At 71.2% G+C, this 114,029-nt stretch carries 98 protein-coding genes and 1 pseudogene (1 of these 99 cut by a window edge); 49 read left to right on the top strand and 50 right to left on the bottom strand.

The genetic code is table 11. The features are described 5' to 3' along the window. The 3 genes from ACFQ6X_RS00660 to ACFQ6X_RS00650 form a co-directional block, all read right to left on the bottom strand. A protein-coding gene (locus ACFQ6X_RS00660; RefSeq protein ID WP_383173749.1) for an NUDIX hydrolase crosses the window boundary here: on the bottom strand, nt 1–503 show its 5' portion. Its footprint begins 28 nt before the window's first position; 503 of the gene's 531 nt are visible here — the first part of the coding sequence; it begins with the start codon at nt 501–503; the stop codon falls past the left edge of the window. Nucleotides 504–514: 11 nt separating this feature from the next. Continuing rightward, complete coding sequence (locus ACFQ6X_RS00655; protein WP_383173746.1) at nt 515–1,369, bottom strand: aminotransferase class IV; 855 nt, start codon at nt 1,367–1,369, stop codon at nt 515–517. 134 nt (nt 1,370–1,503) lie between these two features. Further along, nucleotides 1,504–3,975 (bottom strand): glycoside hydrolase family 3 N-terminal domain-containing protein, encoded by a 2,472-nt coding sequence (locus ACFQ6X_RS00650; RefSeq protein WP_383173743.1) that lies wholly within the window; start codon nt 3,973–3,975, stop codon nt 1,504–1,506. 526 nt (nt 3,976–4,501) lie between these two features. Here ACFQ6X_RS00650 and ACFQ6X_RS00645 point away from each other — a divergent pair. The 6 genes from ACFQ6X_RS00645 (at nt 4,502) to ACFQ6X_RS00620 (ending at nt 8,235) form a co-directional block, all read left to right on the top strand. After that, entirely contained in the window at nt 4,502–5,017 is a 516-nt protein-coding gene (locus ACFQ6X_RS00645; protein ID WP_383173740.1) for a GNAT family N-acetyltransferase, read from the top strand. A 78-nt stretch (nt 5,018–5,095) separates the two neighbouring features. Further along, nucleotides 5,096–5,977, top strand: coding sequence for a glycosyltransferase family 2 protein (locus ACFQ6X_RS00640; RefSeq protein WP_383173737.1), 882 nt, complete (start codon nt 5,096–5,098; stop codon nt 5,975–5,977). A 63-nt stretch (nt 5,978–6,040) separates the two neighbouring features. Beyond that, complete coding sequence (locus ACFQ6X_RS00635; RefSeq protein ID WP_383173734.1) at nt 6,041–6,451, top strand: VOC family protein; 411 nt, start codon at nt 6,041–6,043, stop codon at nt 6,449–6,451. 147 nt (nt 6,452–6,598) lie between these two features. After that, a complete protein-coding gene (locus tag ACFQ6X_RS00630) occupies nt 6,599–7,066 on the top strand; it encodes a helix-turn-helix transcriptional regulator (RefSeq protein ID WP_383173732.1) in 468 nt (155 codons plus the stop codon). Nucleotides 7,067–7,071: 5 nt separating this feature from the next. Beyond that, nucleotides 7,072–7,698 carry a glyoxalase gene (locus ACFQ6X_RS00625; RefSeq protein WP_383173730.1) on the top strand — a complete coding sequence of 209 codons (627 nt, stop codon included), beginning with the start codon at nt 7,072–7,074 and terminating at the stop codon, nt 7,696–7,698. A gap of 81 nt (nt 7,699–7,779) precedes the next feature. Continuing rightward, nucleotides 7,780–8,235, top strand: coding sequence for a pyridoxamine 5'-phosphate oxidase family protein (locus tag ACFQ6X_RS00620; protein WP_383173727.1), 456 nt, complete (start codon nt 7,780–7,782; stop codon nt 8,233–8,235). 39 nt (nt 8,236–8,274) lie between these two features. Here ACFQ6X_RS00620 and ACFQ6X_RS00615 read toward each other — a convergent pair whose 3' ends face one another. Continuing rightward, nucleotides 8,275–8,841, bottom strand: a complete 567-nt coding sequence (locus ACFQ6X_RS00615; RefSeq protein ID WP_383173725.1) for a GNAT family N-acetyltransferase — start codon at nt 8,839–8,841, stop codon at nt 8,275–8,277. Between the two features lie 43 nt (nt 8,842–8,884). Next, nucleotides 8,885–10,336 carry an MFS transporter gene (locus ACFQ6X_RS00610; RefSeq protein WP_383173722.1) on the bottom strand — a complete coding sequence of 484 codons (1,452 nt, stop codon included), beginning with the start codon at nt 10,334–10,336 and terminating at the stop codon, nt 8,885–8,887. 104 nt (nt 10,337–10,440) lie between these two features. Here ACFQ6X_RS00610 and ACFQ6X_RS00605 point away from each other — a divergent pair, with 104 nt between their 5' ends. After that, the gene (locus ACFQ6X_RS00605) at nt 10,441–11,052 is read left to right on the top strand and encodes a TetR/AcrR family transcriptional regulator (RefSeq protein ID WP_383173719.1); all 612 of its coding nucleotides are present in this window, start codon (nt 10,441–10,443) and stop codon (nt 11,050–11,052) included. 25 nt (nt 11,053–11,077) lie between these two features. Here ACFQ6X_RS00605 and ACFQ6X_RS00600 read toward each other — a convergent pair whose 3' ends face one another. The 3 genes from ACFQ6X_RS00600 to ACFQ6X_RS00590 all read right to left on the bottom strand — a co-directional run bounded on the left by ACFQ6X_RS00600 (nt 11,078) and on the right by ACFQ6X_RS00590 (nt 13,439). After that, nucleotides 11,078–11,932 carry a PhzF family phenazine biosynthesis protein gene (locus tag ACFQ6X_RS00600; protein WP_383173716.1) on the bottom strand — a complete coding sequence of 285 codons (855 nt, stop codon included), beginning with the start codon at nt 11,930–11,932 and terminating at the stop codon, nt 11,078–11,080. Between the two features lie 122 nt (nt 11,933–12,054). Continuing rightward, nucleotides 12,055–12,522: a lamin tail domain-containing protein gene (locus tag ACFQ6X_RS00595; RefSeq protein ID WP_383173713.1), complete on the bottom strand. Its 468-nt coding sequence runs from the start codon at nt 12,520–12,522 to the stop codon at nt 12,055–12,057. A gap of 158 nt (nt 12,523–12,680) precedes the next feature. Continuing rightward, a complete protein-coding gene (locus ACFQ6X_RS00590; protein ID WP_383173710.1) occupies nt 12,681–13,439 on the bottom strand; it encodes an SDR family oxidoreductase in 759 nt (252 codons plus the stop codon). A gap of 142 nt (nt 13,440–13,581) precedes the next feature. On the opposite strand from ACFQ6X_RS00590, the gene ACFQ6X_RS00585 reads away from it, so the two are divergent. Continuing rightward, a complete protein-coding gene (locus ACFQ6X_RS00585; RefSeq protein ID WP_383173707.1) occupies nt 13,582–15,246 on the top strand; it encodes an alkaline phosphatase D family protein in 1,665 nt (554 codons plus the stop codon). 25 nt (nt 15,247–15,271) lie between these two features. Here ACFQ6X_RS00585 and ACFQ6X_RS00580 read toward each other — a convergent pair whose 3' ends face one another. Beyond that, complete coding sequence (locus ACFQ6X_RS00580) at nt 15,272–16,279, bottom strand: Gfo/Idh/MocA family protein (protein WP_383173704.1); 1,008 nt, start codon at nt 16,277–16,279, stop codon at nt 15,272–15,274. A 208-nt stretch (nt 16,280–16,487) separates the two neighbouring features. Between ACFQ6X_RS00580 and ACFQ6X_RS00575 the strand changes: the two genes are divergently transcribed. Further along, nucleotides 16,488–17,750 carry a Bcr/CflA family multidrug efflux MFS transporter gene (locus ACFQ6X_RS00575; RefSeq protein WP_383174573.1) on the top strand — a complete coding sequence of 421 codons (1,263 nt, stop codon included), beginning with the start codon at nt 16,488–16,490 and terminating at the stop codon, nt 17,748–17,750. Here ACFQ6X_RS00575 and ACFQ6X_RS00570 read toward each other — a convergent pair. Then, nucleotides 17,732–19,042 carry a hypothetical protein gene (locus ACFQ6X_RS00570; protein WP_383173701.1) on the bottom strand — a complete coding sequence of 437 codons (1,311 nt, stop codon included), beginning with the start codon at nt 19,040–19,042 and terminating at the stop codon, nt 17,732–17,734. The two genes, ACFQ6X_RS00575 and ACFQ6X_RS00570, sit on opposite strands and share 19 nt — an antisense overlap. A 180-nt stretch (nt 19,043–19,222) precedes the next feature. On the opposite strand from ACFQ6X_RS00570, the gene ACFQ6X_RS00565 reads away from it, so the two are divergent. Then, nucleotides 19,223–20,218, top strand: coding sequence for a small ribosomal subunit Rsm22 family protein (locus ACFQ6X_RS00565; protein ID WP_383173698.1), 996 nt, complete (start codon nt 19,223–19,225; stop codon nt 20,216–20,218). Here ACFQ6X_RS00565 and ddaH read toward each other — a convergent pair. Beyond that, a pseudogene (gene ddaH / locus ACFQ6X_RS00560) lies at nt 20,215–21,051 on the bottom strand (dimethylargininase); the annotation flags it as partial. The gene ACFQ6X_RS00565 and the pseudogene ddaH sit on opposite strands and share 4 nt — an antisense overlap. 162 nt (nt 21,052–21,213) lie before the next feature. Here ddaH and ACFQ6X_RS00555 point away from each other — a divergent pair. Both ACFQ6X_RS00555 and ACFQ6X_RS00550 read left to right on the top strand, forming a co-directional pair. Further along, on the top strand, nt 21,214–21,840 hold the full coding sequence (locus ACFQ6X_RS00555; protein WP_383173695.1) for a TetR/AcrR family transcriptional regulator: 627 nt from the start codon (nt 21,214–21,216) through the stop codon (nt 21,838–21,840). Nucleotides 21,841–21,976: 136 nt separating this feature from the next. Further along, on the top strand, nt 21,977–22,720 hold the full coding sequence (locus ACFQ6X_RS00550; RefSeq protein WP_383173692.1) for a bifunctional DNA primase/polymerase: 744 nt from the start codon (nt 21,977–21,979) through the stop codon (nt 22,718–22,720). Nucleotides 22,721–22,759: 39 nt separating this feature from the next. On the opposite strand, the gene ACFQ6X_RS00545 is transcribed toward ACFQ6X_RS00550, so the two are convergent. The 7 genes from ACFQ6X_RS00545 to ACFQ6X_RS00515 form a co-directional block, all read right to left on the bottom strand. Beyond that, on the bottom strand, nt 22,760–23,749 hold the full coding sequence (locus tag ACFQ6X_RS00545) for a hypothetical protein (protein ID WP_383174570.1): 990 nt from the start codon (nt 23,747–23,749) through the stop codon (nt 22,760–22,762). Further along, complete coding sequence (efeU, locus tag ACFQ6X_RS00540; protein WP_383173689.1) at nt 23,637–24,605, bottom strand: iron uptake transporter permease EfeU; 969 nt, start codon at nt 24,603–24,605, stop codon at nt 23,637–23,639. Before efeU ends, ACFQ6X_RS00545 begins: the two co-directional genes overlap by 113 nt. Before the next feature lie 22 nt (nt 24,606–24,627). After that, the gene (gene efeB, locus ACFQ6X_RS00535) at nt 24,628–25,893 is read right to left on the bottom strand and encodes an iron uptake transporter deferrochelatase/peroxidase subunit (protein ID WP_383173686.1); all 1,266 of its coding nucleotides are present in this window, start codon (nt 25,891–25,893) and stop codon (nt 24,628–24,630) included. Then, a complete protein-coding gene (gene efeO / locus ACFQ6X_RS00530; protein ID WP_383173683.1) occupies nt 25,893–27,029 on the bottom strand; it encodes an iron uptake system protein EfeO in 1,137 nt (378 codons plus the stop codon). The genes efeB and efeO overlap by 1 nt, the downstream gene beginning before the upstream one ends. Before the next feature lie 188 nt (nt 27,030–27,217). Beyond that, on the bottom strand, nt 27,218–28,057 hold the full coding sequence (locus ACFQ6X_RS00525) for a heme ABC transporter ATP-binding protein (protein WP_383173680.1): 840 nt from the start codon (nt 28,055–28,057) through the stop codon (nt 27,218–27,220). Next, complete coding sequence (locus ACFQ6X_RS00520; RefSeq protein WP_383174567.1) at nt 28,054–29,109, bottom strand: FecCD family ABC transporter permease; 1,056 nt, start codon at nt 29,107–29,109, stop codon at nt 28,054–28,056. Before ACFQ6X_RS00520 ends, ACFQ6X_RS00525 begins: the two co-directional genes overlap by 4 nt. Nucleotides 29,110–29,132: 23 nt before the next feature. Continuing rightward, a complete protein-coding gene (locus ACFQ6X_RS00515; protein WP_383173678.1) occupies nt 29,133–30,200 on the bottom strand; it encodes a hemin ABC transporter substrate-binding protein in 1,068 nt (355 codons plus the stop codon). Nucleotides 30,201–30,309: 109 nt separating this feature from the next. On the opposite strand from ACFQ6X_RS00515, the gene ACFQ6X_RS00510 reads away from it, so the two are divergent. The 3 genes from ACFQ6X_RS00510 to ACFQ6X_RS00500 all read left to right on the top strand — a co-directional run bounded on the left by ACFQ6X_RS00510 (nt 30,310) and on the right by ACFQ6X_RS00500 (nt 34,090). Next, complete coding sequence (locus ACFQ6X_RS00510; protein ID WP_383173675.1) at nt 30,310–31,713, top strand: HtaA domain-containing protein; 1,404 nt, start codon at nt 30,310–30,312, stop codon at nt 31,711–31,713. Between the two features lie 68 nt (nt 31,714–31,781). Continuing rightward, on the top strand, nt 31,782–33,323 hold the full coding sequence (locus ACFQ6X_RS00505; protein ID WP_383173672.1) for an HtaA domain-containing protein: 1,542 nt from the start codon (nt 31,782–31,784) through the stop codon (nt 33,321–33,323). 95 nt (nt 33,324–33,418) lie between these two features. After that, nucleotides 33,419–34,090 carry a PhzF family phenazine biosynthesis protein gene (locus ACFQ6X_RS00500; RefSeq protein WP_383173669.1) on the top strand — a complete coding sequence of 224 codons (672 nt, stop codon included), beginning with the start codon at nt 33,419–33,421 and terminating at the stop codon, nt 34,088–34,090. A 29-nt stretch (nt 34,091–34,119) separates the two neighbouring features. Here ACFQ6X_RS00500 and ACFQ6X_RS00495 read toward each other — a convergent pair whose 3' ends face one another. After that, complete coding sequence (locus tag ACFQ6X_RS00495; protein ID WP_329211693.1) at nt 34,120–34,782, bottom strand: biliverdin-producing heme oxygenase; 663 nt, start codon at nt 34,780–34,782, stop codon at nt 34,120–34,122. Between the two features lie 181 nt (nt 34,783–34,963). Beyond that, entirely contained in the window at nt 34,964–35,821 is an 858-nt protein-coding gene (map, locus tag ACFQ6X_RS00490) for a type I methionyl aminopeptidase (RefSeq protein ID WP_329211695.1), read from the bottom strand. 58 nt (nt 35,822–35,879) lie between these two features. On the opposite strand from map, the gene ACFQ6X_RS00485 reads away from it, so the two are divergent. Then, nucleotides 35,880–36,107 carry a hypothetical protein gene (locus tag ACFQ6X_RS00485; RefSeq protein WP_329211697.1) on the top strand — a complete coding sequence of 76 codons (228 nt, stop codon included), beginning with the start codon at nt 35,880–35,882 and terminating at the stop codon, nt 36,105–36,107. 54 nt (nt 36,108–36,161) lie between these two features. Here ACFQ6X_RS00485 and ACFQ6X_RS00480 read toward each other — a convergent pair whose 3' ends face one another. Together ACFQ6X_RS00480 and ACFQ6X_RS00475 are read right to left on the bottom strand one after the other, a co-directional pair. Further along, nucleotides 36,162–37,433 (bottom strand): MFS transporter, encoded by a 1,272-nt coding sequence (locus ACFQ6X_RS00480; protein WP_383173664.1) that lies wholly within the window; start codon nt 37,431–37,433, stop codon nt 36,162–36,164. A 108-nt stretch (nt 37,434–37,541) separates the two neighbouring features. Continuing rightward, nucleotides 37,542–38,144, bottom strand: a complete 603-nt coding sequence (locus tag ACFQ6X_RS00475) for a hypothetical protein (RefSeq protein WP_383173661.1) — start codon at nt 38,142–38,144, stop codon at nt 37,542–37,544. Nucleotides 38,145–38,323: 179 nt separating this feature from the next. Between ACFQ6X_RS00475 and npdG the strand changes: the two genes are divergently transcribed. Both npdG and ACFQ6X_RS00465 read left to right on the top strand, forming a co-directional pair. Continuing rightward, nucleotides 38,324–39,034: an NADPH-dependent F420 reductase gene (npdG, locus tag ACFQ6X_RS00470; RefSeq protein WP_383173658.1), complete on the top strand. Its 711-nt coding sequence runs from the start codon at nt 38,324–38,326 to the stop codon at nt 39,032–39,034. An 80-nt stretch (nt 39,035–39,114) separates the two neighbouring features. Beyond that, nucleotides 39,115–39,297 (top strand): hypothetical protein, encoded by a 183-nt coding sequence (locus tag ACFQ6X_RS00465; RefSeq protein WP_383173656.1) that lies wholly within the window; start codon nt 39,115–39,117, stop codon nt 39,295–39,297. Nucleotides 39,298–39,310: 13 nt separating this feature from the next. Here the strand turns inward: ACFQ6X_RS00465 and ACFQ6X_RS00460 are convergent, their stop codons facing one another. Continuing rightward, nucleotides 39,311–40,123, bottom strand: a complete 813-nt coding sequence (locus ACFQ6X_RS00460) for a site-2 protease family protein (RefSeq protein ID WP_383173653.1) — start codon at nt 40,121–40,123, stop codon at nt 39,311–39,313. Between the two features lie 124 nt (nt 40,124–40,247). Between ACFQ6X_RS00460 and ACFQ6X_RS00455 the strand changes: the two genes are divergently transcribed. Then, nucleotides 40,248–43,547: a BTAD domain-containing putative transcriptional regulator gene (locus tag ACFQ6X_RS00455; protein WP_383173650.1), complete on the top strand. Its 3,300-nt coding sequence runs from the start codon at nt 40,248–40,250 to the stop codon at nt 43,545–43,547. A 4-nt stretch (nt 43,548–43,551) separates the two neighbouring features. Here ACFQ6X_RS00455 and ACFQ6X_RS00450 read toward each other — a convergent pair whose 3' ends face one another. The 3 genes from ACFQ6X_RS00450 to panB form a co-directional block, all read right to left on the bottom strand. Continuing rightward, entirely contained in the window at nt 43,552–44,409 is an 858-nt protein-coding gene (locus ACFQ6X_RS00450; protein WP_383173647.1) for an ABC transporter permease, read from the bottom strand. Continuing rightward, on the bottom strand, nt 44,406–45,425 hold the full coding sequence (locus tag ACFQ6X_RS00445; RefSeq protein WP_383173644.1) for an ATP-binding cassette domain-containing protein: 1,020 nt from the start codon (nt 45,423–45,425) through the stop codon (nt 44,406–44,408). The genes ACFQ6X_RS00450 and ACFQ6X_RS00445 overlap by 4 nt, the downstream gene beginning before the upstream one ends. A 132-nt stretch (nt 45,426–45,557) precedes the next feature. After that, on the bottom strand, nt 45,558–46,445 hold the full coding sequence (panB, locus tag ACFQ6X_RS00440; protein WP_383173641.1) for a 3-methyl-2-oxobutanoate hydroxymethyltransferase: 888 nt from the start codon (nt 46,443–46,445) through the stop codon (nt 45,558–45,560). Nucleotides 46,446–46,607: 162 nt separating this feature from the next. On the opposite strand from panB, the gene ACFQ6X_RS00435 reads away from it, so the two are divergent. From ACFQ6X_RS00435 to ACFQ6X_RS00415, 5 genes are all read left to right on the top strand, one after another. Further along, nucleotides 46,608–48,233 carry an MFS transporter gene (locus ACFQ6X_RS00435; protein WP_383173638.1) on the top strand — a complete coding sequence of 542 codons (1,626 nt, stop codon included), beginning with the start codon at nt 46,608–46,610 and terminating at the stop codon, nt 48,231–48,233. Between the two features lie 385 nt (nt 48,234–48,618). After that, nucleotides 48,619–49,350, top strand: coding sequence for a TetR/AcrR family transcriptional regulator (locus ACFQ6X_RS00430; RefSeq protein WP_383173635.1), 732 nt, complete (start codon nt 48,619–48,621; stop codon nt 49,348–49,350). Nucleotides 49,351–49,517: 167 nt separating this feature from the next. Next, nucleotides 49,518–50,543 carry an endonuclease/exonuclease/phosphatase family protein gene (locus ACFQ6X_RS00425; protein ID WP_383173632.1) on the top strand — a complete coding sequence of 342 codons (1,026 nt, stop codon included), beginning with the start codon at nt 49,518–49,520 and terminating at the stop codon, nt 50,541–50,543. A gap of 305 nt (nt 50,544–50,848) precedes the next feature. Next, a complete protein-coding gene (locus tag ACFQ6X_RS00420; RefSeq protein ID WP_383173630.1) occupies nt 50,849–52,060 on the top strand; it encodes a Cmx/CmrA family chloramphenicol efflux MFS transporter in 1,212 nt (403 codons plus the stop codon). A gap of 364 nt (nt 52,061–52,424) precedes the next feature. Then, a complete protein-coding gene (locus ACFQ6X_RS00415) occupies nt 52,425–53,633 on the top strand; it encodes an MFS transporter (protein ID WP_383173627.1) in 1,209 nt (402 codons plus the stop codon). A 64-nt stretch (nt 53,634–53,697) separates the two neighbouring features. Here the strand turns inward: ACFQ6X_RS00415 and ACFQ6X_RS00410 are convergent, their stop codons facing one another. The 4 genes from ACFQ6X_RS00410 to ACFQ6X_RS00395 all read right to left on the bottom strand — a co-directional run bounded on the left by ACFQ6X_RS00410 (nt 53,698) and on the right by ACFQ6X_RS00395 (nt 57,570). Next, entirely contained in the window at nt 53,698–55,452 is a 1,755-nt protein-coding gene (locus ACFQ6X_RS00410) for an NAD+ synthase (RefSeq protein ID WP_383173624.1), read from the bottom strand. 206 nt (nt 55,453–55,658) lie between these two features. Further along, the gene (locus ACFQ6X_RS00405) at nt 55,659–56,084 is read right to left on the bottom strand and encodes a CBS domain-containing protein (RefSeq protein WP_383173621.1); all 426 of its coding nucleotides are present in this window, start codon (nt 56,082–56,084) and stop codon (nt 55,659–55,661) included. Between the two features lie 125 nt (nt 56,085–56,209). Continuing rightward, complete coding sequence (locus ACFQ6X_RS00400) at nt 56,210–56,899, bottom strand: DUF305 domain-containing protein (protein ID WP_383173618.1); 690 nt, start codon at nt 56,897–56,899, stop codon at nt 56,210–56,212. Then, complete coding sequence (locus ACFQ6X_RS00395) at nt 56,896–57,570, bottom strand: DUF3105 domain-containing protein (protein ID WP_383173615.1); 675 nt, start codon at nt 57,568–57,570, stop codon at nt 56,896–56,898. Before ACFQ6X_RS00395 ends, ACFQ6X_RS00400 begins: the two co-directional genes overlap by 4 nt. Before the next feature lie 243 nt (nt 57,571–57,813). Between ACFQ6X_RS00395 and glnA the strand changes: the two genes are divergently transcribed. Then, nucleotides 57,814–59,175, top strand: coding sequence for a type I glutamate--ammonia ligase (gene glnA, locus ACFQ6X_RS00390; RefSeq protein WP_351181830.1), 1,362 nt, complete (start codon nt 57,814–57,816; stop codon nt 59,173–59,175). A 172-nt stretch (nt 59,176–59,347) separates the two neighbouring features. Here the strand turns inward: glnA and ACFQ6X_RS00385 are convergent, their stop codons facing one another. Together ACFQ6X_RS00385 and ACFQ6X_RS00380 are read right to left on the bottom strand one after the other, a co-directional pair. Continuing rightward, the gene (locus tag ACFQ6X_RS00385; protein WP_383173612.1) at nt 59,348–59,962 is read right to left on the bottom strand and encodes a hypothetical protein; all 615 of its coding nucleotides are present in this window, start codon (nt 59,960–59,962) and stop codon (nt 59,348–59,350) included. Next, complete coding sequence (locus ACFQ6X_RS00380) at nt 59,959–62,649, bottom strand: Flp family type IVb pilin (RefSeq protein WP_383173609.1); 2,691 nt, start codon at nt 62,647–62,649, stop codon at nt 59,959–59,961. Before ACFQ6X_RS00380 ends, ACFQ6X_RS00385 begins: the two co-directional genes overlap by 4 nt. A gap of 167 nt (nt 62,650–62,816) precedes the next feature. Between ACFQ6X_RS00380 and ACFQ6X_RS00375 the strand changes: the two genes are divergently transcribed. Further along, nucleotides 62,817–63,260, top strand: coding sequence for a hypothetical protein (locus ACFQ6X_RS00375; RefSeq protein ID WP_383173606.1), 444 nt, complete (start codon nt 62,817–62,819; stop codon nt 63,258–63,260). A 97-nt stretch (nt 63,261–63,357) separates the two neighbouring features. Here ACFQ6X_RS00375 and ACFQ6X_RS00370 read toward each other — a convergent pair whose 3' ends face one another. Beyond that, a complete protein-coding gene (locus ACFQ6X_RS00370) occupies nt 63,358–63,771 on the bottom strand; it encodes a nuclear transport factor 2 family protein (RefSeq protein ID WP_383173603.1) in 414 nt (137 codons plus the stop codon). A gap of 90 nt (nt 63,772–63,861) precedes the next feature. Here ACFQ6X_RS00370 and ACFQ6X_RS00365 point away from each other — a divergent pair, with 90 nt between their 5' ends. Then, nucleotides 63,862–64,311, top strand: coding sequence for a MarR family winged helix-turn-helix transcriptional regulator (locus tag ACFQ6X_RS00365; RefSeq protein ID WP_383173600.1), 450 nt, complete (start codon nt 63,862–63,864; stop codon nt 64,309–64,311). A gap of 83 nt (nt 64,312–64,394) precedes the next feature. Here the strand turns inward: ACFQ6X_RS00365 and ACFQ6X_RS00360 are convergent, their stop codons facing one another. After that, nucleotides 64,395–65,993, bottom strand: coding sequence for a cellulose binding domain-containing protein (locus tag ACFQ6X_RS00360; protein WP_383173597.1), 1,599 nt, complete (start codon nt 65,991–65,993; stop codon nt 64,395–64,397). A 467-nt stretch (nt 65,994–66,460) separates the two neighbouring features. On the opposite strand from ACFQ6X_RS00360, the gene ACFQ6X_RS00355 reads away from it, so the two are divergent. Both ACFQ6X_RS00355 and ACFQ6X_RS00350 read left to right on the top strand, forming a co-directional pair. After that, nucleotides 66,461–67,666, top strand: a complete 1,206-nt coding sequence (locus tag ACFQ6X_RS00355) for a hypothetical protein (RefSeq protein WP_383173594.1) — start codon at nt 66,461–66,463, stop codon at nt 67,664–67,666. A gap of 257 nt (nt 67,667–67,923) precedes the next feature. Next, nucleotides 67,924–68,727: a putative protein N(5)-glutamine methyltransferase gene (locus tag ACFQ6X_RS00350; RefSeq protein WP_383173592.1), complete on the top strand. Its 804-nt coding sequence runs from the start codon at nt 67,924–67,926 to the stop codon at nt 68,725–68,727. A gap of 73 nt (nt 68,728–68,800) precedes the next feature. Here ACFQ6X_RS00350 and ACFQ6X_RS00345 read toward each other — a convergent pair whose 3' ends face one another. Continuing rightward, nucleotides 68,801–69,322 (bottom strand): pyridoxamine 5'-phosphate oxidase family protein, encoded by a 522-nt coding sequence (locus tag ACFQ6X_RS00345; RefSeq protein ID WP_383173589.1) that lies wholly within the window; start codon nt 69,320–69,322, stop codon nt 68,801–68,803. 144 nt (nt 69,323–69,466) lie between these two features. Here ACFQ6X_RS00345 and ACFQ6X_RS00340 point away from each other — a divergent pair, with 144 nt between their 5' ends. Then, the gene (locus ACFQ6X_RS00340) at nt 69,467–72,460 is read left to right on the top strand and encodes a bifunctional [glutamine synthetase] adenylyltransferase/[glutamine synthetase]-adenylyl-L-tyrosine phosphorylase (RefSeq protein ID WP_383173587.1); all 2,994 of its coding nucleotides are present in this window, start codon (nt 69,467–69,469) and stop codon (nt 72,458–72,460) included. A gap of 134 nt (nt 72,461–72,594) precedes the next feature. On the opposite strand, the gene ACFQ6X_RS00335 is transcribed toward ACFQ6X_RS00340, so the two are convergent. Both ACFQ6X_RS00335 and ACFQ6X_RS00330 read right to left on the bottom strand, forming a co-directional pair. Continuing rightward, entirely contained in the window at nt 72,595–73,581 is a 987-nt protein-coding gene (locus ACFQ6X_RS00335; protein WP_383173584.1) for a phosphatase PAP2 family protein, read from the bottom strand. Between the two features lie 76 nt (nt 73,582–73,657). Beyond that, on the bottom strand, nt 73,658–74,701 hold the full coding sequence (locus tag ACFQ6X_RS00330; RefSeq protein ID WP_383173581.1) for a LacI family DNA-binding transcriptional regulator: 1,044 nt from the start codon (nt 74,699–74,701) through the stop codon (nt 73,658–73,660). 358 nt (nt 74,702–75,059) lie between these two features. Here ACFQ6X_RS00330 and ACFQ6X_RS00325 point away from each other — a divergent pair, with 358 nt between their 5' ends. The 9 genes from ACFQ6X_RS00325 (at nt 75,060) to ACFQ6X_RS00285 (ending at nt 90,142) form a co-directional block, all read left to right on the top strand. Beyond that, nucleotides 75,060–76,331 carry an extracellular solute-binding protein gene (locus tag ACFQ6X_RS00325; protein WP_383173578.1) on the top strand — a complete coding sequence of 424 codons (1,272 nt, stop codon included), beginning with the start codon at nt 75,060–75,062 and terminating at the stop codon, nt 76,329–76,331. Nucleotides 76,332–76,352: 21 nt separating this feature from the next. After that, complete coding sequence (locus ACFQ6X_RS00320; protein WP_329211756.1) at nt 76,353–77,369, top strand: sugar ABC transporter permease; 1,017 nt, start codon at nt 76,353–76,355, stop codon at nt 77,367–77,369. Continuing rightward, on the top strand, nt 77,366–78,244 hold the full coding sequence (locus ACFQ6X_RS00315; RefSeq protein WP_383173574.1) for a sugar ABC transporter permease: 879 nt from the start codon (nt 77,366–77,368) through the stop codon (nt 78,242–78,244). Before ACFQ6X_RS00320 ends, ACFQ6X_RS00315 begins: the two co-directional genes overlap by 4 nt. A gap of 99 nt (nt 78,245–78,343) precedes the next feature. Continuing rightward, nucleotides 78,344–80,020, top strand: coding sequence for a glycoside hydrolase family 13 protein (locus ACFQ6X_RS00310; RefSeq protein WP_383173571.1), 1,677 nt, complete (start codon nt 78,344–78,346; stop codon nt 80,018–80,020). Then, complete coding sequence (locus ACFQ6X_RS00305; RefSeq protein ID WP_383173568.1) at nt 80,005–81,063, top strand: LacI family DNA-binding transcriptional regulator; 1,059 nt, start codon at nt 80,005–80,007, stop codon at nt 81,061–81,063. The genes ACFQ6X_RS00310 and ACFQ6X_RS00305 overlap by 16 nt, the downstream gene beginning before the upstream one ends. A 233-nt stretch (nt 81,064–81,296) precedes the next feature. Then, nucleotides 81,297–82,046 (top strand): hypothetical protein, encoded by a 750-nt coding sequence (locus tag ACFQ6X_RS00300; RefSeq protein WP_383173565.1) that lies wholly within the window; start codon nt 81,297–81,299, stop codon nt 82,044–82,046. Nucleotides 82,047–82,475: 429 nt separating this feature from the next. Beyond that, nucleotides 82,476–84,203 carry a carbohydrate-binding module family 20 domain-containing protein gene (locus ACFQ6X_RS00295; RefSeq protein WP_383173562.1) on the top strand — a complete coding sequence of 576 codons (1,728 nt, stop codon included), beginning with the start codon at nt 82,476–82,478 and terminating at the stop codon, nt 84,201–84,203. Nucleotides 84,204–84,299: 96 nt separating this feature from the next. Beyond that, nucleotides 84,300–89,612 carry a pullulanase-type alpha-1,6-glucosidase gene (gene pulA / locus ACFQ6X_RS00290; RefSeq protein WP_383173559.1) on the top strand — a complete coding sequence of 1,771 codons (5,313 nt, stop codon included), beginning with the start codon at nt 84,300–84,302 and terminating at the stop codon, nt 89,610–89,612. Nucleotides 89,613–89,791: 179 nt separating this feature from the next. Then, complete coding sequence (locus ACFQ6X_RS00285; protein WP_383173556.1) at nt 89,792–90,142, top strand: 5-carboxymethyl-2-hydroxymuconate Delta-isomerase; 351 nt, start codon at nt 89,792–89,794, stop codon at nt 90,140–90,142. A gap of 9 nt (nt 90,143–90,151) precedes the next feature. On the opposite strand, the gene ACFQ6X_RS00280 is transcribed toward ACFQ6X_RS00285, so the two are convergent. Then, nucleotides 90,152–90,874, bottom strand: coding sequence for a TetR/AcrR family transcriptional regulator (locus tag ACFQ6X_RS00280; protein WP_383173553.1), 723 nt, complete (start codon nt 90,872–90,874; stop codon nt 90,152–90,154). A 34-nt stretch (nt 90,875–90,908) separates the two neighbouring features. Then, nucleotides 90,909–92,864 (bottom strand): hypothetical protein, encoded by a 1,956-nt coding sequence (locus ACFQ6X_RS00275; RefSeq protein ID WP_383173550.1) that lies wholly within the window; start codon nt 92,862–92,864, stop codon nt 90,909–90,911. Nucleotides 92,865–93,010: 146 nt separating this feature from the next. On the opposite strand from ACFQ6X_RS00275, the gene ACFQ6X_RS00270 reads away from it, so the two are divergent. Beyond that, nucleotides 93,011–93,493, top strand: coding sequence for a hypothetical protein (locus tag ACFQ6X_RS00270; RefSeq protein ID WP_383173548.1), 483 nt, complete (start codon nt 93,011–93,013; stop codon nt 93,491–93,493). Between the two features lie 59 nt (nt 93,494–93,552). On the opposite strand, the gene ACFQ6X_RS00265 is transcribed toward ACFQ6X_RS00270, so the two are convergent. After that, nucleotides 93,553–95,094, bottom strand: coding sequence for a DUF1996 domain-containing protein (locus tag ACFQ6X_RS00265; RefSeq protein ID WP_383173545.1), 1,542 nt, complete (start codon nt 95,092–95,094; stop codon nt 93,553–93,555). A 137-nt stretch (nt 95,095–95,231) separates the two neighbouring features. Beyond that, nucleotides 95,232–95,786: a carboxymuconolactone decarboxylase family protein gene (locus ACFQ6X_RS00260; RefSeq protein ID WP_383173542.1), complete on the bottom strand. Its 555-nt coding sequence runs from the start codon at nt 95,784–95,786 to the stop codon at nt 95,232–95,234. Between the two features lie 69 nt (nt 95,787–95,855). On the opposite strand from ACFQ6X_RS00260, the gene ACFQ6X_RS00255 reads away from it, so the two are divergent. Further along, the gene (locus tag ACFQ6X_RS00255; RefSeq protein WP_383173539.1) at nt 95,856–96,338 is read left to right on the top strand and encodes a MarR family winged helix-turn-helix transcriptional regulator; all 483 of its coding nucleotides are present in this window, start codon (nt 95,856–95,858) and stop codon (nt 96,336–96,338) included. A 53-nt stretch (nt 96,339–96,391) separates the two neighbouring features. On the opposite strand, the gene ACFQ6X_RS00250 is transcribed toward ACFQ6X_RS00255, so the two are convergent. Beyond that, nucleotides 96,392–97,039, bottom strand: a complete 648-nt coding sequence (locus ACFQ6X_RS00250) for a response regulator transcription factor (protein WP_329211787.1) — start codon at nt 97,037–97,039, stop codon at nt 96,392–96,394. Then, nucleotides 97,024–98,292, bottom strand: coding sequence for a sensor histidine kinase (locus ACFQ6X_RS00245; protein WP_383173534.1), 1,269 nt, complete (start codon nt 98,290–98,292; stop codon nt 97,024–97,026). Before ACFQ6X_RS00245 ends, ACFQ6X_RS00250 begins: the two co-directional genes overlap by 16 nt. A 229-nt stretch (nt 98,293–98,521) precedes the next feature. On the opposite strand from ACFQ6X_RS00245, the gene ACFQ6X_RS00240 reads away from it, so the two are divergent. Continuing rightward, nucleotides 98,522–100,651 (top strand): MMPL family transporter, encoded by a 2,130-nt coding sequence (locus ACFQ6X_RS00240; protein ID WP_383173531.1) that lies wholly within the window; start codon nt 98,522–98,524, stop codon nt 100,649–100,651. Nucleotides 100,652–100,709: 58 nt separating this feature from the next. Here ACFQ6X_RS00240 and ACFQ6X_RS00235 read toward each other — a convergent pair whose 3' ends face one another. Continuing rightward, nucleotides 100,710–101,339: a winged helix-turn-helix domain-containing protein gene (locus tag ACFQ6X_RS00235; RefSeq protein ID WP_383173528.1), complete on the bottom strand. Its 630-nt coding sequence runs from the start codon at nt 101,337–101,339 to the stop codon at nt 100,710–100,712. 403 nt (nt 101,340–101,742) lie between these two features. After that, entirely contained in the window at nt 101,743–102,762 is a 1,020-nt protein-coding gene (glnII, locus tag ACFQ6X_RS00230) for a glutamine synthetase (protein ID WP_383173525.1), read from the bottom strand. 204 nt (nt 102,763–102,966) lie between these two features. Here glnII and ACFQ6X_RS00225 point away from each other — a divergent pair, with 204 nt between their 5' ends. Next, complete coding sequence (locus ACFQ6X_RS00225) at nt 102,967–103,923, top strand: Gfo/Idh/MocA family protein (RefSeq protein WP_383173522.1); 957 nt, start codon at nt 102,967–102,969, stop codon at nt 103,921–103,923. A gap of 18 nt (nt 103,924–103,941) precedes the next feature. Here ACFQ6X_RS00225 and ACFQ6X_RS00220 read toward each other — a convergent pair whose 3' ends face one another. Both ACFQ6X_RS00220 and ACFQ6X_RS00215 read right to left on the bottom strand, forming a co-directional pair. Beyond that, nucleotides 103,942–104,628, bottom strand: coding sequence for a hypothetical protein (locus tag ACFQ6X_RS00220; protein ID WP_383173520.1), 687 nt, complete (start codon nt 104,626–104,628; stop codon nt 103,942–103,944). Nucleotides 104,629–104,738: 110 nt separating this feature from the next. Beyond that, the gene (locus tag ACFQ6X_RS00215; RefSeq protein WP_383173517.1) at nt 104,739–106,148 is read right to left on the bottom strand and encodes a PLP-dependent aminotransferase family protein; all 1,410 of its coding nucleotides are present in this window, start codon (nt 106,146–106,148) and stop codon (nt 104,739–104,741) included. Nucleotides 106,149–106,195: 47 nt separating this feature from the next. On the opposite strand from ACFQ6X_RS00215, the gene ACFQ6X_RS00210 reads away from it, so the two are divergent. Next, the gene (locus ACFQ6X_RS00210) at nt 106,196–106,693 is read left to right on the top strand and encodes a carboxymuconolactone decarboxylase family protein (protein ID WP_383173515.1); all 498 of its coding nucleotides are present in this window, start codon (nt 106,196–106,198) and stop codon (nt 106,691–106,693) included. A 5-nt stretch (nt 106,694–106,698) separates the two neighbouring features. Here ACFQ6X_RS00210 and ACFQ6X_RS00205 read toward each other — a convergent pair whose 3' ends face one another. Then, nucleotides 106,699–107,643 (bottom strand): hypothetical protein, encoded by a 945-nt coding sequence (locus tag ACFQ6X_RS00205; RefSeq protein WP_383173512.1) that lies wholly within the window; start codon nt 107,641–107,643, stop codon nt 106,699–106,701. Between the two features lie 26 nt (nt 107,644–107,669). Next, complete coding sequence (locus ACFQ6X_RS00200; protein WP_383173509.1) at nt 107,670–108,029, bottom strand: arsenate reductase family protein; 360 nt, start codon at nt 108,027–108,029, stop codon at nt 107,670–107,672. A 119-nt stretch (nt 108,030–108,148) separates the two neighbouring features. Between ACFQ6X_RS00200 and ACFQ6X_RS00195 the strand changes: the two genes are divergently transcribed. From ACFQ6X_RS00195 to ACFQ6X_RS00175, 5 genes are all read left to right on the top strand, one after another. Beyond that, the gene (locus tag ACFQ6X_RS00195; RefSeq protein WP_329211809.1) at nt 108,149–108,418 is read left to right on the top strand and encodes a hypothetical protein; all 270 of its coding nucleotides are present in this window, start codon (nt 108,149–108,151) and stop codon (nt 108,416–108,418) included. A 115-nt stretch (nt 108,419–108,533) separates the two neighbouring features. Further along, nucleotides 108,534–109,340 (top strand): hypothetical protein, encoded by an 807-nt coding sequence (locus ACFQ6X_RS00190; RefSeq protein WP_383173506.1) that lies wholly within the window; start codon nt 108,534–108,536, stop codon nt 109,338–109,340. Nucleotides 109,341–109,446: 106 nt separating this feature from the next. Then, nucleotides 109,447–110,310, top strand: a complete 864-nt coding sequence (locus ACFQ6X_RS00185; RefSeq protein WP_383173503.1) for an arpA protein — start codon at nt 109,447–109,449, stop codon at nt 110,308–110,310. Nucleotides 110,311–110,369: 59 nt separating this feature from the next. Then, complete coding sequence (locus tag ACFQ6X_RS00180; RefSeq protein WP_383173500.1) at nt 110,370–111,170, top strand: class I SAM-dependent methyltransferase; 801 nt, start codon at nt 110,370–110,372, stop codon at nt 111,168–111,170. A 39-nt stretch (nt 111,171–111,209) separates the two neighbouring features. Further along, nucleotides 111,210–113,018, top strand: coding sequence for a choline/carnitine O-acyltransferase (locus ACFQ6X_RS00175; RefSeq protein WP_383173497.1), 1,809 nt, complete (start codon nt 111,210–111,212; stop codon nt 113,016–113,018). A 94-nt stretch (nt 113,019–113,112) separates the two neighbouring features. Here ACFQ6X_RS00175 and ACFQ6X_RS00170 read toward each other — a convergent pair whose 3' ends face one another. Beyond that, nucleotides 113,113–113,904 carry a leucine-rich repeat domain-containing protein gene (locus ACFQ6X_RS00170; RefSeq protein ID WP_383173494.1) on the bottom strand — a complete coding sequence of 264 codons (792 nt, stop codon included), beginning with the start codon at nt 113,902–113,904 and terminating at the stop codon, nt 113,113–113,115. Nucleotides 113,905–114,029: the final 125 nt, after the last annotated feature.

Here is a 114,029-nt window from a genome sequence, read left to right as displayed (position 1 = left end):
AGTGCGAGCGCGGCGAGAGTGGCGGAGTCCTGGATCCCGTTGCCGCGTGCGAGTGCGCACAGGTCGTGCCACGACAGCGTGCGTACTTCCATGTCCTGCTCGAAGGGGTCCCGATCGGTCGGACCGGAGTCGGCCACGTCCGCGAGGTAGGCATGGCAGGAGGTCACGGAGAACCCGCTGCTCTCCGCGAAGGTCCCCAGGTGCCTCAGCGCCGTCACCCGGTGGCCGGTCTCCTCCAGGGCCTCGCGGCGCGCCGCCTCCTCGGGTGACTCGCCCTCACCGATACCGCCCTGGGGGAACTCGATGCTGCGCGAACCGTCGAACGCGGGCCTCGGGAGGTCGACCACGACGTACCGCCCGCCCAGACGTGCGGCCACCAGGACGGAGTCCGCCTTGCTGACCATGAAGTACTCGTGCCGGCCGCCCACGGCGTCCTCGTACCGCTTGCGCAGCACGGAGAACCAGGGGTTGCGGTGCACCGTGTCGCTCTGGGTTTCACGCATCGGACACCCGCTCAGGTCAGGGGCTGCAGGAACGCCTTGGACAGGGGGTGTTCGCCGCGGCAGAGTCCTTCGTACGCGTCGGCCAGCTCCTGGGCACAGGAGGTGTCGCGTGCCTGGTGAGGGGTCACACCGTCGACGCTGTCGACGAGCCGGACGCCCAGCAGGGTGCCGGCGAGCACCACTTGCGCTCCGTACAGTTCCTCGCGCAGCACGGCCCGCTCGGTGACCGTGTACCCGAGGCCTCGCGCGATGTCGAGCAGGATCCGCTTGGTGAGGGAGTCCAGCACCCCGGCGCTGACCGGAGGGACGAGAACGGTCCTGTCGCGGACGAGCAGGACGGCGGCCCCGTCCGCCTCGGCGACGTGGCCCCGTTCGTTGAGGATGATGATGTGCTCGACGCCATGGGTGAGGCGCTCACGTTCGAACACCCGGAAGTCGAGGTAGGAGCCGCCGGACTTGGCCAGGGGGCCGATGGGCCCGCCGTAGCGGCTGTGGCTGCTCACGGCGGCGCGCACCGCGGGCGGGGTCACCGGCCGGAACTCGAATCCGCCGATGTACATGGCTCCCACGCTCTCGGGGGCCAGGCTCGACCGTCCGCGTGCCGCGTAGAACGTCGGGCGCAGATACACGTCGACGCCCGGATGCCGGGCCGCGACCTCGGCCAGCGCGGCGAAGACCTCGTCCCGGTCGTACCGCGTGGGATGTCGGCGATGCGCGCGGAACCGAAGAGCCGGTCCACGTGCTGCTCCCCGGCCAGGAGCCGGTGCTCCTGTGCCCCCTCGTCCCAGAACGCGGTCATCCCCTCGAACACGTTGGCACCGCGGAGCGCCAGCTCGTCCCAGACATGGACCCTGGCCTCCTCCCACGGCACACACGTTCCGTCGAACCACATCACTCGCTCGCCCACAGTCCCCCACCCTCGTTCCGGCAGATCCCCATCTGCCGCGAGCGGACCCCGTGCTCGTCCGCGACGCATTCCCTGTCCGTTCGCACTGCTGCACTACGCGCGTGGCGTCGCCACGAGTTGTATTCCGCCGATGTCGAGGCGGGCCGGCTGCTCCGTGTAGACCATGAACGGCACGTCGACATGGTCGAACTCGACGCCCACCCCGGCCAGTTCGGCCAGCGGCACCTCGAAGGTCACCCACTCGCCCACGGGCAGCTCCCGCAGCCGGTCGGCGATGTCGAGCGCCGGCTGCTGGGGGTAGTCGTCGTGGCAGGTCAGGTGGAAGGGCCCGGCCGGGGCCTCGAAGACCCGCACATGGAAGGAGAGCCTGCCGCCCGCCGCCGCGAAGTCACGGAGGTCGTACGGCTTTCCGCCGCTCTCCCGGGCGTACACGAAGGTCCTGATGTCCCTGAAGGTCAGCGAGACGGCGTCGCGGTGACTCAGGTGGTCGATCGGCTCCACGGAGATGAATGCGGTCTCCGTCCTGCTCTCCGACGCGATCGGCTGCGGCCCGTTGTCCGTGGCGCTGTACTCGAAGACATAGGGGTCCGCGCCCGGCCCGATCGCCACGCGGGCGGCGGTGAGCGACGGAGCTCCCGCGGCGGTCTCCTCCTCGTCGAGCGGAAGCGGCCCGGTGGAGCCGACGGCCGCGTCGCCGGTGCCCTGCAGGGTGAGCCCGTACCCGTACGGGAAGAGCGGTTCGTGGCCGGAGTCCACGGTCGCCGCGTGGCGGCCGCGGGGCCAGACGAAGCTCAGCCGGCCCTGGAAATCGTGGGCCCGCTGTCCCTGGGGGTCGAGGAAGAGGAGGTCGGTGATGCCCCTGGCGTCGGGGCCGGGCAGCCAGGCCGCGACGAACGCGTCGGAGAGGTTGATCTCCTCGGTCATGTACAGCGGGCGTCCGCCGAACGCGACGGTGACGACCTTCGAAGCGGACTCCCGCAGTCTGCGGAGTACGGCGAGGTCGTGCGCGTACGTGGGCTTCAGCTCGGCGTAGGCGATGCTGCGCCACGGCTTGATGTCGCCGAACATCTCCGCGTAGGGGTCCTCGCCGATCGCCACCAGGACGACGTCGTACTCCGAGGGGTCCGCGTGCTCCAGGCGCGGATCGACCGTGCAGCGGTCCTCACCGACGATGGACCTGACCGCGTCCGTCACGGTGAAGCCCCCGGGGAAGTCGTCCATGCCGACGTCGTCGCCCTGCCAGGTCACCGTGTACCCGCCGGTCTGCTTGCGCACCGCGTCCGCTGCACTGCCGGTGATCAGGACCTTCGAGGTGCGGGCCAGCGGCAGCGCGGCGTTGTCGTGCTTGAGGAGCACGAGGGACTTGCGGACGGCCGTACGGGCGAGTTCCCGGTGCTCGGGGGCGCCGAGGGCGGTCGCCCGGTCCTCCGGCCGGCGCTCCACGGGCGGCTGCTTGTCCCACAGGCCCGCCCGCTGCTTGACCCGCAGGATGCGCAGTACGGCATCGTCGATGCGGGACATCGGGATGTCACCGGACCGCACCTGCTCGACCGCGCTGTGGTACACCGCCTGCCACTTCTCGCGGGTCGAGACCATGAGGACGTCGACACCCGCTTTGATGACGTTGCCGGCGTCACCGGGTGTGCAGCCCTCGACGTAGGGGTGGGCGTCCCAGTCCCCGATGACGATGCCGTCGAAGCCGAGCGCGTCCTTCAGGACGTCCGTGATGAGGTACTCGCTGCCGTGGATCCGCGTCTCGACGCGGCCCGACCCCTCCCAGCCGCTGTAGGTCACCATGACCGACTGGGCGCCTGCCTCGATCCCGGCGAAGAAGCCCCGGGAGTGGACGTTGCGCAGTTCGTCCTCGCTGCACCGGGCGATGCCCCGGTCCTCGCCCTCGAAGGTGCCTCCGTCCCCGACCCAGTGCTTGACGCAGGAGACGACCCCGGAACCGGCGCGCAGGGAATCGGCCTCGCCCTGCAGACCCTTGACCATGGCGTGCGCGTAGGCGTGCACGATCTCCGGGTCCTGTGAGTAGCCCTCGTAGCACCTGCCCCAGCGCAGGTCCCGCGGTGTGGTCACCGTGGGGGCGAACGTCCAGTCCATCCCTGTCGCGGCGACCTCCCGGGCGGTGGCCGCGCCGATCAGGCGGACCAGCTCGGGGTCGCGTGCGGCGCCCAGGCCGATGTTGTGCGGGAAGATCGTGGCCCCGTGGACGTTGTTGTGCCCGTGCACCGCGTCGCTCGCCCACATGAACGGGATCCGGAACGGTCTGTCCCGGTAGGCCTCCTCTGCCGCCTCCCAGAACCCGCTGATCGTCCTGGCCCACTCCTTCGCACCTGACCTGCGGTTCCCGTCCGGCCAGCGTCCGGCGCCGTTCAGTGCGGAGCCGATCCGGTAGGCGCGGACGTCCTCCGCGGTCAGCTCGACCAGGTCGGGCTGGATCATCTGCCCGATCTTCTCCTCGAGCGTCATCTGGACGAGGATCGCGCGGGCGGCCTCCTCGACCGCCCGGTCGATGCCGATGTCCGACAGCAGGCGTGGCCAGGCCGGGAGATGGTCCAACCGATTCAACGTGCTCCTCCTGCGACGTATGGGCGTGCGGTGTTCCGAGGCGTGCGGTGGTCCAGAGCGTGCGGTGTCCGGGGCTCGTGCGGCCGACGCCGCGTCACTGCCCAAGGCGTGACCGGCGTGCCGGACCCGATGCGCGACGGGAAACGGGGTGAGAGCTGCGGGCGGACCGCCACCGGTCGGCGCGAGGGGCTGTACCGGATGGCGGGCTGAGCTGCGGAGACAACCGACAGGAGAGCGCTCTCCATATCGATCTTTGAATCCTGGCACCGGCCCAACAGGTTGTCAACAAGCTTTTGGCATAGGTGAGTTGGACACTCCGGCCAACTCCCGACAAGCTGCGCCATCCACCTCGCACCCTCCCAAGCCGCGTCGCCGGAACGTGCTGCGTGCCCGCTCCGACGGTGTGGGCGGCCACTGGACCGCCGGGCGCTCCGGCCCACGCGCGCCCCGGAAAAGGCCGCGCCGTTCCCCGACGCCCCTGGTATAGCTGTGCGTTCACGAGCGAGGGAGCAACGGGATGACGGCGGACGAGTCGGCACAGCAGGCAGGGAACCCGATACGGCTGCGCGCCGCGTCGGCCCGGGACGCCGAGGAGATCACCCGGGTCTTCCTGGACTCGCGGGCCGACGCCCTGCCCTACCTGCCCCGCGTCCACAGCGATGAGGACACGCTCGCCTGGATCACCCACGTCGTGCTTCCCGGAAGCACGGTGTGGGTCGCCGAGAGCCGGGCCGGGGACGTGCTCGGGTTCGCCTCGCTGGACACGGACGGGGCCGAACTCGACCAGCTCTACCTGCGCCCCGGCGCCCTGCGCCGCGGCATCGGCTCGCAACTCCTCGCCCTGGTCAAGGAGGCCTCGGGCGGGGAGCTGAGCCTGTACACGTTCCAGCGCAACACCGCAGCCCGCGCCTTCTACGAGCGGCACGGGTTCACCGCGGTGTCCTTCGACGACGGCAGCCGCAACGAGGAGAAGGAACCCGACGTGCTGTACCGGTGGAGCGCGGCCGCCGGCTCGGCTCGCGGCAGCATCTGACGCCGCGTGCTGATCCGCCGGGGACGACGGGGCAGCCCTTAGCATCGGCTCCATCGCCGAGCACGGGAGTCCGCCGCCATGTCCTTGCCACGCCTCGGAGTCGTGATCGTGACGATGGGCAACCGCCCGCGGGAGCTGGAGGCGCTGCTCGCCTCGGTGGAGAAGCAGGACGTGCCCGCGGCGAGAGTGGTGCTGATCGGCAACGCGACGCCCCTCACCGGTGTGGACGTCGCGGAGAACGTGACCAAGGTTCCGCTCGGCGAGAACCTGGGCTGCCCGGGAGGCCGGAACGTCGGTCTGGAGATGCTGCGCGAGTCGGGCGAGGTCGACGCCGTCATCGAACTGGACGACGACGGCCTGCTCGTCGCCGACGACGTGTTCCGCACGGTCCAGCGGCTGTTCGCGGCCGACCCGGGGCTGGGGATCATCGGCTTCCGGGTCGCGGACGAACACGGGCACACGGAGCGGCGCTGGGTGCCCCGGCTGCGTGCCGACGATCCGATGCGCCGCGGCCTGGTGACCGCGTTCCTCGGTGGTGGACACGCCTTCTCGATGCCCATGCTCAGGGAGACCGGCCTGTGGCCCTCGGAGTTCTTCTTCGGGCACGAGGAGTCCGACCTGGCATGGCGGGCGCTCGACGCGGGGTGGAAGATCCTGTACGAACCCGAGCTCGTCCTCCAGCACCCGAGGACGTCGCCCGCCCGGCACGCCGTCCACTACCGGTTCACCGCCCGGAACCGGGTGTGGCTCGCCCGCCGCCGGCTCCCCGTTCCCCTGATCCCGGTCTACCTCGGTGTGTGGATCGTCCTCACCCTGGTGCGCATCCGGTCCCTGACCGGCCTCGGAGCATGGTGGGGCGGCTTCGCCGAAGGTGTGCGGACGCCCTGCGCCCCGCGCAGGCCGATGAAGTGGCGCACCGTGTGGAGGATGACGCGGCTGGGGCGCCCGCCGATCCTCTGAGGGTGGCGGATCGGTCAGGATTCGAGAAGCGCGGGTCGCGGCCCCGCGCCTAACCTGATCGTCATGGACATCAGCATTCACGCGAGCTTCCTCCCGCACGACGACCCGGACGCGTCCCTGGCCTTCTACCGCGACGTCCTCGGCTTCGAGGTCCGCAGTGACGTCGGACAGGGCAAGATGCGCTGGATCACGGTCGGTCCCGTCGGCCAGCCCGGCACCTCCATCCTCCTGGCGCCGCCGGCCGCCGACCCCGGGATCACCGACGACGAGCGCCGCACCATCGCCGAGATGATGGCCAAGGGCACCTACGGCTGGATCCTGCTGGCCACCCCGGACCTCGACGGCACCTTCGAGAAGGTGCAGGCCGGCGACGCCGAGATCGTCCAGGAGCCCACCGACCAGCCGTACGGCATCCGCGACTGCGCCTTCCGCGATCCCGCGGGCAACCTGGTCCGCATCCAGGAAGTGCGCTGATCCGTCCCGTCGCCGGTCCGGCCGTGACGGCCGGACCGACGACCGCCTGAGGAGAACCGGCAGACCGCCCACCGCCGTCGAGCACCTCGCGGCGTGCTTCGGCATGCCTTCGGACGCTCGCGGACACCGACGAAAGGGAGTTCTCCCATGTGCCATCCCTCGTGGGGGCGCGCACGCATCGCGGCGCAGCGCCCGAGCGACGACCTCGCCCGAATGCGCCGCGTCCGCGACCGGATCGACCGGGAGTACGCACAGCCGCTGAACGTCGAGGCGCTCGCAGTCGGCGTGCACATGTCCGCCGGGCACCTCAGCCGTCAGTTCCGGCTGGCGTACGGCGAGTCGCCGTACTCGTACCTGATGACGCGGCGCATCGAGCGCGCGGCGGCGCTGCTGCGGCGTGGCGACCTCAGCGTCACCGAGGTCTGCTTCGCGGTCGGCTGCTCGTCGCTGGGCACCTTCACCACCCGGTTCACCGAACTGGTCGGCATGCCGCCCGGCGCCTACCGCCGCGGCGCGACGGCCGCTGTTCCGGGGATGCCGCCGTGTGTGGCCAAGCAGGTGACAAGACCGGTCAGGAATCAAGAAGCGCCGGCCGTCGAGCCGCAACTAGCGTGAAGACCATGAACTCCATCGAATCCGTCACCCTCGACGTGGCCGACCCGTCGGCCGCCCGCCACTTCTACTCCACCGCCTTCGGTCTGGACACGCAGATCGGCCTGCGGGCCTCGGAGGCACCCACCACCGGCTTCCGCGGGTTCACGCTCTCGCTCACGGTGTCGCAGCCGGCCGACGTCAACAGCCTCGTCGACGCCGCCGTCGCCGCGGGCGCCACCCCGCTGAAGCCTGCCGCGAAGTCGCTCTGGGGCTACGGCGGTGTCGTACAGGCCCCGGACGGGACGATCTGGAAGGTCGCGACCTCGGCCAAGAAGGACACCGGCCCCGCCACCCGGCAGATCGACGGGATCGTGCTCCTGCTGGGAGTCGCCGACGTGGTCGCGAGCAAGAGGTTCTACGCCGGCCAGGGCCTGGCCGTGGCGAAGAGCTTCGGCCGCGTGTACGTCGAGTTCGCCGCCGGAACGGGCCCCGTCACGCTGGCGCTGTACCGGCGCCGTGCCCTCGCCAAGGACGCCGGTGTCTCTCCCGACGGCACCGGATCGCACCGCCTCCTGATCGGCGGCGGTACCGGTCCCTTCACCGACCCGGACGGCTTCGCCTGGGAGTCAGCGTCGTCGGCACTCACGTCCTGACGTGCCACTTCCGCCGCACCTGCCACTGCTGACGGAGCCCGTCCCCGAAGGACGGGCTCTCCACGGACGACTGGAGGAATCATGACGGGCGCGCCGCCGCGTGGACGTGAGGAGAGGCTGCGGGACACCCGCGCGAAACTGGAGAGCGACGTCGACCTCTGGGTCGCGACATCGGGCTCCCCGGGCGGCGTCCACCTCATCCCGCTCTCGTACCTCTGGGACGGGACCGCGTTCCTCGTCTCGACGCCGCGCGCCTCGGTCACCGGACGCAACCTGCTGGCGGACCGGCGGGTGCGCCTCAGCCTCGGGCCGACCCGCGATGCCGTCGTCGTCGACGGCGTCGCCGAGCCGGTGGACCTCGACGGCCTCGCCCCGGGGACGGGCGACGCGTTCGCGGCCAGGACCGGCTTCGACCCGCGCGGCCTCGACGAGCCCTACCAGTACTTCCTGATCCGGCCTCGGCGCATCCAGGCCTGGCGCGAGGCGAACGAGCTGCGGGGGCGCGACCTCATGCGCGACGGCCGCTGGCTCGGCTGACCGCCGCACGGGAGCAGACCCGGCGGGCGGTGCGGCCGATCAGGAGCCGTGGGCGGGCGCATCATCGTCCAGCCGCGCGTACATGACCATGTCCCGGCGGTGGTCCCCGACCTGCTGCCAGCCGCGCATCAGCCCCTCGGGCCGGTACCCGGCACTCTCGGCGGTCCGTGCCGACGCGGTGTTCCACGGCTCGACGAGGAGTTGGACGCGGGGGATGCGGAGGTCGTGCAGGGCCCAGGTGGTCACCGTACGGAGCGCCGCGCCGGCCACTCCCTGCCGACGGGCGCGCTCGCTCATCCAGTACCCGACCGACGCGCGGCCCTCGGCCTCGTCCTTGAGCCACAGCCCGATGGAGCCGACCGGCCGCCGGTCCCGGGTGCGGACGACGGCGAACGGGTAGCCGGCGCCGCTGGCCGCCCGGTCCCACTGGCGCCGGACGTACGCCTCCGCCTTCGCCTCCGAGTACGGCGAGGGGATCGTGGTGATCAGCGGGATGTAGTCGTCCGCCGCCACCTCGCGCACGAGGGGCAGATCGCTCATCTCCCAGGGGCGCAGGACGAAGTCGGCTCCGGCGGTGAGGCTGGGAACGGTAAGGGGGCGTGCCATGGCCGTCATCCTTTCGCGAACACGTCCCCGGACCGGGCTCGACTCACCCGGCGGATGTCCGCGCGCCGCGCCTGCCGAGGAAGGCTCCGGCGAGCAGGGCACCGGCCAGGACCAGTGCCGAGTTGACCAGGACCGCCGCCGAGACGCCGGACAGCACCGCGTCGGGCCCCGTGGCCGTTCCCATCCGCGCGGTGACGACCGCGCTCATGACCGGGATGCCCATCGTGATGCCGACCTGCTGCGTCATCGTGGCCAGCCCGGTGGCCAGGCCCTGCTCCTCGTCGGGGAGTCCGGAGGTGGCGGTGACCATGAAGCCCACGATCATCAGCATGTTGCCGATGCCGCCGACGAAGGTCGCGGCCAGCAGGAGCTGGATCCAGCCGCCGGAGGAGCCGAGTGCCACGAGGGAGAGGGTGGCGGCGGCCTGGACGACGCCGCCCAGGACGATCGTGCGCCGGTTGCCGAACCTGCCCACCGCACGGCCGCCGAGCATGCCGCCGATGACGGTTCCGACGCCCAGGACGCCGAAGGTGAGGCCGGTGGCGAGCGGCGAGTAGCCGAGGACCTCCTGGAGGTAGAGCGTGAGCAGGAAGACCAGGGAGGTCTCGGTGACGAAGGCGATCAGTCCGGTGGCGTTGCCCCAGATGACGCTGCGCCGCTTCAGGATGTGCACCGGGACCAGGGGCGCCGCCGCCCGCTTCTCGACGAACAGGAAGGCGACGAGGAGGGCCGCGCCCGCGAGCAGTGCGGCCAGGGTCGTCGGCGCCAGCCAGCCGGACTCACCGGCCTGCGTCAGCCCGAACACGAGGAGCAGCAGGCCGCCTGTGACGGTCGCGGCGCCCGGCACGTCGAGCCTGGGGCGTTCGGCCGGCCGGGAGTCGGTGATCACGGACGGGGCGAGGGCCACGACGAGTGCGGCGACGGGGACGTTGACGAAGAAGGCCCAGCGCCAGGAGAGCAGATCGGTCAGCAGCCCGCCGAGGATCGCCCCGGCGGTGAAACCGGCCGACATCAGGGCGCCGTTGAGGCCGAGGGCGCGTTCGCGCAGGGGCCCCTCCTTGAACGCCGTGGTGAGCAGCGCGAGCCCGGCCGGGGTGACGGCCGCGGTGGCCAGGCCCTGCAGGACCCGTGCGGTGAGCAGCACCTCGGGGGAGGTGGCGAGTCCGCCGAGTACGGAGGACAGGCCGAGGACGACCATCCCGCCGATGAACAGGCGCTTGCGGCCGACGAGATCGGCGATGCGGCCGAACAGCAGGGTGAATCCGGCGGCGGCCAGCGCGAAGGAGGTCGCGATCCACTGGAGGTGGGAGAGGGAGAAGCCGAGCCCTTCGCCGACGGCGGGCAGGGCGACGTTCAGGATCGAGAAGTCCACGGCGATCATGAACTGTGCGCCGAGGAGCAGGACGAGGACGAGCTTCTGCCGTCCGGTCATGCGGAGAAGGGGAGGGGCCGGGGGAGCCGGGGTGGTGAGGGGTGCTGTGCGGGACGTGGACATGGGGAGCCCTTTCCTGAAGCGGATGGCTCTAACGGGTCCGTGGTTCCGTTAGGGTGGTGTCACCGTAGCAGGACTGGGGCTACTAATGGAACTGGAGGCCCGTTATGGATGCTGAAGGAGCGGAGCCGGGCATGGTCCGGCCCGGTGGGCGCACGGCCCGGGTGCGGGAAGCGGTCCTGCGGGCGGCCGGTGACGCGCTGGTCGAGCAGGGATTCGACCGGCTCGACCTCGCCGATGTCGCACGACGCGCCGAGGTCGGCAAGACGACGGTCTACCGGCGCTGGGCCGGTACCGCGGGTCTGGTCGCCGATCTGCTCACGGACATGGCGGAGCAGTCCGTACCGCGTACGGACACGGGTTCACTGGACGAGGACCTCAGGGCCAACGCCAGGCTGGTGGTGCGGACCCTGACCGACCCGCGCCAGGGCGCGCTCTTCGCCGCCGTGATCGCGGCGTCCACCTGCGACGCCCGCACGGCCGAGGCGCTGCACCGCTTCTACGCCGTGCGCATCGCGGAGTGGTCGGGCTGCGTCGACGCGGCGGTCGAGCGGGGCGAGCTGCCCGCGGGCACCGACGCGGGCGAGGTGATCCGGGCCGTCTCCGCGCCCCTCTACTACCGGCTGCTGGCCAGCGGCGACCCCCTCGACGAAGCGGCCGCCGACCGCGCGGCCGAGGCGGCGGCGGTGGCGGCGCGGGCAGGCGTGTACGTGGTCTGAGGGCGCCGCCGCGGTTTGGTGCCGGTCAGCCGATGCGGGTTCCCGTGCCGCTCACCCTGATCCGGGTGTCGTCCGGGCGCAGTTCCACGGTGAGCGTGCCGGGGCGGCCCATGTCCGCGCCCTGGTGGAGGGTGAGGACGGCGTCGTCCGGGACGAGGTCGAGCTCGCGGGTGTACGCGCCGAAAGCGGCCGCCGCCGCGCCCGTGGCCGGGTCCTCGACCACGCCGCCGACCGGGAACGGGTCGCGGACGTGGAAGACGGTCGCCGACTCGCGGCTGACCAGCTGGACCGTGGTGAGGTCCAGGCGGTGCATCAGGGCTTCCAGGCGGGCGAAGTCGTAGTCCAGGTCGGCCAGTCGCTCACGGGTGGCGGCGGCGAGCACCAGGTGGCGGGCGCCCGCGTAGGCGATGCGGGGCGGCAGGGCCGGGTCGAGGTCGGTGGCCGGCCAGTCCAGTGCGGCCAGGGCCTCCGCCAGGTCGTCCGGTGCGATGTCGAAGACCTGCGGCTCGACGCTGGTGAGGGTCGCGCGGAGCTCGTCGCCGTCCCGGGTGACGGTGACCGGGACCGTACCGGCGGCGGTGGCGAGGAGCAGGTCGCCGGGACCGTCGCGTTCGGCGAGGGCGATGGCCGTCGCGACCGTCGCGTGGCCGCAGAACGGGACCTCGGCCTTCGGGCTGAAGTAGCGGATCGTGTACCCGCCCCGGCCGTCCGATGCGGTGAGGAACGCGGATTCGCTGTACCCCAGTTCCGCCGCGACGGAGAGCATCGCCGCGTCGTCGAGACCGGAGGCGTCCAGCACGACACCGGCGGGATTGCCTCCGTCCGGGTCGGCGGAGAAGGCGGTGTAGCGCAGCACCTCGGTGCGGGGGAGTCGGCTCATGCCACACGACAACTGAAGCGCGGTCAGGGGAATTCCCGAGGGGTGGTACGGGGCCCTGACCCCCCGTACCACCCCCTGGCCGTTCCGCGGACCCCCCGGACCGCGGCGGCCGTTCACTGCGGTCAGTGGCAGACCTTGATCCCGGAGCTCGAGCTCGTCCAGGAGCAGGAGTCCTGGAGCGAGCCGCTGGGCTTGTACAGCCGGGCCTTGTCGCCGGTGTTGTTCCAGACGTACCAGCCGCGGTTCCAGTACACGTGGGCACCGGCGTTGCTGCCCTTGCCCGTGTGGACCCGGACCGTCTTGCCCGCGGCGATCGTGTAGCTGCCGAAGGTGTACGTGTAGCCGGTGTTGTCCTTCAGTCGGTAGCCCTTGAGCTGGAGCTTCACCGTGCCGTTGTTGTGGATGTCCACGAACTCGGCGTTCAGGGACGTGTTCGTCCCGGTGTCGCTGCCGGGGCTGTTGTACTGGATCTTGCCGAGGTGCAGTCCGCCCTGATGGGAGGCCGCCGAGGCCGGAGCCGAGGCGAGGAGCGAGCCGGCCAGAGCGGTGGCGGCGGCCAGGGCGAGGGGCGCGGCGGTGCGTATGCGCATGTGGTGTGTTCCTTCTGTGTTCTTCTGGTGAAGGTCAGCAGCATACGGGCAGTACGCGCTTGCGCGGTGGTGGCTGCAGAAATCAGCAAACTCGGTCATTTTGCGACGGGTTCGGGCATGCGGGGACGAGGGCGCGGGCGGTCCGGCCCGCCGAGGTGTCAGCCCCGGCCCACGTACGGCATCGCGGTCGCCATGACCGTCGCGAACTGCACATTCGCCTCCAGCGGCAGCTCCGCCATGTGCAGGACCGTCCGGGCCACGTCGGCCGCGGCCATCACCGGTTCGACGGCCACCTCACCGTTGGCCTGGAGGATTCCCGTCTGCATCCGCTCCGTCATGTCGGTCGCCGCGTTGCCGATGTCGATCTGGCCGCAGGCGATCCGGTACGGCCGCCCGTCCAGGGACAGGGACTTCGTCAGGCCTGTCATGGCGTGCTTCGTCGCGGTGTACGCGACCGAGTGCGGGCGGGGGGCGTGCGCGGAGACGGAACCGTTGTTGATGATCCGGCCGCCCTGCGGGTCCTGCTCCTTCATCAGGCGGTACGCGGCCTGCGCGCACAGGAACGCCCCCGTCAGGTTGACGTCCACCACCGTGCGCCAGTCCTCGTACGCGATGTCCTCGACGGGCACCGCACGCGGCCCGAACGTCCCCGCGTTGTTGAAGAGCAGATCGAGGCGGCCGAAGCGCTCCCGGGCCAGCGAGAAGAGCGCCGTCACCTCGTCCGGGTCCGTCACGTCGGTGGGCACGCACACGGTGCCTCCCCGGCCACCGGCCGCGGCGGCGGTCTCCTTGAGGGGCTCCTCCCGCCGTCCTGCCAGGATCACCGTCCAGTCGGCCTCCTCGAGGGTGAGGGCGACGGCCCGGCCGATGCCCGATCCCGCACCCGTGACGACAGCGATTCTCTGCTCAGCGTTCATGGCCCGGCAGCGTACGGGAGGTTTGGCGGCGCAGGGCACTCGGTGCTCATCGCACCGCCACACGGATGTTGTGTACCCGCCAACGGCACGTCGTCGCCCCGCACTCCAATGCCTCTGACAGCATCCGGCAGGGGAGGGGCATATGACAGCCGCACAGATCAGCACGCCCGGTCAGCAGGGGCATTCCGCCGAGCTCCGCAGCGCCGCGCGGCGGCTCGGGTCCGGCGTGGACCGCCGCAGGTTCCTCACCGTCACCGGCGCCGCCGCCGCGCTGGCCTTCGCCGTCAACCTGCCCGCCGCAGGTGCCGCGAGCGCCGCAGAGCTCGACGCCCGCAAGATCACCGAGGACCCCTTCACCCTCGGCGTCGCCTCGGGCGACCCGCTGCCCGGCTCCGTCCTCCTGTGGACGAGACTCGCGCCCCGCCCCTTCGAAGCGGACGGCGGACTGCCGGCCACGCGTGTACAGGTCCGCTGGGAGGTCGCCCGCGACGAGCGCTTCGCCCGGATCGTCCGGCGCGGATCCGTCACCGCGCACCCGGAGTTCGGCCACAGCGTCCGCGTGGACGTCGACGGCCTCGACCCGGACCGGACCTTCTACTACCGCTTCCGCGCCGGCAGCTGGATCAGCCCCGTCGGCCGGACCCGCACGGCTCCCGCACGCGGCGCCCGCAACAGCTCGCTGACCCTGGCCGCCGTCTCCTGCCAGGCCTACCACGACGGCTACTTCACCGCCTACAAGCACCTCGCGGCCGAGGACGTCGACGTGGTCTTCCACCTCGGCGACTACCTCTACGAGTACGCGGTCACCGCCACGGGCGGCGCCCGCAACTACACCGACCGCACCCTCCCGGCCCACTACAACCGGGAGACGGTCACGCTGGAGGACTACCGGATGCGGTACGGCCTCTACAAGTCCGACCCCGATCTGCGCGCCGCCCACGCGGCCCACCCCTTCGTCGTCACCTGGGACGACCACGAGACCGAGAACAACTACGCGGGCGACACCCCGGAGAACAGCGTCCCGCCGGAGGAGTTCCTGCTGCGCAGGGCCGCCGCCTACCGCGCCTACTGGGAGAACCAGCCGCTGCGCACCCCGCAGCGCCCCACCGGCCCCGACATGCGGCTCTACCGCCGCCTGGAGTTCGGCCGGCTCGCCCAGTTCGACATCCTCGACACCCGCCAGTACCGCAGCAACCAGGCGTACGGCGACGGCTGGAAGGTCCCCGGACCGGAATCCGAGGACCCGACGCGCACCATGACGGGAGCCGCCCAGGAGCGCTGGCTGCTCGACGGCTGGAAGAACTCCCGCGCGCGCTGGAACGTCGTACCGCAGCAGGTCACCTTCGCCCAGCGGCGTGACGTGCCCACGGACGCCTTCAAGCTGTCCATGGACTCGTGGGACGGCTACCCGGCCTCCAGGCAGCGGCTCATGGACGGGGCGGAGGCCGCCGGGGTCGACAACCTGATGGTGCTGACCGGGGACGTCCACGTCGGCTACGGCTTCGACCTGAAGAAGGACTTCGACGACCCGTCGTCCCGGACCGTCGGCACGGAGATCGTGGCCACCTCGATCGCCAGCGGCAAGGACGGCGCCGAGAAGCCGGCCAACTGGACCAACCAGACCCAGGCCAACCCGCACATGAAGTTCTACAACGGCCGCCGCGGCTACGCCCTCGTCACCCTCGGCACCGAGCAGGCACGCGCCGACTTCCGTACGGTGTCGGCCGTCACCACGCCCGGTGCGCCCGTGGGCACGGCCGCTTCCTTCGTGACCGAGGCCGGGAACCCGGGGCTCACCCCCGCGTGACCCGGGCCCGCGCCGGCCGGAACAGTCAGGCGCGGTCGTCCGCCGGATAGCGGACGCCGATGCGGTCACGTACCGCGTCGAGCGTCCGCATCACCGCGAGCGAGCCGTCCAGCGGCACCAGCGGGGACTCCGTCTCGCCCGCGACCAGCGCACGCGTCACCTCGGCCGCCTCGTACTGCATGCCCGAAAGGCCCTGCGGTCCGGGGCCCTTGGTGAATTCCTCGGGCTCCCGGCCGGAACGGTGCAGGACGAAGCGCTCCGGGTGGAAGAAGCCGTGCGGGAAGTCGATCCGCCCGGCCGTGCCGGTGACCGACGCGGTGGTGGGCAGGTCCCCCACGATCGAACAGCTCAGCAGCGCCGTGGCGCCCGAGTCCCAGCCCAGCAGCATCCCGGTATTGAGGTCGACGCCCTCCGGGGACAGCAGTGCGTCCGCCTGCACCCGGTCCGGCTCGCCCAGCAGCAGGTGCGCGAACGACACCGGGTAGACCCCGAGGTCCAGCAGCGCGCCGCCGCCCAGCGCGGGATCCCGCAACCGGTGCTCGGCGCCGAAGGTGCCCGCGAACCCGAAGTCGGCCTGCACCGTGCGGATCTCGCCGATGGCTCCGTCCCGCACCAGCTCGGTCATGCGGCGGATGACCGGGTTGCAGTACGTCCACATGGCCTCCATGAGGAAGAGCCCGCGCTCCCGGGCCAGGGCCACGAGCTCCCGCGCCTCGCGCGCGTTGAGCGTGAACGCCTTCTCGCACAGCACGTGCTTCCCGGCCTCGAGGGCGAGCCCCGCGGCCTCCCGGTGCGCGGAGTGCGGCGTGGCCACGTACACGACGTCGATGTCGTCGTCGGCGACGAGCTCCGCCCAGCTGCCGTACGCCCGCCCGATCCCGAACCGCTCGGCGAACGCCTTCGCCGAGGCGTCCGTGCGGGAGGCGACCGCGACGACCTCGGCGCCGGAGTCCTTCATCGCCAGCAGATCCGCGGTGAACGTCGCGGCTATGCCGCCCGTCGCCAGTACACCCCAACGCACAGTCCTGCTCATGCCCGCCCGCCCTCATGAAAAAAGGTTCCGACCACTACGACTGAGCTGAGAGCATAGATGTGGATTCAACGAAGCGGAGACGAGGATGCCGGACAGCGGCGTGAGCCGGGCCCAGCAGGAACAGCAAGAACGACCGGAACAGTCCGAGCGCCACGAGCAGCGAGAGCGTCACATTCAGCAAGTACGGCAGGAACACCGGCAGGAACACATACCGGCGTCCCCGGGCCCCGTGGCCACCGACGCCGCACGGCGGGCCGGAATCCTGGTCACCCTGGTCCTCGGCGGGCTGACCGCGCTGCCGCCGCTCTCCATGGACATGTACCTCCCGGCGCTGCCCGCGGTCACCGACTCGCTGCACGCCCCGGCCGCGACCGTCCAGCTCACGCTGACCGCGTGCCTCACCGGCATGGCGCTCGGCCAGCTCGTCGTCGGACCGATGAGCGACCGGTGGGGGCGGCGCAAGCCGCTGCTCCTCGGCATGATCATCTACGTGGTCGCCACCGCGATCTGCGCCTTCGCCCCCTCCGCGGAACTCCTCATCGGCTTCCGCCTCCTGCAGGGACTGGCCGGCGCCGCGGGCATCGTGATCTCCAGGGCCGTGGTGCGCGACCTCTACGACGGCATGGAGATGGCCCGCTTCTTCTCCACCCTGATGCTGATCTCCGGCGTCGCTCCCGTCATCGCGCCCGTGATCGGCGGACAGGTGCTGCGGTTCACCGACTGGCGCGGCATCTTCGTCGTACTCACCGTCGTCGGCGTGCTGCTCACCCTGATCGTCTGGAAGTGGCTGCACGAGACCCTGCCCGAGGAGGAACGGCACACCGGCGGCATCGGCGAGGCGCTGCGCACCATGCGCGGACTGCTGGCGGACCGGGTGTTCACCGGTTACATGATCGCGGGCAGTCTCGCCTTCGCCGCCCTGTTCGCCTACGTGAGCGCGTCCCCGTTCGTCGTGCAGGAGATCTACGGAGCCTCGCCGCAGACCTTCAGCCTGCTCTTCGGCATCAACTCGATCGGGCTGATCACCGTCGGCCAGATCAACGGCAAGGTGCTCGTCGGCCGGATCAGCCTCGACAAGGCGCTCGGCCTCGGACTCGCCGTCATCTCCCTCGCGGCCGTCGCCCTGCTGCTCATGACCTCCGGAGTCTTCGGCGACGTGGGCCTGCTGCCCGTCGCCACCGGGCTCTTCGTCCTGATGTCCGCCATGGGACTGGCCATGCCCAACACCAACGCCCAGGCCCTGATGCGCACGAAGCACGCGGCGGGGTCCGCCTCCGCGCTGCTCGGTACGACGTCGTTCCTCGTCGGTGCCATCGCCTCGCCCCTGGTCGGGATCGCGGGGGAGCAGACGGCCGTGCCCATGGCCGTGGTCCAGGTCGTGTGCGCCCTCTCCGCGGTGGCGTGCTTCCTCGGCCTGTGCCGCCCGTGGCAGAACCGGGGCGGACCGCAGGATCAGCCGACGCGCGGATAGCCGAGCAGGTGCAGCCGGTCCTTCCGGTCCGTCCAGCGGAACACCCCGGTCCCGGACGTCTCCACCTCGGGCAGCCGCACGTTCAGTGACAGCGGCTCGGTGCCCCAGGTCGCGAAGCTCATCGTGACCGGGGCCCCGCCGCCCTCCAGGGCGTCGGAGGCGTCGCGCGCGTTCGTCGCGCCGTAGGCCGTACCCGCGTCCGTCACCGAGGCGAGCGTCAGCTGCGCCGACCCGTCGTCCTCCTCGAAGCAGACCCCCTTCGCCGCCTCCAGGTCGAAGGCCAGGTTCCCCGCCACCAGATAGCGGTCCGAAGGAGAGACGACGGCCTGCGGATAGCGCCCGGGCTCGATGGCCGGCTTGTGGCACTCCACCGAGACCATCGCCTTACCGCTCGTGGCGTCGTGCACCGTCCACAGCTCGTGCGTCGCGGCACGCTTCGACCCCTTGGCGAGCTGCCACTTCGCCAGGATCCGGTCCGAGGCCACGGACGTCGGTACGCCGGAGAGCACGTCGGCGCCCTTGGGGGCGACCGTCCGGCTGAACCAGCCGCCCCGCACCCAGAACTCGCGCACCCCGCTCAGCAGCAGCCCCTTCGCCGTCTGCCCGCGCACCTCGGTGAGCTGCTTGCAGGCGGTGCAGCCCTTCGGGTACGTCACCGCGGCTGCGCCGACCTCCGAGACCCGGCCGGTCAACGGATCGACCGCCGCGCTGTTCGCCCGGCCGTCGCTGATCAGGATGTCCGGGCCGGTCGCCGTGACCGTCGGTGCGCCGCTCCACGGCACCTCGACCCGGCGGCGCTCGCCGTCCGCGGCGTCGTACACATCGAGGGAGACGAAGGTGTCGGCCGGGGTCAGCCCGTCGCCGACCTTCCCGTACGACCAGGTCACGAAGAACTGCCGGTCCTCCTTGGCGACGCCGAGCAGCTTCGGGAAGTGCAGCGGGTCCGGCGGTCGCCAGGCCTCGCCGCTCCAGCCGTCCCGGCCCGTCTCCGTGTCGACGGTCCGCAGCCGGTAGCGGTTGTCCGAGGCCTTCACCAGATAGGCGAGCCGGCCCGTCGTGTGCGAGAGGGCGTAGTCGGGCCCCACGCCCACGATCTCCCAGCCGCGCGCCGTCGTGTAGGCCGGCGGCACCGTCAACTGCGTGGCCGGCCCCGCGCTCCTCCTCACCGGCTTCTTCGGCTCGTCGTCCTTCTTGTCGCCGGCGCCGCCCCCGCCGCAGGTCGCCAGCAGGAGCAGCAGCGCAAGGAAGAGCACCCCGCCGACCAGAGCCAGGCGCACGATCTTCTGCCTCATGGTCCCCCCGATGAGAAATCCCCCCGACCGATCCCGAATTGCCTGTCCCCGATCCGGCGCCGGTCAGCGTAGCAACAGGACCGCGGGCAGCAGCAGTTCGGTTCCGTCGCCGTTCTGTCCCGGTTCCGTACCGGAGCACCTGGCAGCGGCGGACCGGCCCCCTGCGCCTACAATTCGGCGGTGAACGCCACCCTCCCCACAGCGGAAGCCCTGCGCACGGCCCTGGCCGCGCTGCTCGACGGGCTGCCGCCCAAGCAGGCCGCACAGGCCGTCGACCGGCTGATCGCCAGCTACCGCGGAACCACCCCCACCGACGCCCCGGTCCTGCGCGACCGCTCGGACGTCGCCGCGTACGCCGCGTACCGGATGCCCGCGACCTTCGAGGCCGTACGGTCCGCCCTGGCGGCATTCCGTGAGGCGGCGCCGCAGTGGGTGCCCGCCACGCACACCGACATCGGGGGCGGTACGGGCGCGGCGAGCTGGGCCGTGGCCGGGGCGTGGGAAGGGCCGCGCACGACCGTGCTGGACTGGGCCGAACCCGCCCTCGCGCTCGGCCGCGAGCTGGCCACGGCCTCGGGCATCGCCGGGCTGCGGGACGCCGAGTGGCAGCGCGCCAGGATCGGCACGGCGCTGGAACTCGCGCCCACGGATCTGGTGACCGTCTCGTACGTCCTCAAGGAGCTCACCCCCAAGGACCGGATCCAGGTGGTGGACGCGGCCGCGGCCGCCGCGCAGGCGGTGGTGATCGTCGAGCCGGGCACCCCCGACGGCTACGCCCGCGTCATCGAGGCCCGCGACCTGCTGATCGCCGCCGGGCTGACCGTGGCGGCGCCCTGCCCGCACAGCGACGCCTGCCCCATCGAGCCGGGCACCGACTGGTGCCACTTCTCGGCCCGGGTCAGTCGCTCGTCGCTGCACCGCAAGGTGAAGGGCGGCTCGCTGAGCCACGAGGACGAGAAGTTCAGCTACGTCGTGGCGACCCGCTTCCCGACCGATCCGGTGAGGGCGCGGGTCACCCGCAAGCCGCAGCTGCGCAAGGGCCAGGTGCTCCTGGAGCTCTGCACCCGTGAGGAGGGTCTGCAGCGCGCGACGGTCACCAAGCGGCACGGTGATCTGTACCGTGCCGCCCGGGACACCGCGTGGGGCGACTCCTGGCCGCCCCCGGAGAACCCCTAGGGTCTCAGCTCCTGGGTGCAGCACTTCACGCTGCCGCCGCCCTTGAGCAGCTCGCCGAGGTCCATCGGAACCGGTTCGAAGCCGCGGTCCCGCAGCGGATCGAGGAGTCCGACGGCGGCCTGCGGAATCAGCACGTGGCGGCCGTCGCTGACCGCGTTGAGGCCCAGCGCCGCGGCGTCCGCCTCTTCCGCGATCAGCGCGTCGGGGAAGAGCCTGGCCAGCACGGACCTGCTGCCCGGCGAGAAGGCCCCCGGGTAGTACATGATCTCGTCGGCGGCGTCGTCGAGGACGCACAGGGCCGTGTCCAGGTGGTAGTAGCGCGGGTCCACCAGATCGAGCCCGATCACGGGGCGCCCGAAGAACTCCTGCGCCTCGTCGTGGGAGAGCGGACTGGACCGGAAACCGCGCCCCGCCAGGAGGTACGAGGAGGTGACCGCGAAGTCGCCCTCCCCCTCGTTGACGTGGTCCGGCACATGGATGTCGGTGAAGCCGTTGGCCCGGAACCAGTCCCGGTGCGCCTCGGCCTCCGCGTACCGCTCCCGGTAGGCGAACAGGGCGCCCAGCACCCGTCCGTCGATGACGGTGGCGCCGTTGGCGGCGAACACCATGTCGGGGAGGTCCGGGTCCGGGGTGAGCAGCTCGACGGTGTGGCCGAGCGAGCGGTAGCGGTCGCGCAGGTCCTCCCACTGGGTGTTCGCCAGCGGCAGGTCGACAGGTTTCGAGGGGTCCATCCATGGGTTGATGGAGTACGTGACCTTGAAGTGGGCCGGGGCGCACATCAGGTAGCGACGAGGGGTGGCGTCACGGGTCAATGCAGGCTCCTCACGAACGGCAGCCGGAGCTGCGGAACGGTGGGATGCGCACGGTCTGTGCGTGAGTTCATGGTGCGCTGCTCCCGGCCGATGCGCAGTGATCCGATCGGGTGATTCATGCGATGGTCGTCGAGCGGCAAACAAGACGATACGTATCGGACCGTGAGCTTGTAGGTTGGGTGGATGTCACCCCACAAGGCGCCCGATTCCAGCCGCCGCAGCGACCGCTCCCGCCGCGCGATCTACGACGCCGCCCTCGCCCTCGTCGGCGAGGCCGGCTACGCGAGGACGACGATCGAGGGTATCGCCGCCCGCGCGGGCGTCGGCAAGCAGACGATCTACCGCTGGTGGCCGTCCAAGGCGGCCGTCCTCATGGAGGCCTTCATCGACGTGGGAACCCGGGCGGCCGAGGAGGCCGGCGAGAAGGGCGGCTACGCGATCCCCGACACCGGGGACCTGGCGGCCGACCTCAAGCTCGTCCTGCGGGCGACCGTCGACGAGCTGAACGACCCCGTGACCGAGGCGCCGACCCGCGCACTGGCCGCCGAGGGCATCATCGATCCGGTGCTGGGCGCCCAGTTCGTCGAGAAGCTGCTCGAACCGCAGATGCAGTTGTACGTCACACGGCTGCGCTCCGCCCAGGAGGCCGGCGAGGTGCGCGACGACATCGATCCGCGCATCGCACTGGAGCTGCTGATCGCCCCGCTCACCCACCGCTGGCTGCTCCGGACCCTGCCGCTCACCCATGAGTACGCGGACGCGGTCGTCGATCTCACCCTGCGGGGACTCGCGGCCGGGCGCGCGGAGTGAAACGGCTATTTCCCTACATTCGGTGCAGGTCGGCTCCACTCTCCGTGGAGCCGGGGGCACCCCGCTTGGGAACTCTGGCCACCCGAGGAGCAGGATGGTGGGACCATGGAGGAGCAACGCTGAGGTGAGGGGATAGATGGGCGCCGATTCCGGCCGCTATCGCGGCACAGAGAGCAGGATCTCCCAATGGCTGCGACGTCGGCCGAAACCGCAGCCGGAGGCTGACGACGCCGCCCGGCTGGAGCTGCTCCTGGCCGTTGCCGAGGCAGGGATGCCGATCTCTCCCGCCGCGCATCCCTCCGGATACCGATGTTCGTGCGAACGCATCGGCTGCCCCACCCCTGCCCGGCACCCCGTCTCGTTCGCCTGGCAGACCCAGTCCACGACGGACCGGGCCCAGATCGAGCGCTGGGCGGCGGGCCAGCCACTGGCCAACTTCATCACCGCGACGGGCATGATCCACGACGTCCTCGACGTCCCCCTGACGGCCGGCCGCGCCGCTCTGGAACGGCTCCTCGAAGCGGGCATCGACGTCGGCCCCGTGGCCCAGTCCGGCGAGGACCGGATGCTCTTCTTCACCGCCACCCGCGGTACCCCCGAGGACGAGGACGAGTGGTGGCCGTGCGAGCTGGACTGCCACCCCGAGACCATGGACGAGCACCCGGGGCTGCGCTGGCACTGCCGGGGCAGCTACGTCCTCCTGCCGCCCGCCCGGCTCCCCGGTGAGCTGGACGTGCACTGGATCCGCGGCGCGGAGAACCCGCTGCCCGACCCCCTGACGCTGCTCGAGACGCTGACCGACGCCTGCGCGCAGTACGCGGACACGGCCGACGAGAGCGACCTCGACCACGATGCGGTGGCCTGGCCGCTCAGCCGCTGACGGACGCCGCCGGACGGGGCGGTACGTGACCCGCGGAGGTCACGAGCCCTGTGCGGCGATCAGGCCGGGCAGCCGGTTCAGCACGCGCACCTTGCCGCCCGAGTCACCGGCGCCGCGCTTGGGCACGTACACCAGCTGGCTGGAGACCCGCTCCTTGGTGAGAGTGCTCTTCACCTCACCGGTGAGCAGCGCCTCCACGTCCGAGTTGACCGTGGGCCGCAGCCCGGGGGCCGCGGTCTGCCGCTCGAAGTGCTTGCTGCTGAAGAAGACGAGCGCCCCGCCGTCCTCCGTCTTCAGGCCCAGCGGCGCGAACGTCCCCGTGTCCAGCGCCTGGTCGACGTACTGGAACGAGAAGCCGGCCCTGCGCGTGTTCTTGCGCGCGTCCCGCCAGCCCGACGTCGTCGACCCCGGAGCGAAGACGTCCGGTGCCCCTTCCGACAGATAGCCCGTGTACGTGCCGCTGAGGCCCTTCGGCTGCACGGCCAGCGCGCCGTCGGTGTCCGCCGAGGGCACGGGCTGCGCCAAGCCGTCGGCGTCCTTGTGGAACTTCGGCACCTGGGACTGGGGGACGACCGCGAGATAGGCGGCCTTCCAGGGGGCGTCGGGGCCGGTGCGGAGAAAGGCCAGCAGCCAGCGGGTGTCGGCCCGCCCGTTGTCCTGGTCGCGGTTGGAGTCCGTGTCCGCGATGAACCAGCGGGGCCAGCCCGCCTTCTTGGGAATGCTGAACGTGGCGTCGGTCAGCTCCAGCGGCTTGTGCGACGCGTTGCCCTGCGGGCTGTTCTTCCGACGCGCCTTCAGCCCGGCCTGGTTGATCGCGCCGAGCGAACCGGTCACCCGGTCCGCGTCCAGCGCCGGATCATATGCCTTGTCCGCCTTGTTGTAGGCGACGAGGAAGTCGTCCAGGGCCTGTGCGGCCTCAGTTCTCGTCGCTCCCGGCAGAACTTCCAGTTCGCCGTGCACCGTCACGCAGCCGCTCGCCGTCACGCTCAGCACCGCCGCTGTCGCGAGCCCCGTCGCCAGTCGACCCAGCCTTGTCATCCGTTGCTTTCTGCGCCTTCTGATCTGTCGTCCGCACTGACCGTCCGAACCCTACCGGGGCGAGGAACAGCGCGAGCGTGGGGATGAGATACAGCGCCCACACCGTGACCTGAAGAACGGTCGGATCGGGCTGGAAGTTGAAGACACCCTTGAGGAGGGTGCCGTACCAACTGTCCGGCGGAACCGTGGTGGTGATGTCGAACGCCTTGTTCTGCAGGCCGCCCAGGAAGCGGGCCTCCTGGAGGTCGTGCACACCGTAGGCGAGCACGCCCGCCGCGACGATCACCAGCATGCCACCGGTCCAGGTGAAGAACCTCGACAGGTTGATCCTCAGCGCACCCCGGTAGAAGAGCCAGCCCAGCACGATCGCGGTCGCGATGCCCAGCAGGACACCGACCAGCGGCGACGAGGAACCCTCACCGCTGGCCCGCACCGAGGCCCACACGAAGAGCGCGGTCTCCAGACCCTCACGGCCCACCGCGAGGAAGGCCGTGGCGACGAGCGCACCGGTGCCCATCGCGAGCGCCGCGTCGAGCCTGCCGTGGAGTTCGGTCTTCAGGTGCCGCGCCGTGCGCCGCATCCAGAACACCATCCAGGTCACCAGCCCGACGGCGATGACCGACAGCGAACCGCCGAGCATCTCCTGCGCCTCGAACGTCAGCTCCTGGGAGCCGAATTCGAGCGCGGCGCCGAAGGCCAGGGAGATGGCGCAGGCGATGCCGATGCCCGTCCACACCGGGCGCAGCGCGTCACGGCGGCCGGTCTTGACCAGGTACGCGACGAGGATGCAGACGACCAGACTGGCCTCGAGACCCTCGCGCAGGCCGATCAGATAGTTGCCGAACATGCCGGTCCTTCCACGGTGTCGGTCATGAGAACAGTGCCCGGCCCCACCAGTCGTCCTTGTCGCGGACGCCCGGCGGTACGGCGAAGACCGCCGAACCCACGTGCTGGATGTACTCGTTGAGCGCATCGTTCGCCGCGAGGCTGCGCTGCACCGGGATGAAGCCCTTGCGGACATCGCGCTGGTAGGCGAGGAAGAACAGCCCCGCGTCGAGCCTGCCCAGACCGTCCGTACCGTCGGTGAAGGAGTAGCCGCGCCGCAGGAGCGACGCCCCGCCGTTGGTGTCCGGGTGGGCGAGCCGCACGTGCGCGGTGGGCAGCATCGCCTTCAGGAACGGCTCGTCGCGCTCCTTCGCCCTGCCGACCGGGGCGCCCTCGCCCTTGTCCCGGCCGAAGATGTCCTCCTGCTCCTGGAGCGGAGTGCGGTCCCAGGTCTCGATGTGCATCCGGATGCGCCGGGCCACCAGGTACGAACCCCCGGTCATCCACCCGCCGTCGTCCTTCGGGCCCACCCACACGTGCTTCGTCAGTGCGGCCTCATCGGTACCCGCGATGTTCCGGGTGCCGTCCTTGAAGCCCATCATGTTGCGCGGTGTCTGGGCGTCGGGCGTCGTCGAGGAGGTCTTGCCGAAGCCCAGCTGCGACCAGCGGACCGAGGCACGGCCCATGGCGATCCTGGCGAGGTTGCGGACAGCGTGCACGGCCACCTGCGGGTCGTCCGCGCACGCCTGGACGCACAGATCGCCGCCGCTGCGGGTGGCGTCGAGGTTGTCCCCGGGGAACTTCGGGAGGTCCACGAGTGCTTCGGGACGGCTGTCCTGGAGGCCGAACCGGTCCGCCGCGAACAGGGACGGGCCGAAGCCGACGGTGAGCGTCAGCCGGGACGGCTTGAGGCCCAGTGCCTCACCGGTGTCGTCCGGTGGCGCCTCCGCCGGGCCTCCGTACGCGCCGTCGCCCACCGCCCGCCCGGACGTCATGCGCTCCGCGGCCCGGGTCCACTCCTTGAGCAGGGCGATCAGCTCGGCCCTGTCCTTCGTCGTCACATCGAACGCGGCGAAGTGCAGCCTGTCCTGTACGGCGGTGGCGATGCCCGCCTGGTGCACACCGTGGAACGGCACGGCCGCGCCGCTGTCCGCCGCGGGCTCCGCACTTCCGTCGGAGCGCACCGCGGCGACCGCGCCGCCCGCCGCGGCGGCACCCAGCGCAAGCCCGGCACCGCCCCAGCCGAGCAGGGCGCGACGGGACGGGGCGGCGCCCTTCTCCCCGGAGGTCTCGCCGGCTCCGGACCGCATTACTTCGTCACCGCGGCGGCGAGCCGGGACAGCGGCTCGGCGAGCGCGTTGACCGCGTCCGAGAGCTCCTTGCGGTCCGCCTTGCCGACCTTGTCGTACGAGGTGAACTCGTAGGACGCCTTGTCCGCGCGGTACTTGTCCAGCAGCGTGTCCAGCGCGGCGAACTGCTTGTCCAGGGTGGTGGTCAGCGCCGCGTCGTTCTTCGACGCGATCGGCTTGAGCAGCTCGTACGACTTCTCCGCACCCTCGACGTTGGCCTTGAAGTCGACGAGGTCGGTGTGGCTGTAGCGCTCCTCCTCGCCGGTGACCTTGCCGGTGGCCACCTCGTCGAGGAGTTCCTTGGCGCCGTTCGCCATCGAGGTCGGGGTGATCTCGGCCCGGCCGACCCGCTTCTGCCAGTCGGCCAGGTCCTTGTAGAGGAGGGGAGCGAGCGCCTTCTCCTCGGCGCCCAGCTTCTTGTCCTGCCACAGCGCCTTCTCCAGGCGGTGCCAGCCGGTCCACTTCTGGCCGTCCTCCAGGCCGTCCTCCCGGACGTCGACCTTCGGGTCGATGTCACCGAAGGACTCGGCGACCGGCTCGGTGCGCTCCCAGCCGATACGGGAGTCCGCGTACGCCTTCTTCGCCGCCTCGATGTCGCCCGCGGCCACGGCGTCCGTGAAGACCTTCACCTTGGGCAGCGTCTCGTCGGCCTGCGCCTGCACGTAGGTGCGGTAGCCGGCGACGGCCTTGTCCATCTCGGGGCTGCGCTCGGCCGACTTTCCGCCGGTGACCTCGACGGTCTGGCGGATGCCCTTGCCCTTCATGCCGGGCTTGCAGGCGATCTCGTACGTACCGGACTTGACCTCGGCGGTGATCTTCGCCTTGGTGCCGGGGCCGATGTTCTCGCGCTCGGTGACGATGCGGTCGTCCGGGAACAGGACGTAGACCTCGGTGACCTTGGATCCCTTGTTCTCCACGGCGAGTTCGACGTGGCCGGCCGGGATCTTCGTCCTGGACACCTCGCACGCGTCGTCCTTCGCGATGACCTGAACGGCGCCGTCGCCCTTGCCGTCGCTCTTTTCGGCGCAGCCCGTGACGGCGGTCAGTGCGGCCACGGTCGCGGCAGCGGTGACAACGGAGAGACGAACGGCTCGCATGCGGGCTCCACAGGGGACGAGAGAACGGGGAAAGGGCCGGACCAAGGGCAGGTGAGGCGGACCTAACTTAGCGGCGCCTTACCTGGCCCGTACCCCTCCGTGCAGTGATTCAGCTCTCACCGGAGGGCCAGAAGAACGGGCAGGTCACGGCTACCCCACAGGGAACCCACAGGAAGGTCAAACGCGGGTCAAGTCACCCTTGTCGGTACAACGAGAGGCGCCCCGGTCCGCGGATGCGGGAACACCTCCACCGGCTGCCGGTACACCGTGCCGAGCAGTGCGCCCGTGAACACCTCGGCGGGCGGCCCGGTCACCGCGATCCGTCCGCCGTCCATGACCACGGCCCGGTCCGCGTAGGCCGCCGCGAGTCCCAGATCGTGCAGCACCACGACCACGGCGTCCCCGGCGGCCGCCCGCTCCCGGCAGATCCGCAGCACCAGTTCCTGATGGCGCAGATCCAGCGCGGCCGTCGGCTCGTCGAGCAGCAGCAGCGGGGCCCGCTGGGCCAGGACCCGGGCCAGCGCCACCCGGGCCCGTTCGCCGCCCGACAGTGCCGAGAACGGACGGGCGGCGAACTCCGTGACCTCCGTCGCGGCCATCGCCGCGGCGACAGCCGCATCGTCCTCGTCCTCCCGGTCCGTCCCCGCCCAGGGCGCCCGTCCCATCCGTACGACCTCCTCGACCGGGAACGGGAAGGAGAGCACGGCGGACTGCGGCAGCACGGCACGGCGCAGGGCGAGTTCGGGCGCCGACCACTCGGCGGCCGGGCGGCCGCCGATGCGTACCTCGCCGCTGCCCGGGGCCAGATCGGCGGCCAGTGCCGCCAGCAGGGTCGACTTCCCGGCCCCGTTCGGCCCGACGAGCGCCAGCACCTCACCCGCCCGGACGGTCAGGTCCACGGCATCGAGCACCTGTCGTCCGCCGAGCCGGACTCCCAGCCCGCCGGCCTCGGCCACGGGCGAGCCGGGGGCCACGGGGAGCGGCAGCTCCCGGCCGCGTACCGCGAACAGCTTCCTCAGCGGGTTCATGCCCAACCACCTTGCTTGCGACGGGTCCTGCGCAGCAGCCAGAAGAAGAACGGGCTGCCGAAGAGGGCGGTCAGCACCCCGAGCGGCAGCTCGGCGGGATCGGCCACGGTACGGGCCGCGAGATCGCCCGCCACCAGCACCAGCGCACCGCCGAGCGCACTGCCGGGGACGAGGAACCGGTGGCCGGGGCCGTTCGCCATGCGCAGCAGATGCGGAACGAGCAGTCCCACGAAGGAGATGATCCCGGCGACGGCGACCGCGGCGGCGGTCAGCAGTGCCACCACGAGGACGAGCGCGATGCGCAGGCGCTCGACATCCACCCCGAGATGCCGGGCGGGCCGCTCGCCGAGCGCGAGCAGATCCAGCTTCCCGGCGTAGAACGGCGCCAGCAGCAGCCCGAGCACCGCGCACGGCAGTACGGCCAGCACCTTGGGCCAGGTCGCCTGGGCCAGTGAACCGAGCTGCCAGAAGGTGATCTGGGTGATCTGCGCATTGTCGGCGAAGAAGATGAACAGGCCGATCAGGGCGCCCGCGAAGGCGTTGACGGCGATGCCGGTGAGGATCAGCGTCACCACCTCCGTACGGCCCCCCGAGCGGGACAGCGCGTACACCAGGAGGACGGTGGCGAGGCCGGAGACGAACGCGCAGACGGTGATGGTCCAGTTGCCGAGGAAGTTCAGCCCGAGCGCGATCGAGGCGACCGCGCCGACCGCCGCGCCCGAGGAGATCCCGATGATCCCGGGCTCCGCCAGCGGGTTGCCGAACACCCCCTGCATCAGGGCCCCCGCGCAGCCGAGGGACGCGCCGACGAGCAGCGCGAGGACGACCCTCGGCAGCCGTACGTTCCACAGGACGCTCTCGCCGACCCGGTCCAGGGCCTGCCCGCCGAGCCCGGTCCGGTGCTGCACCGAGGACAGGACGTCGCCGAGCGGGATGCCGTACGCGCCGAGCCCGGCGGAGAGCAGGCAGCCGACGAGCAGCGCGGCCGACAGTGCGGCGGTGAGGACGAACGCCCTGCTGCGCCTTGCCCCGGCGCCGGTGACCGCCTCCATGCGCTCCTCTTTCGGGGTGGTCGTCACTTGCCCCGGCCGCCCTTCGGGTAGAGCTGGTCCACGAGTCCGGCCAGCACGCGGTCGGTGCGTGGCCCGTAGTTCAGCAGCACCCCGTCGTCGATCGAGACGATCCGGCGGTCCATCCCGGCCGGCGTCTGGGCGACCCCGGGGATCTTCACGAGGCCGTCGACGCCGCCCACGGAGTCGAGTCCCTTGCTCATCACGAGGATCGCGTCCGGAGCCGCCTCGGCGAGGGCCTCACTGGTGATGGCGGTGAAGTCCTTCGTCAGCCCGGACGCCTTGCCCGCGTCGACGGCACCCGCCGCTTCGAGGAGGGAACTCGCGCCGGATTCCCGGCCGCCCAGCAGATACACCGAAGCCGAGCCGCGCAGGTACAGGAACGCCACGCGCGGCTTCCCGCCCTCCCGGCGTGCCGGGATCGTCCTCTGCGCGGCGCCGATACGGGACTCCGTACGCGTCCTCAGCTCGTCCCCCGCGGACTTCACGCCCAGCGCCCCGGCCACGGCGGTGATCCGGCGGCCCACATCGGCCAGCTCCTTGGCCGGCTCGACGACGACAAGGGCGATGCCGGCGTCCCTGATCTGGTTGATGGCCTCGGCGGGACCGGTCGTGGTGTCGGCGAGGACGAGAGTCGGCTTCAGCGACAGCACGCTCTCCGCCGAGACATCGTGAGCGCGGGTCACCACCGGGAGCTTCTCGGCCTGTTCGAAGGTGGCGGTGATGTCGCGGGCGACGACCTGCCCGCCGAGGCCGAGGGTGAACACGATCTCGCTGAGCGAGCCGGTCAGCGGCACGATCCGGTCGGCCGAGGTGATGGTGACCGCGATGCCGTCCGCGGACTTCACGGTGACCGGCAGCTGCGGCCGGGGGGCGGTGGCGAGCGGCTCGACACGGTCGGCGGCCGCGGACGCGGTCGCCGCTCCGGCCGGTTCCGCGGCGGGGTCCGCCGAGGCGCCGCAGCCGGTGAGGGCCAAGGAGAGCGCCACGGCTGCGGCAAGGACCCCGAGCCGGGCGATGTGTGGTCGTCCTTCCTCCCGGCCCGCCGTGACGGAGTTCTGGGGGAAACGCACGAGGCACCGTCCTGGGTGTTCCGGATGAGAAGTGACGGAGGGGGTTCCGGCACGAGCTAGGTTGAGCTTAGGTTAGCCTTACCTCACTTTCTAGCCCTGGGAGGGTCCCATGCCGCCGTCACGATCCGTCCGTGCGCTCGCCGTTGCGCTTCTCGCGGTGCTCACGGCGGCCCTGCTCCCGGCCGCCGCCGCGCAGGCGGCGAGCCGCACGGTGCAGGGCGGCAGGCTGGACTGGGGCATCAAGTCCTCGTTCCAGAGCTATGTCACCGGGCCCATCGCCAAGGGCAGCTGGAACCTGACCGGCGGCGCCGCGACGGTCGGCGGCAGCCAGTTCCGCTTCCACTCCGCCACCGGCTCCTACGACCCCGCGAGCGGCGCCCTGCGGGCCGGCTTCTCCGGCGGGGTCCACTTCACCGGCCACCGGAAGGCCGGCGGCGGCAACGAACTCGACCTCACCATCAGCCGCCCGACCGTCCGGATCAGCGGCGGCGGCGGGACCCTGTACGCCGACATGGTCAGCAAGGACCGGGGGAGCGGCCGGGTCACCTCCTCCGCCCAGGTCCCGCTGGCCACGCTCGGGCTCGCCGGAATCAACATGAGGGGCGGGTCCACGCCCGTCGCCCTCAACAACGTCCCGGCGAGCCTGACTTCGCAGGGCGCGAAAGCCTTCGCCGGCTACTACACGGCCGGGACACCCCTCGACCCGATCAGCCTCTCCGTCGACACCGCGGGCCCGGCCGCCCAGAAGTCCGCCTCCCCCTCGGCCTCCCCGTCGAAGGAGGCATCGAAGACCAAGGGCGAGACCGCCGGCCGCTTCGAGACCGCCGCGGTCGACTGGGGCGTACGCCGCACCTTCCGCGAGTACGTCACCGGCTCAATCGGCCGCGGCAGGTGGACCCTGGCCGGCGGTGCCCAGGACGGCGGAGCACTCTTCCGCTTCCCGCAGGGCAAGGGCACCTACGACGCCGCCGAGCAGACCCTGGACGCGGCCTTCGCAGGCAGCGTCCGATTCACCGGGGCGGACGGTCTCGATCTGGAACTCGCCGGGGTCGCCGTGCGGGTGACGTCGGGCAAGGGCACGCTCCTGGCGGACGTCACCAGTGGGGGAAGTACCCGCAAGGACATTCCGCTCGTCACCTTCACCACCAAGGGCTTCACCCCGAAGAACGGTCTCGCCACCCTCACCGAAGCCCCCGCGACCCTCACCGCCGGCGGCGCCGAAGCCTTCGGGTCCCTGTACAAGGCGGGTACCGCGATGGACCCGGTCTCCCTCGCCGTAGCCGTCGACGCACAGGCGGAACTGCCCCCGCTGCCCGACCTGGGCAGCGCGGCGGAGCCGTCCGCCACGCCGGCGCAGAAGACCGCGGCCCCTCCGGCCGCACAGCCGGTGGCCGCCGACTCCGGCTCCCGCACCGGAACCTACGCCGCTGTCGGCGGCGGCGCCCTGCTGCTGCTCGCGGCCGTCGCCGCCGTGCTGTACGTGTCCCGGCGCCGCAGCTCACCGGACGCCTGAGCCACAGACCGCTCCACCATCCCCCCTTCTCCCTTTCCCTCCCTTCGTCCTTCGAGGAGTCACCAGCCATGGCAGCCACCCGCCGCCCCATAGCCCTTGCCGCCGCAGTCGCCACCGCGGCCGCACTCGGCGCGACGTTCGCCCTTCCCGCTCTCGCTGCCGACAGCACGGGCGCCCGTCCCGTCGCGGCGGCCCCGACGACGGAGCTGACGGACGGCACGCTGGACTGGGGCTTCAAGGAGTCCTTCCGCAGATACATCGGCGGGGCAGGCACGATCACCGTCAAGGACGGCGCCAAGCAGGCCGCGGGCAACGGCGTGTTCACCTTCGTCAACGGCAAGGGCACCTACGACACGAGCACCCACGGCACGGACACGGCCTTCGAGGGCGGCGTCAACTTCAGTGCCCACGGGGGTGTCCTGGACATCACGCTCTCCGACGTGAAGGTCGCCACCGTCGGCACGGGCGGCGCGATCACCGCCGACGTCGCCACTCCCCAGGGCACCCAGAACGACGTGGCCGTCGCGGCGCTCGACCTGTCGGCGGTGAGGCCCGGCCAGGGTGCGGGCGGCGCCATGGTCTTCAAGGACATCCCCGCGACGCTGACGAAGGCGGGTGCCGAGGCCTTCAACGGCCAGTACGCGGAGGGCACCGCCCTCGACCCGGCCACCCTCTCCGTCAAGGCGGTCGCGGCGCCCCCGACCACGGAGCCGACGCCGACCCAGAAGCCGACCGGGAAGCCCACCGAGAAGCCGACCGCCACCCCGACGGCCACGGCGACCGCCACCGGGAAGCCCACGTCCCCGGCGTCCCCGTCCGCCTCGGCCACCACCCCGGCCGCCGACCCGGGCGCGCTCGTCGACGGCACGCTGGACTGGGGCGTCAAGAAGTCCTTCCGCACCTACGTCACGGGCCCCATAGCCAAGGGCTCGATCGAGACGACCGGCGGCGCCACGGCCTCGGGCGACGGCTACCGCTTCCCCGACGCGACCGGGCGCTTCGACGCGGAGGAGCAGACCCTGGAGGCCGCGTTCGAGGGCACGGTCCGCTTCCTCGGGCACAAGGAGGGCGACGCCTACACCCTCGACCTGTCCCTCACCGGTCTGGAGGTCCAGGTGCGGGGGGCGGTCGGCACGCTGATCGCCGACGTCACCACGAAGGACCGCGAGACCAAGAAGGTCACCACGTACACCGGGCTGGCCGTCGGCGACCTGAAGCTGCCCGCCGGTGAACTCGCCGCGAAGGACGGTGTGGTGACCCTCTCCGGCGTCCCGGTGACACTGACCGCCGACGGCACGAAGGCGTTCGGCGGCATGTACCCGAAGGGCGAGCAGCTCGACGCCCTCACCCTCGCGGTCGCGCTCGACAAGGACGCCGAACTCCCCGGCACGACGGGCGGATCGGGCACCACCGGCGGCACCGGCACGAACGGTGGCTCGACCACCGGCGGTTCGACCACCGGCGGCACCGGCGGCACGGTCGGCGGCTCGGGCTCGCTCGCCTCCACGGGCTCCGACGTTCCGGCCGGCGCCCTCTTCGCGGCCTCGGGCGTGGTCGTGGCAGCCGGGGCCGGAGTGGTGATCGCGGCGCGCCGCCGCCGTACCGCCTGATCCCTGCCATCGGTTTACCCGCAACAGGCCGCACCGGCACCCGCCGGTGCGGCCTGTTGCGACCGCCCCGGCCCGCACGGTGCTTGAATGCGCACGTGAACGACTACGACGTACCCGACGGCATCGACGTACTGCGCGTGTTCTGCGGCCCGGACGGCCGCCACGGCAACGCGCTGGGGGTCGTACGCGACGGGCGCAGATACCCCGACAACGAGTCCCGGCAGGCGCTCGCCCGCAAACTCGGCTTCACCGAGACCGTGTTCGTCGACGACCCGGAGCGCGGGAACGTCGACATCCGCACGCCCGGCCAGCGGCTCCCGTTCGCCGGGCATCCGCTCGTCGGCGCTGCGTGGCTGCTCGACCTGGAGGTCCTTGAGCTGCCCGTCGGGGACGTGTTCGCCCGCCAGGACGGTGAGTTCACCTGGATCACGGCCCGCCCCGAATGGGCGTCGCCCTGGACGCTGGAGCGGTACGCGTCGGACGCCGAGGTCGAGGCACTGACGGAGCCGCCGCCCGGTGAGGGCTGGCTCTATGTCTGGGCCTGGGAGGACGAGGCGGCGGGGCGGGTGCGGGCGCGGGCGTTCCCGCGAGGGGACGACAGCATCGACGAGGACGAGGCGACCGGGGCGGCGGCCATGCTGCTGAGCGCGGAGCTGGGCCGTGCCCTCAACATCGCACAAGGACGCGGCTCCCAGATCCTCACCGCACCCGCGCCGGACGGCACGGTGGAGATCGGGGGCCGCGTCCTGCTGGCCGCCAAGGGCTGAACGAAACGGCTGTGCGCTGTACGAAACGGCTACGCGCTGAGCGGGAAGACCTCGCCGAGCTCATGGAAGACGGCCGTGTTCAGCGCGAAGGCGTTCTTGCACTCGTCGATGATGCGCTGCTTCTCCAGATCGTCGGCGTTCACCGCGTCCAGCAGCTCCCGGTACTCCCGCTTGAACGCGGCCGGGTTGGAGATCTGCTCGAACACGTAGAAGCGCACCCCGTCGCCCTTGCGCTCGAAGCCCCAGGTCTTCTCCGCGGTGCCCCGGATGATCTGGCCGCCGGAGAGGTCCCCGAGGTAGCGCGTGTAGTGGTGCGCGATGTAGCCGGCCGGCCAGTCACGGGCGCACTCGGCGACCCGCTCCGCGTACGCGGCGGTGGCCGCCAGCGGCTCCAGGCCCTCGCGCCAGCCGGCACCCCGCAGATGCGCCAGATCGCGCTCCAGCTCGGCACTGCGCATCAGCTCCGGCTGGATGAACGGACCCGCGACCGGGTCGTTGCGCAGCGCCTGCGCGCCGTCCTCCAGCGCCCGGTACACGAACCACAGCTGCTCGGTGTAGCGCGTGTACGCGTCCACCCCGAGCCGCCCGCCGAGCATGTCACTCATGAAGGAGGAGGACTCCGCCTCCGTGTGCTGCTCGTGCGAAGCGGTGCGGATGAGCGTGGAGAACGGGGTGGTGGCGGTTGCGTCCAAGAGGGGCCTCCGGGGGCCGAGGGGACGGGGAGTCCGGACAGAGACGGAAATGTCGGCAGCACCAGCTGCGCGCGCCGCCGACTGCCAGTACGCTGATCCTCCTACTTAGGTTTACCTAAGTCAATTGGTTCCCGACTGCCTGTCGGTAAAACATTACGCCCGGCCCGGACCGGGCGCAGCGTTACGGCAGAGTCAGGATGTCCGCCCCCGTCTCCGTCACCACCAGCGTGTGCTCGAACTGGGCGGTCCGCTTCCGGTCCTTCGTCACCACGGTCCAGCCGTCGTCCCACATGTCGTACTCGTGCGTCCCGAGCGTCAGCATCGGCTCGATGGTGAACGTCATGCCGGGCTGCATCACGGTCGTCGCGTGCGGACTGTCGTAGTGCGGCACGATGAGACCGGAGTGGAACGAGGAATTGATCCCGTGCCCGGTGAAGTCCCGCACCACGCCGTACCCGAACCGCTTCGCGTACGACTCGATCACCCGGCCGATCACATTGATCTGGCGGCCGGGCCGCACCGCCTTGATGGCCCGGTTCAGCGACTCCCGGGTGCGCTCCACGAGGAGCTTCGACTCCTCGTCGACATCGCCGCAGAGGTAGGTGGCGTTGTTGTCCCCGTGCACACCGTTGATGTACGCGGTGACGTCGAGGTTCACGATGTCGCCGTCCCGCAGCACGGTGGAGTCCGGGATGCCGTGACAGATGACCTCGTTGAGCGAGGAGCACAGGGACTTCGGGAAGCCGCGGTAGCCGAGCGTCGACGGATAGGCGCCGTGGTCGACCATGAACTCATGGGCGACCCGGTCGAGTTCGTCGGTGGTGACGCCCGGGGCGATGTGCTTGGCGGCCTCCTCCATCGCCTGCGCGGCGATACGGCCCGCGATCCGCATACGCTCCACGGTGTCGGAGTCCTGGATCTCCGGCCCGGTGTACGGCGTGGGGGCGGGCTTGCCCACGTACTCGGGGCGCCGGATGTTTCCGGGAACGGAACGGACGGGAGTGATCTCCCCTGGTACGAGAAGCGACTGGCCAGACATGCCAGCGAGTCTAACCAGCGCGCCTGGGGCAGCATGGCTGCGAGGAAAGGATCCGACGATGGCCCTGTTCAAGAAGCGCACGGTCGGCAAACCGGGCGAGTGGTACTACTGCCTGGAGCACAAGAAGGTCGAGGAGGGCCCCGAGTGCCCGGCGAAGGACCGCTTCGGCCCGTACACCTCCCGCGAGGAGGCGCAGCACGCCATGGACACGGCGCGTGAGCGGAACCTGGAGTGGGAGAACGACCCGAAGTGGCATGACCGCACGGAGGAGACCCCGGAGCCCTAGGGCCTCACCTCCGGATCATGCCGGACCCCGCGAGCCCGGCATGATCCGGAGGCTCTAGACCCCGGCGGGATCGGTGGACGCCGCCCGCCTGCGCGCCGCGTCCTCGTCCGTCACGGAGTCGTACGTGAGCAGCTTCGGGAGCGCCGCAGCCAGCAGCGCGACCGAAGCGACGCACGCCACCCCGCCCGTCCATATCGCGCCCCGGGTGCCCGTCCAGCCGGCCATCGCCCCGGCCCGGACCTGGCCCAGCTGGGGGCCGACGCTGTACGAGAGCACCTCGATGCCCGCGAGCCGGCCCCGCAGCCCGTCCGGGATGGTCTGGTTCCAGATCGTGGAGCGGCCGAGCCCGCTCAGCATGTCGCCCGCGCCGGCGACCGCCAGGCAGCACAGCACCAGCCACACGTTGCCGAACCGTCCGGCCGCCGCGATCGCCAGCCCCCAGACGGCCGCGCCGCCCACGACGAACAGCCCGTGCCGCCGTACCCGTGAGGTCCAGCCGCTGGTCAGCCCCAGCAGGAGGGAGCCGACCGCCCCGGCCGCATACATCAGCCCCAGCGACCACTCGGCGTCCAGATCGTCCGCGAGGAAGGGGAAGACCGCGTTCGGGAAGGCGAAGAACATGGCCGCGAGATCGATCGCGTACGTCCCCAGCAGCACGGGCCGGCTCCAGGCGTACCGGGCGCCCTCGGCGATCCCCCGCAGGGACGGCTTCTGCGCGTCGTGCGCGGGCGGAGCCGCTGCCAGCCGCAGGCACAGCAGGACGGACACGGAGAACGTCACGACGGTGACGCCGTACGCGGTGGCGTGCCCGGCGTACGCCACGACCAGACCCGCCAGCGCGGGACCGGCGATCGCGCCGGCCTGCCAGCGCAGCGAGTTCAGTGCGGCGGCAGCGGTGAGCTGGTCGTGCGGCACGATCCGGGCCATCAGCGAGTCCAGCGCGGGCCGCTGCAGCCCGGCGAGCGCGGAGACCCCGGCGGCCACGACGTAGAGCGGCCAGAGAGCCGGCTCGGGCGCGAGCGCGTTCGCCAGCAGGACGAGGGCGAGCACCCCGAGGCCCGCCTCGGTGCCCAGGATGACCTTGCGGCGGTCGGCGGAATCGGCGAGCGCCCCTCCGTACAGCCCGAAGACGACCAGCGGCACGAGCTCCACCGCCCCCATGGCGCCGACGGCGAGCGGCGAGCCGGTGAGGTGCTTGATCTGGAGCGGCAGCGCGATCAGCGCCATGAAGCTGCCGAAGTAGGTGATCAGCCCCTGGATCCAGAGCAGTCGGAAGTCGGCGGAGGAGCGCCAGGGCGAGAGATCGGGCAGAAGGCGGGACGTCACGAGAGGCCATGGTCCGCAGGCGGGCGGTCGACGGCAACCGCATTTCCTGCCCCGCGGAACCCTTTCGGGGCATCGGGGCACGGCAGGAGATCTGCTGGCTCGAAACGCTTACCAGCGGGCCGGCGGCGGGGCCGTCAGCTGGTCGGCCAGCCGGGACAGCCGGTCCCGGAACGTGCGGCGCCCCCGCGGGGAGGGCGCACCGTTCTCCCCGGCCGCCGCACTGACCAGGTGCTGCACGGTGTCCAGGTCCACATCGTCCCCGTCGCCCACCGTCAGCGCCTCATGGGCGAGCCCCCGCACCTCCGCGTCGCCGCTGTCCAGCGTCAGCACCGTCGCCCCCGCCCGGCGCGCATCGTGCACCCGCTCCAGCAGCCCGCCGCCGGGCCGCTCCGGGGCCACCACCAGCAGGGTCTCGCCCCGCCCGGCCGCCTCGATCCGGCCCAGTCCGACGGCCAGATGCGCCGGATCGCCAGGCTCCACCCGGTGCCGTACGAGGACGGGCCGCAGCTGCGGCAGACCCGACCACGTGGACTCGTCGACCAGATGCGCGGCCATGTGCCACGGCTCGTACACCTCGGTCCCCACCAGGAGCAGCCCGCCGCCCTGCGGCACGACCGAGGACCGCAGGGTCCTGGCGAACCGGCGGGTCACCGCGGGCCACTCGGTCCCGGCGAGTACTTCACGCAGCAGCGCGACACGTACGGCATCCATGGCCCGGCATCATGCCCCAACTCGTCCCCACAGGTGACGCCTTGGGGCCGAAGCACCCGAACGGGTCCGGGCCGCCCCGTCGGGAGCCCGGCAGGGCGGGCCCCCGCCCGCCGTGACGGATGTCGCAGAGGGACCCTGCCGCAGAGTCCACGTAGCTACCTCGCAGTAGGGTCGGCGCCATGACTACGAATGAGAGCGGCAGCGCACCCAAGCCCCCCGCCAAGGACCCCTGGGACCTCCCCGACGTGTCCGGGCTGACCATCGGCGTACTCGGCGGAACGGGCCCCCAGGGCCGGGGCCTGGCCTACCGCTTCGCCCGCGCCGGCCACAAGGTCGTCATCGGCTCCCGTGCCGCCGACCGTGCGGAGGCCGCCGCCGCCGAGCTGGGCCACGGTGTCGAGGGCGCGGACAACGCGGAATGCGCGCGCCGCAGCGACGTCGTGATCGTCGCCGTGCCCTGGGACGGACACGCCAAGACGCTCGAGTCCCTGCGCGAGGAGCTCTCGGGCAAGCTCGTCGTCGACTGCGTCAACCCGCTCGGCTTCGACAAGAAGGGCGCCTACGCCCTGAAGCCCGAGGAGGGCAGCGCCGCCGAACAGGCCGCCGCCCTGCTGCCCGACTCCCGGGTCACCGCCGCCTTCCACCACCTGTCGGCGGTACTGCTCCAGGACGAGTCGATCGAGGAGATCGACACCGACGTCCTGGTGCTGGGCGAGGCACGCGCCGACACGGACACCGTGCAGGCACTCGCGAGCCGTATCCCCGGCATGCGCGGCGTCTTCGCGGGGCGGCTGCGCAACGCGCACCAGGTCGAGTCGCTCGTCGCCAACCTGATCTCCGTCAACCGCCGCTACAAGGCACACGCGGGGCTGCGCGCCACCGACGTGTGAGCCCGTGCCCGGAGCAGGAACGGGCATGAGGGACACTGGACGGGACCGCGCACCATCCCCGGACAGGAGCACCAGCCCTCATGCCCCGCCTCGCCGTCTACGCCCTCGTCGTCTGCGTTCTCGCCGTCGCCGCAGCCGTGGTCTCCTTCGCCCAGGGGAGCTTCCTCGGGATCATCTGGGTGCTTCTGGCCGGCCTCTCCTCGAACATGGCGTGGTTCTACATCCGCAAGCACAGGCTGGAGAGCGCGGCGGCCGGCAGCTAGGGCCTCTCGCCGCTCACGCACCCAGCGCCGCGCAGCCCGGGTCCTGGTCGCCGAACCACTCCCGCCAGAAGCGGTACGCGTCGAGCCCGCAGTACGTCTCGATCTCGCCGACGCCCAGCCCCCGCAGCAGCGCGTCGACCGCGTCGAAGAAGACTGCGTTCACCTCCGGGATCCACAGCAGCGCGAAGACCGCGATCAGCCCGAACGGGGCGAACGGCTCGACCTGCCGCCGGACCTTGTACGAGAGCCAGGGCTCGATCACGCCGTAGCCGTCGAGCCCCGGGACCGGCAGGAAGTTCAGGATGGCGGCCGTCACCTGGAGCAGCGCCAGGAACGCCAGGGCCAGGCGGAAGGAGGGCGGCACCCCGTCCAGCGCGTCCAGCCAGAACGGCGCCGTGCAGACGATTGCGAACAGGACGTTCGTCAGGGGGCCCGCGGCCGAGATCAGGCTGTGCTTCCAGCGGCCGGTGATCCGGGCCCGCTCGATGTAGACCGCGCCACCCGGCAGACCGATGCCGCCCATGATCACGAAGAGCACCGGCAGCACGATGCTCAGCAGGGCGTGGGTGTACTTGAGCGGGTTCAGGGTGAGGTACCCCTTGGCCCCGATCGAGATGTCCCCGCTGTGCAGCGCCGTGCGGGCGTGCGCGTACTCATGCAGACACAGCGAGACGATCCAGGCCGACGTGACGAACAGGAAGACCGCGAAGCCCGTCTCACCGGCGAAGCCCGTCCACACCGCCCAGCCCGAGACGGCCATGACGGCGACGATCCCGAGGAAGATCGGACTGACCCGCCGGTCGCTGCGGCGGAAGGCAGTGGTCATCGGCGGAACTCCTGGGTGCTGGACTGCGGGCGGCGAGCCCCGACAGTACGGGTGACAGGGCGAGAACGTCTCGCGGTCGGGTGGTAGTTCCACGAAGTGCGGAGCCGTCACGGACAATGGGCGCGTGCACTACGGCATTCTCGGTACGACCCAGGCTCTCCGCGACGACGGCACGGCAGTGGCCCTCGGCGGGGCGCGGCTGCGCGCCCTGCTCACGGTGCTCGCCCTGCGCCCCGGGCGCACGGTCCCGGCGACGGTTCTCGTCGACGAGGTGTGGGACGGCGATCCGCCCGCCGACGCCGTGGGAGCCCTCCAGGCACTCGTGGGCCGTCTCAGGCGTGCGCTCGGCCGGGACGCCATCGGCTCCGCGGACAACGGCTACCGGCTCGCCGCCGACCCCGACGCCGTGGACCTGCACCGCTTCGAGCGGCTCGTGGGCGAGGGCTCGCGGGCCCTGGAGGACGGCGACCCGGCGAAGGCCGCCACGGTCCTCGACGACGCGCTCGCCCTGTGGCGCGGGCCCGCACTCGCCGACCTGCCCGACCGTGCGGCGACCGCCGTCCGCTGGGAGGCCCGGCGCTTCGAGGCCCGCCGCACCAGGATCGCCGCCGTCCTCGCCCTGGGCCGCCCCGACGAGGCCCTGCCCGAACTCGCCGCACTCTGTGCCGACCACCCCATCGACGAACCCCTGCAGGCGCTGCGCATCAGGGCGCTGCAGGCCGCCGGGCGAACCGCCCAGGCACTCGCGGCGTACGGGGACGCGCGGACCGCGCTCGCCGAGCGCCTGGGCTCCTCGCCGGGACCCGAGCTGCGCGGGCTGTACGAGGAACTGCTGCACCAGGACCGGCCCCGGCAGGAAGCGGCGCCCTCTCCCGCCCCGCAGGGAAACCTGCGGGCCAGGCTCACCAGCTTCGTCGGCCGCGAGACCGACATCGCCGCCCTGCGTGAGGACCTCTCCCGGGCGCGCCTGGTCACCCTGCTGGGCCCCGGAGGCGCGGGCAAGACCAGGTTGTCCCAGGAGGCGGCCGAATCCGTCGATCCTGCCGCCTGGCCGGACGGCGTCTGGCTGGCCGAGCTCGCGCCGGTCGACGATCCCGACGCGGTTCCGGAGGCCGTCCTCACGGCGCTCGGCGGCCGCGAGACCGTGCTGCGCGGGGCGGGCGCCGAGGAGCTCCGGGCCGCCGAACGGGGCGCGGGCGAACCTCTCGCCCGGCTCACCGAACACTGCTCCGGGCGCCGCATGCTGCTGCTCCTGGACAACTGCGAGCACCTCATCGAGGCAGCCGCGGCCCTCGCCGACCACCTGCTGGCCCGCTGCCCCGGGCTCACCGTCCTCGCGACGAGCCGTGAACCCCTCGGTGTCCCGGGTGAGTTCGTCCGGCCGGTCGACCCGCTGCCCGACCCGATGGCGTTGCGCCTGCTCGCCGAGCGCGGGGCCGCTGCCCTGTCCGGCTTCCGGGTCGACGCGGACGAGCGGACGGCGGCGGCCTGCGCGGAGATCTGCCACCGCCTCGACGGCCTTCCGCTCGCGATCGAACTCGCCGCCGCACGGCTGCGCATGCTCACCCCGCGCCAGATCGCCGACCGCCTCGACGACCGCTTCCGTCTGCTGACCAGCGGCAGCCGCACCGTGCTGCCGCGCCAGCAGACCCTGCGGGCGGTCGTCGACTGGTCCTGGGACCTCCTGGACGAGGACGAACGCACCGCCCTGCGCCGGCTGTCGGTCTTCTCCGGCGGCTGCACCCTCGCCGCCGCCGAGGCGGTCTGCGCGGACCGGCCGCAGGACGCGTACGACGTCGCCGGGGCGCTCGGCTCGCTCGTCGACAAGTCCCTCGTCGTCGCCGCCCCCGCCGCGGACGGCCGGATGCGCTACCGCCTCCTGGAGACCGTCGGCGAGTACGCCGCCGAACGGCTCGACGAGGCGGGGGACCGGGACGTCGTCGAACGGCGGCACCTCACGTTCTACCGGGAGTTGGCCCGTACCACCGACCCCGAACTCCGGGGCGCCGGACAGCTCGCCGCCCTCGAACTGCTCCAGCGGGAGTACGAGAACCTGCGCACGGCCCTGCGGCACGCCGTCGCCGCCGGCGACGAGCAGGAGTCGCTCTGCATGGTGCTCTCGCTCGCCTGGTACTGGCAGATGCGCGATCTGCGCAGCGACGCGCTGCAGTGGGCCGAAGCCGTCTCCGCGCTCGGCCCCGACCCGTTCGCCGCGAACGCCGGTGTCGCGCCCTCGCTCACCGAACGCTGTACCGACGCGCCGCCGCCGATGAGTCCCGACATGCTCCAGGAGGCGCGGCGCCAGGTGGCACTGGTCCATATGGCCAGCGTGGACCACGCGATGGACGTCTGGGCGAACGAGTCGGGCATGGCGCGTCTGCGGGCCATCGCCGCCGCCTACCGGCCCGGCCAGCCGCAGACCTGCCGCAGCCCGGGTTCGCTCTGGTTCTTCGCCGTCGTGCTCACCGGCGACATCTCGGACCTGCGTGGGGTGCTGGACGAGACGGTCCGCGCCTCACGGGAGCTCGGATTCGACTGGGAGCTGGCCGCCGCGCTCCAGATGCGTGCCAACGTGCTGGCCAACCGGCCCGACTGGGCCGGCGCGGCCCAGACTGACGCCGACGAGAGCCTGGAGATCTTCCGCCGCCTCGGCGACGACTGGGGTGCGGCGGAGGCGCTCTCCTCGCGCGGCGAGGCCAACGAGAAGAGGGGCGACTACACCCGGGCGGCCGACGACTACCGGGCCGCGATCGGGTACGCGGAGAGGCTCGGCGCCCGGGCCCAGGTACTGGTGCTCCGCACCCGGTACGCCTCCGCCCTGGTCGAACTCGGCCGCGGTGCGGAGAGCGAGGCGATCCTCCGGGAGGTGCTCGTCGAGGGGCGGCACGCGGCGCACGAGTCGACGGCGTTCGCCCGGTTCTTCCTGGCCATGTCGCTGGGCATGTCCGGCCGTACCGTCGAGGCTCGTGAGCAGATGGGCGTGCTGCAGGAGGATTTCAAGTACGCAGCCGTAGGGGTCTTCGAAGCGTTCGTCATGGGCGGCCTGGCCTGGCTGGACAACCAGGAGGGGCTGTACGCGGACGCCCTGGCCCGGAGCCGGGAGGCGCTGGCACTGTCCGACGACCGGTTGTCGCAGATGGTGGCGCCGCAGATGCACGTGCTCTACCTGGTCACCGTGGCACGGGCGTTGGGCGGGCTCGGCGGGGAGCGCCGGGCAGCTCTCGCGGCGCGGCTGCTGGCCGCCGCACAGGTGCTCCTGCCGGAGGGGCACGTGTCGACGTCGCTGGAGCGGGACAACTACGCCGCTGCCGAGGAGCTGGCCCGCGGCGTTCTCGGGGACGCCGCCTACCGGGCCGCGTACGACGAGGGCAGCGGCCTCTCCGAGAAGGAGGCCACTGCCCTCGTCGACGCGTACCGGGACTGACGCGTCAGGACTTCTTGCGGAACTTGGACACCGCGAGCGGGGCCATCACCGCGGTGATGACGACGGTCCAGCCGAGCGTCACCCAGACCGAGTGGGCGAGCGGGCCGCCCATCATCAGGGCGCGGGCGGCGTCGGCCAGGTTGGACAGCGGGTTGTAGTCGGTGAACGTCTGGAGCCAGCCGGGCATCGTCTGGGTCGGCGCGAAGATGGACGAACCGAACTGGAGCGGCATCAGCACGAGCATCCCCATCCCCTGGACGGCCTGAGCCGTCTTCATGGTCAGTCCGAGCAGGATGAAGATCCACATGATGGCGGCGCCGAACGCGGCCGACAGGGCGATCGCGCCGATCAGCCCGAGCACCGACTCCTGGAGCTCCATGCCGAGCGCGAAGCCCATGCCCAGCAGGATCAGCGTGGCGACCATCATCCGGCCGAGCTCGACCACGATCTTCGCGATGAGCACCGAGGAGCGGGCGATCGGCATCGTGCGGAACCGGTCCATGACCCCCTTGCGGAAGTCGTCGTTGACACCGGAGCCGACCGCCATGGCGATGTTCATGCCCATCATCGCCATCAGGCCGGGGATCAGGTAGTTGAGGTACTCCTGCCGGCCGCCGCCCATGCTGCCGCCGACCGAGCCGCCGAAGACGTACACGAACAGCAGCGTGAAGATCACCGGCATCAGGAGCGCGTCGAACATCGACTCCGGATCCTTCTTGATCTGGAGCAGATTGCGCCGCACGAGCGCCCCGATGTGGCGCAGGTTGTTCCGCAGCCCGATCCGGCCCTCGCCGTGGAGCTTCGTGAGCGGTGCGGCCGCGGCCGCGTCGGTGGGGGTGGGCGTCAGAGTCGTCGTGCTCATGCCGCGACCTCCTGGGGGATCGTGTCGGTGACGGTGGCCTTGTCGCCCGTGATGGCGAGGAAGACCTCGTCCAGGCTGGGCAGCGCGGTGGCCACATGGGCGAGGGAGAAGCCCCGGGTGCCGAGCAGGCCGATGACGGCGGTCAGCTGCTCGTCGCTGAGGATGGGCACGTACAGCAGGCCCTCGTCGGGGACGGCCTGGGCGCCGGAGACCCCGTCGAGTCCGGCCTCCCTGATCGCCTGCGCCATTTCGGCGAGCCGGTCCGGGTCGGAGGGCCGGATCTGCAGGGTGCGGCCGCCGACCTTCGCCTTCAGCTCGTCGACACCGCCCCGGGCGATGATCTTGCCCTTGTCGATGACCGTGAGCTCGTTGGCGAGCTGCTCGGCCTCTTCCATGTACTGGGTGGTGAGCAGCACGGTCGCCCCCTCCGCGACCATCCGCTGCACCTCGTCCCAGACCTCGTTGCGGGTACGGGGGTCGAGTCCCGTCGTCGGCTCGTCCAGGTAGAGCACGGCCGGGCTGCCGATCATGGATGCGGCCAGGTCCAGCCGGCGGCGCATCCCGCCGGAGTAGTCCATCGCGGCCTTCTTCGCCGCGTCGGTGAGCGAGAAGCGCTCGAGCAGCTCGTCGGCGCGGGACCTGGCCTTCTTGCGCGGCAGGTCGAGCAGCCGCCCGATCATGTAGAGGTTCTCCCAGCCGGACAGCTTCTCGTCCACCGAGGCGTACTGGCCGGTCAGGCCGATGGTGCGGCGCAGCTGCCGGGGCTGCTTCACCACGTCGTAGCCGGCCACGACCGCGTGCCCGGCGTCGGGCAGGATCAGGGTGGAGAGGCAGCGTACGAGGGTGGTCTTGCCGGCGCCGTTGGGCCCGAGCACACCGAGAACGGTGCCTTCGCGCACATCGAGGTCCACGCCGTCCAGCGCCTTGGTCGAGCCGTAGTGCTTGACCAGCCCCCGCACCTCGACGGCGTTCGTGCCGTTCCTGGGGTTCTTGTCGTTTCGCGTCATGTCCACCATGACATCAGCCGCCACCGACAAGTCACCGACAAGCCGCTGACAGCGGACCTACCGCCCACCTACGGCAGGGCGACAGCCCGCCGATGGGGGAGTCGGCGGGCTGTCGGTGGTGCGGCAGTGGTCAGCGGGGCGTCAGTGGAAGGTGTGCTCCGGCTGCGGGAACGTTCCGCCGACGACCTCGTCGGCGAACTCCTTCGCGGCGTCTCCGAGCACCTGGCGCATGTTCGCGTACTGCTTGGTGAAACGGGGCACCTTGCCGCCGGTCAGCCCGACCATGTCGGTGTAGACGAGCACCTGGGCGTCCGTGTCCGGCCCGGCACCGATGCCGACGGTCGGGATGTGCAGGGTGCGGGTCACCTCGGCGGCCAGTTCGGCCGGTACGAGCTCCAGGACCACGGCGAACGCGCCCGCGTCCTGCACCGCCTTCGCGTCGCGCAGCAGCTGCTGCGCGGCCTCCTCGCCGCGGCCCTGCACCCGGTAGCCCATGGCGTTGACGGACTGCGGGGTCAGGCCGATGTGGCCCATGACCGGGATTCCGGCCTCGACCAGCAGCCTGATCTGCTCGTGCGAGCGCTCGCCGCCCTCCAGCTTGACCGCGCCGACGCCGGCGTCCTTGATCAGCCGGGTGGCGTTGCGGAGGGCCTGGACGGGTCCCTCCTGGTACGCCCCGAAGGGCAGGTCGGCGACGATGAGGGCGCGCTTGGTGCCCCGTACGACGGCGGCGGAGAGCATGGTCATCTCGTCCATCGTCACGGGAACGGTCGTCTCGTAGCCGAGGTGGCAGTTGCCCATGGAGTCGCCGACGAGCATGACCGGGATGCCGGCCTCGTCGAAGACGGACGCGGTCATCGCGTCGTAGGCGGTGAGCATGGGCCACTTCTCGCCGCGCTCACTGGCTGCGGCGATGTCGTGGACGGTGATGCGGCGGGTGCTCTTTCCCCCGTACAACGCCTTGCCGGCGGAGGGGGAGGGACCTGCTGGGGGTGCGGTGTTCTGATTCTGCGCAGCCTGAAGCGACATGGCCAACGGCTCCTTCGTCATCTCGTGGCGCCCTGACGGCGTCCCCGGATCCCTTCCATGGTGGCATCCCGGAGCCGCTCCCGGGAAGTGGGCCCCGGCGACCGGGTAAAGACTTTCCAATACGAGACGGTCTCGTATCGAAACTGGGTTAGGGTCGTCGCCATGTCCATACCGTCCGGCGCCCCTGCCGCCGAGTCCCGCGTCCCGGAAGCGGTCCACCGCCGCCGCTGGGCGATCCTCACCGTTCTCATGTTCAGCCTGCTCATCGTGGTGCTGGACAACTCGATCCTGAACGTCGCGGTCAAGACGATCGCCAGCCCCGCACCGACCGGCATCGGCGCCACCCAGAGCGAGCTCGAGTGGGCGATCAACTCCTACACGCTCGTCTTCGCCGGACTGCTCTTCACGGCGGGCCTGCTCGGCGACCGCATCGGCCGCAAGAAGGTACTGCTGGCCGGCATCCTGGTCTTCGGTATCGGCTCCGGCCTGGCCGCGCTCTCCACCACACCCGGCGAACTCATCACCTGGCGTTCCCTGATGGGCTTCGGCGCGGCGTTCGTGATGCCCGCCACGCTCGCCGTCCTGATGAACGTCTTCGAGCGCGACGAGCAGCCCAAGGCCATCGGCATCTGGGCCGGCAGCGTCGGCCTGGGCATCGCCATCGGCCCGATCACCGGCGGGCTGCTCCTGGAGCACTTCTGGTGGGGCTCGATCTTCCTGGTCAACGTCCCCGTGGTGGTCATCGCGCTGATCGCCATGGTCATCCTCGTACCGGACTCCCGGGACCCGAACCCCGGCCGGGTCGACCCGCTGGGCGTCCTTTTGTCCATCGTCGGCCTGGTCCTGCTGGTGTACGGCATCATCCGCGGCGGCGAGCTCGCCGACTTCACCGACCTCACGGTGCTCGCGCCGCTGCTCGGCGGGCTCGTGGTGCTGGCGGTCTTCGTGTGGCACGAGAAGCGCAGCAGCCACCCCTCCATCGACATCTCGTACTTCAGGAAGCCGGCCTTCTCCGCCGCTGTCGCCGCCATCGCGCTGGTCTTCTTCGCGCTGATGGGCGTCACCTTCTTCTCCGCCTTCTACCTGCAGAGCGTCCGCGGCTACAGCGCCCTGCAGTCCGGACTGCTCATCCTGCCGCTCGCCGCCGCGCAGATGATCTTCGCGCCCCGCGCCCGGCTGGTCGTCGACCGGTTCGGCGCCCGTGCGGTCTGCACCGTCGGCATGCTGCTGGTCGCGGGCGGCCTCGCGGCCTTCGCGCTCTTCGACGCGGACACCCCTGTCTGGGTGATGTGCGTGGTCTTCTTCGTGCAGGGCACGGGTATGGCGCACATCATGCCGCCGGTCACCGTCGCCGTGATGCAGGCCCTGCCCCGCGAGCGGGCCGGCTCCGGCTCCGCCATCAACAACACGTTCCGCCAGGTCGGCGGCGCGCTCGGCATCGCGGTGCTCGGCTCGGTGCTGTCCACGGTCTACCGCGGTGACATCGAGGGCCACCTCGCGGACGTCCCGGCCGCGGCGCGGGACGTGGCGGGCGAGTCGATCGAGGCGACCCTCGGCGTCGCGGCGAAGCTGGGCCCGGCGGGCAAGCCGCTCGTCGCGGCGGCGAACGACGCGTTCATCTCGGCGATGCACGTCACGGCCCTCGGCTCGGCGGCGGTGGCCCTGATCGGCGCCGTGGTGGTGGGCCTGTTCCTGCCGGGCAGGCAGCAGGCTCCGGGTCAGGACGAGAACCGGGCCGCCCCGGTGACGGAGGACGACAAGGTCGCGTCCGGCCAGTCCGGCGCCTGACGCCAGGACGCCCTCTCGAGCCGGTCCGGCGGTTGAGGACAGGACGGTGTCCGGAGCGGCCCGTGCGAGGCCCGTTCCTCGCCCGGATCGCCCGGGCCGCACCGGGCCGGTCCGGCTCCCTCGGGCTGGTGCGAGCCTCTCGAGCCCGTCCGGCGGTTGAGGACAAGGCGGTGCCCGGAGCTGCCCGTGCGAGGCCCGTTCCTCGCCCGGATCGCCCGGGCCGCACCGGGCCGGTCCGGCACACTCGAGCCCGTCCGGCGATTGAGGACAAAGCGTCACGCCGGACGAACCCGGCACCCGGCCCCCTCCCCACCCCGACCCGGCGGTCGCCCCACCCCCCGCCCGTCGGCGAGAATCAGGATGAACGGCGAACAACGAGCGGCGTATGGCGCGGCGAGAGGTGACCCACGTGCAGGCGGCACAGGACCACGCACAGGACCAGGCTGAAGACCCCCGCGGCCGGGTCCGGGCCGAGGACCCCCACGGCCAGGACCCCGAACCCCGCCGCGGCCGCCCCCGCAGCGCCGCCGCCGAGCGGGCGATCCTCGACGCCGTCGTGGAGCTGCTGGAGGCCGGTGAGCCCCTCGCCGGCCTGTCCATCGAGCGCATCGCCCGCACCGCGGGCGTCGGCAAGGCCACCATCTACCGTCGCTGGAGCGGCAAGGAGGAGCTCTTCGTCGACGTCCTGCGCGACATCGAACCCGCCGACCCCACCGTCTCCGGAACCGAGGGCCTCGCCGACCTCCGCCTCCTGCTGGAATCCATGCGTACACGCGGCCTCGCCCAGCGCTCCTCCGTACTCCTGCACAACGTGTTCGCTCAGATGAAGAGCCACCCCAAGCTGTGGACCGAGTACCAGTGCACGGTGATCGCGCCACGCCGCGTCGCCATGCTGGCCGCCGTGCAACGGGCCGTGGACGCGGGCGAGCTCCGCGACGACCTCGACGCGGAGCTGATGGACGACCTGTTCCTCGGCCCCATGCTCGTACGCACCGTCCACCGCCCCGACGCCCCCCTGCCCGAGGACCTCGCCGACCGCATCATCGGGATCCTGCTCCAGGGCCTCGCACCGAAACCGCAGGTCACGGCCGGGAAGGCGACGGCCGCTCCTGTGTGAGCGTTCTGTCACAAGCCACCACAATCACCCTTCCGGCCGGAACCCACGACGCCACATCCGTCGTCCTGATGGCAGTACGGCCGTCGTCGACGGCAGGAATAGCGTCGCCCATCGCCTAGGGTCGTGAGGCGCGGCGATGTGTACGGCAAGGCAGTGAGGACAGCGCAATGGTGCAGGCGTACAGGGCGGACACCGAGAACGCCGGCGCGGGCCCGCAGGGACCCGGGCCCCGCCTCCGGGCCCTGCGCCACAGACTGGCGACGGACCGGGGAATCTGGCGGCGCGGCATCCTCCTCGCGCTCTGCGCGGTCCTCCTGACCCTGATGATGATCTTCCACGCGGAGATCCCCAACACCATCGGCAACACGGGCAGCCTCATCGAGACGTTCCTGCCCTGGTTCGGCCTCCTCGTGCCGCTGCTCCTGGTCCTCGGCCTCGTCCGGCGTTCGGCGACCGCGCTGATCGCCGTGCTCCTGCCGGCCGTGGTCTGGCTCAACCTCTTCGGCGGCCTCCTGTTCGCCGACAAGTCGGGAACCGGCGGAGACCTCACCGTCGCCACACACAACGTGAACGCCGGCAACCCCGACCCCGCGGGCACCGCCCAGCAGGTCGCGGGCTCCGGTGCGGACGTCGTGGCCCTGCAGGAGCTGCCCGGCGGCAAGGTGGCCGCGTACGAGGAGGCGCTCGCCGCCCGCTACCCGCACCATTCGGTACAGGGCACCGTCGGTCTGTGGAGCAAGTACCCGCTGACAAACGCCCGCCCCGTCGACATCAAGCTGGGCTGGACCCGCGCGATGCGTGCCACGGTCACCACACCGGACGGCCCGATCGCGGTGTACGTGGCCCACCTCCCCTCCGTACGGGTCAAGCTGCACGCGGGCTTCACCGCCAACCAGCGGGACAAGAGCGCCGACGCCCTGGGCGAGGCGATCGCCGACGAGCGGCTCGAGCGGGTGGCCCTGCTCGGCGACCTCAACGGCACCATGAACGACCGCTCCCTGAACGCGGTCACCGCCCAGATGCGTTCCACCCAGGGCGCGGCGGGCGACGGCTTCGGCTTCAGCTGGCCGGCGTCGTTCCCGATGGCCCGCATCGACCAGATCATGGTGAGGGGCGTCGAACCCCTGTCGTCCTGGACCCTCCCGGCCACGGACAGCGACCACCTCCCGATCGCGGCCCGCGTCGAACTCTGAGCCCCGGCGGTACCCTCTTCCCATGCCCAGCCCCGAGTCCGACAGACTCCGGCCACCGGTCCGCCGGTGGCCGACCCGCAGCGCCGAAGGCCTCTGACCTCAGCGGTCGGTGAGCCTTCCCCTGTCGCGTCGTCGACCACCGCCGGATCCGCGGCGGTGTGGGCCGACTCCCATGTCCGTGAGAACACCGGGCATTCCACCGCGTTGCCGTTCCCCGCGCCCCGGCGCGCACGGACGGGCGCGGCCCGCACCCCGACGAACACCGCTCGTTCCTCCGACGGTTCCGTACAAGGGGTCTTCTTCTCATGCCGTTTGCTGTCTACGTGCTCGGGCTGGCGGTCTTCGCCCAGGGCACTTCGGAGTTCATGCTGTCCGGCCTGCTCTCGGGCATCGCCACCGACCTCGGCGTCTCACTGGCCGCCGCCGGGCTGCTGACCTCGGCCTTCGCGATCGGGATGGTGGTCGGCGCACCGCTCACCGCCCTGGCAGGCCGAACCTGGCCCCGGCGCCGGGCGTTGCTGCTCTTCCTCGGCGTGTTCATCGTCTCCCACGGGGTGGGTGCGCTGACCCCCGGTTACGGGGTGCTGCTGGCGACACGGGTGGCCGGGGCGCTGGCCAACGCCGGCTTCTGGGCGGTGGCGCTGGTCACCGCGCTGGCCATGGTCGAACCGCACCTGCGGGCGAGGGCCACCGCCGTGGTCGTCGGCGGGGTGACCGTCGCCTGTGTGGTGGGTGTGCCGGCCGGGGCGCTGCTCGGCGAACTGTGGGGCTGGCGCTCGGCGTTCTGGGCCGTGGCCCTCGTCTCCGTACCGGCGGTCCTCGCACTGCTGCGGACGCTTCCCGGCGGGCGCTCGCACGACGTGGCGCAGGTGAGCGCCCGCAGCGAACTGCGGGCCCTGGCCCGCCCCCGTCTGCTGCTCACCCTGCTGGTGATGGCGCTCGTACAGGGGGCGACCTTCTGTACGTTCTCCTACCTGGAGCCGCTCGTCACCCGGGTCACCGGCCTCGGCGCGGGCTGGGTCCCCGCCGTCCTCGCCCTGTTCGGCGTGGGTTCGTTCGCCGGCGTCACCCTGGCGGGCCGGATCGCCGACGCCAGGCCCGGCGCCGTCGTGGCCGTCGGCATGGTCGCGCTGGCCGCCGGCTGGGCGGCCCTCGCACTGACCGCCGGGAACCCGGTGGCAGTGCTCGCCCTGGTCCTCCTCCAGGGCGCGCTCGCCTTCGGTACGGGGACGGCGCTGATCACCCGGGTCTTCCACCAGGCTCCCGACGCCCCGACCCTGGCGGGCTCGTTCGCCACGGCCGCCTTCAACGTGGGCGCCGCACTGGGCCCTTGGCTGGGCGGCCTGGCCCTCGGGGCGGGGTTCGGCTTCCGCGCACCGGTCTGGGTGAGCGCCCTGCTGATGTGCCTGGCGCTTGCGGGAGCCGGGGCGCTGTCGCGCGAGCGGTCCCTCTTCCTGCCCCGGGCGCGGCACGACTCCAGCCGTGATCTTCTTCACCGGGCGGACGAGGGGGCCTAAGGGCTGTCCCGCAATCCCTGGTGGATCAGCGCGCGGCGTCAGATGCGGTGCATCGCAAGGCGGAGGGACGCTCGCATACTGGATGTATTCGGGCGTTCCGACAACGCGGCGAGGTGCCGTAGCTGTCGTCGTGCGCCCGCCAGGGATTGCGGGACAGCTCTTAGGGCCGGCAGGTCGCCGCACGTATCCTGACCAGCCATGCCGACGTCACCGAGCGGCGGCGGAGGGTCCGCGCCGCACCCCGCCGCAACGGCGCGTTCACCTCCGGGCATAAAAGGTCTGCGACACTTTGTTCCGGCTGAATACTTAATCAGGACCGGCAATGAAGCCGACGCTCCCTCCACCGTTCCGAAAGGTCCCCTCCATGCCCCTGGCCCTGCTCGCCCTCGCTGTGAGCGCCTTCGGCATCGGCACCACCGAGTTCGTGATGATGGGCCTGCTGCCCAACGTCGCGGACGATCTGGGAACGTCCGTGCCCACCGCCGGCTACCTCGTCTCGGCGTACGCGATCGGCGTCGTCCTGGGCGCCCCGCTGCTCACCGCCATCGGCTCACGGGTTCCGCGCAAGCGGATGCTCCTGCTGCTGATGGCCCTCTTCACCATCGGCAACCTCGCCTCGGCGTTCGCCCCCGACTTCGGCTGGCTGCTGGCCGGACGACTGCTGGCCGGACTGCCGCACGGGGCGTTCTTCGGGGTCGGCGCCGTCGTCGCCGCGCGGCTCGTCCCGGACGGCCGGCAGGCCCGCGCCGTCGCGACCATGTTCCTCGGGCTGACCGTCGCCAACATCGTCGGCGTACCGGCGGCCACCCTGCTCGGCCAGCACCTCGGCTGGCGCGCCACGTTCGTCGTCGTCTCGGTGATCGGGCTGGGTGCCATGGCCGCGCTCGCCCGGCTCGTGCCCCAGATGCCCGTCGACTCCCACCAGGGCCTGGGGCGCGAGATGAAGGCCATGGGCAACCGGCAGGTGCTGCTCGGCCTGCTCACCGCGGTCCTCGGATTCGCGGGTGTCTTCGCGGTCTACTCGTACCTCTCGGCCATGACGACCGAGGCGATGGGCTTCGGCGAGTCCTCGGTGACGCTCGTCCTGGCCCTCTTCGGCATCGGGATGACCCTGGGCGCCCTGGCGGCCGGACCGCTGACCGACCGGGCACTGCGGCCCACGCTCTACGGATCGCTGGCCGCCCTGGCCGTCGTGCTCGTGGTCTTCCCGTTCACCGTGCACGTCCAGTGGGCGGCGCTGGTGATGGTGGTGCTGCTCGGCGGTATCGGCTTCATGACGACCACGCCGCTGCAGATGCTGGTGATGAACAAGGCCAAGGACGCCCCCACGCTCGCGTCCGCGTCCAACCACTCCGCCTTCAACCTGGCCAACGCGGGCGGCGCATGGCTCGGCGGCGTGGCCATCGCGGCGGGCTGGGGCTGGACGTCACCGGCCCTGGTCGGTGCGGTTCTGGCGGTCGCGGGTCTCGCGGTGGCGGCCACGGCGGGTCTGCTGGACCGTACTCCGGCGGTCTCCCGTGTGGTGGCCGGCGGGACCGCGGCCCACACCAAGCAGGAAGCCGGGGTGCGCTGACCGCGCACCCCGGCCCGTGGGGGCGTGCACCGGATCCGGCCCGGTGTACGCCCCCATGTGCGTGTCAGCTCGACTCGCGCCAGCGGTTCGTGATCGGCAGGCGGCGGTCCTTGCCGAAGCCCTTCGGCGAGATCTTCGTGCCCGGCGGGTACTGCCGCCGCTTGTACTCCGCGGTGTCCACCATCCGCAGCGTCTTGGCCACCAGCTCCGCGTCGAAACCGGCCGCCACGATCGCTTCCATGCCCTGGTCCCGGTCGACGTACATCTCCAGGATCCGGTCCAGGACGTCGTAGTCCGGCAGCGAGTCCGTGTCCACCTGGTCCGGGCGCAGCTCGGCGCTCGGCGGCTTGGTGATGGAGGCCTCGGGGATCGGCGGGATCTGCCCGCGCTCCTCGGCGGCCCGGTTGCGCCACTTCGCGAGGCGGAACACCGACGTCTTGTACACGTCCTTGATGGGCCCGTACGCGCCGACGGAGTCCCCGTACAGCGTGGAGTAACCGACCGCCAGCTCGGACTTGTTGCCCGGCGCGAGCACGATCTGGCCCTCCTGGTTGGAGACAGCCATCAGCATCGTGCCGCGCAGCCGCGACTGGAGGTTCTCCTCGGCAAGACCCGTGAGCCCCAGCGACCCCATGTACGCGTCGAACATCGGCTCGATCGGCACGGTGCGGAAGTTCAGCCCGGTACGCCGGGCCAGCTCGGCCGCGTCGCCCTTGGAGTGGTCCGAGGAGTACTTCGACGGCATCGAGATGCCGTAGACGTTCTGGGCCCCCAGCGCATCGCAGGCGATGGCCGCGACCAGCGCCGAGTCGATGCCGCCGGAGAGGCCGATCAGCACACTGCTGAAACCGTTCTTCGCGGCGTACGCGCGCAGCCCCACGACCAGAGCGGAGTACAGCTCCTCGTCGTCGTCGAGCCGCTCGGCGTAACCGCCGGCCAGCTCCGTCTCGTACGCGGGAAGGGGCTCCTGCGAGATCACCACGTGGTCGATGCGCAGTCCGTCGTTCACGACCCCGGACGGCGCCTCGGCCGCGGCGGCCGGCAGCTCCAGATCGAGGATCACGCTGCCCTCGGCGAACTGCGGGGCGCGGGCGATCACTTCGCCGTTCCTGTCGACGACGATCGAGTCACCGTCGAAGACCAGCTCGTCCTGGCCGCCGATCATCGCCAGGTACGCGGTCGTGCAGCCGGCCTCCTGGGCGCGCTTGCGGACCAGTTCGAGCCGGGTGTCGTCCTTGTCGCGCTCGTACGGCGAGGCGTTGACCGACAGCAGCAGTCCCGCCCCGGCGGCGCGGGCGGCCGGCACACGGCCGCCGTCCTGCCAGAGGTCCTCGCAGATCGCGAGCGCCACATCGATGCCGTGGACGCGCACGACGGGCATCGAATCGCCCGGCACGAAGTACCGGAACTCGTCGAACACGCCGTAGTTGGGCAGGTGGTGCTTGGCGAAGTTCAGCGCGACCCGGCCGCGGTGCAGCACGGCCGCGGCGTTGCGCGGGGACCCTGCGGGCTGCCCGTAGCGCGGTGCGGCGTGCTCGGACCGGTCGAGGTATCCGACGACGACCGGCAGCTCGCCGAAGCCCTCCGAGTCGAGACGGGCGGCGAGCGCGCGCAGCGCCGCCCGCGAGGCCTCGACGAAGGACGACCGCAGGGCCAGGTCCTCGACGGGGTATCCGGTCAGCACCATCTCGGGGAACGCCACGAGGTGGGCGCCCTGCTCGGCGGCGTGCCGGGTCCAGTGGGCGATCGACTCGCTGTTGCCGGCAAGATCACCGACGGTCGCGTCGATCTGATTCAGTGCGAGACGTAGTTGAGGCACGCCGCCCAGTGTAATCGTCTCTCTGACGCGATGTCCTTGAGGGCGGCCACGAACCGCGAGGCTCCGCAACCCGACGGCCCGGACGCCCGAAGGCCCGACGGCCCTCGGAGGAGGGCCGCCGGGCCGGGACGCTCAGCCCCGCGGCACCCCGGGAACGGGCGGACGGAGAGCGGGGGACAGCGTGCGACGGGGGACAGGGGGCCGGGTCAGGAACCGGAGTAGACCTGCTCCGCCCACCCGGCCACCTGCTCGTCCGAGAGGTGCCGCGCCAGGTCCGCCTCGCTGATCATGCCGATGAGCTTCTTGTTCTCGATCACCGGCAGCCGGCGGATGCGGTGGCTCTGCATCTCCTCGAGCACCGCGTCGACATCGGCGGTCGCCTCGATCCAGCGCGGTGTGCCGTCGCAGATGTCGCCCGCCGTCAGCTTCGACGGATCGTGTCCCGACGCCACGCACTTGATCACGATGTCGCGGTCGGTGATGATGCCGACCATCCTGTCCTGATCACCGTGGGCGGACACGGGCAGCGCGCCCACCTTGTGGTTGCGCATCAACTGCGCGGCACGGTCGAGCGTCTCGTGTGCCGGGATCCAGTGGGCCCCGGTGTGCATGATGTCCTTGGCGGTGGTCATGGGGATACCTCCTGCGTGCCGGTGGGCACTGCCGTACGGCCCGAGCCAACCCATCGTCATGGGTCCGTTCGGAGTACGCGAACGCTGTCACCCATTCGGGTGCACGCCGAGGGCCCCGGACGCGCTCAGGGACGGGGTGCCGAGCCCCGTGCCGCGAGCATGTCCGCCATCAGGTCGAGCTCGGACCGCTGGGCCTCGGCCATGCCCTGGGCGAGGCGCTTCTCCACCGGCACCGTGCACTGCTGCGCGCAGCCGCGCGCCATGTCGACGCCGCCCTTGTGGTGGTCGGTCATCAGCTGCAGGAAGAGGATCTCGGCCTGCTTGCCACGGGCCGCCCGGAGCCTGTCGAGCTCCGTCCTGGTGGCCATGCCCGGCATGAGGGCCCCGTCGTGGGCCTTGAATCCGGCCCCCGAGCCCTCCGTGCGGTGCATGGAGTGCTGCCGGTGGCCCGACATCCACGCCATCGGCTCCTGCCCGGCGGGAGCCGTCTTCGGCAGCTCCCACAGATCCAGCCAGCCGAGCAGCATGCCGCGTTGGTTGGCCTGCGTGTTGGCGATGTCGTACGCGAGGCGCCGTACCTCCTCGTCCCGCGTACCGTCGCGCACGATGAAGGACATCTCCACCGCCTGCTGATGGTGCACGGCCATGTCGCGCGCGAAGCCCGCGTCCGCCGACTCCGCCGAGGGGGTACGGGGGGCCGGGGCGGCCCCGTCGTCCCGGGCAGCGGCGACCGTCGCCGCCCCGGCGAACAGCAGGGCCAGCGTCACGGCGGAGCCGGCCACCCAGCGCGTGCGGCGCGTGCGTGCCGAGCTCACCCGTCGATCCCGCCCGTGCAGGGCGCCCCCGGCTCGGGAGTCTGCTTGCCCTGGACGTACTTCGCGAAGAACTGCGCGACCCGCCGGTCGTCCGCACCGTCCACCGTGACCTGCTTGCCCCAGGCGCTCAGCATGATCGGACCGGCCTGGCCCTTGTACGGGCTCATCAGCGAGAACGGGGTGCTGTCGACGCGGGACGCAAGCTTCTTCACATCGGCGTCGGCCGCCTTGTCGTTGTACGTCACCCACACCGCGCCGTGCTCCAGGGCGTGTACGGCGTTGACGTTCGGGACGGCTTTTTCGTATACGACGCCGTCGCAGTTCAGCCACGCCGGATTGTGGTCGCCGCCGACCGGCGGCTCCATGGGGTAGGCCACCTCGGTCGTGACGTGGTTGCGGGTCAGCTTCTTCGCGTCCCAGGACTTCTCGCCCGCGACCGGCTCGGCCGCCAGCTTCTCCTTCTCCTGCTCGGTCTGCTTGGCGTCCTGGGCCAGGTTCTCGGCGTTCCGGTCGTTCGCCTCCGACCTCTCCAGCAGCATGTACGTGCCGAAACCGAGCAGACCGGTGACCACGACGGCGCTCAGGCCTATGGCGACGACACGGTTGCGGCGATCGCGCGCACGGTCGGCCTTGCGCATCTGCTCTATGCGGGTCCTGCGGTCGAAGCTCATGTCGTCGGGTCCTTCTGCCAAGGGGAGGGAGGGACGGAACGGGCCGGAAAAACGGGTGCGCACAGGGCCATCGGAAGGAGTCCGCGCCCCTTGCACACCATGGCCGCCGATCGTAGTGGGTGGCCGAGTGCTCTCTCTCACACCGTGTGCGTAATCTGGGTGAAATCCCGGGTCGTGATACTGGAGTGTCTCCCCTACCCCGGGCGGTGGTGCACGGACCGTCTGAACTGCAAGGATGTGGCTATGGACAAGCAGCAGGAATTCGTCCTCAGGACGCTTGAGGAGCGAGACATCCGCTTCGTACGGCTGTGGTTCACCGATGTACTCGGTTACCTCAAGTCCGTCGCCGTCGCCCCCGCCGAGCTGGAGCAGGCCTTCGACGAGGGCATCGGCTTCGACGGCTCGGCCATCGAGGGCTTCGCCCGTGTATACGAATCGGACATGATCGCCAAGCCGGACCCGGCGACGTTCCAGATCCTGCCGTGGCGCGCGGAAGCTCCCGGGACGGCGCGGATGTTCTGCGACATCCTGATGCCGGACGGCTCGCCCTCCTTCGCGGACCCGCGCTACGTGCTGAAGCGCATCCTCGCCAAGACCTCCGACCTGGGCTTCACCTTCTACACCCACCCGGAGATCGAGTTCTTCCTGCTGAAGAACAAGCCGGTCGACGGCAGCCGCCCGACCCCCGCCGACAGCTCCGGCTACTTCGACCACACCCCGCAGAACGTCGGCATGGACTTCCGCCGCCAGGCGATCACCATGCTCGAGTCGATGGGCATCTCGGTCGAGTTCAGCCACCACGAGGGCGCCCCCGGCCAGCAGGAGATCGACCTGCGGTACGCGGACGCGCTCTCCACCGCCGACAACATCATGACCTTCCGCCTGGTCATGAAGCAGGTCGCGCTGGAGCAGGGCGTGCAGGCGACCTTCATGCCGAAGCCGTTCTCGGAGTACCCGGGCTCGGGCATGCACACCCACCTCTCCCTCTTCGAGGGCGACCGCAACGCCTTCTACGAGTCGGGTGCCGAGTACCAGCTCTCCAAGGTCGGCCGCTCCTTCATCGCGGGCCTGCTCAAGCACGCCGCGGAGATCTCCGCCGTGACGAACCAGTGGGTCAACTCCTACAAGCGCATCTGGGGCGGCTCCACCCGCGCCGCGGGAGCGGGCGGCGAGGCGCCCTCGTACATCTGCTGGGGCCACAACAACCGCTCCGCGCTGATCCGCGTCCCGATGTACAAGCCCGGCAAGACCGGATCGGCCCGCGTGGAGGTCCGCTCCATCGACTCCGGCGCCAACCCCTACCTGACGTACGCGGTGCTGCTCGCCGCGGGCCTCAAGGGCATCGAGGAGGGCTACGAACTCCCGGCCGGCGCCGACGACGACGTCTGGGCACTCTCCGACGCCGAGCGCCGCGCGATGGGCATCGAGCCCCTGCCGCAGAACCTGGGCGAGGCGATCTCGCTGATGGAGAAGAGCGAGCTGGTCGCGGAGACCCTGGGCGAGCACGTCTTCGACTTCTTCCTGCGCAACAAGAAGCAGGAGTGGGAGGAGTACCGCAGCGAGGTCACGGCCTTCGAGCTGAAGGCGCTCCTGCCGGTGCTGTAGGGGCAGTTCAGCGCCGTTTCGGCGAACGTACGCTTCGGGCCGACGGTTTCGTACCGTCGGCCCGAAGCCGTTTCCGGACGAGCCGGGCCGTCTGTGGGCCGTCCGGCGTTCGCACCGGATGTCGGCTGCCGAGCCGGTACGGCTGTACGGACCGGAGGTCGTGTACGGGGCGTCAGCCGAGCCCGTGTGCGACCGCTTCCCGGATCTCCTCCGGCAGGCCGTCGTACGCGGCGAGCCGGCCGAGGGCGGCCCGGCTCTCGGGCACGGACGTGGTGCAACTGAGCGCGCCCACTGCCTTTTCGGCGGCCATGCCGCGCCGGACGTAGAGCTCGGCGAGGTCCATGAGCCACGGTGCGAGGGCGGCCTCGTCGTCGACCATGAGGCCGCACCAGTACAGCGTCTGCTCGGCGATCCAGGCAGTGATGCGCCGGGTCCAGACCTCCTGGAAGCCGGCCGTGCCCAGCCCGCGACGGGCGCACTCGGCCTCGGCCCCGGCCATGCGCTCGGCCGTCACGTACCGGGCGTAGGGCATGCGCTCGCGCAGGACGGCACGGATCTCGGTCCACTCGGGGTACGCGTCGTCGCCGGAGTCGTGGACGACCGCCTCCTGCGGCGGCTCGGGCCCGTCGAGCGGCTCGGGCGGCAGACAGGCCTCCAGCACGGCCCGCGCGTAGGCGAGGGTCTCCTCGTCCTCCTTCTCCGAGGTCCAGATGAAGCCGTTGTCCCACGGGTACGGGTAGGCCTGCAGCACCCCCGGCAGCAGCGGGGTTTCGTCGGTGGCGGTCACGAGACTCCCAGGTAATCCATCGCGCTCTTGGGGTCGTTCATCTTGCCGGAGTCCAGCGCCGCCCGCTTGTCGGCGTCGCTCTTGGCGTTCCACGCGTCGTCCATGGCCTTGATCTGCTGCGGCGTGAAGTCCTGGCCGGCGATACGGACGTCGAGCCCGTTCTCGGCGAAGGTCTGCGCCGGGGTGCCTCCGGGGGTGACGTTGTTCTTCTTGTCCGTCTGGTAGCCGTCGAAGATCTTGTGCCAGTCCTTCTTCTGCTCGATCTCGTAGCGGGCGGCCCTCGGCGGGGTTGCGCCGTCCTGCTTGGCCCAGTCCGCGAGCCGCTTGGCCTGGGCCGGGACGGTGTACTTGGTGGCGGCGTTGGCGGTGTTCTTCACCTCGACGGCGTGGATGTTGCCGTCCTTCCCCTTGTAGAGGACGTCGACGTCGTCCACAGCGCTGACATCGACCGTGGTGCCGTCGCCCATGTCGACGGTCTGGCGGCCCTTCTTGCCACCGACCGCGCCGTAGACCTTGGTGCCCTCGGCGGCCTCGGAGGCCGCGCGCCGGGCGGCGCGGACCTCGGCCATCGACTCGGCCAGCTTGTGCCGGTCGCCGGCCTTGAGTACCTCGGACGCCAGCGAGCCCCGGGTCTGGGTGTCGATGGACGGGTCCTTGAGCATGTCGTCGAGGTCCTTCAGCGCGGCGGCCAACTCCTCCTTGCTGTACTCGCCCTTGCTGTAGTCGGGATCGTCCTTGGCCTTCGCGACCAGGTTGTCGATGCCCTTCTCGTTGAGGTTGAGGCGTTCCGACTTGGGCGTCTTGCTCTTGTCGCGGGCATCGAGGATCGTCTGCTTGATCTTGGCGGCCGCATCTCCGAGCTCGGCCCCGTCGGCCACCCTGTCCGCCTCGTCCGCCTGCTCCTGCGCCTCGCGGGCATCGTCCGCCTCGGCGCCCTTGCAGGGCGAGGGGGGATCCTCCGCGACGAAGCCCACCGGCACGGCTGCGGGCGCGGCCGCGAGGACGACGGTGCCACCGCCGGGCCCGCCGAGGGGGCGTGGGACGCCTCCGCCGTACGGGACGAGGCGCGCGCCGCCCAGAGCGGCGAGCTTGCACTCGCCCGCTTCCTCGACCTTCTTCTTCGCTTCGTCGGCGACGTCCTGGGCTTCGTCCGCAGCGTCCCGGGCGCCCTTGGTGTCACCGGCGCCCACGGCCTTGCGGGCGCGGCCCGCCGCGTCCTTGGCCTTGTCCACGGCCTCGGTGACAGCTCCGGCGATCTTGCCGAGGCGGCCGAGCTTGCCGAGTTTGGCGGCGGCCTTGACCTCGCCGTAGCCGGGAATGAACAGCGAGCCGACGTTCCATATGACGTTGCTGACCGCCTGGGTCTCCTCGCCGCGGTTCCAGCTGTCGCGTACGTCATCGCCGATGAACATGTCGTCCAGCGGCTTCAGGACGACGTCGACGCCGCTCCCGCCCCAGTCGGTGAGCGCGTCCCAGTAGTCGCCCCTGTCCCACTTGTCGCCGGCTTCCTGGGTGCCCTCGTGCCAGGGGTCGTCGAGCGTCTTGCCGTAGTCCCAAAGGCCGGTGACGCTGTCGATCGGGTGAATGATCGTGTCCCAGGTGTCGGTGACATCGCCCCACAGACCGTCCACGACGAGGCCCTCGCCGACCTGGCCGAGCTGGTCCAGGGTGCAGCCCCAGAAGCCGGAGCACTCCTTCTTCTTGTCGCCGTCGCCGCCGTCATCGTCGTCCTGCGACGCTCCGTCGTCCCCGATCGGCTCGTACGGGTCGGTCGGGTCGCCGCCCTCGTCGTCCTCGGTGCCGGGCGGGCCGTCACCGGGTCCGTCCTGGGTGTCCCCGCCGCCCGGGCCGCCGGTGGTGCCGCCTGTGTCGCCGCCGGTGCCGCCGGTGGTGCCGCCCGTCTCGCCGCCGGTGCCGCCGGTGGTGCCGCCCGTCTCGCCGCCCGTGCTGCCGGTGGTGCCACCCGTCTCGCCGCCCGTGCTGCCGGTCACGCCTCCGTCGGTGGAACCGTCCGCGCCGTCGCCCGTTTCGTCGCCCGCCTGGGTCGTATCGCCGCCGCCGTTGTCGGCCGGGCAGGACTGGCCCACCACGGAGCAGATGGCCTCCTTCAGCCGAGCGGACATCTCTCCGCCGACGCCGCTCAGGATCAGCGCGATGATGATGGCGACCACCATCACGATCAGGCCCGTGTACTCCACCGCCGACTGGCCGCGGTCCCGGCGCCAGGTGATCATGTGGGGGAGGGAGAACGGAGGCCGCTCCTCCCGTTCGGACGACGCCGAACGGAACCACTCCCGCGAGTCCTTCGTGCACAGGAAGACCAGGATCACGACGGGCAGCACCAGTTGGGTGAGGCCCTGGATCGAGCCGTCCCGCAGGTTGGCCAGGCCGCCCGATATCAGCCAGGCCTGTACGGCGATCAGCCCCCAGCGGACCCCGTTGCCGCCCGTCCACGCCCGGCGCGCGAGCAGCCACCCGGTGACACCCGGCGCCGCCGCGTACAGCAGCATGCCGAGCAACAGGCCGCCCAGCGCGTCCACCTGGGCGGCGGAGAGCAGCAGGCCGAAGCCACCCACGACCGTCGCCCCGAACAGCACGTACACGAGCCAGCGCGCGACCACCAGTTGCTGCGGCATCGCGCGTCGCGCGACTCCGCCCGCCCCGGCGACATCAGCATGAAAAGACATACTCATCCACCCCCCAGCGGCGAGAGTAGGTCACCAGAGCGATTTCGAGGTGGGCCCTCGGGCCCAAATGGGGGCCCAACTACCTTTCCGGGAAACGCCGTCGGCCCCGGGTCCGGGTGTCAGGGGGAGGTGCTAACTTCCGCTGCTCAGGGAAAAGGGGAGGGCCGATGGGGGCTTCGAGTTGGGACTACTGCGTGCCGTACCAGGAGGACCTGAACGCGGCGCTGCAGCAGTTGCGGCGCGAGGTGTTCGCCGCAGGGAACTACTACTGGGTCAACGGTGGTGACTGGCTCCCGGAGGACGAACGGGAGCCCAGGCCCCCGACACTGGAGGAGCTCTGGCAGGACGAGCTGGTTCAGGAGGCAGGCACCCACTCGATCCTCGACGTCTTCCAGGTGATCGGCCCCGACGACACCCCGGACTACCGGACCGTCGAACCCGTCCTGGCACTGGAAGCGCGCGAACAGCTGGGCACGGACACGCTGACCCGCGCCCACGTCAAGGACTTCGACGTCTTCCCCCGATCGCGATGGGTGGGCCGGTGCGCGGTGCTGCACGATGCGCAGGGCCGACCTCATGAGATCTACTTCTGGGGTCACTCGGGCGACTGATCCCGAGGGCCACCGGCCCCCGGCCGGCATCGGCCGCTGAACGTACGCTTCGGGCCGACGTCTCCGTACCGTCGGCCCGAAGGCACCCGGCCAGGGGTCACTTCTCCTGCATCCAGGCGACCGTTGTCCGTGTCTCGCGGATTCGCCAGCTCGCCTGCGTCCGCACCGCGGTGCAGGCGAGCCGCAGGCCGCTCGTCAGGTGGGGGGCCTGGCCGTCGCGGTAGAAGTACACGAGCGAGTTCGCCGAGGCGGTCGCGCGGTCGCCGTTCACGTCCACCAGCAGGTCGGTCGTCAGGTGCTGGGTGTGCTCCCCGTCGACCTCCGCCCGGCGCATGAAGCCGACGAGCTCGTCGAGGCCGTGGATCTCGCCCGATCGCGGCGAGTGCCCCACGACATCGTCGGTGAAGACGGTGCCTGCGTCCTCCCACCGCTTCTCGTCGAGCAGGCGCGCGAAGCGGGTGAACAGGTCGGCGATCTCGATGCGGTCGGCGGCCGGAGTGTGCGTGGACATGGATCCCCATTTCGTTGGCGTGTCCAACATTGGCGTTACCAACTATACAGAGAGATTCGTTGGCTTCGCCAACGATGTAAAGTGACTGTCGTGGAAGAGACCCCCGCGGCCCCTGCGCACCTGACCGCGAAGCCGAGCTGGCTGCTCACGCAGGTGGCGGTGCACGCTCACCGGTTGGCGTCCGAGGGCTTCGGGGAGGTGGGTGCGCGCGGATACCACTACCGGATCCTGGCGGCGCTGGAGGAGTTCGGGGTGGCCAGCCAGGCCGAGCTCGGCCGGCGGTGCAGCATGGACCGCAGCGACGTCGTGGCGGCGATCAACGAACTGGCCGAACAGGGCTGCGTCGAGCGGACCCCGGACCCGGACGACCGGAGGCGGAACAGGGTGACCCTCACCGCGGCGGGTCGTCAGCAGCTGCGACGCATGGACCGGGCGCTCGACAGGGTGCAGGACGACCTGCTGGAGCCGCTTTCGGCCGAGGACAGGCAGACCCTGACCCACCTGCTCACCCGGCTGCTCGCGCACCACCAACGACCCTGAGCACCGGCACAGGCACAGGCACAGGCGCAGGCGCAGGCATCGGTTCCGGGCCGACGGTTTCGTGCCGTCGGCCCGGAGACGTCTCAGGCGCAGGTGAGGTTGCCGGGCGGGGTGGTGGTGCTGCCGGTGGCGGTGAAGCCGAACGTGGTCGTGCCGTTGGGGGCCGTGGTGCCCGTCCACGGGGCGTTCCGTACCGTGACGGACCCGCTGGTTCCGGTGTTCACGCCGTTCCAGAGGCTGCTGATCGACTGGCCGGTGGCCAGGGTCATCCCGACCGTCCATCCGGTCAGCGCCGTGGTGCTGCTGTTGTTCCGGATCGACACCTCGCCCTGGAAGCCGCCGGACCAGCTCTGGACGGTCCGGTAGCCGACGGTGCACGTGGCGCCGGAGCCGTCGTCCGGGTCACCGCCGTCGTCCGGGTCGCCGACGCCGGTCAGGACCGGGGTCTGCCAGTCCTTCCAGGCCGACAGGTCACCGGCCTTGCGCGGCGAGACCCTGAACACGCCCGGTGCGGTACCCGTGTTCAGGAGGAACTTGCTGATGCTCTGCTGAAGCGGGCCCTTCCACTCGGACCTGGCCGCGCAGTGGGTGCCGTCCTGCACGTCCGACCAGTAACTGATGTTGGAACCGGCGCCGAGGGCCTTGTAGACCTCCGCCCCGCCCAGGGCCGCCACGCTCCCCGACCTGGCGCTCAGCCAGTCGACGTGCGGGTTCTCCATGAGGAACAGGCCCCGCGGCGCGACCATGCCCACGATCTCGTGGGTGTCCACCGGCAGGGCGGCCGGGTTGCCGGTGAAGGAGCCGAACGCGTCGCCCAGCCAAGGCTGTTCCGAGTAGGCGCTGCTCAGAGGCTGTCCGCCGCTCTCCCCGGGAATCCCGCGGAAGATCGGGGCGCCACCGGAACCCGACTCGATCGGCATGGTCAGATCGATGCGCTGGTCGAACGCACCGGCGACGAAGGCGCCCTTGCCGAACCGCGAGCAGCCCGTGACGCCGGTCGCGTCGGCCTTGAGCAGGCTGCCGCCCGACTGCTCGATGACGTCGATGATGCGGCTCACGCCCCAGGACCAGGCCATCAGCAGCCCTGTGCTGCTCGACGATCCGTAGACGCTGTAGAACGCGCCCTGTTTGTTGTTCCGCGGCGTTCCTTCACGCCCCACCGTGTACGGGTCGAAATTGACGACCGCCGCACCCGAGGCCTTGATCGTGGCCGTGTCCGCACCCAGCCCGCCCAGGACGACGACGGCCGGGAAGGGCCCGGAACCGCTGGGCAGCTCGACCTTCGCCGAGAATCCGGCGCTCTTGCCCTGGTCCGTCACGTTCACCGTGATGCCGGTCGACGAGACCGTTCCCGTGACCACGGCGGGCTTGGCCGGCTTCTGGCCGTAGACCGACCTCTCCGCCTGCTCCCTGATCTCCGCGCGGCGGCAACGCCATTCGGACGTGGTGGCGATGCGCGTCCCGTCCAGCTTCTTGAAGGGGTCGGGGAGCTTCGAGTTGGCCGGGGAGGCGCCGGGGTCGGGTACGGCGCAGTCGGCCCCGTCGTCCTCGACTGCGGGACCGGCCTGGACCGCGGAACGGGCCTGGACCGCGGCGGTCTGCCTGCCGGTGGCGCTCGCCTGCGGAGTGACGGCGGCGGTCGCCAGACTCGCGACCGTCACCAGGGCGGCTGCGGCTGCCACCGCCCTCGATCTGTACCGGTACCGAAGGGAAAAGCGCATGGGGGACCTCCAGATGGCGGGTGCGGGGTGTGGACCGGGCCTGGCGGGGGATCGCCGTGAGTGCGGTGACCGGGAAACGGTGTGAGGGCTCCCGGTGCGGGTGCCGGGCGGGCCGGTCGGATGCAGGCACCGGTTGTGGGAGCGCTCCCGAGCTTAGGGAGGGCGTCAGGGCGTGACAACGGGTGGACATGGGGCACCTGAGGTTGGCCGTTCTCGAACGCCTTTGGGTGCGTACCGTGTTCGCCAGAACGGGATGTAAGGGTGAAAGGCGGTCATGTGACACGTCGCCAGGGGCGGAGCGCAACAGGGGCTTTCGGCCACTTTCGCAATTCCGGGCGAAACATTCGAAGGGGGGTTCGTCGGGTCGGGTGATCGTTCCGTTACCCCACGGAGGGCAACCGCTCGGGCGGGTTCACGGTCGAACCGACGTGATCAGAAAACGCCTCCCCTCGCTGTGCGCCGCCGCTCTGTCGGCAACCCTGCTGTTGACCGCCTGCGCCGGCGGCTCCGCGGACGACAAGCCCGCCCACCCGGTCTTCGGCGCGCCGGTCGAGCAGCAGCCCCGCCAGGCGCTGTTGGCGACCCAGGCAGCGCGTACCGCGAGCTTCACCCAGACCCTTACCTTCAGCTCTCCGTCGGGTGACACCGTGCAGAGCGCCTCGGGGCGGCTCGACTTCGCGGGCGGCCGGGCCGTCGGTTCGATCGACTGGGTCATCGCGGAGGACCTGGCGGACGAGGCCAAGGACGCGCTGCTGGGCGTCCGGCTGGGGGAGGGGCGTTCTCCCGCGCGTACCCGGGTGGCGGTCGAGCCGGACACGATCCGGCTGAGTGCGGGCGAGGCGGGCTACTGGCTGCGCTACGAAGGGTCCTCGGAGGCGTTCGGCGCCGGTGCGGCGATCGACGCGCTGCGGGGAGCCGAGTCCGCGTTCGGCGGCACGCTCCTGGAGGTCCTGAGCGGAGCCCAGAAGGTCAAGGATTCGCCGGCGCCCAAGAAGGGCGGCCGCACCTACCTGGCGAAGCTCACCGCGTTCAACGCCCTGCGCCTGTTCCCCAAGGACCTGGGTTCCCAACTCACTGCCGACATCGATCCGAACGGTACCGAGACACCCGTGTCGCTCAGCATGTCCACGGACGCCCAGGGGCGCGTCACAGGGGCGGAGGCGGACTTCTCGGCCCTGCTCGACAAGAAGGACAGCGCCCTGGGCGAAGTGACCGGCTTGCGCGCCGTTCTGAAGGTGAGCGGCTTCGGGAAGTCCGCGCCGGTCATGCCGGCAGCCTCGGAGCGGACGCTCGACGCCAAGGGGGCCGTCACACCGGTCGGTGACGTGAAGAAGGGGGGTTGCGCCGATCTCACCACGGGCACCCGCACCCTCGACATGGTGGTGTCCGTCCCCTGCGCGCAGCCCCACGACGCCCGCGTCTTCGCCCACGCACGGTTCGACGCCGCGTACCCGGGCGACAGGAAGGCGAAGCAGATGGCCGGCGACGCCTGCCGGAAGGCGTACGGATCGGCGCCCGCCGCCTGGACCCGGGAGGGAACCGAGAGGGGTCACTTCTGGTACACCTGGCCCGGTGAGGCCAGGTGGGGCGTCGGCGCCGATCCGGTGGTCACGTGCTACGTCGAGACGCGATGACGCCCACCGCGCGCCTTCATCGACGTCTTCCGCCGGGCCGACGGGCACACGCCCGGAACCCACCGGTTCCGGGAGCAGTTCGTGTGGTGAACGGCCCGGCTCGGGTAAGGTGATCCGTCCCGACACCGGGACCGACCCAGGAGGTGAGACCCATTACCGCTTCAGCAGGCTGGGTGCTCATCACTCGCCGTCGCGTGCCCGACACGGCATGAGCGATCGCGGAGCGCCCATCGGTTTTCCCCGAAAGGCTCCTCCGCATGCAGGAATTCGCTTCACCGCACACCGCCTCGTCGGCCTCGTCGATCGTCACCACGTTGCGTGCCGCCGGCTGTGTCTTCGCCGAGGACGAGACCGAACTCCTCCTCTCCGCGGCCGCCGGTCCGGCGGAACTCGCCGCCATGGTCGAACGCCGCGTTGCCGGTCTGCCGCTTGAACACGTGCTCGGCTGGGCCGAGTTCTGCGGGCTGCGGGTAGCCGTGGACCCCGGGGTCTTCGTGCCCCGCCGCCGTACCGAGTTCCTCGTCCGCCAGGCCGTGGCCCTCGCCGGGCGGAAGCCGGCCGCCGTCGTCGTCGACCTCTGCTGCGGTTCCGGGGCGCTGGGTACGGCGCTGGCGGCGGCGCTGACCGACGTCGAACTGCACGCCACGGATGTCGAACCCGCCGCCGTGCGGTGCGCGCGCCGCAATGTCGGTGAGCTCGGGCAGGTCTACGAGGGCGACCTCTTCGAGCCGCTGCCCGGCTCACTGCGCGGGCGCGTCGACGTGCTGCTCGCCAACGTGCCGTACGTGCCGACCGACGACGTCGAACTGCTGCCGCCCGAGGCACGCATCCACGAGCCGCGCGTGGCGCTCGACGGTGGCGGGGACGGCCTCGACGTCATGCGGCGGGTGGCCGCCGCGGCGCCGGACTGGCTGGCACCCGGCGGCAGTCTCCTCGTCGAGACGAGTGAGCGCCAGGCGGCCCGTGCCGCGGAGACGGTGGGCGGCAGCGGGCTGAGCGCGCGGGTGGTCGTCTCGGAGGAGCTGTACGCCACGGTGGTGATCGGGACCCGCCCCCTGTAGTCGTCCCCGGGGGCCGCGACCGGCGCCCGCCCCGCGCACTCCCGGCACGGCCGGGCGAAGCGCCGGGCGGGAGTCAGGCGAAGCGCCAGCGGGTCTGGCCGTACGGGTCGCCCTTGGCGAAGCCGAAGGCCGTGCGGGGGGCCACCGCGAAGACCTCCGCACGGCCGCCGGCGCCGTTGGAGAACATGCCGTCGGTGACGCCGAAGTGCCAGTCGCTGCCGTACTTCGTCTCCCAGGCCTCGGCCAGCGCGATCAGGCGTTTCTCGTCCGTCACCCGGGCGGCCCGGCCCTCGACCACCACGTCGAAGCCCTCCTCGAGCGTGTTGGCGCCGGTGGTCAGGACCACCTCCGGATTGGCGGCCAGATTCTGTGCCTTGCGCTCCGTTGCGCCCGTGCAGAAGTGCAGGGCGCCCTCCGACCAGACCCCGATCAGCGGGGTGACGTGAGGGCGGCCGTCCGGGCGGACCGTCGAGAGCCAGTACAGCTCGGCGTCCGTCAGGAGGGCGACCGCTTCGGGCCACGGGCGGGCGGTGGCGTTCTCGCCGCTGTACCGGGAGTCCAGGGCGGTGTCCGGGGTGGCGTTCTCGTCCGGCATGACGGGCCTCCTGAGAGCTTTCGGCGTGATCGTTCCGTTCATCGTGCCTGCGAAGTACGGACTCCGCTCCGGCTCCGAATTCATCGGTGCACAGCTAGGCTCGGAGAGCGGACACGTGTGGGTCCGCGGGCAGGAGAACACGGGATGACGACGGTGCCTGGGCGCAGGAGCAGCAACTTCACCCGACTGCTGCGGCACGGTTTCACCGATCCGTCCGCCGCCGAACGGCTCCTGGAACTGCCCGAGCTCTCTTCCGTACGGTCCGATCCCGTCCTCTTCGACGCGCTCGGTGCCACGGCCGACCCGGATCTGGCCCTGCACAGCCTCGTCCGGCTCGTGGAGGCGGAGGAGGCCGACGAACGGCAGGTGCTGCTGGACACGCTCGTCACCGCCAAGCCGCTGCGGGACCGGCTCCTCGGCGTTCTCGGCGCCTCCGAGGCCCTCGGGGACCACCTGGCCCGGTACCCCCGCGACTGGCAGGTGCTCGTCACGTACGAGGCCACCGATCTGCACCCCGGCGTCGCTGAATTCGAACGCATGCTCGCCGATGCCGTCGACCCGGACTCGTTGCGGGTCGCCTACCGCCGTTCCCTGCTGTCGATCGCTGCCCGCGATGTGTGCGGCACCACCGACCTCGCCCAGGTCGCCGCCGAGCTGGCCGACCTGGCGACGGCCACCTTGCGCGCCGCGCTCGCCATCGCCCGTACCGCCGCCCCCGCCGACGCCGCCCGGTGCCGGCTCGCCGTCATCGCGATGGGCAAGTGCGGAGGGCACGAGCTGAACTACGTCTCCGACGTCGATGTGATCTTCGTGGGGGAGCCGGTGGACGGAGAGGAGGAGAACGGGGCCATGCAGGCCGCCACCCGCCTCGCCGCCCACATGATGCGGATCTGCGCCGACACCACCGTCGAAGGCACCATCTGGCCGGTCGACGCCAATCTCCGCCCCGAGGGCCGCAACGGGCCGCTGGTGCGGACCCTGAGCTCGCACCTCGCCTACTACCAGCGCTGGGCCAAGACCTGGGAGTTCCAGGCCCTGCTGAAGGCCCGGCCGGTCGCCGGTGACCCCGCGCTCGGCACGGAGTACGTCGAGGCCGTGTCGCCGCTGGTGTGGCAGGCCGCCGACCGGGAGAACTTCGTCGGCGACGTACAGAAGATGCGCCGCCGCGTCGTCGACAACATCCCCGTCGACCGCGTCGACCGCGAGCTCAAGCTCGGGCCCGGCGGGCTGCGGGACGTCGAGTTCGCCGTCCAGCTGCTCCAGCTGGTCCACGGGCGCAGCGACGCCACCCTGCACGCCGGCTCCACCCTGGCCGCCCTGCGGGCGCTCGCCGACGGCGGATACGTGGGGCGGGCGGACGCGGCGCAGCTGGACGAGGCGTACCGCTTCCTGCGCGCCATGGAACACCGCATCCAGCTCTACCGGCTGCGCCGCACGCACCTGGTCCCCGAGGACGAATCGGACCTGCGGCGGCTCGGACGCTCCCTCGGGCTGCGTACGGACCCCGTCGCCGAGCTCAACAAGGCGTGGCGGCGGCATGCCTCGGTGGTGCGGCGCCTGCACGAGAAGATCTTCTACCGGCCCCTGCTGGACGCCGTCGCCCAGCTGGCGCCCGGCGAGACCAGGCTCAGCGCGAAGGCCGCCATCGTCCGGCTGGAGGCCCTCGGATACGCCGATCCGGCGGCTGCGCTGCGGCATCTGGAGACCCTGTCCTCCGGGGTGTCCCGCAAGGCCGCCATCCAGCGCACGCTGCTGCCGGTCCTGCTCGGCTGGTTCGCGGACTCCGCCGATCCGGACGCGGGGCTCCTCGGCTTCCGGCAGGTGTCCGACGCGCTCGGCAAGACCCCCTGGTACCTGCGGCTCCTGCGGGACGAAGGCGCGGCGGCGGAGAACCTCGCCCGGGTCCTGTCGGCCGGCCGTCTCGCCCCCGACCTGCTGATGCGGGCCCCGGAGGCCGTCGCCATCCTCGGCGACCCGGAGGGGCTGAAGCCGCGTACCCGGGAGCACCTGGAACAGGAGGTGCTTGCCGCGGTGGGCCGTGCGGCGGGCGCCGAGGCGGCCGTCGCGGTGGCGCGCGGGGTGCGGCGGCGGGAGCTCTTCCGTACGACGGCCGCCGACCTGATCGGCTCGTACGGCACCGAGGAGAACCCCGCGGAACAGGACCCGGGCGCGCTCGTCGACCGGGTCGGACCCGCGGTCACCGATCTGAACGCCGCCACGATCTCGGGGGCCCTGCGTGCCGCCGTACGCGAGCAGTGGGGCGACACCCTGCCGACCCGGTTCGCGGTCATCGGCATGGGCCGCTTCGGCGGGCACGAGCTGAGCTACGGCTCCGACGCGGACGTCCTGTTCGTGCACGCCCCGCGCGAGGGCGTGAGCGACGAGGAGGCCGCCCGGGCCGCGAACACCGTCATCACGGAGATGCGCAGGCTGCTGCAGCTGCCGACCGCCGACCCGCCGCTGATCATCGACGCCGACCTGCGTCCCGAGGGCAAGAGCGGACCGCTGGTCCGCACGCTGAAGTCGTACGAGGTCTACTACCGTCGCTGGTCGCTGGTCTGGGAGAGCCAGGCACTCCTGCGCGCCGAGCCGATGGCGGGGGACGAGGAGCTGGGGCGCGCGTTCGTCGAGCTGGTCGATCCCCTGCGCTATCCCGCGGAGGGGCTGGGCGAGGACGCCGTCCGGGAGATCCGGCGGCTCAAGGCGCGCATGGAGTCCGAACGGATACCGCGGGGCTCCGACCCGACGCTCCACACCAAGCTGGGCCGGGGCGGGCTGAGCGACGTCGAGTGGACGGTGCAGCTGCTGCAGATGCAGCACGGCTGGGCGGAGCCGGGACTGCGGACGACGCGTACCCGCGAGGCACTGGCCGCGGCGTGTGCGGCGGAGCTGATCCCGGTGGAGGAGGCGCAGACGCTGGACGAGGCGTGGGTGCTGGCCACACGGGTGCGCAACGCGGTGATGCTGGTACGGGGGCGGCCGGGCGACACGTTCCCCTCGAACCCCCGGGAGCTGACGGCGGTGGGGCGGTACCTGGGGTACGAGCCGGGGCACGTCGGGGACATGCTGGAGGACTACCGGCGGATCACGCGGCGGGCGCGGGCGGTGGTGGAGGAGCGGTTCTACGGGGCGGGGTGAGGTGGGGGCGGTGCCGCTGCGCGGGGCCTTTCCCCCGCCCGCCCCTTCCCGATCCCGGGGCTCCGCCCCGCGCCCCGGTTCTCGATCGCCGGGCGGGCCGGGCGGGCTCGGGGTGGGGCAGATCGAGGAAGGGGTCAGCCGGAGTTCCGCGGGGCCGAGTGGGCCGGGCTCGGCTGGGTGGACGGGTGCGGCGCGTCGGTACGGGTACGGGTGCGGCGTGCCAGGACCGGCAGCAGCGAGCGCACGCGCCCACGGCCCCCCGCGGTCGCCGGCCGCCGCGGCAGCCGGTGCGGCAGCCGCCCGTACCAGGCGTACGAGATCGCGTAGCCGAACGTCAGGCAGGCCATGCCGCCCACCGCGTCCAGCCAGAAGTGGTTCGCGGTCGCCACGATCACGACCAGCGTCGCCACCGGGTAGAGCAGGCCCAGGATCCGCGCCCACGGGGCCGTCGCCAGGGCGCAGATGGTCAGACCGCACCACAGCGACCACCCGATGTGCATCGAAGGCATCGCAGCGTACTGGTTCGACATGTGCTTGAAGTTGCCCGAAGCCATCGAACCCCAGGTCTGGTGCAGCATCACCGTGTCGATGAAGCCCCCGCCGCTCATCAGGCGCGGGGGTGCCAGCGGGAAGAGGTAGTAGCCGAGCAGGGCGACGGCCGTCGTCGAGAAGAGGATCAGCCGGGACGCCGCGTAGCGGCCGGGATGACGGCGGAAGAGCCAGATCAGCACACCGATGGTCACGACGAAGTGCAGCGTCGCGTAGTAGTAGTTCATCGACACGATCAGCCATGTCACCGAATTGACGGCCCGGTTGACCGTCTCCTCGAAGGCGAGCCCCACCGTGTGCTCGAGCGACCAGATCCAGTCGGCGTTGCGCAGGGCCGCGGCCTGCTGCTCGGGTACGGCGTTGCGCACCAGCGAGTAGAGCCAGTAACTGACCGCGATCAGCAGGATCTCGAACCAGAGACGAGGGCGGCGCGGGGACCGCAGCGAGCGCAGGGACCACGATCGCGTCCGGCCGACGACCTGTGTCGAGCCGGTGGCCGCCGCCTCCGCCACGATGGGTGACGGGTTGGCCGCCATGCGGTCTTCCTGTGTGGTCACGTGCGAATCACCCATAGGCGCAGAGTCTGCCAGATACGTCTCCCTCCGCCCGATGATCCTCCGGTCGGGTTCCGGTCGCACATTCTGCACCTTAACGACGAGGGTGGGTTCCTGAGTCGGGGCCGGGCCCCGAAGCCGTCGAGCCGCGTACGACCAGCTCAGGCATGAAGACGAACTCGCTGTGCGGGGCGGGCGTACCGCCGATCTCCTCCAGCAGCGTGCGCACCGCGGCCTGACCCATCGCTGTCACGGGCTGACGGATCGTGGTCAGCGGCGGATCGGTGAACGCTATGAGGGGCGAGTCGTCGTAGCCGACCACCGAGAGGTCGCGCGGTACTTCCAGCGACATCCGGCGGGCGGCCCTGATCGCGCCGAGCGCCATCATGTCGCTCGCGCACACCACCGCGGTGCAGCCCCGCTCCATCAGCGCCGAGGCGGCGGCCTGGCCGCCCTCCAGCGTGTACAGAGAGTGCTGGATCAGCTCCTCCACCGCTTCCGCGGTGAGGCCGAGCTGTTCCCGCATCGTGGCGTGAAATCCCTCGATCTTGCGCAGTACGGGGACGAAGCGCTTCGGGCCGACCGCGAGGCCGATGCGCTGATGCCCCAGTGACACCAGGTGCGTGACCGCGAGCCGCATCGCGGCACGGTCGTCGGGGGAGATGAACGGCGCCTGCACCTTGGGCGAGAAGCCGTTGACCAGGACGAAGGGAACACCCTGGGCCCGCAGTTGTTCGTAGCGCTGCATATCGGCCGAGGTGTCGGCGTGCAGACCGGAGACGAAGATGATGCCCGAGACGCCGCGGTCGACGAGCATCTCGGTGAGCTCGTCCTCGGTGGAGCCGCCGGGCGTCTGGGTCGCCAGCACCGGTGTGTAGCCCTGCCGGGTCAGCGCCTGGCCGATCACCTGGGCCAGTGCCGGGAAGATCGGGTTCTCCAGCTCGGGCGTGATCAGGCCGACGAGGCCCGCGCTGCGCCTGCGCAGCCGGACGGGGCGTTCGTACCCGAGGACGTCGAGCGCCGCGAGGACGGATTCGCGGGTGGTCGCAGCAACACCGGGCTTGCCGTTCAGTACGCGGCTGACCGTAGCTTCGCTGACCCCCGCCTGAGTTGCGATATCGGCAAGCCGTGCGGTCATGAGGGGACTGTACCGGGCGCGTGTCGTATTGCCCACCATGCGCAGGATTCGTGCGGCCGGGCCCGGCAGCACGGGTCGGCCGGTCCCTTGGCAGCAACATCTTGCAAGGCCTTGCGGTCGCCGCCGACTGCTCGCGGTCCGATCGTCGTACCGCGCGGATACGGGCCCTGGCCTGGTGTGGGCAGGGATACGAGGCTCCCGTCAAGAGTCTTGACGGCAACCTTGCGGACACGCCAATGTAACGATCGCCGGAGCTTGCAGAAATCTTCCGCAAAGTCTTTCGGTCGTCTTTCATCCTTGTTACGTTCACGTCGACCCGGCGCCGCGACGGAGCGGTACGGCAGTTGAAGGAGTTCAGATGCGACGTGGCATAACGGCCACCGCCCTGGTCGCGGCCCTGGCGCTTGCGGCAACCGCCTGCGGCAGTGACGACGAGACCGGCGGCAGCAAGAGCTCGGGCGAGCTCTCCGGCACGGTGACCTGGTGGGACACCTCGACGGTCGGCAGTGAGGACAAGGTCTTCAAGAAGCTTGCCGAGGGTTTCGAGAAGAAGCACCCGAAGGTCGACGTCAAGTACGTCAACGTGCCCTTCGGTGAGGCGCAGAACAAGTTCAAGAACGCGGCGCAGGCCGGCGCCGGTGCTCCCGACGTCATCCGCTCCGAGGTCGCCTGGACCCCCGAGTTCGCCGACCTCGGCTACCTCGCCCCGCTGGACGGCACCAGCGCGCTGAAGAACGAGAAGGACTTCCTCGAGCAGGCCGCCGCGTCGACCAAGTACAAGGACAAGACGTACGCGGTCCCGCAGGTCATCGACTCCATGGGCATCTTCTACAACAAGAAGATCTTCGCGGAGGCCGGTGTCGAGGTCCCGTCGAGCATCGCGGACCTCAAGACCGTCTCCAAGACGATCAAGGAGAAGACCGGCAAGACCGGCCTCTACCTGCGCGGCGACGACGCGTACTGGTTCCTCTCCTTCCTGTACGGCGAGGGCGGCGACCTGGTCGACGCCTCCACCAAGTCCGTCACGGTGGACAAGCCCGAGGGTGTCAAGGCGTTCAAGACCGTCAAGGACCTCGTCGACTCCGGTGCCGCGAAGACCGACGCCACCGACGGCTGGGAGAACATGCAGTCGTCGTTCAAGGACGGCAAGGTCGCGATGATGATCAACGGCCCGTGGGCCGTCGCCGACACGCTGACCGGCAAGGAGTTCGCCGACAAGGCCAACCTGGGCATCGCCCCGGTGCCGGCCGGCTCGGCCTCCCAGGGCGCCCCGCAGGGCGGCCACAACCTCGCCGTCTACGCGGGCTCCAAGAACCTCGACGCCTCCTACGCCTTCGTCGAGTACATGACCTCGGTGGAGACCCAGGCGCAGACCGCCGGTGAGCTGAACCTGCTCCCGACCCGCACCTCCGCGTACGCCAAGCAGGAGGCCGTGGACAGCGAGATCGTCGGCTTCTTCAAGCCGGTCGTCGAGACCGCCGTCGAGCGCCCGTGGATCCCGGAGACCGGCAGCCTCTTCGCGCCGCTCGTCACCGAGTACACCAAGGTCCTCACCGGCCAGACCACGCCGGAGAAGGCCGCGTCCACGACCGGCGACTCCTACCGCAAGCTCCTCAAGGGCTGGAAGTAACTCAGGAAGGCAGGCCGACTGATGGCTGTCCACACCAGCCAGTCGGTGGCGAAGGCCGCGGGCGACACTGTCGCCCGCGGCCGGAGCCGCGGTACTGGTAACCCCCCGCCACCGAGCAGGCTCCGGCGGGCCATGTCGGTCCACTGGTACGCCTGGACCATGGTCGCGCCCGTCGTGATCGTCATCGGCGTGATCATCGGGTATCCGCTGGGCCGCGGCATCTGGCTGTCGCTGACCGACGCGAACGAGCGCAACGTCGCACGGTCCATCGGTGTCAACGAACTGCCCGCCACCTACAAGTTCGTGGGCGTGGACAACTACGTCGACGCGCTGACGGGTACCCAGTTCCTCGGCACGCTCGGCTGGACGCTGGTGTGGACGGTCTCCTGCGTAGGCATCACCTTCTGCCTCGGCATGGGCCTCGCCAACATCCTCAACCGCCGTATCGCGGGCCGCTCCGCCTACCGCATGGCCCTGATCCTGCCCTGGGCCATCCCCGGCTTCGTCTCCGTCTTCGCCTGGCGCTTCCTCTACAACGAGGACCGCGGGCTGCTCAACAAGATCCTCGGCGGCGGCGGCATCGACGGCATCCCGTGGCTCAACGACCCCACCTGGGCCAAGTTCTCCGTCATCGCCGTCAACGTCTGGCTCGGCGTGCCCTTCATGATGGTCGCCCTGCTCGGCGGACTGCAGTCCATACCCTCGGAGCAGTACGAGGCGGCCGAGATGGACGGCGCCACCGCCTGGCAGCGCTTCCGGCACATCACGCTCCCCGGGCTGCGCCCGGTGTCCACCACGGTGATCCTGCTCTCCACCATCTGGACCTTCAACATGTTCCCGGTGATCTTCCTGCTGACCCGCGGCGGACCCGGTGAAGCCACCCAGATCCTGGTCACCCAGGCCTACAAATTCTCCTTCGAGATCAGCCCGCGCGACTTCGCGCAGTCCTCCACCTGGGGCGTGCTGATCCTCGTACTCCTGATGCTCTTCGCCATGGTGTACCGGCGAGTGCTCCGCACGCAGGGAGACAACTGGTGACCACTCTCACGGAAACCTCCGCCCGGCACGCCGCCCGCAAGCCCAGGCAGCGCGGCGACCGCTCCCCGGCCGCGTCCGTGGCCCTCCACGTCACCCTGATCGTCGCGTCCGTGATCGCGGTCTTCCCGGTGCTGTGGGTCCTGCTGACCTCGCTGAAGCCCGCCAAGTTCGCCACGACGACGGACTTCTTCAAAGAGACGACCTTCGAGAACTACACGAACCTGATCAAGGACACCGAGTTCCTGAGCTGGTTCGGCAACTCCGTGGTCGTCGCGGGGCTCTCCACCGTCATCGGTGTCTTCGTCTCCGCCACCACCGGCTACGCCGTCAGCCGCTTCCGCTTCCCCGGCAAGCGCGGGCTGATGTGGACGCTGCTGATCACCCAGATGTTCCCGGTCGCCGTCCTGATCGTGCCGATCTACAACATCATGGCGGGCATCGGTCTGCTCAACCAGCCGGCCGGACTCGTCATCACCTACCTCACCATCTCGGTGCCGTTCTGCGCCTGGATGATGAAGGGCTTCTTCGACACGATCCCGCACGAGATCGACGAGTCGGGGCAGGTCGACGGCCTCACCCCGTTCGGCACGTTCTGGCGGCTGATCCTGCCGCTCGCCAAGCCCGGCCTCGCCGTCACCGCCTTCTACTCCTTCATCACCGCCTGGGGCGAAGTGGCGTACGCCTCCGCCTTCATGGTCGGCGACGAGAACCTCACACTCGCGGGCGGACTGCAGAAGTTCGTCAACCAGTACGGAGCCCAGTGGGGTCCGATGACCGCCGCGTCCGTCCTCATCGCGATCCCCGCGGCACTGGTCTTCCTCTTCGCGCAGAAGCACCTGGTCACCGGAATGTCCGCCGGAGCCGTCAAGGGCTGACGCCCAGGGCACGTACGACCGAACGCACCCCGTCACGGCGGCGCCGGATCCCCGACCCGGTCCCGGCGCCGCTCCCCACCCAGACACCCCAGGGACGACATGACCCAGCACCTCGCTGCCCCCTCCACCGGCACGTCCGACGACGCCCCGGGCAACCGCACCGGCTGGTGGCAGGACGCGGTGATCTACCAGGTCTATCCACGGAGCTTCGCCGACGGCAACGGCGACGGCATGGGCGATCTCGCGGGCATCACCGCACGGCTCCCGTACCTCAGGGACCTCGGTGTCGACGCCGTCTGGCTCAGCCCCTTCTACGCGTCGCCGCAGGCCGACGCGGGCTACGACGTCGCCGACTACCGGGCCATCGACCCGATGTTCGGCTCGCTCCTGGACGCCGACGCGCTGATCCGCGAGGCCCACGGCCTGGACCTGCGCATCATCGTCGACCTGGTGCCCAACCACTCGTCCGACCAGCACGAGTGGTTCAAGCGTGCCATCGCCGAGGGCCCCGGCTCCGCCCTGCGTGAGCGCTACCACTTCCGGGCCGGCAAGGGCGCCGACGGCGAACTCCCGCCCAACGACTGGGAGTCCATCTTCGGCGGCCCGGCCTGGACCCGGACCACCGACCCGGACGGCACCCCCGGCGAGTGGTACCTGCACCTCTTCGCGCCCGAGCAGCCCGACTTCAACTGGGAACACCCGGCCGTCGCCGACGAGTTCCGCTCGATCCTGCGCTTCTGGCTCGACATGGGCGTCGACGGCTTCCGCGTCGACGTCGCCCACGGCCTCGTCAAGGCCGAGGGACTGCCCGACCTCGGCACGCACGATCAGCTGAAACTGCTGGGCAACGATGTCATGCCGTTCTTCGACCAGGACGGTGTGCACGAGATCTACCGCAGCTGGCGCACCATCCTCGACGAGTACCCCGGCGAGCGGATCGCCGTCGCCGAGGCATGGACCCCCACCGTCGAGCGCACCGCCAACTACGTGCGCCCCGACGAGATGCACCAGGCCTTCAACTTCCAGTACCTGTCGACCGCCTGGGACGCCGCGGAACTGCGCAAGGTCATCGACTCCTCGCTCGACGCGATGCGTCCGGTGGGCGCCCCCACCACCTGGGTGCTCTCCAACCACGACGTCACCCGGCACACCACCCGCTTCGCCAACCCGCCGGGCCTGGGCACCCAGATCCGTACGCCCGGTGACCGCGAGCTCGGTCTGCGCAGGGCCCGCGCCGCGACGCTGCTGATGCTGGCGCTGCCCGGCTCCGCGTACGTCTACCAGGGCGAGGAGCTCGGCCTGCCGGACGTCACCGACCTGCCCGACGAGGCGCGCCAGGACCCGTCGTTCTTCCGCGCGGAGGGGCAGGACGGCTTCCGCGACGGGTGCCGGGTGCCGATCCCGTGGACCCGCGAGGGCAGCTCGTACGGCTTCGGCGGCGGCAGCAGCTGGCTGCCGCAGCCCGCCGGCTGGGGCGAGCTCTCCGTCGAGGCGCAGACCGGTGCGGAGGGCTCCACGCTGGAGCTGTACCGCGCCGCGATCGGCGCCCGCCGCGAGCACCCCGGGCTCGGCGCCGGCACGGACGTGGACTGGCTGGACGCGCCCGAGGGCGTGCTCGCGCTGGGCCGCTCCGGCTTCGTCTGCACGGTCAACACCACGGGCGCCCCGGTACGGCTGACGGCGCCCGGCACGCTGCTGCTCGCCAGCGCCCCGGTCACCGTCGACGGCGACACGGTGGAGCTGCCCGCGGACACCACGGTGTGGTGGACGGTGTGACCGTCCCCGCACCCAGGACCGGACCGGCGCTGCGGCTCTCCGACATCGCCGGTCAGGCCGCGGTCAGCGAGGCGACCGTCAGCAGGGTGCTCAACGGGAAGCCGGGCGTCGCGGACACCACGCGTCAGCGGGTGCTCGCGGCCCTCGACATCCTCGGCTACGAACGCCCCGTACGGCTGCGGCAGCGCAGCGCCGGGCTGATCGGACTGGTGACGCCCGAGCTCACCAACCCGATCTTCCCGGCGTTCGCGCAGTCCGTGGAGCAGGTCCTCGCCGGGCACGGCTACACACCCGTGCTCTGCACCCAACTGCCCGGCGGCGCCACCGAGGACGAGCTGGTCGAACAGCTCGTCGAGCGTGGCGTCGGCGGGATCGTCTTCCTCTCCGGGCTGCACGCCGACACGTCGGCGGACCCGGCACGGTACGCCGCGCTCAGTGACCGCGGCGTGCCGTTCGTCCTGATCAACGGCTACAACGAGCGCATCAGCGCCCCGTTCGTCTCGCCCGACGACACGGCCGCCGTACGGATGGCCGTCGGGCATCTCGCCGAACTCGGGCACCGGAAGGTCGGTCTGGCGATCGGGCCGCAGCGCTATGTGCCCTCCCGGCGCAAGCGCGACGGTTTCGTCGACGCGGCCGTCTCCGTGCTGGGCATGGACCGGAGCGAGGCCGAACTCATGGTGTGCTCGACGCTGTTCAGCGTCGAGGGCGGCCAGGTCGCGGCGGGCGCCCTGCTCGACCGCGGCTGCACCGGCATCGTCTGCGGCAGCGACCTGATGGCACTGGGCGTGGTCCGGGCGGCCCGGGGGAGGGGACTGGACGTCCCGCGCGACGTCTCCGTCGTCGGCTTCGACGACTCGCAGCTGATCGCGTTCACCGACCCGCCGCTGACCACGGTGCGCCAGCCGGTACAGGCGATGGCTGCCGCGGCCGTGGGGGCACTGCTGGAGGAGATCGCCGGAAGTCCCGTGCAGCGCACGGAGTACGTGTTCCAGCCGGAGCTCGTGGTGCGCGGGTCCACCGCGGCGGTGCGGGTCGCCTGAACGAGCGTGGAGCGGGGCCGGGTCCGGAGGGGGGACCCGGCCTTTCGCGTACCCGGCCTTTCGCGTACATGGCCGGAGCGCCGGTTCAGCCCGGCAGCGCGTCCTCGAGTCCCCGGGCTCGCCCGCTCGTACCGTGAGACCGGAAGCGGGCCCACCTCCGAGTTGCGCAGGCGACCGGTAACGTAGGGTTCTTCGGCCGGTGCGACCGCCCGGAGTCACAGAGGCGACAGCCCATGACCCCTGCTGACCGGACACCGGCACGGCTCCGACTCGAGGCCGCGCTCGACGGTCTCGCCACCACCTTCCGTGGGATGACGGCCGTCCCGGACGAGGACAACTGCGCGTGCCACTGGGGCAGCGCCGAGGAACTCGCCCAGCTCAAGACGCCCGATGTGGAACTCGACCCGGACCTGCTGCGCCGCACATGGCAGGCGAGCGACTGGCGTGATCACGGGGCGGTGCTGCGTCGCATCCTGCCCCAGTTCGCGGCACTTCTCGTCGGTGGCCAGGTGCCGCTCTTCGACATGGTGGACGCCGGCCGGTCCTTCGGGCGCGGCGACTGGCGGCAGTGGCCTGCCGATCAGGCTTCTTCCGTCCTGGAGTTCCTGCACGCGTGGTGGTCCGACAGCCTCACGGCGCCCGATGCCGCCGTACCGGCGTACGAGCTCTTCGCGCTGTGTGCCGAGGCTTCGGGCACGGTGACTCCCTGGCTCGCGGTGTGGGCCACGACGCACCGTCCCGCGGCCGACCGGCGCCTGGTGGAGGCTGTGGAACTGTGGGAGTTGCACCTGCTCTGCGACAGACTCCCGTGGCATGCCTGGGAGCATGAGAAAAGGAAGCTGAGCGAGCTAAGTGCCTGGCTGATCCGGCACGCCCCCGCGCGTCTCGTCTCCCAGGGCGCCTCGGAAGAGCTGCACCACGTGATACGGCTGCTCGGCCTCACCGAACCCGCCCGCTGGGAGGACCCGTACTGGCCCTGTTGAGCGGCTCGTCCGGCGGACGGGGCCGTACAGCACAGGAGAGGTCCGGAAGTCGGCCCGGGATGGGCCGGCGGGGAGTGGAGCGACTCCGGACCTCTCTGTGCTGTGACCGGCCCGGCCGGCCGGGCGCGTGGGGCCCGGCGTACCGGGTCCCCCGGCCGACCGGGCCGGAGTCGGGATGAATTTAACAGCCCCGCAATATCTTGCGAAAGACCTTGCAGGAAGAAATCTCCGAGATTTCGTGGATGTGAGCGGGATGTGATCGCGTCATGTCCAGGGGCTTGACCGGGCCAGGTCAGGCTCGTACGGTCTGCTCGCATGCAGGTGTTGCATTCTTGCTGCAAGAACCTTCATGAGCCTTGAGGGCACGGCGCGTTGCCATGTGAGGCTGCTCCGCCATCCCCGCATTTCCCCCACCGCAGGAGGAAAGACATGGCACGCAGACCACTGTCTGCCGCGCTCGCCCTGGTCACGGGTGCTGCCGTTCTCGTCATCCCCACCGGGCTCGGCGTCGCAGGTACGGCCCAGGCCGCGCCACCCGGCGACAAGGACGTCACCGCAGTGATGTTCGAGTGGAAGTTCGACTCCGTGGCCAAGGCCTGTACGGACAGCCTCGGTCCGGCCGGTTACGGATTCGTCCAGGTCTCGCCGCCCCAGGAGCACATCCAGGGCGGCCAGTGGTGGACCTCGTACCAGCCGGTCAGCTACAAGATCGCCGGCCGGCTCGGCGACCGTACGGCCTTCGCCAACATGGTCAGCACCTGCCACGGCGCCGGTGTCAAAGTCATCGCCGACTCGGTCATCAACCACATGTCGGCCGGTTCGGGCACCGGCACGGGCGGCTCCTCCTACAGCAAGTACGACTACCCGGGCACCTACTCGGTGAGCGACATGAACGACTGCCAGTCGCAGATCAACAACTACGGCGACCGGGGCAACGTCCAGAACTGCGAACTGGTCGGCCTGGCCGACCTGGACACCGGCGAGGACTACGTGCGCGGCCGGATCGCCACGTACCTCAACGACCTGCTCTCCCTCGGCGTCGACGGCTTCCGCATCGACGCCGCCAAGCACATACCGGCCGGCGACCTCTCCAACATCAAGTCCCGGCTGAGCAACACGGGCGTCTACTGGAAGCACGAGGCGATCTACGGAGCGGGCGAGGCCGTATCGCCCTCCGAGTACCTCGGCAGCGGTGACGTCCAGGAGTTCCGCTACGGCCGCAGCCTCAAGCAGGTCTTCAACAACGAGAACCTCGCCAGCCTCAAGAACTTCGGCGAGGGCTGGGGCTTCATGGAGTCCGGCAAGTCCGCCGTCTTCGTGGACAACCACGACACGGAGCGCGGCGGCGACACCCTGAACTACAAGGACGGCGCCAACTACACCCTGGCGAGCGTCTTCATGCTGGCCTACCCCTACGGCTCCCCGGACGTCCACTCCGGCTACGAGTGGTCCGACAAGGACGCCGGCCCGCCCAACGGCGGCCAGGTGAACGCCTGCTACAGCGACGGCTGGAAGTGCCAGCATGCCTGGCGCGAGATCTCCTCCATGGTCGGCTTCCGCAACGCCGCCCGAGGTCAGGCCGTCTCCAACTGGTGGGACAACGGCGGCGACCAGATCGCCTTCGGACGCGGCGCCAAGGCGTACGTCGCGATCAACCACGAGGGCTCCTCGCTGAGCCGTACGTTCCAGACCTCGCTGCCCGCCGGTGACTACTGCGACGTCCAGTCCGGCAACGGCGTCACCGTCAACGGATCGGGGCAGTTCACCGCCACCCTCGGTTCCAACACGGCGATCGCGCTGCACGTCAACGCCCGTACGTGTGCCGGCGGCGGCACCACCGACCCGGGCCCCGGCACCGGCCAGTCCGGCGCCTCCTTCGGCGTCAACGCCACCACCCAGCTCGGCCAGAACATCTACGTCACCGGCAGCCAGGCCGCCCTCGGCGGCTGGGCCCCGGGAAGCGCACTCAAGCTCGACCCGGCGACGTACCCCGTCTGGAAGCTCGACGTCAGCCTGCCCGCAGGCACCGCGTTCGAGTACAAGTACCTCCGCAAGGACGCGAGCGGCAACGTCACCTGGGAGAGCGGCGCGAACCGCACCGCCACCGTGCCGGCCTCCGGCAAGGTCACGCTGACCGCCGACGTCTGGCGCAGCTGACCGCACCGCTCGGCGGGCCGGGGACGCGCGGCGGTGCGTCCCCGGCCCGCACCAGCTCCACCAGGACCCACCCCGAAAGTCGAGGAGAACCCGCCCGTGTCCCGAACCACCCTCCGGCGGGGGGCCGTTGCCGCACTGTGCGCGGCGCTGCTGCCCGTCGTACCGGCGGCCACCGCAGCCGCCTCACCCAGACCCCCGGCCCCGCCCTCGGACGCCGCGCTCGCCAAGGAGCCGGCCAGGCACGACCTGACCCGTGAGCAGTTCTACTTCGTGATGCCCGACCGGTTCGCCAACGGCGACACCTCCAACGACCGCGGCGGGCTGACCGGCTCACGGCTGGAGACCGGCTACGACCCCACGGACAAGGGCTTCTACCAGGGAGGCGACCTCAAGGGCCTCGCCGACAGGCTCGACTACATCAAGGGCCTCGGCACCACCGCCATCTGGCTGGCCCCGATCTTCAAGAACCGCCCCGTCCAGGGCACCGGCGACAACGCCTCGGCCGGCTACCACGGCTACTGGATCACCGACTTCACCCAGGTCGACCCGCACTTCGGCACCAATGCCGACCTGACGAAGCTGATCGACAAGGCCCACGGCAAGGGCATCAAGGTCTTCTTCGACGTCATCACCAACCACACCGCCGACACCGTCGACTACGCCGAGAAGAAGTACGGCTACAAGCCCAAGGGCGCCTTCCCGTACCTCGACAAGGACGGCCGCCCCTTCGACGACACGCAGGGCGTCGCGAAGACCGACGAGGACTCCTTCCCGTACACGCCGGTGAACGCCGGCAAGAAGGTCCCGTCCTGGCTCAACGACACCACGATGTACCACAACCGGGGCGATTCGACCTACGCGGGCGAGTCCACCGAGTACGGCGACTTCTCCGGCCTCGACGACCTGTGGACCGAGCGTCCCGAGGTCGTGTCCGGCATGGAGAAGATCTACGAGAAGTGGGTCCGCGACTTCGACATCGACGGCTTCCGCATCGACACCGTCAAGCACGTCGACCTCGACTTCTGGACCCAGTGGGCCACCGCCCTCGACGACTACGCGGCCGAGCACGGCCGCGACGACTTCTTCATGTTCGGCGAGGTCTACTCCGCCGACACCGCAATCACCTCGCCCTACGTGACCCGGGGCCGGCTCGACTCGACGCTCGACTTCCCCTTCCAGGAAGCCGCCCGCCAGTACGCCTCCCAGGGTGCTCCCGCCTCGAAGCTCGCCGCGGTCTACGGCGACGACTACCGCTACACCACGGACAAGGCCAACGCCTACGAGCAGGTGACGTTCCTCGGCAACCACGACATGGGCCGGATCGGCACCTTCCTGAAGCAGGACAATCCGAAGGCCTCCGACGCCGAACTCCTCGACCGTGCGCGCCTGGCCAACGAGCTGATGTTCCTCGGCCGCGGCAACCCGGTGATCTACTACGGCGACGAGCAGGGCTTCACCGGAGCGGGCGGCGACAAGGACGCCCGCCAGACGCTCTTCGCCTCGAAGACCGCCGACTACCTCGACGACGACCAGCTGGGCACCGACCGCACGCACGCCTCCGACGCGTACGACACCCGGCACCCGCTCTACCGGTCCATAGCCGCCCTCTCCGAGCTCACCCGGGAGCACCCGGCGCTGCGTGACGGGACCCAGACCGAGCGGTACGCCGAAGGCTCCGTGTACGCCTTCTCGCGCACCGACGCCAAGCGGCCGTACGAGTACGTCGTCGCCACCAACAACGGCGACGCGGCGAGGACCGTCGAGCTCGCCACCGGCTCGGCAGGCATGAACTTCCGTACGCTGTACGGCGGTTCCGAATCGGTCCGCAGCGGCGCCGACAAGACGGTCAGCGTCACGGTGCCCGCGCTCTCCAGCGTCGTGCTCCGCGCCGACAAGCCGCTGGGCGCCCCGGCCACCAAGCCCTCGCTCACCCTGGAGGCCCCCGCCGCCGGGGCCACCGGCACCGTGGAGATCACCGCCGACGTGGACGGCGGGCAGCTCGACCGGGTCGTGTTCGCCGCACAGACCGGCAACGGGAAGTGGCGCACCCTCGGCTCCGCCGACCACGCCCCGTACAAGGTCACCCAGCACCTGGACGACTCGGTGAAGGCCGGGACCCCGCTGCGCTACAAGGCCGTGGTCGTCGACCGCACCGGCCGCACGGCCGGCGCCCTCGCCTCGACGACCGCCGGACAGGCCCCGCCCGCGCCCAAGCCGGTCGCCGTCGAGCGCGACCACGCCGTCGTCCACTACAAGCGCGCGGACGGCGACTACGAGGGATGGCAGCTGAAGTCCGGCGACAGCACCGCCGACTTCATCGGACGCGACGCCTACGGCGCCTTCGCCTGGATCGACCTCGCCGAGGGCACCTCGTCGCTCCCGTACACGGTCGAGAAGGCCGGCACCGCCGACGGGCCCGAGCGCACCGTCGACCTCGCGAAGACCGGCCAGGTCTGGGTCGAGCAGGGCAAGGACGGGCAGGCCACCGAGGCGCCCGACGGAGCCAACCCGCCGCAGGACACCTCCAAGGCCGTCCTGCACTACCACCGCGCCGACGGCAACTACGACGGCTGGGGCCTGCACACCTGGACCGGGGCCGCCGCGCCCACGGACTGGGCCAAGCCCCTGCTGCCCGTGAAGACCGACGCCTACGGCGCCACCTACGAGGTGCCGCTCACCGACGGTGCCACCTCGCTCAGCTACATCCTCCACAAGGGCGACGAGAAGGACCTCCCGAGCGACCAGTCCCTGGACATCGCCTCGTACGGGCACGAGGTCTGGATGCTCGGCGGGAAGCCCGGCTACCTGTTGCCGCAGACGGGTGGCGCGCCCACGCCCGACCTCACCAAGGCCGAGGCCCAGTGGATCGACGCCGGCACCGTCGTCTGGAAGGTGAAGGCCACCGACGCCACCAGCCAGCAGCTCGTGTACGCGAAGAACGGCGGGATCTCCGTCGTCGACGGCGCCCTGACCGACGAGGGCCAGTGGCTCCGGCTCAACGCCACCGCGCTCACCGACGCGCAGAAGGCGAAGTACCCGCACCTCAAGGACTACCCGGCCTTCACCGTCGACGCCCGCGACCGGGACAGGGTCCGGGAGTCGCTGCGCGGCCAGATCGTCGCCACCCAGCGCGCCGCCAACGGCGCCCTGCTGGCCGCCACCGGGGTGCAGACCGCCGGAATCCTGGACAGCCTGTACGGGAACGCCGCGAGCGGCGCCGACCTCGGCCCCGTGTTCCGCAAGGGCAGCCCCACGCTCTCCGTCTGGGCCCCCACCGCACGTACGGTCTCGCTCGAACTCGACGGCAGGAACGTCCCGATGCGGCGCGACGACCGCACCGGCGTCTGGTCGGTCACCGGGAACAGGAGCTGGAACGGCAAGCCCTACCGGTACACCGTGGACGTCTGGGCGCCCACCGTCCAGAAAATGGTCACCAACAAGGTCACCGACCCCTACTCCACCGCCCTGACCGCCGACTCCGCCCGCAGCCTCGTCGTCGACCTCGACGACCCGAAGCTGGCCCCGAGCGGCTGGTCCGGCCTGAAGAAGCCCGCCGCGGCCCCGCTGCGCGACGCCCAGATCCAGGAGCTGCACATCCGCGACTTCTCGATCGCGGACGGTACGTCGAAGCACCCCGGCGAGTACCTGGCCTTCACCGACACCCGCTCCGACGGGATGAAGCACCTCAAGGAACTCGCGGACTCCGGCACCGGCTACGTCCACCTGCTGCCCGCCTTCGACATCGGGACCATCCCGGAGAAGAAGTCCGACCAGGACAAGCCCGCCTGCGACCTGTCCGTGTACGCCCCCGACTCCGAGGAACAGCAGGCCTGCGTCGCGAAGGCAGCGGCCAAGGACGGCTTCAACTGGGGCTACGACCCGCTGCACTACACGGTTCCCGAGGGCAGTTACGCCTCCGACCCCGACGGTACGAAGCGCACCGTCGAGTTCCGGAAGATGGTGCAGGGGCTCAACGGCGCCGGACTGCGGACCGTGATGGACGTCGTCTACAACCACACCGTCGCCTCCGGCCAGGACGACAAGTCCGTACTCGACCGGATCGTGCCCGGCTACTACCAGCGGCTCCTGGAGGACGGCACCGTCGCCACCTCGACGTGCTGCGCCAACACCGCGCCCGAGAACACGATGATGGGCAAGCTCGTCGTCGACTCGATCGTCACATGGGCCAAGGAGTACAAGGTCGACGGCTTCCGCTTCGACCTGATGGGACACCACCCGAAGGCCAATATCCTCGCGGTCCGCACGGCACTCGACGAGCTGACCGTCGCCGAGGACGGCGTCGACGGGAAGAAGATCATCCTGTACGGGGAGGGCTGGAACTTCGGCGAGATCGCCGATGACGCCCGCTTCGTCCAGGCCACGCAGAAGAACATGGCCGGCACCGGCATCGCCACCTTCTCCGACCGGGCCCGCGACGCCGTACGCGGCGGTGGCCCCTTCGACGCGGACCCCCGCGTCCAGGGCTTCGCCTCCGGCCTCTACACCGACCCCAACACCTCACCCGCCAACGGCACCGAGGCCGAACAGAAGGCCCGGCTGCTCCACTACCAGGACCTGATCAAGGTCGGTCTGACCGGCAACCTCGCCGACTACACCTTCACCGACACCCAGGGCCGCACGGTCAAGGGCTCGGCCGTCGACTACAACGGGGCCCCCGCCGGATACGCGGCGGTGCCCGGCGACGCGCTCGCCTACGCCGACGCCCACGACAACGAGTCGCTGTACGACGCCCTCGCCTTCAAGCTCCCCGCGGACACCCCGGCCGCCGACCGGGCCCGCATGCAGGTCCTGGCGATGGCGACCGCCGCACTCTCGCAGGGCCCCTCGCTCTCCCAGGCCGGCTCCGACCTGCTGCGCTCCAAGTCGCTCGACCGCAACTCCTACGACAGCGGTGACTGGTTCAACGCGCTGCACTGGGACTGCCGCAAGGGCAACGGCTTCGGCCGCGGACTGCCGCCCGCCGCCGACAACAAGGACAAGTGGTCCTACGGGAAGCCGCTGCTGACCGCCCCCGCGCTCACCCCCGGGTGCGCGCAGATCACCGGCGCCTCCGCTGCCTACCAGGACCTGCTCACCATCCGCACCACCGAGAAGGAGTTCGACCTCGCCACCACCGCACAGGTGCAGGACACGCTGTCCTTCCCGCTCTCCGGGAAGGACGAGACACCCGGGGTGATCACGATGCGCCTGGGCAAGCTGGTCGTCGTCATGAACGCCACCCCGGGTACGCAGAGCCAGGCCGTCCCCGAGCTCGCCGGCAAGGCCTACGCGCTGCACCCCGTCCAGGCGGCGGGCTCGGACGCCGCGGTCAAGAAGTCCTCGTACGAAGGGAAGTCGGGCAGCTTCACCGTCCCGGGACGCACGGTCGCCGTGTTCTCCCAGCGCTGACGCGCCCCGTTCCCCCGGCCGGCCCCCGGCTCCGCGCCCCATCGGTGCGGAGCCGGGGGCCGACCCGTTTCGCGGGGGACTCCCTTGTGCGGGCGGCGCGATCACGCGAAGCTGAATGCGTACACGTGCATGCACGCTGTACACGTATACGTACCCGCACACGCAATCAGGAGCGCTTGATGCCGCAGATCACCGTCGACTACTCCGGCGAGCTCGACGACAGCTTCGACCGCCGCGGCTTCGCGCTGGCCCTGCACCCGCTCGTCGCCGAGACCGTGTCCACCAAGATCCCCGCCTGCAAGACCCGGTTCCGCCGTGCCGAGGACTCCGTCGTCGGCGACGCCGCGACGGGCGACACCATCGTGAACGTCTCGATTGCGATGCTGCCCGGCCGTACCCCCGAGATCAAGGCGCAGCTGACGGAAGCCGTCCTGGAGCTGCTGGCCGGACACCTGAAGCCCGTCGACGGCCTCACCGTCCACGCCTCGGCCGAGGTCCGGGACCTGGATGCGTCCTACCGCAAGGGTTAGGCCCCGGCCCTAGGGCAGCCGCTGCGGCGGGACGGCGGGTGCGGCGGGCGCCAGGACGGAGAGACGCGTCAGCAGGTCTCCGAAGGGGCCGTCCGCCGGCTCCTGCGCGAAGACCCGCAGCACGATGCCCGCCATCTCCTGGTCGTACGCGGCGCTCACCGCGGCCAGCGCCGCGAAGTCGTGCACCAGCTGCAACTCCAGTTCGGCACGCGGGATGCGCCGACCGTCCAGCCAGAGCAGGGCTGTCGACTCGGCCAGTGACACCCAGGACCGCACCACGAGCTCAAGCCGGGCGGGCGGGGCAGAGACGTTGAGGTGGGCGATGATCTGCTCGTACGCGGCCTGCCGCACCCCGTCGATCAGGACGTCGGCCGTCGACGAACCGCCTGCCGGACCGCCCCGCATCAGCGCGGCGAAGCCCGGCCCGTGCTCCTCGACGAAGTCGAAGAACCGGCCCATCACCCGTAGCAGCCTTGCCCCCAGAGGCCCTTCGTGCGCCTCCAGGAAACGGCCGGCCAACTCGTCGGCGGCACGCCCCAGCGCCGCCTCGTACAGGCTCTGCTTACCGGGGAAGTAGTGGTAGACGAGCGGACGCGAGATACCGGCCGCGGCCGCGATCTCGTCGATCGACACATCGTCGGGGGAGCGGTGGCTGAACAACTCCAGCGCGACGCCGATCAACTGCTGCCTGCGCTCATCGACGCCCATCCTGCGCCGCACACCGGTCGTCATACCCCCAGCCTAACGGGGGCCGGGCCGCGCCCGTTCAGCGCAGGGCCCTCGCCCGGCTGCCGTCCGCCAACAGCCCGTCGAGCCGTGCCCGGTCGCCCGCCCGGGCCCGTACGGCCAGCAGACGCCCGTCCGCCCGGGCCCTGACACCACCCGTCGCGGACAGGGACGCGAACTGCCGTGAACCGGCCGCGAGTACGTACCAGCGCCCGCCGTCCGACCTCCACAGCACGCCCGCGAGAACCTGCGGTCTGCGCACCCCGCAGTCGGGGGAGTCCTCGGAGTGCGCCGCGACCGCGCCCGGCGCACCGGCGCCGCCCGAAAGCCCGGGCGGCGCCTGGAACTGGGCCAGCACCCTGCTGCCCGTGCCCCGCCAGGTCTCCGCCCGGGTGCAGAGCCACAGGGCGGCCCCCTCGCCCTCGGGCAGCGGCTGTCTCGCGTACGGCCAGGAGTTCACCGACCGGACCCCGCGCGAACGCACGGCCGGCAGCAGACAGGCGGTGCGCGCCCAGCTCTCCCGTTCGGACCGGCCCGACACATCGTGCGGGGCGGACGGCGCACCCGAGGTGAGGCGGACCGGTGTCAGCTCGCCGAGATCCGTCAACAGCCGGACCGCTGTGCCCTCCCGCACCTCCAGGGCGTTCCAGGAGTGGCAGCCGGCCGAGGCCGCGGGGCCGGTCAGCGCAGCCGTCACCCCGTGCCGGTCGCGGCGCAGGGGCCGTGCCGCGCCGCGCGGCGCGAGCAGGTCCCGTACGGCGGCCCCACGCACCCAGGGTGCCGTCAGATAGCGGATCCGGCCCTTGCGGCGCTGCACGACGAGGGCGCCCGCGGTCACCGAGTCGGCGCCGTCCACCCGGGCGAAGTCGAGCGCGGCGCCCCCGGCCGGATCGGCGTTGCGCGGCTCGGCGTAGCGCACGATCCGCAGTCCGTCGTGGAACAGCACCACAGCCGCCGCGTCGACCTCGCCCGCGTACAGGAGCTGCGGTGGGCCCATCGGCGGGCCGACGGGTGTCCCGGGCGTCGCCGACGAGGCCACCCCACTGCCCGGCCGCGCCCAGGCCGCGAGGGCGCGGCCCAGCAGCCGGGTGTCATCGGTCCGGTCGCCCCGGGTGGGCCAGGACGTGAAGTCCCTGCGGGCCGAGCTCTGCCAGAACGCGACGGGAACCCGCCGCAACGCGGCCGGGTCCAGCGCCTGTTCGGCGGCGGCGTTCCGGGAGTAGGGCGGTGCGGAGGCGGAGCCGCCCAGGCCGTCGCGCGGCATCAGCAGCAGCGTCCCGCACACCAGCAGCGCGCCGAGCCCGGCCGCGACGGCCCGCCCGCGCCGTCGGCGGCGCAGCAGATCCGTCGGACGGACCTGCAGGGAACACGGGTCGAACTCGGGCGAGGTGAGCAGCGCGTGGGACGCCGTGAGCGCGTCCGCCTCCAGGAGGGCGGCCGGGGGGTCGGCGACCCCCGCCGCACCGAGGACCCGGCACACCTCCGCGTCCGCGAGCCCTTCGAGGCCGCGCAGCACATGGGCGGCCCGGCAGGGCCCCGAGACCTCGGCCAGGGCCTGTTCCAGGGCCAGTTCCTCCGCACCGCAGGAGTGCGGGAAGAGCCGCAGCCCCCACACCTGCGGCAGCAGGGGCGGCAGCTGTACGCGCCGGGGCCGGGCGAACCGGAGCAGCGGCTGTCCCGCCTCCAGCGCGGAGCGCAGCACCCGCAGCCGCAGATAGGCGTAGCCGCGCTCGGCCGAGGCGGCTCCGGCAGCATGGCGCGGCCTCGGGAGAGCCGCCTCCGGCGGCGCGCTGCGCGACCGGGGCAGGGAGCGCTGGGCGAGCCAGTGTGCCGTCAGTACCCGGCGGTTGCGGCCGAACGAGGGCGGCAGCACGAGATATCCGATCCTGACCAGCCGCGCGTAGTGCTCGACGAGTGCGGCCTCTGCCCGGTCCGTATCGGCCTGTTCCGCGCAGGGGCGGCCGCCGGACGACGGTACTGCTCGTAGTGGGGGCACGTTCAGCAGAACGAGCGAATGGTGCGATGGTCACTCCGGTACGCCCGGGGGCGCACGCCCCGGCCGGTCGTCGCAGCGTGTTGAGCCCCGGACCGCAATCCGTAGTTCCGCCGCACCGGGAGGCGACACCGGGGCACGATGGCCGGATGGTGAAGCAGCTTGAGTGGCGACGAGGACGAGGTCGAGGCCCCCGGGCCGCAGCGGCCGTACTTGCGGGGTTTGCCCTGCTTGCCGCCTGCGGCGGGGGAGCGGACGGCGACGACAAGCCCGCCGTGCCGCCGACCGCGACCGGGACGCTGGAGCAGCTGGCGACGAAGGCGAGCTGCGAGCCGAATCTGCAGACCGACGCCCAGGAGATCCGGCAGGCCAACTGCACCACCGGCGACGGACGTTATGTGCTGGCCACCTTCGCCACCGACCGCGGCCAGCGGGAGTGGATCAACGAGGCCAACGACTACGGCGGTTCGTACCTGGTCGGCCGCAGGTGGGTCGCGGTCGGTGACGCGGAGGTGGTCGCAGCACTGCGCGGCCGGCTCGGGGGGACGGTGGAGACCGCCTCGCCTCACCACTCGGGGAACAGTGGCAATGGGGGGAGCGAGGGCGGGCACTCCGGTCACCACGGGAGCTGACCGCGCAGGAACGGGGGAAGGTGCCGCTGTGTGGGGGGAACGGGGGCGTCAGGGCCGCGTCAGCGGCACTTGCGCCCGCCGTTGACGCAGCTCACCACCTTCTTCATCAGCTGGTCGTCGAACACGTTGATGAAGTCACCGTGATCGGTGACGGGCTTGTGCAGCTGCTCCGGGAAGGAGTCGACGGCGAAGCCGGGGCCCGGCGGCACGTCGTACACGATGCGCTGCACCAGCTGCGGAATGGCCCGGAAGCCGTTCGGGCACCGCCCGTCGTCCTGGGCGAACGCCACATGGGTGCGGTGATTCGCACTGTCGGTGTTCTGGCCGTCCCAGCAGCTCTGGAAGGCGAAGGAACGCACCACCTGACTGCCTTCCGGGCAGATCGGATACTTGTCCTTGAGCTGCCTGTCCTCGAATCCGGTGCAGCTCCAGGACGCGTTGGCGTTGGCGTCGCCGTTGACGAATGCTTTGGCGTCACCGGTGATGATCCGCAGGAAGCGCGGCATTGCCGTGACCTTACCGGCCGGGGAACCGACGAATTTCAGCGTGACCTGCGACGGAGTCTGAATCTCTCCGATGTTCTGGTCCTTGCCGCCGCCGTCGGCGCCCACGTCGTTCTCGTCCTGTCCGTTCTGCAGGCGCAGGACCGGCCAGTAGTACGTGGATTTGTCGCCCTGATTGCGGCAGGTCGATTCACCGCCGGCCAGATCGTCATCGCTGGAGAAGGCATCCGTGGCCTGATTTCCGACGTAATCGTGCATGTGGTGAGCACCGTTGCTCACTCCGGGTGCGGCAATGACGTTGTCAGGGTTGAATTTGCCGTTCTCGTTCCGGCCGCAGTCCGTGGTGAACGTACCGCGGGAGGCGCCCCGGCGGATTCGGGGCCGGTCGACATTGGGCTCGATGGACTGGATGTCGACAAAGTCGGAGGCTTCGGGGCCATTTCCTTGCTGGCCGTCGTCCCCGCCCTGGTCGTCACCGCCGTCCTGGCCACCGTCCTGGCCCTGATCGGCTCCCTGGTCGTCGCCGCCCTGGTCCTGACCGCCGTCCTGGCCGCCGTCCTGACCCTGGTCCGCGCCGTCCTCGCCCCCCTGGCCGCCGTCCTGGCCGCCGCCCTGGTCGTCGTCATCGGCGCGCAGACTGCACGGTGCGAGGCCGTTCAGACCCTGGGGCCGCTGCGCCGCATTGCGTTCAATGGCGATGCCGATCCGGTCGAGACTGGCTGCCCGCTTGTTCTTCAGCGGGCCGAGCACCGCATTTTCGGCAAGGTTCGGGTCCTGTGCGATCTGCTCCTTCCGGTCCGCGAATTGCCGGTACGCGTCGGTGATCTGTGTATCCATTGCCGCCAGTTCGCGGTCGACCTCAGGGCGTGCCTGTTCGGGCACGTCGGGGAGGGCGATTCCCGCGTCGGGGCAGTCGATGGTGGACATCTGCCGGCCGGCGTTCCGGGTGCGGTCGGGGGGAGAGCCCCACGACCCTTCTCCCGCGCTTGCGTAGACATTGACGGCGACCAACCCACCTCCGCCCAGAATCAGAGCGACCGAAGCGACAATCGCCCGGTTGGCGAGTGTCGAACGTTTCTTGCGCGATGTGCGTCCCATGGAACTCCTCTGCTTCGAGGGAGAAGCGTGACGTCCCATACGGGCCGGGCGCCCGGCCCGTTCAGAACGCTGTGGAATTCGTGGGATTCTCCAGGCCCAAAACGGCCCGAACGCCCGGAACGGGCAATGCTCAAGTCTCAGGCGAAGGCGGCCAATCGGTCATCCACCGGCGCTCCCGTCATCCGGTTGGCCAGCGTCGACATCGTGTAGGTGCCGATGCCGAGAACCACTTCCAGGGCGTTGCGGGGGGTGTGGCCCAGCGCCAGGAAGTCCTGCAGCGCGTCCTCGCCGACCGCGCCCGCTGTCGCGAGGACGGTGAGGGTGAACCGGCGTACGCCCTCGAGCCGTTCGTCCGGCAGGGTCTGCGGCTCGGTGGCGCGCAGGGCCGCGACGAGTTCCGGGGCGGCGCCGAGCTCTGTCAGCCTCGCCGTGTGCATGGCCACGCAGATGTGGCACGCGTTGCGGGTGGCCATCGTCATGACGACAACCTCGCGCGCCAGCGGGTCCAGGGTGCTCGCCTCGAAGGTCGCACTGGCCTGGAGGAAGCCGTTGAGCAGCTCAGGCGAGGTGGCGAGCCGGGCGACGGCGGACGGGAGGTGGCCGCCCTGCTTCTTCGTCACGGCCTCCATGGTGCGGCGGGCGGCGGGCGGTGCGGAGTGGAGGGTGTGGTCGGGGAACGCGGGTACGGGCATGGCGGTCCTCTCGCGGTAAACTCGACAACGTGATTGACGAAAAGGTAAACCAAGTTGTCGAAGTGCGCAATGGCTGAGCCGGCGGAGGAGAGGGCGGGAGCCGGATTCGAGCTGCCGATGCTGCTGTTCGCCGGATTCCGCTCGATCATCGACGAGTTGCACCACGAGCTGGCCGCGCACGGCCACCCGGACGTACGTCCCGCCTACGGCTTCGCACTCCAGGCCGTCGGGCGCGACGGGGCGAGCGCCAGCGAGATCGGCCGTCGGCTGGGGGTCTCCAAACAGGCCGCGGGCAAGACCGTCGAGAAGCTCGAGGGCTTCGGTTACGTGGAGCGGGTCGACGATCCCGAGGACGGCAGGCGCAAGCTGGTCAGGCTCACCGCCCGCGGCATCGACATGCTGGCCAGGTCCGCCGAGGGCTTCGACCGGCTCCGCGCCGAGTGGGTCCGGGCGCTGGGGGCCGAGCGGGTGCGGGCGCTGGAGGCCGACCTGCGCACGATGGCCCCCGCGAACGCGTTCCGGCTGGACGCGGAGAGGTGGTTCGCGGGCTGAGCGGGCGAAGGCCGGTCAGTACGCGCGATCGGTCGGCGCGGTCGCGGAGCGGGTCAGCCCCGGTCCAGATAGGCGAGCACCGCAAGCACCCGGCGGTTGTCGTCGTCCGACGGCGGCAGTCCGAGTTTTCCGAAGATGTTCGAGGTGTGCTTGGCCACCGCCCGCTCCGTGATCACCATCTGCCCCGCGATCGCCGCGTTCGAACGGCCCTGCGCCATCAGCTCCATGACCTCGCGCTCCCGGGGGGTGAGCCCGCCGATCGGCTTGTCCTGGGACCGTCGCGACAGCAGCTGCGAGATCACCTGCGGATCCATCGCCGTGCCACCGGCCGCCACCCGGCGGACCGCGTCGATGAACTGGTCCGCGTCGAAGACCCGGTCCTTCAGGAGGTAGCCGATGCCGCCGTTGCCGTCGGCCAGCAACTCCCGTGCGTACAGCTGCTCCACGTGCTGCGACAGCACCAGGACCGGCAGGCCGGGCCGGCTGCGGCGGGCGGCCAGCGCGCACTGCAGGCCCTCGTCCGTGTGCGACGGCGGGAGCCGGACGTCGACGACGGCGACGTCCGGCTCCAACTCGGCCAGGGCCCTGGTCAGTTCGGGCCCGGTCTCCACGGCTGCCGCGACCTCGAAGTCGTAGGCCTCGAGCATGCGCACCAGGCCGTCGCGGAGCAGGAAGAGATCTTCGGCTAGGACAACGCGCAAGGGATCTCCATGGTCACCATGGTGGGACCGCCCGCAGGGCTGCTGACGGCCAGTACGCCGTCGAATGTACCCAGTCGGCGTTCGATTCCGCTCAGTCCCGAGCCGGTTCCGATCGCCGCGCCGCCCTTGCCACTGTCCGTGACGGAGATCCGCAGCATTCCCTCGGCGTGGTGCATGTCCACCCAGATGCGTTCGGCCCCCGAGTGCTTCACCGCGTTGGTGAGGGCCTCGCTGACCGCGAAGTACGCGGCGGACTCCACGGGTGCCTCGGCCCGTCCCGTGAGCTCCACGTTCACCTCGGACTCGACGGGCAGCCGCAGGGCCAGGGCCTTCACCGCGTCCCCGAGCCCGCGCTCGGCGAGGACCGGCGGGTGGATGCCCCGTACGAGATCGCGCAGCTCCGTGAGAGCCTCCGCGGAGGACGCGCGGGCCATCGCCAGCAGCTTCTTCGCCTGCGCCGGGTCCTTCTCGACGAGCGCCTCGATGGTGCCCAGATTCATGCCCATGGCGACCAGCCGGGCCTGTGCCCCGTCGTGCAGGTCCCGCTCGATGCGCCGCAGTTCGGACGCCGCCGTGTCCACGGCCTCGTGCCGGGTCTCGGTGAGCCGGTCGATCCGCTGCGCCATCTCCTGCTCGTGGGTGGGCGCCAGCACCGACCGGGCGAGTACGAAGTGCAGGCGCAGCAGGGGCCGGCTCGCCCACAGGCCGAGGTGGAAGATCGCGATGCCGAGCGCCGCGGCGGCCAGCCCCGTCGCCTGGCTGCTGACCGGCACGAATCCGTACCAGTACGTGCTGTCCTCGAACACCCGCCACAGGCCCGCCGCCAGGACGATCCCCTCCACCGGGTAGACCATCAGCGCGAAGGACACCACCAGCAGCACATAGCCCGCTGTCATGTCGACCAGCAGCCACCGCAGGTCCCGCCACGTCGCCGGGTCCTTCAGCATGAGCATGGTGCGCTCCACCTGCCCGGTGAAGCCGGTGCGCAGGTCCGGCGGGAACCGCCGGTAGGGAACCGGGATGCGGACATCGCACCAGGTCACCGCCAGCAGCCGGCGCTGGTTGGCGTGCTTGCGCACCAGGTGCAGCACATACGGGGTGGTGATCAGCCCGATGCCCAGCAGGACGAAGGAGATGGAGAGCACCGACAGCACGAAGAGTGTGATCGACCCCGCCGTCGCGGCGAACCCCAGGACGAACGACCGCCCGGCCGCAAGCATCGAACCCCTGATCCGGCTCCGTGACGCATACATCCTGCTCTCCCCTCGCCGGGGCCCGGTCGGAACCCGTTCGCCACAGTCTCGCCCGCATCCCATGAGGACCGTCAGCCGTTCCACCACCCGGGCGGGGTGTACCCAGCACCACCCTCACGGCCTGGTGCTACGGCTCCCGGACAGGGGGCTTCGGCGGCTGGGGCGCCGGCCCTGCGGTTCCTAGATTCGGATGCATCCTGTCCGACGTTACTTCTGGGGGCGAAACCGCATGAGGCGCAACCTCGCGGCAAGCATCGGTGTGTGGAGCGCACACCACCGTAAGACGGCCGTTCTCGGCTGGTTGCTCTTCGTCGTGCTCGCCACCGGCATCGGCGGCGCATCCGGCATGGTCGAGATGTCCGAGTCGGAGAACGGTGCCGGCGACTCCGCCCGGGCCGAGCAGATCCTCGACGACGCGGGCCTCGGCCACCCCGCCGGGGAGCTGGTCATGGTGTCCGCGGCCCGTGCCGGCGAATGGCGCACAGCGGCCGGTGAGATCACCGCGGCCCTGGGCGGCACCGCGGAGGTCCAGAACCTCGCGGCTCCGGTTGCCTCGAAGGACGGGAAGGACGCGCTGATCACCTTCGAGATGAAGGGCGACGCGGCGACCTCCGCCGACCGGGTGCAGCCGGTACTGGACGCGGTGTCCGGTGTCCGTGAGCGCCACAGCGATGTCGAGATCCACCAGTTCGGCGAGGCCAGTGCGGGTAAGTGGCTCGGCGACCTGCTCTCCGAGGACTTCCGGAAGGCCGAATTCACCGCCGTGCCACTGGCGTTGGGCATCCTGCTGGTCGCCTTCGGGGCCGTGGTGGCGGCGCTGCTCCCGGTCGGCCTCGCGCTGACCGCCTGCATGGCCGCGTTCGGGCTGCTGTCGCTCGCCAGCCACCAGCTGCACCTCTTCCAGACCACGTACTCCGTGATGTTCCTGATGGGCTTCGCCGTCGGCGTCGACTACTGCCTGTTCTACCTGCGGCGCGAACGCGACGAGCGGGCCGCGGGGCGCGACGCCGAGACCGCGCTGCGCATCGCCGCCGCCACCAGCGGGCGGGCCGTCCTCGTCTCCGGGCTCACCGTGATGGTCGCGATGGCCGGCATGTTCCTTTCCGGTCTGCTGCTGTTCAAGGGCTTCGCGCTCGCCACGATCATCGTCGTGTTCATCGCGATGCTGGGATCCGTGACCGTGCTGCCCGCGCTGCTGTCCTGGCTCGGCGACCGGATCGACGCAGGGCGCGTACCGCTCCTGAACCGGCGCGGCAAGCGGGGCGCGAAGGCGAGCGGCGGCATCGCGGGCAGGGTGCTGGGGCCGGTCCTGGCCGCGCCGAAGGTCTTCGCCGTGGCGGCGGTCCTCGTCCTGCTCGCCCTGGCCGCGCCCGCGCTCGGCATGAAGACCGAACAGCTCGGCCTGGAGAAGCAGTTCGGCTCCGACTCGCAGCTGGCGATCGACTACGGGCGCATCTCCGACAGCTTCCCGGGCGGCCCCGCCCCCGCCCTCGTCGTCGTCAGGGCCGACGACATCGGCGCACCGGAGGTCCGTACGGCACTCGCGTCCTTCGACCGGGTGACCGTCCACGCGGCGCAGAACGTCGCCGAGATCGAGGTCCCGCTGCCCGGCGGCAAGGCCGACCTGGCCGAACTGCGTGACCGGCGGGTGCCGGACGCCTTCGACGGGACGGGCGCCGAGGCCTACGTCACCGGTGAGGTGGCCTCGTCCGCCGACTTCAACGACCAGCTCAAGCGCGGCATCGTCCCGGTCTTCGCCTTCATCACCGCCGTCACCTTCCTCCTGATGCTCTTCTGCTTCCGCAGCTACGTCATCGCGGTGACGTCCATCCTGCTCAACCTGCTCTCCGTCGCCGCCGCCTACGGAGTCATGACCGCCGTCTTCCAGCACGGCTGGGGCGCCGAGCTGATCGGCTCGGAGGGTGTCGGCGCGATCGAGTCCTGGATGCCGCTGTTCGTCCTGGTGGTCCTGTTCGGCCTCTCGATGGACTACCACGTGTTCGTCGTCTCGCGGATCCGTGAAGCCCGTGACAGCGGACTGGACACCCGCTCCGCGATCGACATGGGTATCCGGCGCACCGCGGGAGCGGTGACGGGCGCCGCGGCGATCATGGTGGCCGTCTTCGCCGTCTTCGGGACCCTGTCCATGCAGGACATGCAGCAGATGGGCGTCGGCCTCGCCGTCGCGGTGCTGCTGGACGCCACGGTCGTACGGATGGTCCTGCTGCCCTCCGTCATGCTGCTGCTGGGCGAGCGGAACTGGCGGGTCCCGCGCGGACTCTCCCGGCTGCCGAGCCTGGAGCACAGCGAGCCTGCCGAGCCCGCCGCCGACCCGCTGGCGGCGGGAGCACGCGGCTGACCCCGCTCCAGGACAAAGAGAAGGAGGCCCCGGAACCCCGGGGCCTCCTTCCTTCCCGTCAGGGGGCGTACTTGTAGCCCACGCGCCGGACGGTCTGGATCGAACGGCGGTGCTCGGCACCCAGCTTGCGGCGCAGCCGGGCGACATGGACATCGACGGTGCGCCCGTCGCCCACGTGTCCGTAGCCCCAGACGGTCGTCACGAGCTGATCGCGGGTGTGCACCCGGTGCGGATGCGCCACCAGATGCGCCAGCAGCTCGAACTCGAGGTACGTGAGGTCGAGGGTGACCCCGTCCACGGCCGCGGTGCGCCGGGTGGAGTCGATCCGGACGGGCCCGCCGGCCGGAGCCTCGGAGAGAGGCTCCGGCACGAACTGCCGGTGCTGGGAGGAGGCGACGGCCCCGGCGAGCGCCGGCTGCTGGTCCGCGGGGACGAGCACCAGGTAGCCGATCATCGGCGGCCGGCCGGGCAGTGCCGGAAGCGTGTGCTGCGGGGCGGGCAGCCAGGTGGCGCCCGGCGGCAGGAAGCCGGCGACATCGGCGAGCTCCACGACCTCGTCACGGTCGACGGCACGCAGCCGGTGGCGGTTGGGGGAGAGGGTGTTGCGGGCGGTGGTGGTGGCCGCAGCGGACACCGCGGAGGCCGCGGTGGCAGCCGACGCGGTGGAGAGGGTACGAGTGTTCGCCATGAGGGTCAGCTCTTTCGCGCGAGGAGTCGTCGATGGACGTACGTCGTGCGCGCGGGCCGAAGACCGGGGTGAGCGGCTTTAGAGGGCCTGCGCGTTCCACGCGCGGCAACACACCCGGTCGAAGTCATGATGCTGACGAGAGGGCCAGAACGGCTCGAGGTCGCTGCGACCCGACGAGGTGTACTGGAAGCTGGCCATGCCCCCATTGAAGCAGAGATTGCGGCTGTGTAGCAGAGCCCTCTCACCCGTCGATACGGTCCCGCCGAGTTACCTTCCTCACCTGCGACTTCCGCCCCGGTGGTCCCTCGGCCCACGAGGCCCCCACGCCGGCACACCGCACCGACAGCGAGGGCGCCCACCGCAGTCGGTGGGCGCCCTCGCCGGTGGAACGATGCCGTGCGGATCAGACCTGGTCGGCCTTCTCCAGCGCGGTGCAGCAGGTGTCGACGATCAGCCGCGTGACGACGTACGGGTCGACGTTGGCGTTCGGACGACGGTCCTCGATGTAGCCCTTCTGGTCCTGCTCGACCTGCCACGGGATACGCACCGAGGCGCCGCGGTTGGAGACGCCGTAGCTGTACTCGTTCCACGGGGCGGTCTCGTGCAGGCCCGTCAGACGGTCGTCGATGCCCGCGCCGTAGTTCTTGACGTGGTCCATCGGCTTCGAGCCCTCACCGAGGGACTCGGCGGCGGTGATGATCGCCTCGTAGCCCTCGCGCATCGCCTTCGTGGAGAAGTTGGTGTGCGCGCCCGCGCCGTTCCAGTCACCCTTGACCGGCTTCGGGTCGAGGGTGGCGGAGACGTTGAAGTCCTCGGCGGTGCGGTACAGCAGCCAGCGGGCGACCCACAGGTGGTCGGAGACCTCCAGCGGGGAGACCGGACCGACCTGGAACTCCCACTGGCCCGGCATGACCTCGGCGTTGATGCCGGAGATCGCGAGGCCCGCCTTCAGGCAGTTGTCGAGGTGCTTCTCGACGATGTCGCGGCCGAAGATCTCGTCCGAGCCGACACCGCAGTAGTAGCCGCCCTGAGCCGCCGGGAAACCGCCCTCGGGGAAGCCGAGCGGACGGTGACCGTCGAAGAACGTGTACTCCTGCTCGATGCCGAAGATCGGCTCCTGGCCCGCGAACCGCTCGGCGACCGGGCGCAGCTCGGCGCGGGTGTTCGACTCGTGCGGCGTCATGTCGATGTTGAAGACCTCGCACAGGACGAGTACGTCGTCACCGCCGCGGATCGGGTCCGGACACGAGAAGACCGGCTTCAGAACCCGGTCGGAGGCGTGTCCCTCGGCCTGGTTGGTGCTCGAACCGTCGAAGCCCCAGATGGGCAGCTCCGCGCCATCGGTCATGATCTTCGTCTTGGAACGAAGCTTGGCGGTCGGCTCGGTGCCGTCGATCCAGATGTACTCAGCCTTGAACGTCACGGACGCCATCCTTTGCGGGTGCTGCGGTCTATGGAGCGCAGCTTGGCAAGGTGCGATTTCCCGTCCGTTGCCCGAATGTGAACCACGTGTTACCGAGGTTTCCTGCGAATGCCCTGCAGCAGGTACCCAGGGCCCTGGGGCGTCTCACCGTACGGCGCACTGGATACGGTCCGAGCCGCAGGACAGGCCGGGCACACTTGCTGCATGACCACACCATCTGCGTCCGCACCGACCCGCCCCGCACCGGGCACCCCGATGCGGATAGGCCTCGTCGGCGCGGGCCCATGGGCCCGCATGACCCATGCCCCCGCCCTCGCCGGACACCCCGGCGTCGAGCTGAGCGGCGTCTGGGGCCGCCGTCCCGAAGCGGCCGAGGCCCTCGCCTCCGCCCACGACACCGAGGCGTACACCGGCGACGCGGGCATCGACGCGCTCCTGGCCGTGAGCGACGCGGTCGCCTTCGCCGTGCCGCCCGACATCCAGGCACCCCTGGCCGCACGCGCCGCGGCCGCCGGCTGCCACCTGCTGATGGACAAGCCGGTCGCCACGACGGTGGCGGGCGCGCGCGAGGTCGCCGAGGCCGCGGAGCGGGCCCAGGTCGCCTCGGTGGTCTTCTGCACCCTCCGGTTCGCCGCCGGGACGGCCCGGTGGATCGCCGAACAGGCCGCGACGGGCGGCTGGTTCACGGCCCGGGCCCAGTGGATCGGCGCGCTCTACGCCCCGGGGACGAGCAACGAGTTCGCCGCCTCCGCCTGGCGCCGCGAGAAGGGCGCCCTGTGGGACGTCGGCCCGCACGCACTCTCCGTCCTGATCCCGGTGCTGGGAGATGTGACGGAGGTCGTGGCGGCACGCGGACCGGCCGACACCACGCACCTGCTGCTCCGGCACACCTCCGGTGCGTCCAGCACGGTGACGCTCGCGCTGGACGCACCGGAGGGTGCGGTGGGGACGGACGTCGAGTTCAGGGGCGAGCACGGAACGGCCGCCCTGCCCCCGGGGTTCGACGACGCGCTCGGCGGGTTCCGGACCGCCGTGGACGCGCTGGTGGAGGCGGCGCGCACGGGAGTGGCGCACCCCTGCGACGTACGGTTCGGACTGCGGCTCACGGAGCTGCTCGCGCAGGCCGAAGCGGGACTGGGGCCGGTGCCCGCGCGCCCCTGAACCCCGGCTCCTGCCCGCTCAGCCCACGCGCTCGATGCGGGCGTTGCGGATCAGGAACTTGCCGGGCTCGCGGACCTGCTCGAACGCGGCGTTGTTCAGCAGGGCGCAGCTGCCCGACACGGAGGTGACCTGCACGGTCGTCGCCTTGTCGTTGTCGAGGTTGGTCACCCTGAGCTCGGTGCCGACGGGGAACTGGCTGCTGGACGCGGCAGGGGCGCCGCCCTCGCCGGAGAGCGTCACGGTGGACCCGGCGCACACGACCTCCCCGGCCGCCTGGTCCCCTCCGCCGGGCGGCGCGGCGTCCGTCGGTTCCTCGGCCGGAGCCTCCGGCGCTTCCCCGGCCGGAGCTTCCCCGGGCTGCGAGGCGGCAGGGGGCTCCGCCGGGGGTGCGGCGGGCGGAGCGGCCTCGCCCGCGCATCCCGAGGCGGCCTGCTGGCGCCGGATCTGCGCGAGGACCGCCTCCCGGTTCTCGATCCGCGCCGGGGACAGGGCGTCAGGATTCGCCCGCTGGCCGGCGATGAACTGCTCGTTGTTGCTCAGGGCCGTGGCCAGCCCTGTACAGACGACCGACGAGGCGTCCGCCGACGGCGACTGCGACGCCTGGCTGGTCCCGGCCAGCACGGCCGCGGTCCCTCCGGCGAGCGCGACGGCCCCGGCGAGCAGGGCGAGCTTCTTCTTCCGGCCGATGGTCTTCTTGCGTGACACGTAGGGCTCCTGTCCTCGGCCCGGAGCGCGGGCTGCACTCCGGCCGGTGCGGTGCGTGTGTGTCCCTACGTACGGGTAACCGGCCTCTTCGTTTCAACGGCCGCCCGGTGTCACTCCGGGGGCAGGGCCCGGCACAGCGCGGCGAGCGCCTCCTCGTACGCGTGCTCGGGCGGGGTCGCATAGCCCACGACCAGCCCGTCCCGCCGCGCCCCGGTGCCGACGGCGGCCGGGTGCAGATACGAGGAGAGCCCGTCCACCGCCAGCCCCTGCCAGGCCGCGGCCCGGACCACCGAACGCTCCGTGCCGCGCGGCAGTTCCAGGACCGCGTGCAGTCCCGCGGCGATCCCGGACACCCGGACGTGCGGGGCACGCCGCTCCAGAGCCGCCACCAGCTGATCGCGGCGCCGCCGGTGGCGCTGGCGCATCCTGCGCACCTGACGGTCGTACGATCCCGACTCGACGAAATCCGCGAGCGTCAGCTGCTCCGTGGCGCTCGACCACTGCTCCCGCTCACCCTTCGCCGCGAGGACACCGTCCACCAGCCGTTCGGGCAGCACCATCCAGCCGATCCGCAGCGTGGGGGAGAGGCTCTTGCTCACGGACCCGAGCAGCACCACGTGCTCGGGATCGAGTCCCTGCACCGCGCCCACCGGCTGCCGGTCGTAGCGGAACTCCCCGTCGTAGTCGTCCTCCACGACCAGACCACCGGTCGCCCGCGCCCAGTCGACCGCGGCGGCACGGCGCTCCGGATGCAGCGGGCCGCCGGTCGGGAACTGGTGCGCCGGGGTGAGCAGCACCGCCCGCTCCCCCCTCCCAAGCTCCCCGATCCGCGCACCGTGCTCGTCGACGGCGACCGGCCGGGTCCGCACCCCGTGACCGGCCAGCAGCTCACGATGGAACGGCAGTCCGTAGGCCTCGACCGCCCACGGCCCGCCCACCACGTCCGCCAGCAGCCGCAGCCCGTGGGCGGCGCCCGAACAGAGCACGATCCGCTCGGGCGAGGTCCGCACGCCGCGTACCCGGGCGAGATAGGCGGTCAGGGCCTCGCGCAGCTCGGCCCGCCCGTGCGGATCACCGGGCCCGAAAGCGTCGTGCGGGGCACGGTCCAGTGCCCGCCGGGCCGAGGCCAGCCAGGCGGTCCGCGGGAAGACCGAGGGGTCCGGCTTCCCCTGGACGAGATCGTGGACCGGCCGGGCGGTCCGCTCGCGGGTGCGCTGCCGATAGGTCCGGGTGAGGGGTACGGCCCTCTCGGCGACCCTGGTCCCCGAGCCCTGACGGGCGGCCAGCCAGCCCTCGGCGACGAGTTCGGCGTAGGCGTCGGCCACGGTGTTGCGGGCCAGCCCGAGGTCCACGGCGAGCGAACGGTACGGCGGCAGCCGGGTCCCCGGGGCGAGTCGGCCGTTCGTGATCGCCTCGCGCAGCGCCCGCGTCAGGACGGCCCGCCGGTTGCCGGTGCCCGACAGTTCGAGCGGCAGATCACTGCCCAGGATCTCCGCAGAATTGACCCATGAATCCGCCACCGAAATGCACCCCGTAACCAGTCACTGAACCTCGTAGATTCGTACCCATGACGACGACAGAGATCAAGCCCGCCACCACCGCCTCCCCGACCGCCTCCACCGTCCGGCTCAATTTCGCCAAGGCGGCACCCAAGGTCTTCCGCGCCGTGATCGGCCTCGACGCGGCGGCCCGTGAGGGCCTGGACCCGACCCTGGTGGAGCTGGTCCAGATCCGCTCCTCGCACCTCAACCACTGCGCGTACTGCCTCCACATGCACACCTGCGACGCCCGCAAGGCGGGCGAGAGCGAGGAGCGGCTGCACATGGTCGCCGTATGGCAGGAGGCGGAGCACTTCTTCACGGCGAAGGAGCAGGCAGCCCTCGCCCTCACGGACGCGGTCACCCGCGTCGCGGACGCCGGAGTGCCCGACGCGGTGTACGAGCGCGCCGCCACGCACTTCGAGGAGCAGGAACTGGCCCAGCTCCTGGCCCTGATCCTCACGATCAACACCTGGAACCGCATCGCCCTCGCCACGGCCAAGCGCGCGGGCACGGACGAGCGCTGATCCGGCTACATCAGCCGGGCCCTGAGCTCCAGCCAGGCCTCCGCATCGGCCCGCAGTTCCGGGTCGCGGAGGTGGGGCAGGTGTTCACGGGTCGCGAGCGAGAGGCGCTTGGCCTGCCGGGAGAGGTTGATCACCGTGATGTTCTCGCGCGAGTACGCCGTGGTGTCCCGGGTCGCCACGTCGGCCCGGGACACCGGGATGCCGTCGAGGCAGGCGCGTACCGTCTCGTCCGGCGGCAGCAGCCCGGACCGGGCCATCTGGAGAAGGGCCTCCGCAGGGCCGACGGCCCCGGCCGCCTCGCACTCCCGCAGCAGCCAGAGCCCGAGCCCCGCCCGGCGGGCCCGCTCCTCGTCCGTGCCCCCGGCTCCCGCCCGGCCGGAGGCCACCCACAGGAACCACCACCAGGCCGCGCGCTCCTCCGGCTGCTCCGGACGACGCCGCACCGCCCACCGCTCCCGCTCGTCCTGGTCGAGCCCCGCCAGATGCTCCACCCGGTTCCGGAGGGTCTCCGGCGACCAGCGGGGCCGCTCGCTCCGGGGCCCCGGCCCGAACCAGGCCGGCGCCGAGAGCTTGAGTACCGCCCCGTCCTCCTCGTCGACCAGCAACCCGACCCCGCTGTCCTCACGTACGAAGCGCCGGCACCCCAGCCCGTCCGGGGCCACCTCGACGAGCGGGAACCCCAGCCGGTCCAGAGCTGCCGCCAGGTCGTCGACGAGCAGGGGCACTTCGAGCCGGTGGGCCTGCACCATGACAGGGAGCCCCTGCCACGGCGCCGTCGGCGCATCCCGTTGCCAGGCGAACTCGGCGAGGCTGTAGGAGCGCAGCAACCGGCCCGTGCGGCAGGTCTCCGCGTACCCGTCCCCGAGGAGCGCGGTGACCTCGTCCGGGGTGGAGGTGGCGTCCGCGCCGTCCACGGTGCCGCTGATGACGAAACCGGTACAGACACTCATGCCGGGAGGGCCCGGGACACTCCCGCTCACCGCCCGAGCGCGTCCCGTACGGCGTCCTCTGACCGCGCCACCACAGCGGTCCCGTCGTCGGCGGTGATGATCGGCCGCTGGATCAGCTTCGGGTGCTCCGCCAACGCGGAGATCCACCGCTCCCGCGAACCGGCCTCCTTCGGCCACTCCTTGAGCCCCAGCTCCTTCGCGACCGCCTCCTGGGTCCGGGTGATGTCCCACGGCTCCAGCCCCAGCCGGTCGAGGACCGCCCGGATCTCGTCGGGGGAGGGCACGTCCTCCAGGTAGCGGCGGACGGTGTAGTCGGCGCCCTCGGCGTCGAGCAGATCGACGGCGCTGCGGCACTTGGAACAGGCGGGGTTGATCCAGATCTCCATGGGGCCAAGGGTACGGGAGGGATCCTCGAAAAGGCCTCTGGCCAGGGGCGATTGTCAGTGGCGGGCAGTAAAATGGAGGGAGTTCGTGAGGGTTCCACCACCGTGCCAGGAGGTTGCCGATGGCCGTTGCCACAGTCACGACCGAGCCGCTGAACAAGCCGCTGCGGAAGAAGCCGCTCCCCGCGGGCAGGCCCCGCGAGTGGTACGTCTCCCACAACCGTCGCCTCAAGGCCATGCGCCTGGCGATAGCCCTGCTCGACACGGGCGTCTACCACCCGTCGAGCGCCGACAACGACAGGATCCGCGCGACAGCCGAACGCCTCGCCATCCACCCGCCGTCCGACACCACCTGCCGCATGGTCCGCGCCCTGATCCGCTACGGCCGCTGACAACGGCGCCTGTGCCCCCGGAGACCGGGGGCACAGGCATGTCCCGTTCCGTGGGAGGCGGGACACGGGAGGAGGGGGGAGTCGGGCGAGGGGAGGGCGGTGCCAGACTGCCGCCATGTCACTCGCCGACCTGACCTTCGACCACTGGCGTGCCCTGGACCGGGACACGGCCGCGCGCCACGCCGAGGAAGCCGCCCGCCGGGTGGACGGCCGGCTCGTCCGGCTGGACGCCACCCCGCACCTCGGAGGCGTCCTGCACCGCGCCGTCGTCGAACGGGCGGGTGAGGAATACGCGTTGATACCAGGGGGCCGGGTGACCGTCGGCTTCGATCCGGACGCCTGGCAGCCGATGCCCGAGCAACTCGTCTCGTACCGGGAGGAGAGCCTCGGCGGCGGCTTCGGCTTCGACGAGGACCCGCGGGCCCACCTGGCCCGCGTGATGACGCCGCGGCGCACGGTCACGCTGCCCACCGTGCTGATGGCGGTGGAGCCCCGGAAGCTCCCCGAACTCCCCGCCCTGGTACCGGCACTGCTTGCCGGGAGCGGTCTGCGGCTGCCGGCCCCCGACGAGTGGGAGCACGCCTGCGGGGCGGGGGCGCGGACGCTGTTCCGCTGGGGGAACGACTGCCCGGCGGGCACGCCGCCGTACGGCGGCGGACCAGGACCGCAGCACGGGCCCAACGCCTTCGGCCTGCGTATCGCCTTCGACGTCTACGACACGGCCGAGATGACCTCGGACCCCGGTTCCGTATACGGCGGAGACGGAGGGGAAGCGGTCTGCGGGGGCTACGGCACCTTCCTGGAGTGGCTGCCGCTGGCCACCGCCAACCACAACCCGTCCATGGCGGACTTCCTCAACGGCCCCGAGGGCGAGGACATGTTCGAGGACTTCAATGTCCGCCCGGTGATCGATCTCGGCTGACGAGCGTCAAGGTGTGGCGTGTCACAGACAACGTGACTGCGCTGTGGGAACTTCAACTCTGTTACTCCCCAGTTGAGTTATCGACGCGCGCGTGGAGAGGGTCGAATTGAGCACTCTGCAAGCCATCACGCTCGACCAGGTGGTCGACACGGACCGCTACCCCTTGTCGGACCCCGGAAGCGTCGAGAGGCAGGCGGTGATCGACAGGGCCCGGCACGAACTGGCCACGGTCGGCTGCACCGTACTGCCGGACTTCATCCGCCCGTCGCTCCACGACGTCCTGCGCCAGGAGTGCGCGGCCATCGCACCCCAGGCGTACTTCGACGTCGAGACCGTCAACGTCTACAACATCGCCGTGGACGCGGACCTGCCCGAGGACCACCCCGGCCGGCGCACCTTCCAGCGGGGCAACGCGTTCGTCGCGCGCGACCGCATCCCCGAGGGCGCCCTCATCGGCCGGCTCTACACGCACGAGGTGTTCCAGCGCTTCGTCGCCGACTGCTTCGGACTGCCGCGGCTGCACGAGCTCGCCGACCCGCTCTCCGGGCTCGTCCTCAACGTCGTACGGCCGGGCATGGAGCACCCGTGGCACTTCGACACCAACGAGTACACCGTGAGCATGCTGACCCAGCAGGCCCGGTCCGGCGGTGACTTCGAGTACTGCCCGAACATCAGGTCCGCCGAGGACGAGCACTTCGACGCCGTCCGCGACGTACTGGACGGCAGCACCGAGGGCGACCGGCTTCCCCTGCGCCCCGGCGACCTGCAGCTCTTCAAGGGCCGCTACTCACTGCACCGCGTCAGCCCCGTGCGGGGCGACGTGGCACGCCACTCCGCGATCTTCGCCTACAGCGAGCGCCCCGGCGTCATCGGGAGCGTGGCACGCACCCGGCAGCTCTTCGGCCGCGTCCTGCCCGCGCACCTGGCCGCCGAAGGCCGGGCCGTACGGGGCGACAAGCTGCTGGACTAGCGGGCGGCCCGCGCAGACCGTTCCTGCCCCGCCCCGCGATCCACGGAGGAGTCAACCCCTTGCGTTTCGACGCGAACGGAAAAGTCTCGCTCGACCACATCTACACCGCGCCCGACCCGCGCACGTACTTCCAGGTGCTCCGCCCCCTCGGCTACTGCGTCCCGCAACAGGCCAAGCCGTACTTCGAGAAGCTCATCAAGGAGTACCGGGAGTCCGAGGAGGTGTCCGTCCCGACCGTCCTGGACATCGGCTGCTCCTACGGGATCAACGCCGCCCTGCTGAAGTACGACGCCACGATGGACGAGCTGTACACGCGCTACGGCGACGCCGCAGGGATGTCCCGCGAGGAGCTCCTGGCCCGCGACCGTGACCTCTCCCGCTCCCGCAGTCCCGCGCACGGCCTCCGCTTCACCGGCCTGGACGCCTCCACCAGCGCCCTGGCCTACGCCCGCGCGGCCGGTTTCCTCGACGAAGCGGTCCACGCCGACCTGGAGAGGGACGACCCCACACCGGAGCAGCACGCCCGGCTCACCGGGACGGACATCGTGATCTCGACGGGCTGCATCGGCTACGTCACCGAGCGGACCCTCACCCGCGTCGTGCGGGCGCAGGGCGAACGGCGCCCCTGGATGGCGCACTTCGTCCTGCGGATGTTCCCCTTCGACCCGGTCGAGGACGCCCTGGCCGGGCTCGGATACCGCACCGTCCGGGTCGACGACGTCTTCAAGCAGCGGAAGTTCGCCGACCCGCAGGAACAGACACGCGTGCTGGACAGCATGGCGGCGGCCGGAGTGGATGCGCGGGGCCTGGAGGAGGAAGGCTGGATGTACGCACAGCTCTACCTCTCCCGCCCCCACTGACACCCGCCACCCTTCCCACCAACCGAAAGCAGAGCCGAATTGAACGTCAGCCAGGATGTTGCGGTCAGCGCCACCTTCGCCCGGGAGGGCGACCTGCCGCGTGTGCCGCTGCCCACGCTCGAGGCGAGCTGCGAAAGGTTCCTCGCCTGGAGCGCACCGCTCCTGACCGCCGAGGAGCGGGCGGCGACCGAGGCCGAGGTCGCCGCCTTCCTGCGGCCCGACGGACCCGGCCGGGTCCTGCACGCGGCGCTGGAGGAGTACGACGGCACGGAGGGCGTGCACAGCTGGCTCGACACCTTCTGGCCGTACCGCTACCTCGGCCGCCGGGACCGGATCGCGCTCAACGCCAACTTCTTCTTCCTGTTCCAGGACACCGGCCAGGGCCAGCTCGACCGGGCGGCCGGCCTCGTCGCCGGGGCGCTCAACTACAAGCGGCAGCTGGACGAGGGCCTCATCGCGCCGGTGGAGCAGCGTGGTGTGCCCCAGTCGATGGTGCAGAACAAGTACCTGTTCTCCACGACCCGTATCCCCGGCGTCCCGCTGGACACCGTGCGCGCCCCGTACAGCGACAGCGCACCCGGCCCGTCCACGGCCCGGCACATCGTCGTGTTCTTCCGGGGCAGCATGTTCCGGCTGGACGTCCTCGGTGAGGACGGCGCCCCGCACAGCCTCGACGAGATCGAAGCCGGGCTGTGCGCCGTGACCAAGGCCGACGTGCACACGGACGAGGCGGACCGGGCCGGCCACCTCACCAGCATGGCGCGCGCGGAGTGGGCAGCAGCCCGCGACACCCTCCTCGCCCACCCCCGCAACGCCGAGACGCTGGACGACATCGAGACCGCGCTGTTCTGCGTCTGTCTGGAGGACTTCGCACCCGAGGACACCAAGGCCACCTGCGACGAGCTGCTGTACGGGGACCGGGGCAACCGCTGGTTCGACAAGGCCGTCTCCTTCGTCGTCTACACCGACGGCCGGGCCGGCATCAACGTGGAGCACTGCGAGCTCGACGGGACGACCATCCTCAGCTTCACCGACGCGCTGCTCAGCACCCCGCCCGAGGAGCACGCCCGTCAGTCCGGCGCCCGCGCGCAGGGCCAACCGGTACCGCAGCCCCTCGCGTTCGAGCTGGACGACACCCTGCGGGCCCAGGTGCGGTCCGCCGCCGAGTCGTTCGCCGCGTACGGCGCCGCCACCGCCACCAGCACGGTCTCCTTCGGCGACTTCGGCAGCACCGCGGCCAAGGCGCTCGGCGTATCACCGGACGCGTTCGTCCAGACCGCCTACCAGCTGGCCCACCAGCGCGCCAAGGGCCACCTCGGAGCCACGTACGAGTCGATCGCGACCCGCCAGTTCCGGCACGGCCGCACCGAGGCGATGCGCGTCGTCACCCCCGAGATGCCCGCCTTCGTGGCGGCGATGGACGACCCCGCCGCCGACCGCGACACCCGCCGCGCCGCCTTCCGCGCCGCCGCGACCGCCCATGTGACCCGTGCGAAGGAATGCCAGGCCGGGGACGCCCCCGAACAGCACCTGTGGGAGCTGGAACTCATCCAGCGCCGCCGCGGCGCCGAGCTCGGGATCACCGAACAGCCCGCCCTGTACCGCTCACCGGGCTGGCTCACGATGCGGGACGACTACCTCAGCACCAGCTCGGCCCCGTCGGAGAACATCCAGTACTTCGGCTTCGGCTCCACCAGCAGCAAGTGCATCGGCATCGCCTACGTCCTGCTGCCCGACCGCTTCAACCTCTACCTGAGCACCCCGCTCCCGGTGGCCGCCCAGATGCACGCCTTCGCGGACCGCCTCCGCGAGGCGGTCGCGGAACTGCGCGAACTGCTGGCGGGCTGATCCCGCGCACAACGGGCAGGCGGCGAGCGTCCGATACGGCTCAGCCCGCCGCCTGCCCACTCCGGCGGGGCTTCACCGCGCCCCGGAGACACCGTCAGTAGCGCGTCGACGGCTGGCGGACATCCGGCCCGCCGTGATGCGGCACGGACACATAACCGTCCGGGGGAGCCGGGAGCGCACCGACGCACTCCGACGAACACGCGTTGACGAGCAGCGGCAGGACATCGGTCGCCACAACGAGCGACATCCAGACCTGCCGTAGCTGTCCGTCCTTCACCGGGCCGTCGCAGACGCCGCAGCCGCGGATCGCCTCCGCACCCCACCGAGAGGGGTCCGCCGCCCCGTGGCCCCACTCGTCCGCCTGCCGGAGCAGGGGGAAGGGAGGCCGGTACTTGAAGTTGCCGTACAGGGCCCGCGTACTCACCGTGCTCTCCCGCAACCCGGCGCAGCGGGTGATCTCGTACGGGAGCCAGTGCAGCCGGTGCGAGGTGTACGGGCTGAACTCCTCCAGGCTCGTCATCGCCCCGATCTCGGGCGGGACGCGCACCAGGTTGCTGCCGTACAGGACGAGATGCCTGACCGCGGTCAGCTTGGCGACGGCCGGCGGCAGCGTGACGATCTGGCGCCGCTCGGCCGGGCTCAGCTCGACCAGCGGCTTGAACACCTCCCGGCCGTCGGCCGCCGCCTCGTCGATCAGCTCCAACAGATGGAGCCAGCCCGGCGCCGAGGTGTCCTGCCGGTCGGGATGGAAGCCGACCTGCTTCCCGCTGTACTCCCCGCGCCGGTCGAGGCAATGGCACCGGTCACGGGCGGGCTCGTCCCCACCCGGCCCCACCGCGTCGGCCCACCGGTCGCTGAACAGCTTCGGCTGATCTCCCTCACCCATGGCGACAACATACGGAACCGCCGGGGCGTGCGACCAGGGGTTCTGCGGGCGGGCGCGGAAAAGGCCGTCGGCCCGGGTACAACCCGGGGGGGGCCAACACCGCCCACCCCCCCCACAACGCCCAC

Origin of the sequence: Streptomyces sp. NPDC056452, from assembly GCF_042796085.1 — a bacterium.
Lineage (GTDB): Bacteria > Actinomycetota > Actinomycetes > Streptomycetales > Streptomycetaceae > Streptomyces.
This window is presented reverse-complemented; position numbering and strand designations above follow the sequence as displayed.

Bases quoted from the DNA above. Each gene is read 5' to 3' on its own strand.
- ACFQ6X_RS00605 (WP_383173719.1), top strand. From the start codon at position 10,441: ATGGATGCTGAAGGAGCGGAGCCGGGCATGGTCCGGCCCGGTGGGCGC.
- map (WP_329211695.1), bottom strand. From the start codon at position 35,821: ATGTCTGGCCAGTCGCTTCTCGTACCAGGGGAGATCACTCCCGTCCGT.
- ACFQ6X_RS00415 (WP_383173627.1), top strand. From the start codon at position 52,425: ATGCCCCTGGCCCTGCTCGCCCTCGCTGTGAGCGCCTTCGGCATCGGC.
- ACFQ6X_RS00580 (WP_383173704.1), bottom strand. From the start codon at position 16,279: ATGAGCAGGACTGTGCGTTGGGGTGTACTGGCGACGGGCGGCATAGCC.
- ACFQ6X_RS00435 (WP_383173638.1), top strand. From the start codon at position 46,608: ATGTCCATACCGTCCGGCGCCCCTGCCGCCGAGTCCCGCGTCCCGGAA.
- ACFQ6X_RS00170 (WP_383173494.1), bottom strand. From the start codon at position 113,904: ATGGGTGAGGGAGATCAGCCGAAGCTGTTCAGCGACCGGTGGGCCGAC.
- ACFQ6X_RS00525 (WP_383173680.1), bottom strand. From the start codon at position 28,057: ATGAACCCGCTGAGGAAGCTGTTCGCGGTACGCGGCCGGGAGCTGCCG.
- ACFQ6X_RS00285 (WP_383173556.1), top strand. From the start codon at position 89,792: ATGCCGCAGATCACCGTCGACTACTCCGGCGAGCTCGACGACAGCTTC.
- panB (WP_383173641.1), bottom strand. From the start codon at position 46,445: ATGTCGCTTCAGGCTGCGCAGAATCAGAACACCGCACCCCCAGCAGGT.
- ACFQ6X_RS00620 (WP_383173727.1), top strand. From the start codon at position 7,780: ATGACGGGCGCGCCGCCGCGTGGACGTGAGGAGAGGCTGCGGGACACC.
- ACFQ6X_RS00265 (WP_383173545.1), bottom strand. From the start codon at position 95,094: ATGGGACGCACATCGCGCAAGAAACGTTCGACACTCGCCAACCGGGCG.
- ACFQ6X_RS00520 (WP_383174567.1), bottom strand. From the start codon at position 29,109: ATGGAGGCGGTCACCGGCGCCGGGGCAAGGCGCAGCAGGGCGTTCGTC.
- ACFQ6X_RS00190 (WP_383173506.1), top strand. From the start codon at position 108,534: ATGTCACTCGCCGACCTGACCTTCGACCACTGGCGTGCCCTGGACCGG.
- ACFQ6X_RS00615 (WP_383173725.1), bottom strand. From the start codon at position 8,841: ATGGCACGCCCCCTTACCGTTCCCAGCCTCACCGCCGGAGCCGACTTC.
- efeB (WP_383173686.1), bottom strand. From the start codon at position 25,893: ATGCGGTCCGGAGCCGGCGAGACCTCCGGGGAGAAGGGCGCCGCCCCG.
- ACFQ6X_RS00310 (WP_383173571.1), top strand. From the start codon at position 78,344: ATGACCCAGCACCTCGCTGCCCCCTCCACCGGCACGTCCGACGACGCC.
- ACFQ6X_RS00335 (WP_383173584.1), bottom strand. From the start codon at position 73,581: ATGGGTGATTCGCACGTGACCACACAGGAAGACCGCATGGCGGCCAAC.
- ACFQ6X_RS00420 (WP_383173630.1), top strand. From the start codon at position 50,849: ATGCCGTTTGCTGTCTACGTGCTCGGGCTGGCGGTCTTCGCCCAGGGC.
- ACFQ6X_RS00340 (WP_383173587.1), top strand. From the start codon at position 69,467: ATGACGACGGTGCCTGGGCGCAGGAGCAGCAACTTCACCCGACTGCTG.
- ACFQ6X_RS00270 (WP_383173548.1), top strand. From the start codon at position 93,011: ATGGTGAAGCAGCTTGAGTGGCGACGAGGACGAGGTCGAGGCCCCCGG.
- ACFQ6X_RS00445 (WP_383173644.1), bottom strand. From the start codon at position 45,425: ATGGTGGACATGACGCGAAACGACAAGAACCCCAGGAACGGCACGAAC.
- ACFQ6X_RS00255 (WP_383173539.1), top strand. From the start codon at position 95,856: ATGGCTGAGCCGGCGGAGGAGAGGGCGGGAGCCGGATTCGAGCTGCCG.
- ACFQ6X_RS00350 (WP_383173592.1), top strand. From the start codon at position 67,924: ATGCAGGAATTCGCTTCACCGCACACCGCCTCGTCGGCCTCGTCGATC.
- ACFQ6X_RS00330 (WP_383173581.1), bottom strand. From the start codon at position 74,701: ATGACCGCACGGCTTGCCGATATCGCAACTCAGGCGGGGGTCAGCGAA.
- ACFQ6X_RS00395 (WP_383173615.1), bottom strand. From the start codon at position 57,570: ATGAGCTTCGACCGCAGGACCCGCATAGAGCAGATGCGCAAGGCCGAC.
- ACFQ6X_RS00260 (WP_383173542.1), bottom strand. From the start codon at position 95,786: ATGCCCGTACCCGCGTTCCCCGACCACACCCTCCACTCCGCACCGCCC.
- ACFQ6X_RS00555 (WP_383173695.1), top strand. From the start codon at position 21,214: ATGTCACCCCACAAGGCGCCCGATTCCAGCCGCCGCAGCGACCGCTCC.
- ACFQ6X_RS00375 (WP_383173606.1), top strand. From the start codon at position 62,817: ATGGGGGCTTCGAGTTGGGACTACTGCGTGCCGTACCAGGAGGACCTG.
- ACFQ6X_RS00345 (WP_383173589.1), bottom strand. From the start codon at position 69,322: ATGCCGGACGAGAACGCCACCCCGGACACCGCCCTGGACTCCCGGTAC.
- ACFQ6X_RS00505 (WP_383173672.1), top strand. From the start codon at position 31,782: ATGGCAGCCACCCGCCGCCCCATAGCCCTTGCCGCCGCAGTCGCCACC.
- ACFQ6X_RS00510 (WP_383173675.1), top strand. From the start codon at position 30,310: ATGCCGCCGTCACGATCCGTCCGTGCGCTCGCCGTTGCGCTTCTCGCG.
- ACFQ6X_RS00550 (WP_383173692.1), top strand. From the start codon at position 21,977: ATGGGCGCCGATTCCGGCCGCTATCGCGGCACAGAGAGCAGGATCTCC.
- ACFQ6X_RS00300 (WP_383173565.1), top strand. From the start codon at position 81,297: ATGACCCCTGCTGACCGGACACCGGCACGGCTCCGACTCGAGGCCGCG.
- ACFQ6X_RS00645 (WP_383173740.1), top strand. From the start codon at position 4,502: ATGACGGCGGACGAGTCGGCACAGCAGGCAGGGAACCCGATACGGCTG.
- ACFQ6X_RS00380 (WP_383173609.1), bottom strand. From the start codon at position 62,649: ATGTCTTTTCATGCTGATGTCGCCGGGGCGGGCGGAGTCGCGCGACGC.
- ACFQ6X_RS00450 (WP_383173647.1), bottom strand. From the start codon at position 44,409: ATGAGCACGACGACTCTGACGCCCACCCCCACCGACGCGGCCGCGGCC.
- ACFQ6X_RS00600 (WP_383173716.1), bottom strand. From the start codon at position 11,932: ATGAGCCGACTCCCCCGCACCGAGGTGCTGCGCTACACCGCCTTCTCC.
- ACFQ6X_RS00640 (WP_383173737.1), top strand. From the start codon at position 5,096: ATGTCCTTGCCACGCCTCGGAGTCGTGATCGTGACGATGGGCAACCGC.
- ACFQ6X_RS00280 (WP_383173553.1), bottom strand. From the start codon at position 90,874: ATGACGACCGGTGTGCGGCGCAGGATGGGCGTCGATGAGCGCAGGCAG.
- ACFQ6X_RS00570 (WP_383173701.1), bottom strand. From the start codon at position 19,042: ATGAGGCAGAAGATCGTGCGCCTGGCTCTGGTCGGCGGGGTGCTCTTC.
- ACFQ6X_RS00235 (WP_383173528.1), bottom strand. From the start codon at position 101,339: ATGGCGAACACTCGTACCCTCTCCACCGCGTCGGCTGCCACCGCGGCC.
- ACFQ6X_RS00405 (WP_383173621.1), bottom strand. From the start codon at position 56,084: ATGACCACCGCCAAGGACATCATGCACACCGGGGCCCACTGGATCCCG.
- ACFQ6X_RS00460 (WP_383173653.1), bottom strand. From the start codon at position 40,123: ATGACCACTGCCTTCCGCCGCAGCGACCGGCGGGTCAGTCCGATCTTC.
- ACFQ6X_RS00610 (WP_383173722.1), bottom strand. From the start codon at position 10,336: ATGTCCACGTCCCGCACAGCACCCCTCACCACCCCGGCTCCCCCGGCC.
- ACFQ6X_RS00635 (WP_383173734.1), top strand. From the start codon at position 6,041: ATGGACATCAGCATTCACGCGAGCTTCCTCCCGCACGACGACCCGGAC.
- ACFQ6X_RS00195 (WP_329211809.1), top strand. From the start codon at position 108,149: ATGGCCGTTGCCACAGTCACGACCGAGCCGCTGAACAAGCCGCTGCGG.
- efeO (WP_383173683.1), bottom strand. From the start codon at position 27,029: ATGCGAGCCGTTCGTCTCTCCGTTGTCACCGCTGCCGCGACCGTGGCC.
- ACFQ6X_RS00245 (WP_383173534.1), bottom strand. From the start codon at position 98,292: ATGTATGCGTCACGGAGCCGGATCAGGGGTTCGATGCTTGCGGCCGGG.
- ACFQ6X_RS00475 (WP_383173661.1), bottom strand. From the start codon at position 38,144: ATGGATGCCGTACGTGTCGCGCTGCTGCGTGAAGTACTCGCCGGGACC.
- ACFQ6X_RS00590 (WP_383173710.1), bottom strand. From the start codon at position 13,439: ATGAACGCTGAGCAGAGAATCGCTGTCGTCACGGGTGCGGGATCGGGC.
- ACFQ6X_RS00425 (WP_383173632.1), top strand. From the start codon at position 49,518: ATGGTGCAGGCGTACAGGGCGGACACCGAGAACGCCGGCGCGGGCCCG.
- ACFQ6X_RS00205 (WP_383173512.1), bottom strand. From the start codon at position 107,643: ATGAGTGTCTGTACCGGTTTCGTCATCAGCGGCACCGTGGACGGCGCG.
- ACFQ6X_RS00465 (WP_383173656.1), top strand. From the start codon at position 39,115: ATGCCCCGCCTCGCCGTCTACGCCCTCGTCGTCTGCGTTCTCGCCGTC.
- ACFQ6X_RS00200 (WP_383173509.1), bottom strand. From the start codon at position 108,029: ATGGAGATCTGGATCAACCCCGCCTGTTCCAAGTGCCGCAGCGCCGTC.
- ACFQ6X_RS00595 (WP_383173713.1), bottom strand. From the start codon at position 12,522: ATGCGCATACGCACCGCCGCGCCCCTCGCCCTGGCCGCCGCCACCGCT.
- ACFQ6X_RS00225 (WP_383173522.1), top strand. From the start codon at position 102,967: ATGACCACACCATCTGCGTCCGCACCGACCCGCCCCGCACCGGGCACC.
- ACFQ6X_RS00325 (WP_383173578.1), top strand. From the start codon at position 75,060: ATGCGACGTGGCATAACGGCCACCGCCCTGGTCGCGGCCCTGGCGCTT.
- ACFQ6X_RS00430 (WP_383173635.1), top strand. From the start codon at position 48,619: ATGGCGCGGCGAGAGGTGACCCACGTGCAGGCGGCACAGGACCACGCA.
- ACFQ6X_RS00295 (WP_383173562.1), top strand. From the start codon at position 82,476: ATGGCACGCAGACCACTGTCTGCCGCGCTCGCCCTGGTCACGGGTGCT.
- ACFQ6X_RS00370 (WP_383173603.1), bottom strand. From the start codon at position 63,771: ATGTCCACGCACACTCCGGCCGCCGACCGCATCGAGATCGCCGACCTG.
- ACFQ6X_RS00210 (WP_383173515.1), top strand. From the start codon at position 106,196: ATGACGACGACAGAGATCAAGCCCGCCACCACCGCCTCCCCGACCGCC.
- ACFQ6X_RS00320 (WP_329211756.1), top strand. From the start codon at position 76,353: ATGGCTGTCCACACCAGCCAGTCGGTGGCGAAGGCCGCGGGCGACACT.
- ACFQ6X_RS00625 (WP_383173730.1), top strand. From the start codon at position 7,072: ATGAACTCCATCGAATCCGTCACCCTCGACGTGGCCGACCCGTCGGCC.
- ACFQ6X_RS00585 (WP_383173707.1), top strand. From the start codon at position 13,582: ATGACAGCCGCACAGATCAGCACGCCCGGTCAGCAGGGGCATTCCGCC.
- npdG (WP_383173658.1), top strand. From the start codon at position 38,324: ATGACTACGAATGAGAGCGGCAGCGCACCCAAGCCCCCCGCCAAGGAC.
- ACFQ6X_RS00630 (WP_383173732.1), top strand. From the start codon at position 6,599: ATGTGCCATCCCTCGTGGGGGCGCGCACGCATCGCGGCGCAGCGCCCG.
- ACFQ6X_RS00485 (WP_329211697.1), top strand. From the start codon at position 35,880: ATGGCCCTGTTCAAGAAGCGCACGGTCGGCAAACCGGGCGAGTGGTAC.
- ACFQ6X_RS00240 (WP_383173531.1), top strand. From the start codon at position 98,522: ATGAGGCGCAACCTCGCGGCAAGCATCGGTGTGTGGAGCGCACACCAC.
- glnA (WP_351181830.1), top strand. From the start codon at position 57,814: ATGGACAAGCAGCAGGAATTCGTCCTCAGGACGCTTGAGGAGCGAGAC.
- efeU (WP_383173689.1), bottom strand. From the start codon at position 24,605: ATGTTCGGCAACTATCTGATCGGCCTGCGCGAGGGTCTCGAGGCCAGT.